This is a genomic window from Cupriavidus sp. WKF15 (assembly GCF_029278605.1).
In the GTDB taxonomy this organism is placed as follows: Bacteria; Pseudomonadota; Gammaproteobacteria; order Burkholderiales; family Burkholderiaceae; genus Cupriavidus.
On sequence record NZ_CP119573.1, the window covers coordinates 1 to 115,343 of the forward strand.

Genomic DNA, 115,343 nt, shown 5'->3' on the forward strand with positions numbered 1-115,343 from the left:
ATGAAGATCTCCCGCCTCCTGCCGGCCACCGTTGCCGCCCTGTTTGCTTCGCTGGCGCTGCTGCCGGCCGTCCATGCCGCGCCGTTGCGCATCGGCGTCACACCGGGTGCGCTCGCTGACTCAGTCGAAGTAGCAGCCGCCGAAGCGCGCAAGCAGGGCCTCGATGTAAAGGTCGTCGAGTTCACGGACTGGACCACGCCCAATGTCGCGCTGTCGTCCGGCGACCTCGACGTGAACTACTTCCAGCACCAGGCGTTCCTCGACAACGCCGTCAAGGAACGCGGCTACAAGTTCCGCAGCGTGGCGCTCGGCGTACTGCCGAACATCGGCTTGTATTCGAGCCACGTGAAGCGCTTCGACGAGCTGAAGGAAGGCGCGCGCGTCGGCGTGGCGAGCGATCCGGTCAACCAGGGCCGCGGCCTGTTGCTGCTGCAGAAGGCTGGCCTCGTCAAGCTGCGCGACGGCGTGGGCGCAAAAGGCAGCGTCAACGACATCGTCGCGAATCCGAAGAAGCTCAAGCTGATCGAGATAGAGGGACCGCAACTGGTCCGCGCGCTGGACGACGTAGACCTGGCGCAGGGCTACCCCGCGCACTTCGTCAACGCCGGCAAGGCCCAGGTGGCCGGTGCCGGGTTGCTGTACTCGGGCATCGACGATACGTATTTCGCGATCCGCTTCGTCACGCGCGAAGACAACGCCGCCGATCCGCGCGTGGCGCGCTTCGTGAAGATCTACCAGGACTCGCCAGCGGTCCGCAAGCAGCTCGGCACGTCCTACGCCAACAACGACAAGCTGTACAGCCTGCCGTGGCTCAAGGCGCAGCCGTGACAGACAAGGGACTGCCATGAGCATGACCACTGCATTGCTGCGCCGCGGGCTCCTGCCCGTCGCGACACGCTCCGACGCCGCCACCGCCACGTGTGAGGGCCATGCGCGGACTGCGACCGGCGCCGTTCGCTTCGAACGCATGAGCAAGCGTTATGCGAGCGGCGCCGGTGTCGTCCAGGCACTCAGCAACATCGATCTTGAAATACCGCGCGGCGGCATCTTCGGCATTATCGGGCGCAGCGGCGCCGGAAAATCCACGCTGCTGCGCACGATCAACCGGCTCGAGGCTCCGACGGATGGACGCGTGCTGGTCGACGGGCAGGATATCGCGACGCTCGACGAAAACGGACTCGTGGCACTGCGCCGCCGTATCGGCATGATCTTCCAGCATTTCAACCTGCTTTCGGCCAAGACGGTGCGCGAAAACGTGGCGCTGCCGCTGAAGGTAGCCGGCGTGCCGCGCGACGCCATTGCGCGGCGCGTGGACGAGGTGCTCGCCTTGGTTGGCCTCGAAGGCAAGCACGATACCTATCCCGGCCGCCTGTCGGGCGGACAGAAGCAGCGTGTCGGCATTGCGCGCGCGCTCGTACACCACCCCGAGATCCTGCTGTGCGATGAAGCCACATCCGCGCTGGATCCTGAAACCACGCAATCGATCCTGCAGTTGCTGCGCGACATCAACCGGCGCCTCGGGCTCACCATCGTGCTGATCACGCACGAGATGCGCGTGATCCGCGAAATCTGCGACCAGGTGCTGGTGCTGGAGTGCGGCGCCATTGCCGAAGCTGGGCCCGTATGGCAGGTATTCGGCCAGCCGCAACACGCGGCGACGCAGGCGCTGCTGGCGCCGCTGACACCGGAACTGCCGCAAGACATCGTCGCGCGGCTGCTGCCCGAGCCGCCGGCGGGGCCGCACCGGCGCATCGCCGAACTGCACTATGCCAGCAGCGGCGAGCACGTGCCGGATCTCGCCAGCCTGGCCGCCGGACTCGGCACGGGCGCACAGCTGCTGCACGGCAGCCTGGACCGCATCCAGGGCCACACGCAAGGCCGCCTGCTGTGGTCGCTGGCGGGCGCCGGCACGGATCCGGATTCGCTGCGCTCTCCCCTTTCCCCACACGTGAAAACACTAGGCTATGTCGCCGATTCTTATTGAACGCCTCTGGCAAGGGTTTCTCGATACGCTGACAATGGTCGGCGCATCGGCCGCCATTGCCGTGCTGGCGGGTGTGCCGCTCGCGCTAGTGCTCATGGTCACCGCTCCCGATGGCATGCGGCCGGCGCCGCGCCTGCATCGCGTGCTCGGCAGCGTGGTCAACAGCTTCCGCGCCACGCCGTTCATCGTGCTGCTGGTGGCGCTGCTGCCGTTCACGCGTCTGGTCGTCGGTGCGACCATCGGCGTCTGGGCCGCGGTGGTGCCGCTGGCGGTCAGCGCCACGCCGTTCTTTGCACGCATTGCGGAAATCAGCCTGCGCCAGGTCGATACGGGCCTGGTCGAGGCCGCGCAGGCCATGGGCTGCCGACGCCGGCATATCCTGCTGCACGTGCTGCTGCCGGAAGCGCTGCCTGGCATCGTTGGCGGCGTTACCATCACCGTCGTTTCTCTGATTGGTGCCTCAGCCATGGCCGGCGCGGTTGGCGCGGGCGGACTTGGCGATCTTGCGATCCGGTATGGCTACCAACGTTTCGATACCACCGTGATGGCGGTCGTCATCGTGATCCTCATTGCGCTGGTCACGGTCGTCCAGGCAAGTGGCGACCGCCTGGTGCATCGGCTGCGAGAGCGCTAGAAACCGGTCGCAAGAGAAGGCCCTTGTTCAGCCCCACACGTCTCCGAAGCCCGGCCATCCCTCACTTTGGCGCGGTCTCCTTTCAGCCCGCAGCCAACGTCCTGAACCCGTGTGGATTCCGCGCCTGCCACCGCCACGAGTCCTCGCACATCCGGTCCAGCCCGTATCGCGCACGCCACCCGAGCAGCTTTGTGGCAAGCGACGGGTCGGCATAGCAGGCGGCAATATCGCCTGGCCGGCGCGCCACGATCTCGTAGGGCACCGGACGCCCGCTCGCTTGCCGGTACGCCTTGACCACTTCCAGCACGCTGTAGCCCTGTCCGGTCCCGAGGTTGACCGTCAGCCCACCGTTCTCGCGGCGCAGGTAGGCCAGCGCTGCCACGTGGCCCTCAGCGAGGTCGCAGACGTGGAGGTAGTCGCGCACACCGGTGCCATCCGGCGTCGGGTAGTCGCCGCCGAAGACCAGCAGCTGTGCGCGGCGGCCCGCTGCGACTTGGGCAACATAAGGGACGAGATTGTTGGGGATGCCGTCGGGGTCTTCGCCGATCAAACCGCTCGGATGAGCGCCGATCGGGTTGAAGTAACGCAGATAGGCGATTTGCCACGAGGAATCTGAGCGCTCCAGGTCGCGCAGGATCTGCTCGCCGGCGAGCTTGGTCTGGCCGTAGGGATTGGTCGCCGACAGCGGGAAAGACTCGGCAATGGGCACGCTCGCCGGATCCCCGTAAACGGTCGCGGATGAACTGAACACCAGCCGGCGCACCTGCGCCTCCCGCATTGCCGCGCAGACAGTAAGCAGGCCGCTCAGGTTGTTGTCGTAGTAGGCAAGCGGGTCGGCCACCGACTCGCCCACCGCCTTGAGCGCGGCGAAATGGATCGTGCCGGCAATGGGCAGCCGATCGAACAGCCGCGCCAGCAGCGCGCGGTCGCGCACATCACCCTCGATGAAATGCGGCCTGCGTCCGGTGATCGCGCCGATACGCCCGACCACCTCGCGGCAGCTGTTACTCAGATTGTCGAGACCGATCACGTCATATCCGGCATCAAGCAGCGCCACCCAGGTGTGCGAGCCGATATAGCCGGTGGCGCCGGTCAGCAGCAGGGTCTCAGCCATGGCGCGCCTCCCGGGAGCGCATCTCTGCCGGGCGGCCCTCGGCCCCTGGTGCCTTGGCAAAGCAGACGGACAGCGCCACGCCTGCGGCAAAGCCCGCCATGTCAATGCCGATGTCGAGCAGGCGCGGATGCCGGTTGATGGCGAATATCTGCAGCACCTCGGTCAGTACCGCCAGCCCCAGCATGCAGGCGCCGATGCGCCGCGGCGGCCACCGGATCGGTCGCACGGCCAACAGGCACGACATGCCGGTGAACAACACGAAATGCGCCAGCGACGACAGCGGGATCGGCGCGTGCAGGCTGCGCTCGATATGATCTCGCAGGCCGCCCGGCATCTGGGTGCCGATCATCAGTACCAACACCAGCCCGAGCATGAGCGCCCAGGCATGACTTCGCTTCATTGCTTTTCTCCCGCCACTGTTGATATCCTTCACCCGCGCCGCGATTCCATCTCGCGACCGCTTCACGGCTGCGGTGCTACCTGCACGGCCCCGCTGGCGCGCATCAGCCGTCGCGCTTCCTCGCAATGCACGCGGCCCGCGGCCCGTTCGCTGACGCCGTTGAGTATGCTGCCCACCACGTGCGCGCCTGCCCGGCCGAGCTGGCGCAGGGCCTCGGCGGCGTCGGACTCGGACGTCTGGCCCGCGCGCAGGAACAGAAGCGTGGCGGACGCCACGTTGCAAACGAGCATCGCATCCGACACCGACAGCACGGCAGGTGTGTCGACCAGCACAAGGTCGAAGCGTCCCGCGCCGGCAGTCATCATTTCGCGCAGGCGCGGGCTCGTCAGCAGTTCGGACGGATTCGATGGCGGCGTGCCGGCCACCAGCAGCCACAGGCCAGGCGTACCGCCGGGGCAAACCGCATCGGCGACGCTCGCCCGGCCAGCCAGCACGTCCGACAACCCCGGCGCGCCAGCAACGCCGAAATGGCGCGCCACCGCGCCGCGGCGCAGGTCGGCATCGACCAGCAGCACGCGCATGCCGGCATCAGCGGCAAGCACGGCCAGGTTGACCGCCCCGAACGTCTTGCCGGCTCCGGCGCCTGGGCTGGTTACGGCCACCGTGCGGCGCCCCTCGGCCAGCAGGCCGAGACGCAGCGCCGTGCGCAGCGTGCGCAGGCATTCGACGGCAAGCGCGGTGGGATGCTGCCGTGCCAGCAGGAACTGGTCGTATCCACACGCCTGGGCCCCTCCATCGGCCTGGCCGTCCGGCTCCGTCCGGCGCTTCGCCGCAGCGTCGACCAGCGCCGGCAAATGCCGTGGCGTGCCCGTTCGCAGGTCCAGGCTGCGCTGCTCGCGACTGAAGAGAACTTCGCAGACCACCGGCAGCGCCAATCCCGCCTCTACCGTTGCCGCGCTCGACACGCCCGTGGCCAGCCTGCGCCGCACCGTCGCCACCGCCAGCCCGAGCAGAAGGCCGATTGCCGCGCCACCGGCCGTGATCGCCGCGCGCGGCGGCCCCGCCGGCACCATCGGCGGCACGGCGCGGTCGAGAAGCTGGACGTTGCTGACCGCGTCGCTCTCGGCCAGCCCGAGCCACTGGGCCTGCCGGCGCAGCGTCATATAGGTTTCCTCGGCCACCCTGACGTCGCGCGCCAGCGCGACCTGGTCGCGCTCCGCTTCCGACAGGTTCTGCAAACGGCCATCGAGGCCGCGCCGGTCCTGCCGAAGTTGCTCGATCTGATCGTCGATCGCGCGCACTTCCTGGTTCTCGGGCGTATAGCGGCGCAGCAGGCGCGCGCGCTCCATGCGCAGCGCCGTGATCTGGCGCTGGTACTCGATGCTGCCGCTCAGGTAGGACTGCGCCTCCTGGCTCGGCGCCAGCGAGCCGGCCCGTGCGCGGTGGCGGGCAAGCGCACGTTCGGCCTGCTCCAGCTCGGCGCGTACGCGCGGCAGCTCGCTTTCGACGAACGCCAGCGTGCGCGATGCTTGCTCGTTGCGCTGGCGCACCAGCGCGGCAATGAAGGCGTCGGCCACCGCGTTGACCACAGTGCTGGCGCGACGCGGGTCGGCATCGCGCCAGGCAATACGCAGTTCGTCGCCGGCAACGCCGGCAGAACCGGAGGACGAAGCGGCAGCCGTGCCGGGGGCCATGTCGCGCCTTTCCGACACGACGGTCAGCGCACGGACCAGCTCCGCAACCGCGCCCGCCGCGTCGCGGCGCACGAGCGTGAAACGCGTGCCAGGACGCGCCACGAGCCGCCCGACATGGATCGACACGCCCGCGGTCTGGACGGTCTCGCCGATACGCCCGTGCAGCAGCACGGCCCCGTCCGGCCCCAACAAACGGAAATGACCGGCGCCGTCGACTTCGACGATGAATGGCTGGTTGAGCATGGCCTCCGGCACATCGAAGCGATCTACGGCAATGTCCTCCCCGCCCCACGCGAAACCAGCCGGGGCCACCCCGGGCGCCGGCACCAGACCGGCGGCCCCGGGCCGGGCAACCAGGGACCAGGCGCTCGCCAGCCACGGCATCCTGAGCGGTGCGGCCTCGATGTCGAGGCGTTGCGCCCGCACCACTGGCGCCAGCATGGAGCGGCTGGTCAACAGACGCGGTTCCAGCGTGACGGCCCCGCCGGCGCTGTCGCGCCAGGGGACCGTGTCGGCGCCCAGCAAGCGTACGCGGGCGTCCGCCTCATACACCGATGGCAGCGACCACGCGTACAGAGCAGCCGCCAGCGCGCCCGTGGCGGCCAGCGCGGCGCACATCGCGACGGCTCCAGCATCCTGGCCGCGCCACCGCAGGGCACGGAATGGCGTGGCAATCCTTGAGACGGCGTGCATCAGCAACTCCCCGAATCGGCTAGATGAACGAACCGGGCAAGCGGATCTCCCCGGTCCTCACCGGCACCCGGCAGATCGTACTGGCGCAAGCTGTCCGTCATGTCCTGCGCCGCGGGCGGCAGCAGGCGCTCATATTCGCTGCGCACTTGCCGATAGCAGTCGCAGGCGAGCCGCTCCAGCCCCTGGCGGTCGAATTCCGCAATGCGCCCTCGGCTATGGCGGATCAGCCCGAGATCGGAAAGCCGCCCCATCGCCACGGCCACCGCCTCGCGGCGCACGCCCAGCGCGTACGCGATCTGTTGCTGTGTAATGGCCAGTTCGTTCACTGTCATCCGGTCCAGCGTCAGCAGCAGCCAGCGGCACAGCTGTTCCTGCAGGCTGTGATGGCGGTTGCAGACAGCCGTCTGCGCAACCTGGGTCAGCAGTGCCTGCACAAAGAGCAGGCACTGCCGCCGCAGCACCGGCAAGCGGCGAAAGGCCTCGCGCATATCATGCGCGGGTAGCCGGTAAGCGAAGCCGGTGCAGCGCACTTCGATACGGTAGGGCATGGTGTCTCCTCCGGTAAGTACCGGCAGACCAACCAGTCCTTCGTGCCCCACCACCGCCACCTCGATGCCCTCGCCATCCGGCGTCAGCGACGACACCGCCACCACGGCCGATTTCGGGAAGTAGACATGCCGGATGCGCTGGCCAGCATCGCTCAGCAATTGCCCGGCACGCAGCCGCACCAGTTCGAGGCCGGGAGACAGCACTTCCCAGTCGGATGGCCCCAGTGGTGCCAGTATCAGGCTTACCTGTGATGTGATTCCCTGCAGGTTCATGTCGGCTCCCCGTCAGACAAACAATGAATGTGGCGAATGTTCTTCAGCGCGCCAGTTCCTTCGTGAAGAACAGCGTCTGGATGGTCGGTGTGATCTGCTCCAGCACGCGGTTGAAGCGCACCGCGTCGGACGTGCCGACATACACCACGTCGAGCGGCTCCAGCCGGAATTGCGTCGACAGGAGCAGCGCGTCAACCTGGCTCATGTCGAGCCGGTAGACTTCGGGCCGGGTCGGGTTGTCGCGCATGCCGCGCACCACGAAGACCTGCCGCGGGTCGGCGTAGCGTACGTCGATGCTGTTGACCCCGGTGAGCGCGTCGGCCAGCGTCAGGCGGCCGCGCGTCATCAGCAGCGAAGTTGGCTTGGCCACTTCGCCCAGCACGAAGATGCGGCTGCCGAGGCGATCGGGCACGCTGACCACGTCGCCGGCCTGCAGCAGGAAATCGCTCTCGCCTTCGCGCCGCGCGATGAGGTTCTCCAGATCCATCTCATACACCTGCTGGCCGCGCGTGAGCCGCACGCGTTGCACGTCGGCCTCAGGCAGCGTGCCGCCGCTGCGCGCGATGGCGTTGATCATCGTCAGCGGCACGTCGGTCATCGATAGCGAACCAGGATTACGCACCATGCCGGTCACGTCGACGCGTCCATTGCGGAACGACAGCACGCGCACATCCACGCGCGGATCCCGGATATCGCGCGACAGCGCCCTGACAATCATCGCGCGCACCTCTTCCACGGTGCACCCGCCCACACGCATCACGCCCACCGGCGGGTAGTACATCTCGCCGCTGCGCGACACGCGAAAGCCGTTCTGGTCGAGCGGCACTGCCGGCTGCGCCGCCTCCGCCGTCTGCACCGCGGCCACGGCGGCCCCCGGCGGTGGCGCGTTGGAACTGAGTTGCGGGTTGTACAGCACCATCACGCCGACCATGTCCTGGGGGCCGATGCGGTACTCGTACCGCTCGATGCTGGCCCGCAGGTCGACGCCGCGTGCGGGCGACTGCTTGCTGTTGGTTTCCGCCACCGCGTCGACCTGTGCGCGCACCACGTCAGCGGTGATAAGCCTGACCGGGTAGGTCTCGGCGCCGGTCTTGGCGCGCATGTTGTCTTCCAGCCGGCTGCCGTCGAGCGCCGGTCCCGGCGCCCACGAACAGGCGGCCAGCAGCGTGGCCGACAGCAGTACCGCAAGCATCCTCGTGGTCATGGGACTGTGCTCCTTGTGATGAAATCAGGCGGGATCCCGCTCGGCAACGGAAGCGGGCTCGGCGAACGCCAGGACCTGCGCTTCCTGTCGGTCCGTGACGCGCGCGGGCATGGCGGTGCGGCCCGGGCCGTCGCCCGCCGTGCCAAGGCGTGCAACCAGGTGGTCGACCAGTCGCAGCGCCAGCGCCGCGATGGTGATGGTCGGGAAATTGGCGCCCACGGTGGGAAACACCGAGCTGCCGCCGATATAGAGATTGCCGATGCCGTGCACGCGACAGTCCGGATCGACCACGCCCTGTCGCGGCGACACGTGCATGCGCGTGGTGCCCATGTGGTGCCACGTGCCTTCGAGCTGCGCCGGCCACGCGTGGCCCTCGATGGGCGGATCAAGCGTGACGTCGGCCACTCCGCTGCGCTCCAGCTCCTCGGCCAGCAGCGCGAAGGTGCGGTCGAAGGTGCGCTGCACGCGTGCGCCGAGCCTCCACGACACGCGCACGCGCGGCAGGCCGAGTGCATCGCGCTGGTCCGACAGCGTGACCCGGCTTTCCGGGTCCGGCTCGGCCTCGACGATTGCCTGCATGCGCACGCCCGCGATCAGCGCGCGCGGCTGCAGCAGGCGCGTGAGCCCGAAGCCGGCCGTGTCGACCGGATGTCGAAGCATGGTGAGTATGTCGCGCGCCGGGCGGTAGCCGGGCTGGTCTTTCTTCAGCAGCGCCTGCTTGGCGCGGATCAGCGCCTCGGCACCGGCGCTGCCCTCGCCGTAGAACGTCGAGAAGAACCACACGCGCGAGTTGAGCAGGCCCTCGCGGCGCAGCACCTCGGGTTGCAGCGCAAACTGCGACGAGATGTGCTGGCCGTGCGCGCTGACCGCCGCGTTCTGGTAGTGGTACTTGATGTCGTAGAGCTTGTTGCGCGCCCAATCCCGCCGGAAGCGTACGTCGCCGGACATCAGCCGCGGGTGGTCCATGAAGTAGCGTCCCACCAGGTCGTTGCCGTTGCCGAGGCCGACAGGCTGGGTGTGGTTCGACGCAAGCAGCAGGCGCGCGTTCTCGATGCCGCCGGCAGCCAGCACGAAAACATGTGCGGCCACTTTCATGCTGCGCCCGCTGAGCGTGCGCACCGCGACCTGCGTGACGGCGGTGGCGTCGGGATTGGTATCGATCGACACCACGTTGGCGTACAGATAGACGCGCACACGGTGCGCCTGCGACAGCGCCTCCCGGTACAGCTTGCCGAAGCGCGCCGGCGGGCTGAACTGGGAAATGGTGTCGCGGATCTTCCCTCCGGTGAGCGGCAGGCGCCGCACGTCGGTGCGGCCAATGGCAGCCTCCCACCAGGCCGGGTCGAAGTTGTCGGGACCCAGCTTCAGCACATCGTGGGTGCGCTGGTAGTACGGCGTCAGTGTGTCGAGCCCGAACGGCCAGCCGCTGTTTGGCACCCAGTCGCGCCGCTCCAGGTCCCACGGGTCGAGCGGCCGGCACCAGCCGCCCCAGCAGTTGCTGCTGCCGCCGAGGTAGCGGCTGCGGCTGCCGTCGGCGAAAGTGTACGGCAGGCCGATGTTTTCGCCCCGGTACAGGTCGCGCGTCTCGTCGTCAGGCTTGAAGCCACCGCTCTCCAGCAGGCATGTGGCAATGCCCGCACGCTGCAGTTCCAGCGCGAGCGTGATGCCGGCCACGCCGGCACCAATGATGCAGACCGTTGTTTGGACAATACTGTCCGACTCGACTTTTCTTGTATCGATGAACATTACCGCTCCCGCTTGCCCAGGCTCTGAAGGTGAAGGCCCGCCGCCGTGGCCGGGCCGCTGCCGGCGAAAGGCACCGGCCCGCCCTGCACCACGCGCAGGACGTCGGCCGCCATCGCTTCGACGGTGAAATGCCGCGCGAAGGCCACGCGGGCCCGCACACGCATGCCCTCGCGCTCGGCCGGCTCGGTGGCCAGCCAGCGCCGCAGCATCGATTCGGTGCCATCCACGGTGTCGATCGCGGTCATGCCCGCGCCGTTGCGCACCAGCTCGCGCCAGATGTTGACCCGCGTCGACACCAGCGCCGGCACGCCGCAGCCAAGTGCCTCGGCCACGGCAATGCCGAAGTTCTCCTGGTGCGAGGGCAGCACGAAGGCGTCGCTGGCATGAAACGCACCCCACTTCATGTCGTCGCGCAGCATGCCTGGCCAGCTCACGCGCGCGCCCACGCCAAGTGCCTCCGCGCGTGCCCGTAGCGAGGGCCCCCATTGGGCCGCGCCGTGGCCGTCCGGGCCGGCCATGACAAGATGCAGGAAGGGATCGGTACCGGCCACGCGGGCGAAGGCCTCGATCAGCAGGTCGCAACCCTTCTTGGGATGAATGCGGCCAAGGAACAGCAGCAGCCGTTTTCCCCGCAGCTCCGGGCAGGCAGCAAGAAAGGCCTCGCGCAGCCTGCCGTCGTCCAGCGGCGGCCAGGCCGTGCCGAAGTTCACCACGGCCTCGCGCACGCGGTACAGCCAGAATGACTCGCGCGCGCGCAGCCGCTCCTCCTCGGCGGTGAACATCACCGTGCGTGCGTCGCGCAGTACCCGGTACTCGGCCCACGGCCAATACAGCCACTTTTTCAGGTGCTTGAGCGGATGTTGCGTGCGGAACCACGGGTCGAGCATGCCGTGCGGGAAAACGTAGTACGGCACACCGGAGCCGCGCAGGGCCATCCACGCGGCAAAGCCGTGGTACTGCCACAGGCCGTTGACGATCACCGCGTCAAATCGCGCCGCATTTGCGCGCAGCCACGGCAGCAGCCGCGGCGCGTAGCGGTAGCCTCCGCGCGACGGCCCCAGCGCGTGCACGGCAGCACCTGCGTCCCGCAGCCATGGCGCGTCCTGCGGATCGAGCGTAACCAGTTCCACGTGATGGCCGAGCGCGGCCAGCCGCCGCGACATCTGCCGCACGCATTCGGTAGTACCGCCCTGTTGCGGGTCGAGCGAGGGAAGGAGCTGGAGCAGCTTCATGGGCGTTGTCCTTGCAAGGGAAGCGACGGCATGGCCTGTGCCGGCTGCACGTTGCCGGGCACGGTGCGCCGCACCGCCATGCGCTCCAGCCGGAGCTGCGTGGCCACTAGCAGTCCGAGCGCCACGCCGTACACGAGTCCCGAGAAACGCGGCCCGAGCGGGTTGCCGCCGATCGACGTGGCCGGGAGTGCCGCCAGCACCAGCAGCGAGCGGCCGAGCACCGCGAGAAAGGGCGCATCCGGGGCGGCGCGCCGCCAGCGCCGGTAGAACAGGCTGCCGCGCACCAGCGCGTAAAGCACGATCAGCGGCAGTGCCAGCCCGAACACGAGTCCGCCCGCGAACAGCTGGTAGACCCAGAAGTTGTGCCCCGCGGCCCATTCGTTGATGGCGTAGAACTCCTCCTTCGTCATCTGGTCGGCAAGCGCAGGCAGGTAGTCGGGCGAATAGCGGTAGTTGTGCCCGTAGCCCCGGCCAAGCAGCAGCGACAGGTGGCTCGAGCGCACCTGGTCGAGCTGGTCCTTGATCTCCGCAAGACGAGTGGCCGTGGTAGGATCCATGCCCGCGGCCGTGGCCTTGGCGGCCTGGAGGCGCTGCGTCCAGTGCGCCGCGACGCTCGGGAACAGCGCCGAGCCGATCACCACCGTCCCGCCCACCAGCGCCACCGCGATCACCACCGTGCGCGCCAGCGAACGCAGCAACTGCTGCAGCGACGGTGCCGCCAGCCACGTTGCCAGGCAGAACAACAGCGCAGTGCCCACCAGCAGGCTGCGGGTGACGCTCAGCAGTTCGATAGCCAGCGAGACGAGGAACAGCAGCAGCTTGAAGCGCGTGATGCGGCGCGCCACCACGATCTCGTGCAACAGCAAGCCTTGCAGCGCAAGGAACACCACGGAAACGATGCGAAAGCGCACTGTCTCCAGACCGCCGCCCACCGCCATGCCGTAACCGAAGGCGAACAGCAGCGAAACCACCATGCCGCTGAACATTGCCAGCTCGATCTGCTCGACCCGCTTCACATGCCACGGTCTGCAGGTGGCAAGGTAGCCGGCCATCAGCAGCATGAACGGCAGTAGCACGCGCAGGTAGTTACCCATGTCGTTGCCCTGCAGCACGTGCGGCACCACGCTGCACGGCACGGTCAGCAGCAGCGCGGCCATGACCAGCGCGCTGAAGCGGTTGCCGGCCGCGAAGCGCGGCGCGATCAGCGCGAGCACCAGGGCCGCGCCCAGCGCCGGTACCGTCAGCAGGATCTGCGTGAGACGGCTGCCGTTCTCGTCGACGCTCTTGAAGTCGACCGCCAGCGGGCACAGCGCCAGCCAGATCCAGAAGGTTGCGTAGCGGTTGTTCACGGTGTCGGCTCCCCTTGCGTGGCCCTAGCCGTGCGCCACGACGGCGAGTGACGGAGTGGCGGGCGCCAGCCGCCGGCGCAGGCGGCGGCGCAGCGGCTCCTCGTAGCCACGAAACACCAGCACGCTGATCCCCACGACGGCAGCCAGGGCTGGCCAGCCGGCGGCGGCCGGCACGTCGGCCAGGCGCAGCAGCCGGCCGAGCGGCACGTGCAGCAGGTAAAGCGCGAAGCTCGCCTCGCCGAGCGTGACCAGCCATCGCCACGACAGGAACGCCGGACCGCCGGACAGCGCCATTCCCACAATCAGGGCGCCGAATAGCGGCGACTGCATATAAAACGCCGGCGCCAGCGGTTGCAGCACTGACAGTGCGACGATGCCCGCCAGCGCAATCACCGCCAGCACGTGCCCGACCCGCACACGTACCGCGCCGGCCGCTGCATGCCGGGCATGGACCAGTGCGGCGCAGATGCCGAGCACGAATTCGAACAGGTGCGTCGGCGGGAACTGCGCGACGAGGAAGCCGTGGCGCGACACCGGCAGCGCATGCTGCAGCCACGCGATCCATGCCCCCTGCGCCAGCCACAATGCCACGCACCATGCCGCCAGCCCGCGGTTGCCGCAGGCGCCCAGGCGCGCCAGCAGCCATGGGAAGAGCGCGTAGAAGAACGCCTCGCACGAGATGCTCCAGGCCGGACCGTTCCACGGCTGGTTGAGCGCGGCAAACGGCGTCCACGCGGTCAGCGCCAGCAACTGCAGCACGAGGCTGGCGCAGAGCGCACGCAAGTTGGCGCCGTCGCTGCCGGAAAGGCCGTACCACTCGCGCAGCAGCGCGGCGTCGCCGTCATGCAGCAGCCACGCAGTGACCGGCAGCGCCAGCACGAGCGACAGCACCAGCACCGGATAGATGCGCGCGAAGCGGGCCGAGTAGAAGGTGCGTCGGGCCGGCGCGCCGCCAGTGGCCAGCGGGCGGCGGTAGTTCCACGTCAGGATGAAGCCCGACAGCACGAAAAAGAACGACACCGCGGGGCGGCCACCGTCGACCGCGCGCTGCACGGCCTGCGGCACGGCCAGCAGCCCGATCTGCGCAAAGTGGCTGCATACCACCACCAGCGCCGCGAAGAATCGCAGGCTGGTCAGCGCGGGCAGTGCCGCTGGTCCCGCCGGCACCGCCACGCCCGGGGTGGCACGCGGCCTCAGCCGCGACGGCGCCTGTGCGCCCGGCTCGCCTGTAAACATGAGCGTCCTCCCGTGTACGGCAGCGCGCCCGCGCCGGCCGTGATGCCAATGAATGCCGCCACCAGCGGAATCAGCGTGCCGGGGCGATGGCGGCGGCGCTGTGCGCGTTGCTTGGTCCGGATCATGGATGGCCTCCGTCATGTCGCATGGCGCTCTCGCACCGCCTTTATTCGGCTTCCTCGGCGCGCAGCGGCGCCGGGGCCAGGTCCGCGCCGGCCGGCCGCGCGGTGTCATTCGGGCACAAGGCACGCAACCGTGCGTCGAGCGGGCCCAGCACTGCGGGCGCCGACAGGTTGCCGACCGCATAGGCACGCGCCGATGCGCCCAGGGCCGCGCACAGCTCGGCATCGGCCGCCAGGCGGCGGATGGCGCCGGCCAGCGCGTCGACGTCTTCCGGCGGCACCGCCACGCCGCGCCCTCGCAGCGCCGCGAACAGCTCGGTGCCGGGCTCGGCCATCGCCACGATCGCGCGGCCACTGGCGAGCATGCCGGTCAGCTTGGACGGCATCACAAGATCGGCGGCGCCGCCGCGCTGCGGCAATACGTGGATGTCGGCGAGGTTGAGCAGCTCGTTGAGCGCATCGGCCGGCTGCAGTGGCAGGAAGCGGCAGTTGTCGAGCCCGGCGCAGTGCAGTTCCAGTTCGGCGCGCGCCGGCCCGTTGCCGCAGAAGACGAAGGTGATGCCCCGCTCGCCGGCCAGCGCGGCGGCCGTGCACATCAGCACGTCGAGCCCCTGCTTGTTGCCCATGTTGCCGGCGTACAGCACCACCTTCTGCTCCTTCCCGATACCAAGCGACTGCCGCAGCGCGCTAGGCCGGTCGAGCGGACGAATGGCGTCGGTGTCGACCCAGTTCGGCAGCAGGAACAGGCGCGGCGCCAGCACGCCCTTCCTGGCGGCGGTCTCCACCATCTTCGACGTGATGCTCGACACCACGTCGAAGCGGCGCAACAGCAGTCGCTCCACGGCAAGCGCGAAGCGGCGCATTCGCCCCCCATGCAGCAGGCCCAGCTCGAACGCGGCGTCGACCTCGTAGTCCTGCACGTGGAGCCAGCAGCGCGCGCCGGCGAGACGGCCGGCCAGCCATGCGACCGGTGCGCCCATCAGCCCCGGCGCGATGCCCATGACCACGTCCGGACGCCAGAATGCCTGCTGCACCATTGCCGGCAGCGCCGCCACCGCAAAGCTCGCCAGGTGCAGCAGGCGCTTGGCCGCGCCGGGCTGGCCCGGCACCCACAACGGCACGCGCACCACCCGCACGCCGCGCAGTGTCTCGGCGCGATAGCGGCTGCCGGAATAACCTGGCTCGATCCGCCACGCGGGGTAGTACGGCGGCCCGCACACCACGCGTACCTCGTGGCCGGCCTCCGCCAGCGCCTCGGCCATTTCGGCGGTGTACTTGCCAGTGCCCGTCAGTTCGGGGGCGTAGTTCTGCCCGCAGATCAGGATTTTCATCTTCCGCTCCGGGTCACTTCGGCTGGGGCCGGCGCAGCGGGTCCGTCGGCGGCTTCGGGCCGGCTGCGCACACGGCGCCCGGCCAGCAGCATCGCGCAGCCTCGGGCAATGTGGCTCGCCGCTGCCGCGGGATCGAAGCGGCGCATCACGGCGAGACAGCGCGCGGCGGTGGCGGGCGCGTCGGCAAAGGTGGTCAGCGCGCGCGTCATCGCGCTTTGCAGCGCGGCGGCATCGCGCGCCGGAACCACGAAGCCGGTCTCGCCGTCGTGGACGAGTTCCGGCACGCAGCCGCAGTTGTCGCTGGCGACAGTCGGGCAGCCGTGGTTGAGCGCTTCGTTGACCACCAGTCCCCACGGCTCGCTGGAGCTCGGCAACACCAGACAGGCGGCCCGGTAGTACTCCGCGGACAGCGCATCGCCCTGGAGGCTGCCGACCAGCACCACCGAGTCGCCCAGGCCCAGCTCGGTGCAGCGCGCGCGCAGCGTTGCTTCCATCGGACCGGAGCCAACCAGGCGCAGGCGCGCGTCAGACAACTCGCGGCGCAGGCCTGCGAAGGCATCGATCAGCGTGTCCAGGCCCTTCTCGGGCGAGAGGCGGCCCACGTAGAGGAAGACCGGCTCGCCCTCCGTGCGTGCCTGCGCACGTGCTGCGAGGGCGGCGTCGGCACTATAGCCGGGCGGCAGCGCGGCAGCCTGGCACGGGATGAATACCTGCGCGGGTGCGGCGCCCAATGACACCAGGTATTCGCGGCTGCGCTCGCCGAAGCCGAAAAAGCCATGGCACAGGCCGAAGAAGACCCGCTTGGGGATCGACGTCAGCAGCCGGCGCGGGCGGTCGCGGCCAGTGGAGTCGCAGAACACCGCGCGGCGCCTGCCGGTGACGATGCAAGCCAGCAGCATCGCCCAGTATTCGGGGCGGTGGTAGCCGGGCAGCACGATCAGGTCGCTGCCGGAGCGCAGCACCTCCGACACGAGCCGCGCCGTGAGCTTCCACACCGGCACGTCCTCGTAGCAGCCGTGATAGAGGCATTGCATTGGATAGCGGTGGGCGCTGTAGTCCACGTCGGAGAAGCCCAGGCGGTAGTACTCGGTTTCGGTGATCTGGATGAACCGGTAGCGAATGGGGCCGCCGGCGGTGTCGCGGTGCAGTGCCGAGAAGACCTCGCCCTTGTGGCGCGACCAGACGACGTTGTGGAAGATGGTGACGGTATGTGGCATGGCGAACCTCCCCGTTTGCGTGCCTGTCAGACGTGTGTTGCCGCCGCGGCTGGCTCCGCAAGCGACCTGACGCGATTCCTGTACTCGCAATATGTGGCCGTGATGCCGGCCTCCAGCCCGATGCGCGGCTGCCAGCCCATGCGCGCCAGGCGGCTGACGTCGAGCAGCTTGCGCGGCGTGCCATCCGGCTTGCTGGTATCGAACACGAGCTCCCCCTGAAATCCGGCGATGCCCGCAACCATCGCGGCCAGCTCGGCGATCGGCAGGTCCTTGCCCACACCGACGTTGAACACGCCCTCGGCGTGCTCATGGCGCAACAGGAACAGCGTCGCGGCGGCGAGGTCGTCGACGTGCAGGAACTCGCGGCGCGGCGTGCCAGTGCCCCACACCGCCAGCGTGCCCGCGCCCTCCTCTACCGCCGCGTGCGCCTTGCGGATCAGCGCCGGCAGCACGTGGCTGTTGGTCAGGTCATAGTTGTCGTTGGGGCCGTACAGATTGGTCGGCATCACTGACAGGTAGCGCGTGCCGTACTGGCGGTTGTAGGCCTCGCACAGCTTGAGCCCGGCAATCTTGGCAATGGCGTAGGCCTCGTTGGTTGGCTCCAGCGGGCCGGTCAGCAGGTACTCCTCGCGAATCGGCTGCGGGCAGGCGCGCGGATAGATGCATGACGAGCCGAAGAACACCAGCCGCTGCACGCCAGAGTCGAACGCGGCGTCGATCACGTTGGTCTCGATGGCCAGGTTCTCATAGAGGAAAGAGGCCGGGCGCGAGGCATTGGCGACAATGCCGCCCACGCGCGCGGCCGCCAGCAGCACCACGTCGATCGAGCCGGTGGCGAAGAAGCGGCGCACCGCAGCCTGGTCGGTCAGGTCCAGCTCGGCATGGGTGCGCGTGATGATGTGGCGGTAGCCGTCGGCCTGCAGCGCCCGGACCAGCGCAGAGCCGACCATGCCACGGTGCCCGGCCACGAAGATGTTGGCGTCCTTGTCCATGGCCGTCACTCGTGGTGTTCCAGGGCCTTGAAGCCGGCCAGCGTGACCATCGCGTCGCGGCGCGCGATCTGGTAGTCCGCGCGCACCATCTCCTTGACCAGCGCGGGGAATGGCGTGGTGGGGCGCCAACCGAGCTTCTCGTGGGCCTTGGAGGCATCGCCCAGCAAGGTCTCGACCTCGGTCGGACGGAAGTACGCGGGATCGACGCGCACGATCACTTGCCCCGGCTGCAGCCGCGTTTCCTTGCCGTGTATGTGCTCGACGACGCCGATCTCATCCACGCCCTCGCCTTCGAAGCGCACCGTCACGCCCAGCTCGTTGGCGGCCTGCTGCACGAAGTCGCGCACGCTGTACTGCTCGCCAGTAGCGATCACGAAGTCCTCGGGCTGCGCTTGCTGGAGCATCATCCACTGCATCTCGACATAGTCGCGTGCATGGCCCCAGTCGCGCAGCGCCGACAGGTTGCCCAGGTAGAGGCAGTCCTGCAGCCCAACGGCGATGCGCGCGATGGCCCGCGTGATCTTGCGCGTGACGAACGTCTCGCCGCGAACCGGCGACTCGTGGTTGAACAGGATGCCGTTGCACGCATACATGCCGTAGGCCTCGCGGTAGTTCACGGTGATCCAGTAGGCATAGAGCTTCGCCACGGCGTACGGGCTGCGCGGGTAGAAGGGGGTGGTCTCCTTCTGCGGGATCTCCTGCACCAGACCGTACAGCTCGGAGGTCGACGCCTGGTAGAAGCGCGTCTGCTTCGCCAGGCCGAGGATACGGATCGCCTCGAGGATGCGAAGCGTGCCGATGCCATCGGCGTTGGCGGTGTACTCCGGCTCCTCGAACGACACCGCCACGTGACTCTGCGCGGCAAGGTTGTAGATCTCGTCCGGCTCGATGCGCTGGATCACGCGCAGGAGGCTGGTGGCGTCGATCAGGTCGCCGTGGTGCAGGAAGAAGCGCAGGTCCTGCTCGTGCCGCTCACGGTACAGGTGGTCGATGCGGTCGGTATTGAACAGCGACGTGCGCCGCTTGATGCCATGCACTTCATAGCCCTTGTCGAGCAGCAGTTCGGCAAGATAGGAGCCGTCCTGGCCGGTGATTCCCGTAATCAGAGCAACCTTGCGCTTCATCGTCTTTCTCCCTGTGAATTGGAGTTCGGTTGGAGCTCGCCCCGGTTGGGGCCGGCGTGGCGGCGGGACCTGTTGCCGCATCCTTACCCCTGCCCTCCCTGCCCTCCCTGCCCTCCCCGCGCGCCGTAGTCCGCGCCATACGGCGCTCCGAGCTGCAACGGCGGCCGCGGAACATCGGTCAGCAGCACGCCCTGCAGGGCAACGCCGCCGTTGGCAAGCCGCCGCGCCGCCTCGCCGATCTCGGCGGCCGGATGGCGGCCGTGACGCACCACCAGCAGGGTGGTGGCGGCGTGCCGGCCGAGCAGCGTGGCATCGGTCACGGCGAGCACCGGCGGGGTGTCGAGGATCACCATGTCGTAGCACGTGGCGAAGTGGTCGAGCATGGTGCGAAAGCGCTCGCTCATCAGCAGGTCCGCCGGGTCTTCTGGCAGGCTGCCGCGCGGCAGCACGTCCAGGCCCGGCAGCACGTCGCGCACGACGGCGGCGTCGAAGTCCATGCCCGCCAGCGCGTCGGAGAGCCCCGGCCGGTGGCGCAGGCCGAAGTGCAAATGGACCTCGCCGCGCCGCATGTCGCCGTCGATCACCAGCACGCGGCGGTGGCCCGACGCCACCAGCGCGGCAAGATTCACCGACAGGAATGACTTGCCTGCGTCCTGGCGCGAGCCGGTCAGCATGACCACGTTGTTGCGGGCATCGCGCAGCGCGTACTGCAACGTGGTGCGAAGGCTGCGCACGCCCTCGATGGCGACGTCTTCCGGCGCGCTCGCGGCCAGCAGGCGAGGCCCCCCCGCGCCCCGGCCGGCGCGGAGGTCGCGCTGCAGCCGGGCCTGCACGCGGCTGCGCGGCACCACGGCGCAGACCGGCACGCCGAGCAGGCGCTCGATGTCCTCCGGATGCTCCACGCCGCCATAGAGCGCCTTGCGCACGAACACCAGCACGACGGCCGCCAGCATGCCAAGGCCGCCGCTGATCAGCACCAGCATCACGCGCTGCGGGCGCACCGGCTCGTCGGCCGGCGCCGCGAAGTCCACCACCCGCACGCTGCCGACCTGGCCGGCCTTGATCACGCGCAGCTGCTGGGCGTTGTTGAGCAGGCTGGTGTACAGCTCGGTGTCGACGCGCACGTCGCGCATCAGCCGCAGCACGGTCTGCTCGGTATCGGGAAGCACCGACACGCTGCGCCGCAACGCGCCCTGCTGCTGCGTGAGCGCCGCAATCTGGGCGTTGATGGCGACCATGGCGGGGTTCGTATCGGTGTAGCGCGTCATCATCTCGGCGCGCTGGGCCTGCAGCGTGGCAAGCCGGGTCTTGTTATCGACCACCTGCTGCAGCAGCAGCCGGCTTTCCTCGTCCAGGTTCACCGTGCCGGTGCGATTGCGGTAGGAGTTGTAGCGCTCCTCGGCATGGTCCAACTCCTTGCGCAGCACCGGCAGCTGCTGGTCGAGGAAGGCCAGCGTGTGTTCCGCCTCAGCCGAGCGGCGGCCGATGTCCTGCTGCACGAACTGTCGCGCAATGGTGTTGACGATGTCGGCGGTGAGCTTCGCGTCGGGGCCTTCCAGGCTGGCGCGGATGATGCCTGACTGCAGCGAGGTCTCGCCCACGGCGAGCTGGCGTTGCACGCGCTCCACGGTGGCGAGCGTCGACGCGCGCACCAGCTCGAACTCGGTGCCGGGGCGCCCGGCGATCTCGTCGATGCGCACCCGCACCGGACCCAGCGCGCTGTTGCCGCCGACCTCCTCGCCCACCTTGCCATTAAGCACCGGGTTGCCGTCGGGGTCGCGCAGCGTGAACGCGCGCTCGCCAGTGATGGTCAGGACGAACGGCTTGTTGTAGTACCTGGAAGGCGTGTCAAACACTGACATCGTGATCGACTCGCCGCCCCATGCGTACTGCGGCAGGCCGAAGCGCGCCGGTGCCGGCGCGGTGCCGGCATAGCGCCCAGCCAGCCAGCCGCCAACCAGGGGGAACGTGCGTGGCCGCGCGGCCATGTCGAGATGGAGCGTGCGCACGGCCTCCTCCACCACCAGCCGCGAACGGATCAGCTCGATCTCCGCCGCCGTGGACGACTTCGAGTCGAAGATCGATGCGATCGAGCCCAGCGAATTCTGGTTGGCGTTGGCGTCGGCGCCCTTGCTGTCCTCCACCTGGATCATCGCGTCGGCGCGGTAGACCGGCTTGGCGATCGCCGCGTAGATCACGCCGATGACCAGCGCTGCCGCCGTGATCAGGGCGATCAGCCGCCAGCTCCCCAGCAGGGTCGCCAGGTAGTCCGACAGGCGCAGCTCCTGCGCCGGCGGGGCCTCGGTGTATTGCGTGTCGAGTACGGTTGGCATGGCTTGTCCTTGCGCTCCGTGTGCTTTCGCGTTCTTGGTGAGCCCGCCACGGCGACCGTCGCCGGGGTCAGTAGGCGTTGCGGTGGACCAGTCCCTTGAAGATCGTCGCGACGATGATTCGCATGTCGAGCGCGAAGGACCAGTTGCCGAGGTAGTAGAGGTCGCAGGCAATGCGTCCTTCCATCTTCTCCAGCCGGTCGGTCTCGCCGCGGTAGCCGTTGACCTGGGCCCAGCCGGTGATGCCCGGCTTGATGCGGTAACGCTGCATGTAGCCGCTCACCAGCTTGCTGTACTGGTCGTCATGCTCCAGCGCGTGGGGGCGCGGGCCGACCACCGACATGTCGCCGCGCAGCACGTTGAAGAACTGTGGCAGCTCGTCCAGGCTGCTGCGGCGCAGGAAGGCGCCTACGCGGGTGACGCGCGGGTCCAGACGCCTGGCCTGCGTCAGCGTACCGGCCTGCTCTGCATGCACGCGCATCGAGCGGAACTTGTAGATGGTGAAGACGCGGCCGTCGGCGCCCTTGCGCTTCTGGCGGAACAGCACCGGCCCCGGCGACGACAGCTTCACCGCGACGGCCACCGCCAGCAGCACCGGCGCCAGGCCGATCAGCGCGGCGACGGCGAACAGGCGGTCGAAGATGTCCTTCTGCAGCACTGCGTGTTGCGGCAACGGCGAGGCAGCGAGGTTGATGGCATGCATGCCGATCAGGTCGATCATGCCGCTGTCGAACAGCGCCACCGAGCGAAGGTCCGGCATGAAGCGGATATTGATCAGCTCGTCGCGGAACTCGTTGACGAGGTCAAGGATCAACCGCTCCTGCGACAATGGCAGCGCAAGCCAGAGTTCGTGGATCTGCTGCGTGCGGATGTAGCGCTGGAACGCGGCGCGGTCAGCAAAGGTCGGCACGCGCGAGCTGAGACTGCCGGACGTTGGCAGCACGTTGAACGCCGCCGCCACGCGGAAGCCCGATGCCGGCGACGCCGCCACGCGGCGGATCACCGCGTTGCAGTGTGGCCCGCCGCCGACGATGGCGACCTGGTGCAGGTTCATGCCGGCACTGCGCACGTGGCCGAGCACGAAATGGGTGACCAGCCTGGAAACGATCAGCAGCGCACCGCTGACGGCGGTCCAGTAGGCGAACCAGAGCCGCGAGACGATGTCGAGGCGGTGCATGGAGAACATCACCATGACACCGCACAGCTGCACCAGCAGCCAGGCCAGCGCGACCTGGCCTGCGAGGCCGAGCTTGGAACGCCCGCGCCACGATTCGTAGATGCCGAACGCGGGGAACAATGCCAGCGTGAACGCCGCCGACAGCACGATGAAGAGGTCATAGAAGTCCTCCTGCATCACCGCGTCGAAGCGGATCTGCGAGGCCGCCACGGCCCCCGCGAACACCAGCGCAACGTCCAGCGTGCGCGCCAGTAACCCCTCCAGCCTGAGCATAGCGCCCCCCGTACCACCCGTAAGCAACCACTGCCTTGCCACGCCGGCTCCCCGTTGCCGGACTCCCCTTGCAAACCGCCCGGCGCCAGCCCGGCGCCGGTCATTCGCAGCGCTAGCCCTCTCTGTCGCAGCGCCCGAAGGCGTCGTCGAGCCGCACGATGTCGTCTTCGCCCAGGTAGCCACCGGACTGCACCTCGATGATCTCGAGCGGCAACTTGCCAGGGTTCTCCAGCCGGTGCGTCACACCCAGCGGTATGTAGGTCGACTGGTTCTCGCCGAGCAGGAATTTCTCTTCGCCACGCTGCACGAGCGCCGTACCGCTCACCACCACCCAGTGCTCGGCGCGGTGGTGGTGCAACTGGAGCGACAGCCGCGCGCCAGGCGCTACCACGATGCGCTTGACCTGGAAGCGCGGACCGTGGTCCACCGAGTCGTAGAAGCCCCAGGGCCGGCGCACCTTGCGGTGCGTCTCGGCCTCGGGTGCGTGCTGGGCCTTGATGCGCTCGACCAGGGTCTTGACGTCCTGCACATGCGAGCGGTCGGCAACCAGCACCGCGTCCGCGGTCTCGATGACGACGATGTTGTGCGTGCCGACACAGGCCACCAGGCGGCCATCGGAATGCGCATAGCTGTGACTGGCGCCCTCGAATACCACGCGGCCGCGCGCCGCATTGCCAGCGGTGTCCTTTTCGGTAGCGTCCCAGACGGCGTCCCACGAGCCAAGGTCGGACCAGCCTGCCGCCAGCGGCACCACCACGCCGCGGCACGGCGACTCCGGCAGTTCCAGCCGCTCCATCACCGCGTAGTCGATGGAATCGGACGGGCAGGTCAGGAAAGCCTTCGGCGCGGGACGGAAGAAGGCGCCATCGAGCTTGCCCTCGATCACGGCATGCATGCAGCTCTCGTACATGTCGGGCTGCAACGTCTGCACGGCCTGCAGCCACACGTTGGCGCGTACGATGAAGATGCCGCTGTTCCACCAGTACTGGCCGCTCTGCACGTACTGTGCCGCCAGTTCGAGCGCGGGCTTCTCGACGAAGCGCGCGATCTCGTGCACGCCGTCGGGCAGCGCGGCGCCTAGGCGGATGTAACCGTAACCGGTTTCGGCGCGCGTGGGCGGCACACCGAGCGTGACCATCGCACCGCGTTCGGCGTGATCGGCGGCCGTGGCCAGCGCGGCGCGGAAGGCGTCCGTATCGAGCATGGCGTGATCGGCCGGCATCACCACGAGGATCACGTCCTCGCCCTGCGCCTGGGCCAGCCACGCGGCGATGGTCAGCGCGGGCGCGGTGTTGCGGCGGCCCGGTTCCACCAGCAGGCGCGCCTGGATGCCGCTGGCGCGCAATTGCTCGGCGGTGACGAAACGGTGCTCTTCGCCGCAGGCGACGATGGGCGCCGGCACCACCTCGCGCCCACCGGGTACGCCCTCAAAGCCTTCGAGACGGCGCAACGTGGCCTGCAGTAATGAGTCGGGCCCGATCAGGTCGATCAGTTGCTTGGGATAGTGCTCGCGCGACAGCGGCCACAGCCGGGTGCCCGCGCCGCCCGCCAGGACTACCGGCGCGATGCGCAGGCGCTGGCCGTGTGCCGGGGTCGTCGATGCCGCGGTGGCTGTGCCGTCGGCGCTGTCTGTGTTTGTCATGATCGGCCCTCCTTGTTCTCGTTTGCGTTCGGGCAATGCGAAGCCACGGTGTCGGGACGAGCGCTCCCCGCCGCCCCGCGCGGCTTGCATTCCTCGTGGCTTTCTGATTGACTGGCGCGCGGCGTAGGCGCCGCGTCCGCGGACTAGCCGTCGACGGTCAGCCGGGATCGCTGTCGGAACTCGGTCGGCGAGATCGACAGGCGCTTGCGGAAAATCTTGGCAAGACGGTCGCCATTGCCCATGCCGCTGCGGCGCGCCACCTTGTCGACCGGCAGTTCGGTCTCGGCAAGGAAGCCGCAGGCCGTGTCGAGCCGCGCCTGAAGCAGGAAGTCCGAAGGCGTGATGCCCATTTCCAGCTTGAAGCGGCGCAGGAAGTTGCGCTCGCTCATGGCAGCCACCTCGGCGGCGTCGGCAATCGAGATGTCCTGTTCGCAATGCTGGCGCAGCCAGCGGGCCGCGGCGCGGATCTTCTCGCCGGGGCCCGTCATGCCGGGGTCGCCGATGCACGGCAGCAGCCGGCTGCCCCACGAAGGCATCACGCGGCCCGCCACGGCGCGCGCGGCATCGACACCCTGCTCGTGCCGGATCAGCGTCAGCGCGGCCTTCATGGATTCGAACTGGTCGTCGGCGGCGTCGAGCGCCAGCGGCTGGCTGGCCGACTGCGTGTCAGGCAACGTGGCCAATGGAGAGATTCCTGCCGCATCGAGCACGGCGCGGCCCTGGGCGATGGGCCGGACCGTGGCGGTCTTGCGGTGCGCGGCCGCACGCAGCCAGCCCACCACGCGCTCGTCGATGCTGCAGCCATGGGCGTCCTCGCCGGCGGCGACGAAGAGCATGTCGAAGCCGGGCGGCTGGCCGGGGTCGATTTCATCGGTCCAGACATGCACGGAGGCCGAACAGGCGATGTTGCCGCCCGTCAGTGACAGGAAGCGCACTTCATAGCGGGCCTGCCCCGCCAGGTCCGGTACATCCTCGGACAGTGCGTTGGCGGTGTGGAATACCTCCGCAATCATTCCGGCGCCGAGCAGCGAAAATCCGTCGAACAGCAGGATTCCGATACGCCGCGCGGCGTCCCTGCGAGGCCGGGCTGACAAAGACAACCAGCTCACTGAAGGCTTGAGTTGCGCATAGCTCATGATTACTCCCCATTTCATTCGCTTCTTGCTTCTTTGTTCCGTGCAGCGCCGGACTTCTGGTCTGTTGCATTGCATCATATACAACAATGAAAACGTGGCTACGTTGATGTCGGAAACTGACGGCCTCTTGGCGGGATCTTGCCGGTCGGATCACTGAATTCGCCACATTTCATTGTAAATAAACGAATTTATTCAATACATGTGATTCATGCCACAGATTATTCGGCCCGCCGGAACCAGAAAAGAAGCGAGTAAAAATCACTCTATACAAAATGTTGCAATGCGGCACAACTGCACCAAAGCAAGCGCGGTGTAAATCGCACTAATATCAGATATGGTGCATTTTCCCGATGTTTTTTTGCACTTGTTTCAGCCATGATACGGATTGAAACCCCGACATAATGCGAAAGGACATGACGAAAGAAACACATGAAGCGTGAAAATAAAAAAGAATATAATAATTAATTCCGGCATTAATACGCCGCTGTCCCTTCGCCAAGGGGGCGGGCCCTTCGGAATGATTGGACCACTCGTCCCGCATGCCCCATCGGCGCGTCCTGCCTCGCTTCTGGCACCGTCAACAAGGAGCCATTCCCGCGTTCGCGGGAATGGCGGTGGAATTCCTGGGAAGCCCTGTCGGAGGAGGCAGGGCCGAAGGCGGTTGCCGGGCGGGAAGCGGCTAAGGCAAGCGGAAGGCAGCCTCAGGCGAGGCCTGTCACGGTGCGCGCGATGGCGCGGTAGTGCCGCACGGTGTCCTGCAGCGTCAGGCCGTCGAGCGGCCGTGCGGCGCGGGGCTGTGCCACCGCCCGCGCGAGCGCGTTCGCGTAGGCGGCGATGTCGCCCGTGTCGAGCAACTGGACTGCCGGGAAGCCGCCTGAAAAGCGAAAGGCGGGGATCGCGCTGGCCACGACGGGCACGCCCGTCGCCAGTGCTTCCAGGAAGGCAATGCTGTGCGCCTCGGAGGCCGACGGCATGGCAAAGGCGCTCGCCAGCGCCAGCAGTTGCGGGATATCGCCGCGCGGGCCGTTGACGCTGACCTGCGCCCCCAGCCCGAGCGCATCGACCAGTGCCTGCACGGCGGCATGGTATGAGGGATCCTCGATCACGCCGTACAGCGCGAGGCGCGCCCCGGGCACCATTGGCAGCATCTGCGCGAAGGCACGTACCGTGTGCAGCTGGTTCTTTACCGCCGCATAGCGGCCAAGCTGGACGACAAGGGGACTATCCGTCCCGTTCACCGCCTTGGTGGCCGATGCGGCAAAGCGGCGCGTGTCGACGCCGTTCGGGATCAGCATCAGTGCCGGATGGCTGCCCACCGCCGCGCGATAGTCGCGGATATTGCTCTGCGCCACAGCCACCACTGCGCGTGCGCGCCGCGATAGCATGCGCTCCGCAAAGCGGAATAGCGGCCGTTCGAAATCATTGACGGCCGAATGCATCACGTAGACGACCGGCGCCGGCCACGGCAGCGCGCGCGCGTAGAACGCCGGGATGGTGGCGTGGGCGAATACCACGTCGGGACGGAAGCGCCGCAGCGCGCCTAGCAGGTGCCACAGCCGGCCCGGCGCGCGCGTCGGCCGCGCCGGGAAGTGGCACGGCACGCCCGCGCGATCCAGATCGACTCGCAGCGCGGCGAAGTCGGCATGGGCCGGCAGCAGCGAGGCCAGGCCGACGACTTCCCCCTCTTCCTGCTGGGCGATGGCAAGGTCCCGAGCCAGGACTTCAGCGCCCGACAGCCGCGGCGCCAGCACAAGATGGAGTATCCGCATCACGCCCTCCTGAATATGCGAAAGAGCATCCACGCCGCCGCAGACGCCAGCCCGACGGTCATCGACCATGCAATACCGATAGCGCCGGAGTGCTGCGTGGCCGGCGGCACCAGCAAGAGCAGCACGCCAACCTGGATCACCGACGCCTCAGTGGCCGCGCGCGGCAGACCCACGGCGCGCAGGTAGGCCACCAGCAACGCGATCAGCGCGCCGATGGCCATGTTGACCGCAAACACGCGAAAGAGCGGCACGGCCTCGAGCCAGCGCGGCCCGAGCAGCAGCAGGAAGAGCGGTTCGGCCACCACGGCCAGAACGGTGACAGCCGCAGCCAGCAGCAACACGCCCAGCAGGAGCAGGCGGCGCGCCAGCCGCAGCGCGGAACCGTCCTGCTGGCGATGGCGCGCGGCGAAGGTCGGGAACAGGTATTGCGACAGCGCGATGCCCGCATCGGCCAGCAGCATCTGCGCGAGCTTGGACGCCATCTGGTACGCGCCGAGTTGCGCCGGGCCGAGCAGCCTGCCCACCATCACCTTGTCGAACTGGTTCAGGATCAGGTTGACCACACTGCCGGCCCAGATCCAGCGGCTGAAGCCGATGTAATGCCCGATGCCGGTCCAGCGCAGCCGCAGCAGCGGGCGCGGGCGCAGCACCGCCCACGTCAGCACGCTCTTGCATGCCTCGCCTGCCAGCAGGCCAATGACGATGCTGTACGCACCCACACCGGCCAGCGCGCAGGCAAGGCTCACGGCGCAGTCGGTGCAGGCGTTCGCCACTTCCACGCCCGCGATCTGCTGGAAGCCGCGCTCGCGCATGACCACGTAGTAGGCGGGCGAGGCCAGCCCGCGCAGGAACGGCAGCATGGCGGCCATCCACAACAACGGCACCGCGCCGGCAAGATGGAACTGCGCGGCGAGGAACGGCGCGAGCGCTGCCAGCAGCAGTCCTACCAGCACGCCGCGGCAGCTCAGTGCCATCCACAGTGCCGATAATTCATGCGGCGCCGGTTCCTGGCGGCCCTGCACCACGGCCTGCGGCAGGCCGGTATCGCTGAGTGCCTCGGCAATCGCCACCGCCAGCAGCGCAACGCCCGCGACGCCGAGCGCCTCCGGGCCCAGCATGCGCCCGACCAGCAGGAACTTGACCGCCACCAGCCCTCGCGCCAGCGCCTGCTGGACCAGCACCCAGACGGCGGAATGGGCCGGCGGCCAGCTGCGCGGCAATCCCGCCATGATCTTCAATGCCTTGTTCATGGCCCTCCGGCTGTTTGTTGGTGTGTGTGGAGCGCGCGCCTGGCGTCAGTGGCCTGCATGGCCCTGTGCACCGACCATAGCGCGCCACCTGCATGGGCGGCACGCCATCTTCCAGTCGTTTTCGGTCAGCCGTGCCGCCCACGCGACATGTGCCGGACGACTTGCCGTTCCGCTGCCGCGGCGCGCTTGCTTTTGGCGGCAGCGGACTGGCACGCGCTGCTAGGGTGATGACATCAGGAAGCCGGCCCCGGCAGTTCTCTCGCCCGGGAGCGGGCTGCGGCATGAATTCCAGACACGTGCGACGACAACCATGACCGCGATGCCGGCTACCACCTCCGCCCCTGCGCTGCTGATCATCGAGCCCGATTTCACCGGCCACCGCTGGCGCTATGTCGAATGGACCATGCAGGCCTTCGCCGAGGCCGGCCACCGCTGCCTGGTGGTGACGGACGTCGCCAACCGCGATCACCAGCTCGCGCAGGCACTGGCCGCCGGGCGCCACCCAGGTTGCGAGCTGCTGCCGGTAGCACTGCCGGCCCACGCCGGTCGTGGCGCGGGCCGGCTGTCGCATATCCGCTTCTGGCGGGTTTTCCGCCATCTGCACCGGCAAGCCTGCGCGACGCTGCAGCCGGCGTTGGTGGTGGTGCCCTACGCCGACTATTTCCTGTACGCGCTGCCGCTGCTCGGCTCGCCCTTCGGCCCGACGTCATGGCTTGGCATTACCATGCGCGCCAGTTTCCACCATGCCAGCGTGGGCGTGCGCGCGCCGCGCCAGCCGTTCGTCAACGCCTTGAAGGCGCTGCTGTTCCGCGCTGCGATGCGCTGCGATGGCCTGCACACGCTGCTGTCGATCGACCCCACCCTGCCGCAGTGGCATGCGGGGCGCCACGGCGGCGCTGCGCTCGCCTACCTCGCGGACCCGAGCCCGGAAATCACCGGCGCATGCGGCACCAGCCCCGACGCCGCGCGCTTGCGCCTGCGGCTGGGTGCCGGTCCGCACCTGCTCGTGTATGGCGACGTCAGCGCGCGCAAGGGCATCCGCGAGCTGGTGCAGGCGCTGTCCGGGCATGCGCGCGCGCCGACGCTGGTCGTCGCCGGCATGCAGGACGCCGAGACGCGTGACTACCTGCAGGCCGCCGCGCCAGCGCTCAGGCCGCAGCCGCTCATCCTGGACCGCTTCATCACCGAGGCCGAGGAGGCCGACCTCTTCGCTGCATGCGATGCGGTGTGGCTCGGCTACAAGGGCCACTACGGCATGAGCGGCGTGCTGGTGCAGGCCTATCGCAGCGGCAAGCCGGTGATCGCCACCGCGGACGGGCTGATCGGCTGGTTCTGCAACGGGCGCGAACTCGGACCCGTGCTCGACGACTTGTCGACGCCGGCCATCCGCCACGCCCTGAACCAGCTCTGGCCGCCGCCCGCCACCACGACGCCGCACGCGCGGGCGCCGGGAGACATCGCCCGCGCGCACCTGCTGGCGCGCCACACGGTCGCAGAGTTCAAGCGCACCTTGCGCTGCGCGGCCGCGTGAGGGCTGGCCAGGGCGCAATCCTACCTGGCCACGCCGCCGCAAGCCAGCCATGCAGGACCGGCGGCATCGCCAGGAATGTGGTGCCACCATCTTTATCTTTTCAGCTTTCGAAGCACCGCCAAGATGGTGCCGCCCACCGGCAGGGTAGCGGGTCCCTGCCGGCCGGAGGACCGTTCACATGATTGCGCACCAGCAAGACGCGGCATCATCGCCCAACGAACGCCTGCGCCAGCTCGACTTCATCCGTGGCATCGCCATCATTGCCGTGATGGGCATCCACTTCTTCACGGTTGACACCGGCAGCACGCTGGTGTGGCTGGTCGAATATCCGCTCAAGCACTTCGGGCGCGAGGGCGTGACATTGTTCTTCACGCTGAGCGGCTTCCTGGTGGGCGGCCTGCTGCTGCGCGAGTACGTCGGCACCGGCACGATCGACGCGCGGCGTTTCATCGTGCGCCGCATGTTCAAGATCTGGCCCGCGTACTACGCGCTGGTCCTGTTCCACGCCGTGGCGGGAAGGCACCCGCGCGACACCTTCCTGGTCCAGAACACCTTTCACCTGCAGAACTACCTGGGTTCGTCCATCGCACAGACCTGGAGTCTTGCCGTGGAGGAACACTTCTACCTGCTGTTGCCGCTCGCGCTGCTCGGCGTGGCGCGCTGGCGCCCGTCGCCGCAGATGCTGCTGGTGTACCTGGCGGCGCTGTGCATGCTGGTGCTGGCCGGGCGCGTGGCGGCGGTAGCGGCTGGCGACCTCGACGGTGCCTACGTCTACACCCACTACCGCGTCGACAGCCTGCTCTATGGGGTGATGCTGGCCGTGGTCTACTGCCTGATGCCCGCCACCTACCGCGCGCTGGCCGCGCGGCGCGCCTTGCTGCTCGCAGCCGTGGCGGCGCTGCTGGCGTGGCTGCTGTGCGTGCAACGCACCGTCGCGCTACAGGAAGGCATCGGCTTTACCGTCCAGTCGATCGGCTTTTGCGCACTGATCGTGCTGGTGCTGGAGCATTCCGGCCGGCTGCGCGACACGCTCGCCTATCGTGCCGTAGCCTGGGTTGGCGTCTACTCATACGGCATCTACCTGTGGCACACGGTGGCGCGCGAGCCGGGGCGCGTTGCCATTCGCACCATGCTCGAATGGGGCTGGCCGCCACTGCTGGTGTGGGCGCTGGCAACCGTCCTGCAGTTTGCGATCGCCCTTGTGGCGGGCTACGTGACCACGCGCCTCGTCGAGCTCCCGTTCCTGCGCCTGCGCGAAGCGGTGATGCCCGTGCGCCGCGCGCCGCTGCCCGCGGCTGGCATGGCAAAAGACCTGGAAGACCGCCGCGGCATCCGGCCGACGCCCGGGCAACAGGGCGTAGTCGATTGACGCCAAAACTTCTCCGCCCATGGACAAGCGCGCCTCGATACGCCACCAGGCCGGCCGCAGCGTTCAATAATTCTTTTACCGAATTGGAAACGGTATGAACGTTGAAAAGGAAAGGCCTGCGACGACCAGGCCGGGAGGAACGGGACATGAAAGCTGAGGCGCTCGGGTCGGCCCGCCACGCGGGCAACGCCGTCATACCGCTCGACCGCGCGGGCAAGGGCAACTATGTCAGGCGCCGCAGCCTCCCACTCGAAGCCGTCTGGTTCGTGCTCGAAGCAACCATCATAAACAACCCGCTCATGCCCTTCTCCGCCCTGCGGGTCGGACTGCTGCGGCTGTTCGGCGCGCGCATCGGGCGCGGCTGCCGGATGGTCCATCCGATGCGCGTGAAGGCACCGTGGAACCTGGAGGTGGGCGATGCGTGCTGGTTCGGCGTCGACTGCTGGATCTACAACCAGGCGCCGATCCGCATTGGCTCGCACGTCTGCATCTCGCAGGGCGCCTTCCTCACTGCCGGCTCGCACGCGCTGGACACGAACATGGACTTGATGGTCGCCCCGATCGTGATCGAGGACGGCGCGTGGATCACTGCCGGGTGCGTGGTGCAGAAGGGCGTCACGATCGGACGCTCGACGGTGGTGACACCGCTGTCCGTGGTGCACCACTCGCTGCCAGCCGGCGGCGTCTACGGCGGAAATCCGTGCCGCTTCATCCGCCCGCGCTTTGCCGGCAGCGCCGTGCCGTCCTGGCGCGACTGCGGCATCTGAGGAGACCGTCATGGGCAACTTCGGAATTTCCGGCAAGCAGACCCATCAGGGCGCAAGCGCGGGCCGCGCGATCGAGCTCGACTTCGTGCGCGGGCTGGCCATCATCATGGTGATGGGCATGCATTTCCACACCGTCAGCGCGGGCCATCCGGTACTGGCATGGATCGAGTATCCGCTGAAGAATTTCGGCCGCGAGGGCGTCAACCTGTTCTTCACGCTGAGCGGCTTTCTCGTTGGCGGGCTGCTGCTGCGCCAGTATTCGCAGGAAGGCCGCATCGACGCGTGGCGCTTTATCGTGCGGCGCATCTTCAAGATCTGGCCGGCCTACTATGCGCTGATTGTCTTCCACGTCGTGGCCGGGCGGCACCCCACCAGCACCTTTCTCTACCAGAACCTGACGCATCTGCAGAACTACCTGGGCTCGTCCATCGCCCAGACATGGAGCCTGGCCGTCGAGGAACATTTCTACCTGCTGTTGCCGGCCCTGCTGCTCCTGCTGGCGCGCTGGCGCGCCGGTGCACCGGCGATCCTGTGGACGCTGGGACTGACCTGCGTCGTCGTGCTCGCCGCGCGTTGCGCCGCCGTCGCCCATGGCAACCTTGAAGCCGCGGCGGCCTACACGCAGTACCGCATCGACAGCCTGCTGATCGGCGTCATGCTCGCCACGGTCTACTGGATGCAGCCGGCCTACTACCGCGCGCTGGCCCGGCGGCGCGCACTGCTGGTGGCGCTGGTACTCGCGCTGGTGGTGTGGCTGGCCTGGCTGCAGCCGATCCTGCAGATGGAAGAGGGTATCGGCTACACGATCCAGGCAATCGGCTTCGCCGTGCTGATCGTGCTGGCGCTGGAGTATTCCGGCGACCTGCGCCGCTCTGCGGTGTACCGCGTCGTGGCGTGGATCGGCGTGTACTCGTACGGCATCTACCTGTGGCACTCGGTAGCGCTCGCGCCGGGCGAGCTGTTCATCCGCAAGGCCACCGGAATTGGGCTGCCAGTCGCGGTGACGTGGGCGGCGGCGCTGGCCATTCAGTTCGTCATTGCCATCGGTGCGGGCTACCTCACCACGCGGGCGATCGAATTCCCGTTCCTGCGGCTGCGCGAGGCGCTGTTCCCCGCACAGCGCAAGTTGCAGGCACCCGTGGCGCCGACGCTGCCCAACGAGCGTCCGGCCGCCTGAGCCGAAGGTCGCGGAGGAGGCGCGTGGCGAGATACCGGCAAGCGTTCAAGGACCGTGCCATCGCGCGCATGCTGCCGCCCGAGAGTGCCAGCGTGGAGCAGGTGGCGGCGGAAACCGGCATTTCGCCGGCGGCACTGGAGCGATGGCGGGCCTCTGCCCTGCACGCATTGGCGGGCGACCCGTCGGGCTCGGGCGCGGCGCGCCTCGACATGCTGGTGGCGGTCGGCGGGCTGGACGAACAGGAGCGGCTGGCATGGTGCCTCGGCAAGGGCGTGGAGCCGGCCGCGCTCGACCACTGGCGCCGGCTCGCGGCCGCGGCCCTCGCGGCGGATGCCGGGGGCCAGCCGTTCGACAGCCGGCACGAGCGCGATCAGCGGCGCATACGCGAACTGGAGCGCGAGCTGCGGCGCAAGGAACAGGCGCTGGCCGAGGCGGCGACGCTGCTGGTGCTGCCGGGCAAGCCGGTGCTGCGGCATGAGCCGGACGCAGGCTGAGCGCACGGCGAGTCAACGCGTTGATTGGGACGGATAGGGTGATGAGTCGGAGAAAGTCAGGCGGTATGGGAAGGGCTGTCGGAGCGAGCGCGTGCGCTGCCCTCCCCGGCGCCCTATTGCGCGACGTACCCCTCCGGCATCGTCGCGTTAGCCTGCATGATCGAGGCGTCGCTCGAGATCACGTACAGGGGCGTGGCCGTCAGGTGCAGCGTGACCACGCCATCGCTGTAGGCCTGGCTGGTGACGTTGCCCATCATGTCGATCACCGCAACCTGGCCGCTCGTGCCGGCGGCATCGATGCGCAGCGCATAGTCCACCGAACGGTTGGCGTCAAAGCCCGTGGCAGCGCTCCAGCTCGCGTTGTCATGCGTCCACAGCGCGGTCACCACCTTGCCGCCACCGAGCCGCTGGAAGGCGTAGCCGTACACGCCGGACGGCAGGTTCTTGAGCGGGCCGAGCGTATTGGTGCCATCGACCAGGCGCGTCATCGCCGCCACGCCGAGCGCCGCGGGCTTCGGGCTGACCAGGCCCGGCCCGTAGCTGCCCTGCGGGGACTGGAGATCGAAGAAGAGGCCATAGCCGGCCTGCGTCGGGAAGTCGTTCGAGTAGAACATGTACGTGACGTCAGCCCCCTCGCCGAGCAGGATCAGGTGCGTGCGCACCACCACGGCGCCATGCGCGTAGAGTACGTTGGGCGTCGGGTACGCGGGGCCGTAACTCGTGCCAAGGTCATAGCTGATGCCGGTCTCGGTCACGAACAGGCGAGCGCCGCGCTTGAGCTGCGACGCCACTGCGTGGCGCAGCCCGCGCATGGCGGCTGGCAGCGAATTGGCCGCCGTGGCGGCGTCAGTATTGCCCACCAGCCGCTCGGGCGGATGCGAGGGTGACGTGCCAGCGTCGTAGTAGCCATGGGCGGTCACGCCGTCGAGGTACTGGCCCAGCCCCTGCGGCACCAGCCGGTTCAGCCAGTTGGCGTTCTCACTCACCATCGCGTTGGTGGTGCCCATGACGACGGCGGCCGGGTCGGTCGCGTGTACGCCCAGCCAGACCGCGCGGTACATGGCGATGAAATTGGCGTCGGTGTCGAGCCACGGCAGGCCGCCGTTGTAGTCCGGCTCCCAGGTGACCTGGTAGTAGTTGCCCGTCTGCGCGGGAAAGTAACGCCGGCGGACGAGGTCGGCCTCCTGCCCCACGCGGCTCGCGTAGTCCTGGAACGCCGCGAGCGACTTGGGCGCGTAGCTGTGCGTGGCGGTTCCGGTGGGACTGGCCCACCCGGGAATGCCATCTAGCTGGATCAGGCGCATCAGGTCGCCCGCCTTGAGATACGGGGCGAGATTGTCGGCCTGCGGGTTGAAGGTATTGGGACCGTCCGGCTCCATCCTGGCCCAGCTGCGGTTGTCATTGACCCAGCTCAGGCCGAGCGCGGTATAGAGCGGCCGGTAGCCGTCGCCGCTGCAGCATGCCTGCCCGGGCAGCAGGTAGGCCGCGCCCTGGCCACCGAAGCGGTGCTGGTCCTGACGGGCATAAGTGACGGCCGGCAGCACCTGCGAGACGTCGGGCAGCACGCCGAATGTGGCGATGCCGTCTGGCCGCGTGCCGCGCGTGCGCAGCACGCTGCCTGAACTCAGCGAGGCCGACAGCGCAAAGTATCCGGCCAGCGACGACACGCACTGCAGCGTGGCGGCACGCCCGCCCGCCGCCACGGGGAAGGTACCATTCGCGCGTACGGTGCCCCACGCATCAGCGATCTGCCAGCTCACGGTGTCATTGGCGCTGGTACGCGTCGTCACGCCGATCTGGAACGGCGTACCGGCCGCCACCATGCGCGTGCCATCCCCGCCGGCGAGGTCGGCCTCGATGGCATCCCCCGAGCCCGCCACGTCGGTGCTCGTTGCGGGCGGCGTGCATTGCAGGGCCGCGGTACTTGGGCTGCCGATGCTGCCACTGCCGGCGGTGGCCGGGCTGGCGACCCAGCAGGCCTTGGCCGAACCCGGTGCGGGGTCGCCGAAGACACCGTTGTCGCAATTTACGCCATTGCTGAAGGTCTTGGTGACGAACAGGGTGGAGGTGCCATAACGGACCTGGCGCGTGCCGCTGAAGGTGCAGAACGCATTCTCGCTGGCACAGACGGTCCAGTTGCCGTCAGCGGTGACCGTGCCGGCGGGGGCGCCCGCTGTGCCCGCGTCATACCAGCAGCTTTTGGCCGATCCCGGCGCGGGATCGCCGAACACGCCATTGTCGCAGCCCACGCTGTTGGTGAAGGTGCGGATCACGTATTGCGTCTCGGTCCCGTACTTGACCTGGTGCGTGCCGGTGAACGTGCAGGTGTTGTACTCCGTTGCGCACAGGGTCCAGCCTTCCGCCGTCTCCACCTTGAGCGCCGTGCCGCCGGATCCGGCGCTGCGTTCGCCACCGCAGCCGCTTAAGGCAAACAGCACCAGGCCAAGGACGCACGCGCGCGCCAGCCATGAACGTGCACGCATGAAGATGGCCTGGCCTTGGTCTGGAATCATCGGGATCTTCATGGCTTCTCCATCGTTATCCACACGTGGTCGTCAGCACATGTCCGCGGCCGTGCCTGCCCGCGTGTGCCCGGCAATCCGGCGAAGTCCGGCCGGTAGGGGCACTTTATGTCCGGCCGCACGGATCGGTCGGCCAAAAGCCAGCGTCCTCCCGACGAGCGTGGGAGCAACCCCGACACGTGGCCGAATATGGCGAAGTGTTGGCAGACGGGCGCCCGTGCTGCGGAATACGCTCGATTCACCGGGCCGCGCACCGGTCGCCTTAGTCTCATTCCCAGACGCTCATTTCCAGACGATGGGGTTAGTCATGCTGAAAGTCAAGAAAGCGGTATTCCCGGTGGCGGGGCTCGGCACGCGGTTCCTGCCGGCCACCAAGGCCAGTCCGAAAGAAATGCTGCCAGTGGTGGACAAGCCGCTGATCCAGTACGCGGTAGAAGAGGCCGTAGCTGCCGGCATTACCGAGCTGATCTTTGTGACCGGCCGCGGCAAACGCGCCATCGAAGACCACTTCGACAAGTCGTGCGAGATCGAGGCCGAGCTCCAGGCACGGGGCAAGCAGCAGTTGCTGGATCTCGTGCGGGGCATCAAGCCTCCTCATGTGGAATGCTTCTACGTGCGCCAGACCGAGCCACTCGGGCTTGGCCACGCCGTGCGGTGCGCGGCCAAGCTAGTGGGCGATGAGCCGTTCGCCGTGATCCTTGCCGATGACCTGCTTGACGCACCGACGCCGGTGCTCAAACAGATGATCGACGTATTCGACCACTACCACAGCTCCGTGGTCGGTGTGGAAGAGATCGCACCGCACGAATCGCGCTCGTATGGCGTGGTCGCAGGCAAGGCGTGGGACCACCGGGTGGTCAAAATGACCGGCATCGTCGAGAAGCCCGCACCCGAAGACGCACCGTCCAACCTCGGCGTGGTGGGACGTTACGTGCTGATGCCCCGCATCTTCGACCACCTGCACACGATCCGGCCCGGCGCCGGGGGCGAGCTGCAGCTCACCGACGCCATTCAGGCCTTGCTCGCCGAGGAGCAGGCGCTTGCCTACCGCTACCACGGCCGCCGTTATGACTGCGGCAGCAAGCTTGGCTACGTGATGGCGACGGTGGAGTTCGCGCTTCGACACACGGAGACCGGCACTGCGTTCCGCGAATTCCTGCGCACAGAATACGCCGCCTTCCCGGCCGCCCTGGCCGGGGAACTGGCCACCCGCGCGCTGCCGGATGACCGCGGCGGCGGCGCAGAAGAGCCTGACAATGCAGTAGCCGCGTAAGGTCTTCTGCAGTGGGCGTGCGCCGCACCCTCCCTCTTGACCACCTCGCGCCAATTGCCGCGGGATCCCCGTTCGCGGCGGTGGTGCTGGCCCTTGGCCCGCTGCGGCGGGCCGTTTTTTCCGTTTGATAGCCTATCTGCGGGAGCAGGGCTTCGCTTGTATCGATGATTGGGGTCGTCTTGCTTGGCCGGCGCGGCCAGGCAAACCAGTTCGGTTCCCTGCACACGCTATACGGAGATATAGGCCTTGGTATTGTCGTGAACCGCATCGTCGGCCAGCAGCTCGGCCGGCTGCATCCACCGGTACCCGCTGTGCTGCGCCTGCTGCCGTGGCAATACGGCCTCACCCGCCATCACCCGGTAGCCGAACACAACGTAGTGCGTGCCAATGCCCTCTGCCCCGGCGAAATTGTCGTCGTAGAAGTGTTCGTAGACGCCGATCAGCGTGGCATCCGCGCGCTGGCCGGAAATGCCTGCAACGATGCCTGCGTGGTCCCCGAGCTCTTCCGTCACTATGCGGCGGAAAGCTTCATCCAGGCTTTCGCCCTTGCGAATTCGTCCCCCCGGCACGAACCAGCTGTCGCGCGCGGGCCGGTTGCGGCGACGGCCGACCAGCACCGCGCCGTTGGGGGCCGTCAGGATCAGGTCGATGGCGACCAGCGGCGCCAGCCGCACCACAGAAAGGAAATCCTCAGTGCTGAGCATCGGTCGTTCTCATGATGCGTGCCGGGACCCGCAGTGTAAACGGTCAGCGGGCGACAATCACGGACAAAGTCCTGTCTGCGCACGCCGGCCGCTCTCAGCGGCATTTGGCGCCCGCATGACGCCCTGCAACATGGCGACTGGATGCGAAATCTTGGCGCCGTGCCGCGGGGAGCCTCGTCCTAATCTCAAGGTAGTTTCGATCTCATGAACAAGAATAGCTGTTGAAGCAAACGGAGGAGACATGGAGTGTAAGCGCGTCTTTGTACTGAGTCCGCATGCCGACGATGCGGAACTGGGGGTGGGCGGCTACCTTGCCCGCGTGATCGACGCCGGTGGGGAAGTTATGGTAGCGCTGGGCACGGTGGGCGCGAGCACTTCGATTTGCCTGCGGCGCGAGATTGGCAAGGAGGAGCGCCTGAGTGAGTCCCGCGAATCGATGGCGGTGCTGGGTGTGCAATCCGTGGAAGTCCTGACCGAGGGGCTGGACGGCGCGCTTTCGAGCTATCCAGCCGTCGAGATGATCGGGCGCCTCGATCGCTTGCAGAATATGTTCGAGCCCGACGAGGTATTGATTCCGCTGCCTTCCTCGCATCAGGACCACCGCTATTGCTGGGAGGTCGGCATTGCCTCCACCCGTCCCAACCACACCAAGCATGTACCGAGGCTGGTCGCTGCCTATGAATATCCCGCCACCTTCTGGGGTGAGGGCGCCTTGCATAAGGGATTTGGCGGTGGGCTGTATATCGATATTACCCAGACCTGGACGCGCAAGCTGGACGCTTTACGCCGGCACCAGTCGCAAATGCTCGAAGACCCGGGTCGCCTGATTGGCATCGAGGGGGCGACCGCACTGGCTCAACTTAGGGGGGTGGAAGCAGGATTCGCCAAGGCTGAACTGTTGCATGTGTTGCGCCAGCGCTGGTCATGATTCGAGCACACAAAGCGATCCGGGACGAACTTTCAGAGCCAGCCATCATCGATGGTTTGCAATCGCGTCATCGCCTTTTGCCACCAAAACGACTTTGCCTGTAACACCCTGCTCTCCAAGCAACTCATGCGCCTGTCTTGCCTCGGCCAGAGGAAACCTTTCCGCGATCAGCGGCTTGATTCTCTTCTGTTGAAGCAAATCGAACAAGGCGATCAGATCCTGGCGAAACAATGCTGGCCGCATCCGCTTAAGCCACTGAATGCTATAGGGGACGACGCGCTTCCGGCCCGGGAGAACGTAGCCGGCGGCAATGAACAAACCGAAAATGGCGAGTCGCTGGAAGCGATTCCTGCGGCCTGAGCGCCCAGACGCCAATCGCCCTCCACGTAGCGCAGCAGAGAGTCCATAAGCCACTACCGTCCCGCCGGGACGCAGGGCCTCGCGGGAACGCCAAATATGGGCGCCGCCAATACCATCAAAAACGACGTCCACACCGGTTCCCGTGAGGCGGTGAATTTCCTTCACAAAGTCAACCTCTTTGTAATCCACCGGGATCCCGCCCAGGGCAGAAATCACAGGCGTATGTTGCGATGAGCAAGTACCGTACATCTCGAGCCCGGCAAGGCGTCCAAGTTGCATCAATGCCGACCCGACTCCACCTGTCGCGCCATGAATCAACACGCGCTGGCCCGCCGTGACTTTCGCGGACCGATGTAACATCTGATAGGCCGTGACATAGTTCAGCACGAGGCTGACGGCCTCGGCGGCGTCCAATCCGAAAGGCACCGGAACCAGTTCACGCTGCGGCAGACAGACGAACTCGGAATACGCGCCGGTGATGGTTAGCGCAGCGACCAACTGACCTGAATGGACTTCGGTAACGCCGTCGCCAAGTCGATCCACCCGTCCCACCAGGTCCCATCCCGGTGTGAAAGGCAGAGGAGGCGTTTCGGGATGAAAGCCTTCGCGCATCATCAGATCGGGCTGGCACACTCCCGCTGCCAGCACCCTTACCCGCACCTCACCGTACTTTGGCTCAGGGCACGCTTCATCTATCACTTGAAGCGAATCAGGCCCGCCGTAATGAGTGACTATGACGCGCGTGTTTCTCATTTGACGGAATCGTCTCGGTAGCAGGACTGCGTGGCGGATTGCTGACGTCTATGTTGTCTTACGCAAGTGTCAGCACACGACCAGGTCCGCGTGTCCGAAACCTTTCGAGTAGTCAAGGACAGAAATGACAGTGGGCGTCACTCGGAAAATCCTCACCTCGTTCCGGGTAGGCATTGGTACTGGCAACTTGGTTTGCTGCGGATACTTCAGAGGAAGCATGTGCAGGACCTCGTCCGCCTCGATGGGGTCGAGTACGAGCTTCGCGCGCGCTGCCATGGACAGTCCCGTGATCGCCATCAGGTCAGAGGGATCGTCATCAATGGTCAGGGATACCCGATCGTCCTGAGCCAGATTGGCTGCTTTCTGGCTTTCCAGGCCACAAAGGAAGTAGAGGACAAGGCCTTTGCTGACGTAGCCCACCGTCGTCGCCTGCGGCCAGCCATCCGGCCGGATCGTGGCGATCGTCATGATCCGATGTTGTTCCAGTAGCGCGAGGATCTTCTTCCTGATCTCGTCATCCATCATGACTCCCCCTTGCAGTCGGGTAATGGGATACCGCTTGCGAGTGCTTCGGAGACGCCTCGATTGCAGGGATGGGAAGAGGCAAGTCAGGCAGGGCCGCCAGTCCGATAGCACCGGTCAATGAACCGGAAGGCTGCAGTTGCGTGACGCCACAGCCTTGATCCCTGCTTAAGAATAGAAGCGGCAGATCCTTGCTTGTTGACTTGCATCAATCAAGTTCTGTATCGGTCCAAGGCTCCGCGAGGCCGGGATTCGCTTCCGGCGACCGTCCACAGGTGCCACTGGTGGAGTTGGTTCGGCATTACGCAACCGCGATGTAGCGCCAAGTTCTCAGGACCCGGCGCGCGGGCATTCCGATATCAGCCTGCTACGCGTCTGATCACAGGCGGCTTCCAGGTACCATCCAGGGCCTCGCGCCTGGGCAGGTACAGGCGGAGGTTCATCGAAAAGCCGCCTGCCGCTGGTGTAGGCAACCAGTTGGATTCGGCATGCTTGAGGGGATGCTTCCGATCTCGCAGATCGCCTACCGCCTCGGATTCACCGACGTCGCCAATTTCAGCAGGGCCTTTCGCCGTGCCAATGGCGTCAGTCCGTCGGATTTTCGTGGCGGCACTGAGGAAGGCCATAAGGGCCCCGCCCGATAGGCGTCCACGTCGTTTTCTGGCGTGCTGCATCAAATCGCTGCGGCGGGTTCGGCCCGGTTATGCTGCGAGATGATGATGCCTGCTGTGTGGGTAAAGGCCGTGGCCAGCTCGATGTCCAGCCCCGTCGGTTCGCGCGGTCGTTCAAAGTACATCGCCAATGATCCAACGAGATTGCCTGCGGAAGTCTCCACGGGGAACGACCAGCAACCGCGATAGTTGAACTGGAGCGCCAGCCAAGTCCACGGCTGCCACCTGGGTTCCTTGAGCACATCCGGGGTTATTACAGGCACCCCAGTAGCTACAGCGAGACCGCATGCTAGCGATTCCGGCGAGATTACGAATCCGTCCACGTATTTCGCATATTCTTCAGGCATGCCCACTACGTGGTGCAACGTCTTACCCTGAGCAATGTAGAACGCGCATCGACGGTCGTCCTTGGCTTGGTCCAGCAAGCTCTGCAGCAGGAAGCCGAGCGAGGTTTGCAGTGAGTCGCCGTTCATGGCCGACTGGAACGCTTCTTTTTGGGCAGAGAGCCAAATCTTGCTCCGCTGAAGGCCATGCTCGGCCCGTGTTCGGTCTGTCACATCAGCAAATGTGATGGCGACCCCGAGCATGACACCTTCGGAAGAGCGATGCGGGTAGATGCGCCGCAGTAGCCAGCGATCTTCACTGCGGCTGACAACTGCATCGCTTTGAGCGCCGGTAGCCAGGACGGCGTGTATATCCGACGCAAAGAGTGGATCGTGAAAGGAGGGGGACAGGTCGGAGACGCATCGTCCAACATCCTCCCGCTGAATGGGGATGGCCTGTGAGATCGACGGTGTGAACCAGCGTATCTTCTGGTCCCTGTCCAAAAACAAGGTCATGACCGCACCGGAAGACAACACATCGCTTTGCATCTTGATCTCGGCAATCTTCTCTTTGAGATCGAAGTTTGCTTCGTTAAGCTCCTGGTTGCTCGCATTCAAGTCGGCGTTCGCAGCCTTGAGTTCTTCGTTAAGCGCGTGTAATTCTTCCCGTGAGGCGTCCAACTCTTCGCGCGAGATGCGCAGATCATCCTCCCACTCGGTCCATGGCCTCTGGTCTTCGTAAACGCCTGCATCGCTGAGGTTGGCCAGTGACGGACTCTCAGCCGTATCATCGAGGGTGTTAAACGACACGAGTACTCGGTTAAGGTCTCCGTCCGTTGCTGGTTCCAGAGGCGTTACGCTCACCGTGACGTGTGAAATCTGGCCGTCGCGCGCCACACTACGGTCGAAAGCGCACGCTTCTGCAGAGCCAAGCGCCTGCCTTACCGCAGCTTTGAGCTGGCCGACCCAGGTGCGATCGACAAGCCGAAGAAGATTGAGAGTGGGCTCTCCGGCAGGAAGATTAAGAATTCCCGTCGTATCTCCATACAACCGAAGAAGATTGCATTCCTCGTCAATTAGCACGGTGGGAACACGATTCCGCTCCGCTGCCGCCCGAACCGACGAGGCCAGAACGGTCCCCCTGCTCGGCGCGGGATTCCGATTGAGCGCTCCCAGTCTCGCGACTTTCCTGTGGATATTCCACTTTCTTGAGACGGCTGCGAAGCCAAATTTATCCGCCGCATAGGCTTCGCTGGCTCCCAGGAACAGCGAGCCGCCCATACACAAGGCACTATTGAGCGTGTGGAGAACCTTCTTGATGGTTTCGGGTTCCAGATAGATCAAGAGATTGCGGCAGGTCACCACATTGACCGATGAGATGGGAGGGTCCGATATGACGTCCTGTACCGCGAATACCATTCGTTCGCGCAGGAAGCGTTTGATGCGACACCGGCCGTCGGCTGTATAAAAGTAACGTGACAACCGCGTCGGGTCCATCGTGGAGCAGGTTTCAGCCCTGTAGCAGCCCCGACTCGCTCGCACCACTGCCTCAGGTGCGGCGTCCGTCGCAAAAATCTGATAATCGAGGCTGCGACCGCTCTCATGAACAATTTCGTCCAGCAGGATCGCCATCGAGTATGCCTCTTCGCCAGTGGCGCAAGCGGGGGTCCAGATGCGCAGCGGCGTGCCATTGCTTTCATATACCAACGGTTCAAGGACCTCGTTCTTAAAGGCGGTCCATGCGACGCCATCGCGGAAGAACTCAGTGACGTGTATGGGCAGACCACGCACCAACGCTTCGAGTTCGACGGGTTCATCCTCGATCAGCCACGCGTAGTCTTCAAAGGAACGGACGCGCCGCACGTCCATGCGCTGCTGGATACGCCATAGCAACGGCGATGGCCTATACCCGCTTAAATCGAAGCCAGCCTCCCGGCGGATCAGGGACAAGATGCGATCAAGCGTTGCGGAAACGGTTGACTCCCAGTCTTGGGACGCTGCCGGTCTCGTATAACCCTCGTCAAAGCAGGCAAGCAGTTGTCGCCCGATCGCGCTAAGGATGCTCTGCACAAACGCGAATCGAGTGTGCTTGGCCGTTTAACAGGAAGCTGAATGCGCCACGACGCCAACCTGTCAGCCCGGGGCGAAGCTGTCTGGCACGCGCGGAGCAGCACTCGCGGGCTACGCGCGAGGCATCGGCATGAGCCTGAAACGCGCTCATGCCTCAGCAGCCAGCAGTTTGCCGCGCGCCATCCACAAGTTGGACAGCGCGAACAAGGTCATGACTTGCGCGGTGTTCTTCCTCAGCCCTCGATAGCGGACCTTGGTGTAGCCGAACTGCCGCTTGATGACCCGGAACGGATGCTCGACCTTGGCCCGGATGCCCGCCTTGATTCGCTCGACTTGATCGACGAGCGCGCCAAGCGGTTTGCTTTGGTCCAGAACGCGACGTTTGCCTGGCTTCATCGCCACGTGCCAGTTCACGTCCGCCCGCGCGTCAGGACGCTTCTCCACGCCCTGATAACCCGCATCGCCAAACGCGTCGGTTTCCTCGCCATGCAGCAGGCTGTTGGCCTCAACCACGTCGTTGATGTTGCCAGCCGTGCCCCGCACCGTGTGCACCAGCCCGCTTTCGGCGTCCACGCCAATGTGCGCTTTCATGCCGAAATACCACTGGTTTCCTTTCTTACTCTGGTGCATCTCCGGGTCGCGTTCGCCCGACGCATTCTTGGTCGAACTCGGTGCGCTGATCAGCGTCGCGTCCACCACCGTGCCCGCGCGCAGCATCAATCCCTTGTCGCGAAGGATGTCGTTTACCAGCGCGAGAATCTGAGCGGCCAGCTTGTGCCTCTCCAGCAGGTGACGGAACCGCAGGATGGTGCTCTCGTCGGGCAGCCTCACCGTCCAGTTGTCCAGCCCGGCGAACTCCCGATACAGCGGCACGTCGTGCAGCGCTTCTTCCATCGCCGGGTCCGACAGGCCGAACCATTGTTGAAGAAAGTGGATGCGCAGCATTGCCTCGACCGCGAACGGGGGACGGCCGCGCTTGCCCTCCGGGGCGTACGGAGCGATCAGCATCACCAGATCGGCCCACGGCACCACGCGGTTCATCTCGTCCAGAAATTCGCGCTTGCGGGTGCGCTTGGTCGACAAGTTCAGTCCAAGGTCAGTTTGCTTCATGCGCTACATGCTCGCTGGCTCGACGATTCATTGCAAGCACATCCGCCGGCTAATTGTGCAGAGCATCCCTAACTGACAGCACATGATCGTGGATGCCTCGCTGAATCACGGATGTCGGCATACTGTCATGCTGCGCAGTCAGCGGATCTTGAACAATGACGACACCGCCAGCCTAGCGGATGCTCACCGCGCCGGCCGTCCCGTCCATGCCCGTTCCCGACAGCACCACCGCGACGGCGCGCGGGCTACCCCGAGCCGCAACGCTTTCAAAGAACGCATCGATCGTATCGATCCCAGGGCGCCTCGCGCCGCCCGCGGCCGGTCGCGTGCTGAAAACCCCCGCCTCAAGCATGAGGATACTGTCGGGTGACGGTACATAGATGTGACCCGGTTCAGGTTGTAATCCTTCCTTGGCATCCACCACGGGCAGGTGTGTCCATTTGCGAAGGAGGTCAGCCAACTGGCTCGGGTGATTGGGGGGCAAGTGCTGCAGCACAACCATCGCATAGGGAACGTCTCCCGTCAGCGACTCGAGCAATCTCCGCAAGGCACTAATACCGCCGGCAGATGCGCCCACCGCCACAATAGGCAGATCATCGGCGCGAGGGTGAGCACCGATAGATGTCGGCATGATGGATCACCTCATGGGGCGCTTTCGGCGCTATAGCAGCGGCAGGATCGACTGCCGCGCACCTAAAGACTTGTGCGGTACCTCTACGCTAGCAGGCCATCATGGGCATGCAAGGCGCGGGGCTACAAAAATGTCGAGCCTAGTGTGGACCGATACGAGTGATCTTGGCTCCGCCATATTCTTTAGTTTTGAAACCGCTTCATGACCACCGGATTAAATATCATTTGCTGAAGGCGTAAGCCGTCCCAAACAGTTTCACGTTCGCCACGCCATGACCAATACCCCCATTCTCATCGTCCCTGGCTACAGAGGCTCCGGACCCCGGCATTGGCAAAGCCTCTGGGAGGCGTCCGATCCTGCCTGTCATCGTGTGACTCAGCAAGACTGGGAGAATCCCTGCCTCGCTGATTGGATTGAGACGCTGCAACAAGCCGTTCTCGCCTGCAATATCCCTCCCGTTGTGGTCGCCCATAGTCTCGGATGCGCTTTGGTAGCCCATTGGTCCAGGACGCACGGACATGGGGTGAAATCCGCGCTTCTGGTATCGCCTTCGGACGTCGACTCACCAACCCGCACACCCGATGCGGTGCGCGGATTCAGTCCAATGCCCCTCGGCCCCTTGTCGTTCCCGAGCATTGTTGTTGCGAGCGATAACGACCCGCGTGTGGGACTCGAGCGCGCCGAGATGTTTGCCAGGTCATGGGGCAGTCGCCTCATCGTGATTGACGGGGCAGGTCATATCAACGAGGACTCCGGTCTCGACGAGTGGGCCGCGGGAAAAACACTGCTCCGGGAATTGGTGAATGCCCCTTGATCTTAAGGCGTCTTTCAGCGAAACACGCTGACCGCCTCCACGAGTCGCGTTGTTTGCTGCTTCAGGCTCTCTGCCGCCGCGGCGCTCTGCTCGACCAGGGCGGCATTCTGCTGGGTGATATGGTCCAGGTCGCTGACTGCGCCGCCCACCTGTGTAATGCCGCTGCTCTGTTCCGCGGTAGCGGCGCTGATTTCGGCAATCAGGTCGGACACGCGCCGCACCTGCTCCACGATGTCGTCCATGGTCTTGCCGGCATCGTCCACGAGCCTGGCGCCGGACGCCACGTTGTGCACGCTTACGTCGATCAGCCCCTTGATTTCCTTGGCTGCGTTGGCACTGCGCTGGGCCAGGCTGCGCACTTCGCCGGCAACCACCGCGAAGCCGCGCCCCTGCTCGCCAGCGCGTGCGGCTTCCACCGCCGCATTGAGCGCAAGGATGTTGGTCTGGAAGGCAATGCCGTCGATCACGCTGATGATGTCCGCGATGCGCTTTGAGCTTTCGGTAATCTCGTCCATGGTGCTGACCACCTGGGACACCGCCCGGCCGCCGCGTTCCGCAGCATCGCTTGCCGAACCCGACAAGGTGTTGGCCTGTGCCGCGGTCTCTGCATTGCTCTTGACGGTCGCCGTCATCTGCGTCATCGAGGACGACGTTTCCTGCACGTTGCTCGCCGCCTGCTCGGTGCGTGCGCTCAGGTCGGAGTTGCCGCGCGCGATCTCGTTGCTGGCGGTCTGGACGTTGATCACCTGCTCGCTGACATCGTCGATCAGCCACCGGAACATCAGGCCGAGCTGGCTGATCGTACGCAGCGTCATGCCGATTTCATCCACGCGGTTCATATGGACCGCTTGCTGGCTCTCGCCCGATGCCACGCGCAGGGCCTGCTGCAGGACTTCTTCCAGCGGCCTGCTGATCTGCACCTGCAGCCACCAGGAGGCCAGCATCGAAACCAGCGCCATGATGCCGGCAAAGCCGCCCAGTGCCATGCCGGAAAGGCCCATGCACCAGGCGCCGGCAGTGCAGGCCGGAACCAGCGCCAGCAATGCCAGCCTCACGCGCCAGCGCACCGGCATGGTCTGGAACATCGAGGTCCAGCCCATGAATCCTGTCCTGACGATCAGTCCCTTGTGGAACCGGCGCTTGCCCGCGCGGCCCTCGCGGAATTCGCGGTACAGCGCCTCGGCGGCGGCGATCTCCTCGTGTGATGCCTTGGTACGCACGGACATATAGCCGACCGGACGTCCATGTCGCACGACCGGCGTGGCATTGGCGCGCACCCAGTAGTGGTCGCCATTCTTGCGGCGGTTCTTGACCAGTGCGGTCCACGGTTCGCCGCCCTTGAGCGTGGCCCACATGTCGGCGAATGCCTCGCCTGGCATGTCGGGGTGGCGAACGAGGTTGTGCGGCTGCCCCTGGATCTCCTCGCGCGTGAAGCCGCTGACTTCGACGAACGCGGCGTTGGCGTAAGTGACGTAGCTCTGCGTGTCCGTGGTGGACATCAGTGTGGCGTTGTCGGGAAACTCGAACTCCCGCTGCGTGACAGGCTGGTTGTTGCGCATGGCACTCCTCCTTTTCTTCTGGTCTACGAATGGTGTTCGCTGTGCTTTCCGGAGATTGAAACGGCTCGTGCGCGTACCGGACGGGCCACGAAGCGCCCCCCCGAGCGATACCGCAATCGCCCGCAGACAGGTTCGCTTCCGGCTCGCGCTCCACTGTGGTGCACTATCGGCGCCAGATTGTCTTAACAATGCCCCACTTCAGGAGGGATTGAATGAAATGCACTCAGACGGGTTAATTCAGCAATTGCAGCACGCTCGAGGCCTGCGCTGGGAGCGTGTGAGCCGCGTCGGCGGCGGCACATCGAGCCAGATCACGGGTTCTGGGCAGCGTGCTCGTGCTCGTGCCACTGACCGGTGGGTGTGAGGATCAGGTTCTGGATACTGCGGTCAAGATGCCTGAGATGGGTCGGCAGCTGCCAACACGGACATCTTGCTCAGTGCGACTTCCCGTGCAAGTCCAGTGGCACCGGCTGGGTTAGCGTCTCGGGGCGCAGGATGCGGTCTAGTTCCTCTTTGGACAGCAAGCCCTTGCGCAAGACGATTTCATACACGCTGCCGCCTGTGGCGTGCGCTTCCTGCGCAACGGCCGTCGCGTTTGCATAGCCGATGTACGGGTTGAGCGCCGTCACGACACCGATCGAGTTCTCGACAGTGGCCCGCAGCCGGTCAGCATTCGCAGTGATGCCTTTGACGCAGCGCTCGGCGAGCGTCAGGCAGCCGTTGCGCAAATGGCTGACGCTCTTGAACAGGCTGTGCGCGATAATCGGCTCGAACGCATTGAGCTGGAGTTGGCCGGCCTCCGCGGCAAAGCTGACGGTGACGTCATTGCCGATGACCTCAAAGGCGATCTGATTCACGACTTCGGGAATGACGGGATTCACCTTGCCGGGCATGATGCTGGAACCGGCCTGCATCGGCGGCAGATTGATCTCGCCCAGTCCGGCGCGCGGTCCGCTGGACAACAGCCGCAGGTCGTTGCACGTCTTGGAAAGCTTCACGGCGACGCGTTTCAGCACGCCGGAAAGCTGCACGAAGGCACCGCAGTCCTGTGTGGCCTCGATCAGATTGGGGGCGGTCTGCAGCGGGATGCCGGTGATTTCACGCAGGCGCCGCAGCACCACCGGTGCATACGACGGATGCGCAGTAATGCCGGTGCCGATCGCGGTGGCACCGAGGTTGATCTCGCAGATCAGCATCGCGGCTTCGCGCAGGCGCGACTCGTCTTCCCCGAGCATCACGGCGTAGGTGCTGAATTCCTGGCCGAGTGTCATTGGCACGGCATCCTGCAACTGGGTGCGGCCCATCTTGATGATGTGGGCGAACGCTTCCGCCTTGTCCTCGAAGGCCCGCCGCAGCACCGCCATGGCGTCCACAAGGCCGACGATGCCGAACCACGTAGCGACCTTCAGCGCGCTCGGGTAGACGTCGTTGGTGCTCTGGCCGATGTTCACATGCTCGTTTGGATGCAGGTACTGGTACTCGCCCTTCTGGTGCCCGAGCAGTTCGAGCGCCCGGTTGGCGATTACCTCGTTGGCGTTCATGTTGGTCGAGGTGCCGGCGCCTCCCTGAATCACGTCGACGACGAACTGATCATGCAGCTTTCCGGCAATCAACTCCTGACAGGCGCCGACGATGGCATCGCAGCGTGCCTGATCGAGCAGTCCGAGTTCATGGTTGGCCTGCGCCGCGGCCTGCTTGATCGCGGCCAGCGCCTTGATCAGTTCAGGGTAGATGGAGATCGGGGTACCCGTGATCGGGAAGTTCTCGACGGCCCGCAACGTATGTACGCCATAGTAGGCCTGGACAGGAACTTCACGATCGCCCAGAAGGTCATGCTCGGTTCTGACGAGTCCGGCTGTCATGGTCACACTCCTCACGTGGATCAATTCAGCAATGCAGGCGAAGCTGGCAGACCATCAGGAATAAGAGACGGTCGTCGCCATACCGGACGTACCCGACCTACACCGACACCTTCGAAGAACAGCCCTCGTCCGGATGGGAAAGAGCCGCGGAACGTCCAGGAAGAAATCGGGTAACCATAGAGAGTTCCCCGAAGTCAGTATCCGCCAAGCCGACAGCGCATGCAATCGCCGCCCTTGTGTGGTGAGCCATGCGGGACCGCTCGAAAGAAGTCGTGCGCTGCCCAAGTCAGCAGCCCCACGACTCGACCGAAATGCCTGGACTCCGATTGTCGCCAAGTTACTGCATACGACGCATGGCTTCGAGCACGGAATACCCTTGACTTGTCAAGCGAGGGTGGGCATTGGCGCCGCCATGGCCATGCTCCATCGTCACGAGCTTATGAACCAGCAACCCATCCAGTTGTTCTGGTTCGAGATCATCGATGTCTTGTGCATCGCCAAGCAGTAACAGCGCGGCGATTTCATGCGGACTAAGCATGTCGGCCTCCTTTGTCGGGGTCGGAAAAAGGAACTACGACTGCTGCCCCGTGGAGAGAGTTCCACGGACGAAGAGGGAAACGGCAATGCGTGAAATCGGTGCGAGGACGCGCTGGGTGGGCGCACACCGAGCATTGAGACTAATCGCTCCCGGCGCTGGAATCAAGCTCCATGTTTTGAGGCAGCGTACTGCTCGCTGAGTGGGCTTGGACCGCGAGTGCTCCAAGCATCACTCAGAATAGCATCACAGGCACGAACATGATGATTGAAGGCGAGGTGCACTGCCACAAGCCCTGCGCCGCCGCCAGGCTTTCCTGCACCACGATTGCATTCGATCCACAGGGCGCACCAAAAGCGGGCCGCCTCTGCACCACCAACGCAAGGCGATCTTCCGAAGCTGCTCCGCTTCGCTGGCATGGAACATGCGACTGGATCCGGCAGCAGGCCGATGACGGCCTGCTGCCAGCGTCGCTGAAGCGCCGCGCTGGCAAGCGGTAAATAGTTCGTACCCTTTCGAACCCCTGTAGAAACCGAGGACAACGGCGTCCTTTCCCCGCTGACTGTGTATGGCGTGGGAAAGACGCCGTTTGTCTTTTGTGCGCCAACGAAGCAACGGAGAGGAATACCCAATGGCCTATCTCGCCCCCACCGAATTCGTGACCAAGATGGTCGACGCCGGAGAATCCAAACTGTTGATGTCATCGCGCGACACGCTGATCCGGGCCTATATGGCTGGCGCCATCCTTGCGCTGGCTGCCGCATTCGCAGTCACGATTACCGTCAATACCGGCAATGCCCTGGTTGGCGCCCTGCTCTTCCCCGTGGGCTTTTGTATGCTCTACCTGCTCGGCTTTGATCTGTTGACCGGCGTATTCACGCTGGCACCGCTGGCTGTCCTGGATCGGCGCCCGGGTGCTACCTGGCAGGGCGTGATGAGGAACTGGGGCCTTGTGTTCTGCGGCAACTTCGCCGGCGCTTTCACCGTGGCTGTATTCATGGCCATCATCTTTACCTTCGGCTTTTCCGAGGCACCCAACGCGATCGGGCAGAAGATTGGTCACATCGGCGAAGGCCGCACCATTGGCTATGCCGCACACGGTGCCGCTGGCATGCTGACTCTCTTTATCCGGGCTGTGATGTGCAACTGGATGGTCTCGACGGGCGTGGTGGCTGCAATGATGTCGACCTCGGTATCGGGAAAGGTGATCGGCATGTGGATGCCCATCCTCGTGTTCTTCTACATGGGGTTCGAACACTCCATCGTCAACATGTTTCTGTTCCCGTCTGGACTCATGCTGGGCGGCAACTTCACCATCATGGACTATCTGATCTGGAACGAGATTCCGACTGTCCTGGGCAACCTTGTAGGCGGCTTGACGTTCGTCGGCGCCACGCTATACAGCACGCACTACAAGACGGCGGCAAAACGCGTTCTCGGCTGATCGGTGACATTGGTCGAAGCGAATGCACGGGCAACTCTGCGTCAGCGTTGGCCAGCACTCTGAGGCGGGCCGGAAACCAGTCAACCAGGACTTTCATGGCGTGACACAACCGGCCGGCTACCAGCGCGTCACGAAGGGAATCGCGCTGGCACTGGCGGACGGCATCAGTACAAGCGCGGTGAGCCAGGTGGCTAGCGCCGCGGCCGTGCGAACCTTTCTTGAGGATTACTATTGCACATCCGAAGCCTGGACAGTGCGGCGATCAGCACAGCGCGTGCTGGCAGCCATCAACTCGTGGCTGCACGCGCAGACCCGGCGCAGCGATGCCCGCTTCGACAGCGACCGGGGCTACGTATGCACCTTCAGCGCGCTCATTTTCAAGGCGCGGGAGGCTCACCTGGTGCACGTTGGCGATACCCGCGTCTACCGGTTGCACCGCCATACGCTGGAGCAGCTGACCAACGATCATCGGATATGCGTTTCAGCGTCGGAAGCTTACTTGGGTCGTGCCCTGGGGACGGGTCCGTCCGTTGAGATTGACTATCGCGCCTGGGACTTGGAAGCCGGCGAAGTCTATCTGCTTGCCACCGACGGCGCCTACGAGCATCTGGACGCCGCGGATGTCCACCGGGCGCTGGCCGCCAGTGCCGGCGATCTGCAGCGCGCCGCGCAAGCCCTGGCCGCGGTTGCGATCGAAAGAGGCAGCCAGGACAACGTGACGGTGCAAATCGCGCGCGTCGATGCCTTGCCGGAACTCGATGCGGCGAGCGCGCGCATGCAAGCCGAACGCCTCGCCCTGCCGCCGCCTCTTGCGCCCCGCATGAAGTTCGAGGGCTACACGATCGTTCGGCAGCTTCATGCCAGTGCCCGCAGCCATGTGCATCTGGCAGTGGACGATGATAGCGGCCAGTTTGTCGCATTGAAGATCCCAGCCGTGGACCGATACGAAGATGCGGCGCATCTCGACGGGTTCCTGCTAGAGGAATGGGTGGCCAGACGCGTTGACAACCAGCACGTGGTCAGGCCACACATTGCAGACCGGCAGCGCAAGCACCTGTACGTGGCGATGGAGTATGTCGACGGCCAGACCCTGGGGCAATGGATGATCGATCATCCATCACCGGACCTGGACGCGGTACGCGCGATCGTCGCCCAGTTGGCAGTCGGGTTGCAGGCCTTTCATCGACGCGAGATGCTGCATCAGGACCTGCGTCCGGAGAATGCCATGATCGATCGGTCCGGCACGGTCAGGATCATGGATTTTGGGACTGTACACGTGGCAGGGCTGGCCGAAGGCACGCGGAATCCACGCCCCGATAAACCAGTCGGCACACTGCAGTACGCCGCTCCTGAATACTTGATTGGAGACGGTGGCACTGTGGCATCCGATCTGTTCTCGCTGGCGACACTGACCTATCAGATGCTGACCGGAAAACTGCCGTATGGATTGCAGGTGACGCAGGTGCGCGATCGCTCGAACTTTCGGCGCTTGCGCTACCTTTCGCTGCGCGAGCTACGCCCCGATCTGCCAGTGTGGGTCGATGAAGCTGTGCGAAAGGCACTGCATCCCAATCCACTGAAACGGCATGAAACGATGTCCGAGTTTATTCAGGCATTGCACATCCCTGCCCAGCCACTCTGGCAGCGCGCGACTCCACCACTGATGGAGAGAAATCCATTGCGCTTCTGGCAGGCGCTGACATTCGTGCTCGGCCTCTCGGTGGTGGTCTTGCTTGGGCTGCTGATTACCGGCCGGTGACAATCTCAGGGCCAGGTTCCGGACCGGCACGCGCGCCGCTTCCTCCGGTCTTCCCAATCCTTGTCCCGCACCAACAGACAAAAAGCCCTTCGCAATTAGAGAAGGGCTTTTTTGCCGTTCGGGCTGCTCAGCGTACTCAGGTGGTCATAGCTTGCGGATATTTGAAGCCTGTGGGCCTTTCTGGCCTTGCGTGACTTCAAACTCTACCTTCGCGCCCTCCTCCAGTGCCTTGAATCCAGTACCCTGGATTTCGCTGTGATGAGCAAACAAGTCCTTGCCGCCATCGTCCGGCGTGATGAATCCGTAGCCCTTTTCGCTGTTGAACCACTTTACAGTGCCAGTTGCCATCTCGTCCTCAAAATTTGATCCGCACAGATTGTGCTGGGACTGCTTCCATCGTTGGGATTTGTCGCAACTGCCCATTGCAGCATGACGTCGCGAACTTGCAGCATAGCCAAAGAGGTGTGCTGATGCCAAGCCTTCGGGGCCTGAGGGATTACTTTTGCGTCGGGGTTACTCGACCCAGAACGTATCGGCGTCCCGCAGCAGGTGCCCGGCAAGGATGTAGTCGCCAAGCCTCATGGCTTTCGCTTCCAGGGCTGCCAGTTCATTCGCAGTCAATTCGCTCAACACAAACTGGCAATAGAGATTGCGTTGACGGAACGTTAGCTTGGGGCGCTTCAAGCCGGCAACAAGTGCCGCCGGCGAGCTGACGGCGATACTCTCATGGCCACGGTACTCTACGCGGACGCCGGATTTCTCGCCCAGATGACTAAGTTCAGAAGCGTCTTGCCAACCAGTCTCATAATCGAGGTCGATGAGTCCTACGCCCGCCGCTTCGAGGAGTCTGATGGCCTCCCCTTTGGTTCCAGCCCGTGCCGTCGTCATTTCTGCCCCCGTTCAAAAACACTCGCGTACGAACCGCCGTATGCCCCATTGGATGATGATGTTCTGTTCACTTTTCCAATGACTAAGAGGCATCTTCCTGTCCATGCCTCGGATCACCGCGCTTGAAACCACAGGGAACAGTTCAGCGTCTCTTTGATTCCCTGACCAAAGCTTTCCTTAATTCTGACGTAAGAAAAATCTAAGTCAATAGGGTATAGGCACTGAATCAGCTTAGTAGAAGCGTGGCGAATCGGCTCAACTTCCCGAATTTCTGAAAGGCTGGGTGCTACAACCCGATCCGAGCAGACTGATCCATTGCCATCTCTCATGGCACGTGGGAGCTGCGAAATTGGCCTCTCGGGCTGGAGAGCGTAATCGGTATCGTCGCCTTCTATGTCGGCCGCCATCCGCGCTTTGGACACACTACGCTGCGCGGTGCTGGACCGCCTCAACCGCGAACACCGCCTGATTTCGCGAAGAGTGCGAGTAACCCCGAATCCACCCCGTTTTGGCGGCCTCAAAAGCGGCCCCGAGGGTTTCCCCGTAGTTGAGTTCTTCCTTGCTCTGTTCTTTAATTCAACATGAATTAATTAATGATGCCCAGGAGCACAGACCTGGAGCACACCGGACCGGAGATAAGATGAACGCATCCAAGGCAGGCCGTGGCGTCAACTCCGCCAGCCTGCGCCTTTACAACGAGCGGGCCTTGCTGCTGGCCCTGCGTCGCGCCGGGGAAGCATCCAAGGCAGACCTGGCCCGCATGGCGCAGCTCACCAATACCGCCGTCGGCAGCATCGTGCAGACACTGACCGACGAGGGCCTGGTCCAGCTTTCGGGGCGGCGCGTGGAAGGCCAGCGCGGACAGCCTGCCAGCCTGATCCGCCTGCAGCCCAAGGGGGCCTTCGGCATTGGCGTGCGGCTTGACCGCGGCAGCATGGAGGCCGTCATGGTCGACTTTGCCGGCCACATACTGGCCAGCCGCGCGCACCAGATGGTGCTGCCCCACCCCGACCAGGCGCTTGAGCTGGTGCGCCGCGACATCGACGAAATGCGCGCCCTGCTCACCCCGGCCGAGCAGAAGCGCCTGCTTGGCATTGGCGTTGCGCAACCCTACAACCTGGGCGCGTGGCTGCGTGAACTCGACGTGCAGGGCGAAGCCTTCCAGGCTACTTTTCGCGCCTGGGACGAGGCGGATTTCCCCGCCATGCTGGCGGCGGCCACCGGACTGCCGGTGTTCGGCGAGAACGACGGCACTGCGGCCGCGGTGGCCGAACTCTTCTACGGCCGTCACCATGCCCAGCACTTTCTCTACGTCTTCCTTGGCCCGGCCATCGGCGCAGGCGTGGTGCTCAACGGCGACTGCGTGCGCGGGGTCTCGGGCAATGCCGGCGACATCGCGATGATGCCGGTGCCGCCCAGCACGCTGTCCTCCGCCCCGGCAATGCCGGGCCGCCGGCGGGACATCCTGATCTCGCGCGCCTCGCTCAACGCGCTGACGCGCCACCTGCGCCACCACGGTGTGACGGTGCACGTCCATGCCGATCTGCAACGGCAGGTGGAACTGAAGCACCCGGCCGTGGCGGAATGGGTGGATGACTGCGTGGACGCGCTGGCCCCTGCGCTGCAATCCGCGCTGGCCGTGCTGGACGTGCCGCTGGTGATCTTCGATGCCGATATCGACGGCGGCCTGATGGCTACGCTGATCGAGCGCCTGCAGCAGGTGCTGGACGACAGCGCCCCGGAGGCACGCCCAGCCGCGCGCATCGTACGCGGCTGCTTCGGGGCCAACGCCGGCGCAGTCGGGGCTGCATCCCTGCCGATGTTCATGAACTTCTCGCCGCGTGCGGAACTGCTCAAGGGCGCGTCCGCCATGGTTCCGGAGGCCAGCCATGCCACTGTCTGACACGATCACCGCCCCACGGCACGCCGCTGCGGCGCCGCTGCTGGAGATGCGCAACATCTCCAAGACCTTCCCCGGCGTCAAGGCGCTCAGCAATGTCCAGCTGACGATCTATCCCGGCGAGGTCCACGCGCTGATGGGCGAGAACGGCGCCGGCAAGTCGACGCTGATGAAGATCCTCGCGGGCGCCTATATCGCCGACGATGGTGCCGAGTGCCGCATTGCCAGCCATCCGGTCGTCATCGACGGCCCGCTCGCGGCCCGCGCCCACGGCGTCGCGGTGATTTACCAGGAACTGAGCCTGGCGCCCAACCTGAGCGTGGCCGAGAACATCTACCTGGGACGCCACCTGCACCGCCACGGCATGGTGGATCGCGCCGCCATGGCACGGGCCTGCGAGGCCACGCTGGCCCGGCTCGGCGCGGACTTCACGCCGCAGACCCTGGTCGAGCGCCTGTCGATCGCCCAGCGCCAGTTGGTGGAAATCGCCCGCGCGGTGCATTTCGAGAACCGCATCCTGGTGATGGATGAACCCACCACTCCGCTGTCTACCCGCGAGACCGACCGCCTGTTCGCGCTGATCCGCCAGTTGCGGGCCGACGGTATGGCCATCATCTACATCAGCCACCGCATGGCCGAGATCGACGAACTGGCCGACCGCGTCACCGTGCTGCGTGACGGCTGCTACGTCGGCACCCTGGAAAAGGCCGGGCTGACCCAGGCGGCGCTGGTCAAGATGATGGTCGGCCGCGACCTGTCGGGCTTCTACACCAAGACGCATGGCGAAACGCAAGCGGGCGACATTGTGCTGTCCGTGCGCAATATGTCTGACGGGCGGCGCGTGCGGGATTGCAGCTTCGACCTGCGTGCCGGAGAGGTCCTTGGCCTGGCCGGCCTGGTCGGGGCGGGCCGCACGGAACTGGCGCGGCTGGTCTTTGGCGCCGACACGCCCACCAGCGGCGCGGTGTACCTCGCTGGCTCGCCAATGGTCATTCACCATCCGCGCCAGGCCATCGACGCCGGCATTGCCTACCTGACCGAAGACCGTAAGCTGCAGGGCCTTTTCCTTGACCAGAGCGTGCACGAGAACATCAACCTGATCGTCGCCGCACGGGATGCGCTGCACGGCGGCCGGCTCAATCGTGCCAGCGCGCGCCGGCGCACGGCCGACGCCATCCGCTCGCTGGGCATTCGCGTGGCGCATCCCCGCGTCAATGTCGGCTCGTTGTCGGGCGGAAACCAGCAGAAGGTGATGCTGTCGCGCCTGCTGGAAACGAAGCCGCGTGTGCTGATCCTGGACGAGCCCACACGTGGCGTCGACATCGGCGCCAAGGCCGAGATTTACCGCCTCATCGACGAGCTGGCCCGCTCCGGCGTCGCCGTCCTGCTGATTTCCAGCGAACTGCCGGAGGTGGTAGGCCTGTGCGATCGCGTGCTGGTGATGCGCGAAAGCCGGCTGGTTGGCGAGGTACGCGCCTGCCCGGATGCCGCCGCCACGCAGGAACGCATCATCGCCCTCGCCACCGGTGCTGCCGAGCCAACGCCAGCCACCGCGCTGCACTGAACCGACCATCCCCCGAGACCGCACAGACGGCCGGCGGCAAGCACCGCCACACAGATTCAGGAGACACCATGCGCAATTCGATCCACCCGACGGCACACGCAGTTTCTTCACACGGCGCGGCGCGCACGCTGGCCAGCCGCCGCGGCGCCACCACGCAGGAGCGCCTGCGGGCGCTGGGCATGCTGCCTGTGCTGGTGCTGCTGTGTGCCGGCTTCACGCTGCTGACCGACAACTTCGCCAGCCTGCAGAACCTGTCGATCATCGCGCAGCAGGCGTCGATCAACCTGGTGCTGGCGGCCGGCATGACCTTCGTCATCCTGACCGGCGGCATCGACCTGTCGGTCGGCTCCATCCTCTCGATCTCGGCCGTAGCGGCGATGCTGACTTCGCTGACGCCGCAACTGTCCGCGCTCGGCGTGCCCGCCGCCCTGCTGTGCGGCCTGTTGTTCGGGTTGGTGAACGGAACGCTGATCGCCTTCATGAAGCTGCCGCCCTTCATCGTCACGCTGGGCAGCCTGACCGCGGTGCGCGGGCTGGCGCGGCTGGCCGGACATGACAGCACGCTTTACAACCCCGACATCGGTTTTGCCTTCATCGGCAATGGTGACGTGCTGGGCGTGCCCTGGCTGGTGATCATTGCCGGTGCCGTGGTCGCGGTGTCCTGGTTCGTGCTGCGCCGGACGGTGCTGGGGCTGCAGATCTACGCCGTGGGCGGCAACGCCGAGGCGGCGCGGTTGTCGGGCATCAAGGTGTGGAGGGTACTGCTGTTCGTCTATGCGGTGTCCGGCCTGCTGGCAGGGCTTGGCGGCGTGATGTCCGCCTCGCGCCTGTACGCGGCCAACGGCCTGCAGCTGGGGCAATCCTATGAGCTGGATGCAATCGCCGCAGTGATCCTGGGCGGCACCAGCTTTGTTGGCGGCGTCGGCTCCATCGGCGGCACGCTGATCGGCGCGCTGATCATCGCGGCACTCTCCAACGGCCTGGTGCTGCTGGGCGTGTCGGACATCTGGCAGTACATCATCAAGGGCCTGGTGATTATCGGCGCGGTCGCACTGGACCGCTATCGCCAGAAGGGCTCGGCCCGCACTTGAGCACGCGCAGGAGACGGAAGTGATCAAGCAATTCCTGATGGTAGTCGCGCTTGGGGCGTGCAGCATTGCCGGCGCCATGGCACAAGCCCCGGCCACTGGGACCGTCGCGGCTGCCGCGCCACGGCAATTGAAGAAGGTAGGCGTCACGCTCGGCTCGCTCGGCAACCCCTACTTCGTGGCACTGGCCCGAGGCGCCGAAGCCGCGGCGAAGCAGGTCAACCCGCAGGCCAAGGTCACCGTGCTGTCGGCCGACTATGACCTCAACAAGCAGTTCTCGCACATCGACAGCTTTATCGTCGCCGGCGTGGATCTGATTCTGATCAATGCCGCCGACGCGCGCGCCATCGAACCGGCCGTGCGCAAGGCGAAGAAGGCGGGCATCGTGGTGGTGGCGGTGGACGTGGCCGCGGCGGGCGCGGACGCCACCGTGCAAACCGACAACCTCCAGGCCGGCGAGCTGGCCTGCGGCTTCCTGGCCGAACAGCTCAAGGGCCGCGGCAACCTCATCATCCAGAACGGGCCGCCGGTGTCGGCCGTGCTGGACCGCGTCAGGGGCTGCAAGGCGGTGCTGGCAAAACATCCGGACATCCGCATCCTGTCCGACGACCAGGACGCCAAGGGATCGCGCGAAGGCGGGCTCAACGTGATGCAGCTCTACCTGACGCGCTTCCCCAAGGTGGATGCGGTCTTCACCATCAATGACCCGCAGGCGGTCGGGGCCGACCTGGCCGCCCGGCAGCTCAACCGGCGCGGCATCCTGATCGCATCCGTCGACGGCGCACCCGACATCGAGGCGGCGCTGAAGGCCGACACGCTGGTGCAGGCCTCGGCCAGCCAGGATCCGTGGGCCATTGCCCGCACCGCGGTGCAGCTCGGCGTCGGCATGATGAACGGCCAGCGGCCTGCCAAGCCGGTGGTGCTGCTGCCCTCGACGCTGGTCACGCGCGCCAATGTCCGCGACTACAAGGGCTGGGCGGCACCGAGATAGCGCCCGGCCATACCCGTACACCTTCAGACCTTTCCAGGTGAAATGATGGATAGCACCAAGACCGGCGCACCGGCCCCGGATTTCGATTTCGTACTGTTCGGCGCCACTGGCGACCTGGCCCGCCGCAAGCTCCTGCCCGCGCTGTTCGACGCGCATGCGGCAGGCGCACTGCACCCGCAAGGTCGCATCCTCGCGCTGGGCAGCCAGCCGCTGGACCACGAAGCCTACCTTGCCATGCTCAACGACGAGGTACTGCCCGCGCTGGCAGGCAGCGTCGTGGCATCGTCCTGGCCGGGCTTCCTGGAGCGCATCATCTACCTGCAGGTCGACGCCAATACCGAGCCGGGCTTCGACGCATTGGCCGAGCTGGTGAATGCCCGCGCCGCGCCGGTGGTGGTGTGCTACCTCGCCACCGCGCCACACCTCTTCGTCAGGATCTGCGAGCAGCTGGCGCGGGTAGGGCTCACGGGCCAACGCAGCCGCGTCGTGCTGGAAAAACCGCTTGGCCATGACCTGGAATCATCCGAGGCGATCAATGCGGCGGTGGCGAAGTTCTTTGCCGAGGACCAGATCTATCGCATCGACCACTATCTGGGCAAGGAATCCGTGCAGAACCTGATGGCGGTGCGCTTCGGCAACGTCCTGTTCGAGCCGCTATGGCGGCGCGAGTGGGTAAAGGAAGTGCAGATCACCATTGCCGAGGAGCTGGGCGTCGAGCGGCGCGGCAATTTCTACGACGGCATCGGCGCGCTGCGCGACATGGTGCAGAACCACTTGCTCCAGTTGCTGTGCATGGTGGCCATGGAACCTCCCACCAGCCTGTCCGAAGACGCCATCCGCGACGAGAAGCTGAAGATCCTCAAGGCACTCCGGCCGATCCGGCCCGAGGAAGTCGCCGAGAAAGTCGTGCGTGGCCAGTACTGCCGCGGTGCGGCCGGGGGCGACCCGGTGCCTGGCTATGTCAGGGAGCCGGGCATCCCGCCCGAGAGCCGGACCGAGACCTTCGTCGCCATCAAGGCGGAAATTGCCAACTGGCGCTGGGCCGGCGTGCCCTTCTACCTTCGCACAGGCAAGCGCATGCAGTCGCGCGTGGCCGAGATCGTCATCCACTTCCACGATGTGCCCTGCGCCCTGTTCGCGCGCCCGCTGGGGACGCCGGCGGGAAACCGGCTGGTCATCACGTTGCAGCCGGAAGAGAGCATCCGGCTCTATTTCCTGGCCAAGCAGCCCGGTGACACGCAAGCGCTGGTGCCGGCCTCGCTGGATCTGCAGCGCCCGGAGGCAGGTCGGCTCGTACGCCGCATGGGCGCGTACGAGCGCCTGCTGCTGGATGTCATCCGCGGCAGGCTGGGCTTGTTCGTGCGCAGGGACGAACAGGTCCAGGCCTGGCGCTGGGTCGCGCCCATTCTCAAGACATGGGAGAACACCAACTCGGCGCCCAAGCTGTACACCGCCGGCACATGGGGGCCGGCGGCATCCAGCGCCCTCCTGTCACGCGACGGCATGGCCTGGCACGAAGAGATGTAGCCGCATTCCCGATCACCGCACCCCGAGCACTGCATGGAGCAGCCCTGATGTCGACATCCCTCCCTGCCTGGCAGGCCTTGCGTGAGCACGCCGCCAGGATTCGTCACACCCATATGCGCGACTGGTTCGCGGGCCCGCACGGGCAGGTCCGTTCCGAGCGCCTGACGGCCGAGGCCTGCGGCCTGACGCTTGACTACGCCAAGAACCGCGTCAACGAGGAAACCCTGGCCCTGCTGTTCGAGTTAGCCAGCCAGGCGCGCGTGTGCGAGCGGCGCGACGCCATGTTTGCCGGCGAGCCGGTCAACACCACCGAGCGCCGCGCCGCGCTTCACATGGCGCTGCGCGCCCGCCCTGGCGACGCCTACAGGGCGTTGGGCGTGCCGGTGGAAGCCGACGTGTCGGCAGTGCTAGCACAGATGGAGCGCTTCGCAGAGGCAGTGCGCAGCGGCGCATGGACAGGTTTTGACGGCCGCGCCATCACGGATGTGGTCAACATCGGCATCGGCGGTTCCGACCTTGGGCCGCGCATGGTGTGCCGCGCCCTGGTACAGGATGCGGAATGCGCGCCGCGCATGCATTTCGTCGCCAACGTGGACGGCTGCGATCTGGCTGGCAAGCTGCCACGCCTGGATCCGGCCACCACGCTGGTGATCGTCTGTTCCAAGACGTTCACGACGCTGGAAACCATGGCCAACGCCCGCACCGCGCGCGACTGGCTGGTGCGCCACGGGGCCACGCAGGCCAGCCTGGCCCGCCATTTCGTGGCGGTGTCGACAAACCGCGACGCCGTGGCCGCATTCGGCATCGACCCGGTCAATATGTTCCCGTTCTGGGACTGGGTCGGCGGCCGCTTCTCATTGTGGTCGGCGGTCGGCCTGTCGATCGCCGTGGCGATCGGCTTTGACCGGTTCCGCCTGCTGCTGGATGGCGCCAGGGCCATGGACCGGCATTTCGCCAGTGCGCCGCCCGAGCAGAACCTGCCGATGATTCTCGGCCTGCTCGATGTCTGGTACCGCAGCTTCCTGGGCGCAGGCAGCCGCTGCGTGGCGCCCTATTGCGAGCCGATGGAACTGCTCCCGGCCTTCTTGCAGCAACTGGAAATGGAGAGCAACGGCAAGTCGGTGCAGCACGACGGCGCCGCGCTGGAGGCTGGCTCGGCCGCGGTGGTATGGGGCACCACCGGCACCAACGGCCAGCATGCCTATTTCCAGATGGTGCACCAGGGCTCGCAGCTGGTACCGGTGGACTTCATCGCCTGCCTGCAACCGCACAGCGACTTGCCCGGCCACCATACCAAGCTGCTGGCCAACTGCTTTGCGCAAGGCGAAGCCTTGTTGCGCGGACGCACCGCCGACGAGGTGCGCGCAGATGGGCAGATCGATGAGGCGCTGGTGCCGCACCTGGTGTTCGAAGGCAACCGTCCCAGCAACACCCTGTTGTTGCAGCGCCTGGATGCGTTTCACCTGGGTGCCTTGCTCGCCATGTCCGAACATCGCACATTCGTGCAAGGCACACTCTGGAACATCAATTCCTTCGATCAATGGGGTGTGGAACTTGGCAAGATGCTGGCCCGCCCGATTGAGCGCGAACTGGAAGGTGCGCCGGGACAGTTGCACGACGCGTCGACAACCGCGCTGATCCGCCGCGCGTGCCGCGCCAGGGCCATGACGCCGGACTGATATCTGCCGGACGCAGCAGCCCGGCCGCCCGCTTCCCCAATTCAATCCAGCCGCGCAGTTCGCGCGGGCTCAGATCCAGGAGTCATCGATGTCCAAATCCTTGCCCCGCTACGTCGTATTCGGGGAGGCTCTCACCGACATGGTTCTCCAGGCCGACGGAACATGGCTCAGCCTGCCAGGCGGTTCCTGCTGGAACGTGGCACGCGTCGGCGCGCGCCTGGGCATCGACACGGCCTTTGCCGGCGCGGTCAGCCAGGACCTGTTCGGCGATGCACTGGCCCGGGCCAGCGAGCAGGCCGGACTGGACATGCGCTTCCTGCAACGTGTCGAACGCTCGCCGTTCCTGGCGTTTGTCGCTTCGCGTCATCCTCCGCAGTACTTCTTCGTGGGTGACGACAGCGCCGACCTGCATTTCGACCCGTCCCGGCTGCCGCAGGGCTGGCGCCAGGCGGCGCAAGTCATTCACTTTGGCTCCATCAGCCTGGCACGTCAGCCGCTGGCCGCGTGCCTGTGCAAGGAAGCCACGCTGGCGGCCGGCGCCGGCAAGCGCATTGCCTTCGACCCGAACTACCGCAAGCTGATGAATGCGCCGGGCTATGGCGAGGCGCTCGCGCACATGCTGCGGCTGGCCGCCTACGTCAAGATCTCGGATGAAGACCTGGCGGGCCTGTTTCCGGCGCTGGCCCTGGACGCCGCGCTCGCCCAGGTGCGGGCCATGGCGCCGGACGCCACCATCATGCTCACACGCGGGGCCGACGGCCTGACCCTGATCCGGTCCGAAACCGTGGTGGAGCAGCCGGCGTTCCGGGTGAACGTTGCCGACACCGTAGGTTGCGGGGATGCCGCCATGGGCGGCTGGATAGCCGCGCTCCTGGCCGAGCCACGGCCCGACCTTGCGGCACAGGCGCGCCAGGCCGCTGCCGCCGCGGCAGTGGCTGCCAGCCATGCCGGTGCATACGCCCCCTTGCGGCAAGAACTGGAGGGCCTGGCCGGCTGACCGCCACCCGCTATGACGCCGGCGCCGCTCAAAAAATGTCCTCCATATGGTCTTTTTGCAAGCGGATATCCTCCGGACTGAGGACGATATAGCCAAGGGCTTTCAGCAACTGCACGGCCTCCAGTTCGGCATCCAGATACACAGGCCGTTCGGGGCGGCGCGCGCGGGGCGCGAGCAGCTGCGAGATGCTGGCATACGGGCTCGACACGTCCCTGCCATCTGGTCGTCTGGCAGTAACGATGCGGTAATGCTCCAGGTTGGGTTTCCAGGAAACGTCAACGGCGGCATTGAACCTGGAGGTGCAAAGTCGTAGCCGCTTCAGCGCTGTCAGCCAGCGCACGAATGCATCGCGCTCGGTCGGAAGGTAACCCTTGAGCAAGACGTTGAGATCGTCCAGCACGGTGCCCCCTGCGGACACCTGATCATCTTCCAATAAAGAAATCTCAAGCGCCACGCGCTGGTATCCGTCCTGGTCGTAGATCGCGCATTCGCTGTCCAGCACGCCCTCATACAGCAATTCGCACAGCAGGGCCCACGCTCGTGGATTCTTGTCGAGCCTGCCTTCGAGCGTGGGATCCAGCTGGCTGAGAACGTCCGGGATGGGGCGGTCCTGGCCGGACTGAAGGGCCAGGGCGAAGGCCGTTGCGTTGTCCGACCGCCTGTCGCCGCGTGCCAGCATTTGCACGGCGGCTTCCTTGAGTTCGCGGATTTCCGTGGCGGTATCGGTGGCTTGCTTCCATGCATACTCTTCGAGACTGGCAGCCAGTTTGCGCGCTGGCCTGGCCAGTTGGCCGGCCAGTGTCTGGACGAAGCCCACGCATACACTGCAGCGGCATTCCAGGCGACCAGCATGCAGGAAGCCGGCGTATAACCGTTCCTGATGTCCGCAGTGCCGGCATTCGACAGAGAACCCGCCCTGCCGCGCCGGCCGCTGCATCGCGAGCAAGCCATCGACCTGGTAGTGGGCTTGTCCGTCGCAGCATGGACAGATCCACTGGAGCTTGTGCGCACCGTCGCGCGGCGCCACCGCGCGGTCAAACTGGCGCTCGATGACGCTTCGGGGAATCCCCTGGGAGCGCCCGAGCACGTCCGCGGAGTAGCGCCAATAGCAATACGAGTGCGCGGCGGCGGCCGCGTCCGGATCCAGACGCTGCAGCTCGGGCAGGAGGCTGGTACTGCGCCGGATCTCGTCTGCCCAGGCATCAACCAGCGCTGGCCCGCCTGGCATCACGGCTTCAAGGGCGGCGCGGCTCTGCGCCAGGAAGTCCGGCACGTGAACCCGGCGGATGAAGTCCTCGTTCTCGAGCCAGAACAAATGCCCGGGGAGGGTTTCCAGTGCATCGACGCCGGCCCTGACTTCTGCCATGCCCGGACAGGCAAGAAATGTGAAAGGTCTACTAAACAGGAAAGTATCTGCCATGCTTTTGTCAGCGGGGGTATCCCGCCTACGAGACTTCAATCACCCCGCTTGCGAACACTCCGCCCCATGACGCGGGCGAACGCCATCGCGCGGACCGCGCAGCTTCATGGCGCCGGTCCGTCTCGGGGACTTTCCCCTTCTTGTTTTTTATGGGTATTCTGTCTCGCGCAGATTTACACCTGTCGCATGGGACAGCATAGGCGATGCTGGCGCATCCTTACAAATTGAGGATGACTGGATGCGATACAGGCTCTATAGCCTCGTCGAGCACAGGAGCCTCACGATCGGACTGCACATGGCGTCCATAGCATCAGCGCGTGGCAGTTGGGATGTGAAAAGCATAATCTCCGGTCTCTTCCAATCTGCGTTGGTCCCGGGGCCGACAGGGCCAATTCGACTCGCTGCTGCAGAGGCCAACGGTGCGCCGAAATTCCTGTGCTACGCCGAAAAGCGCTTGCAAAGTAACCGCGAGACAGGCCGCACTCTGCCGCCAACTCTGTCAGCGTCGACGCCGCAGTGGAAGCGGCCCGCCGCGACCCGAGGCCAGTCAGGCCGCCCGCATCGCCAGCGCGTAGTACGACGCGCCGTCCTCGCTGCGCTCCAGCATCGCGCGGACCGTCACCGTCAGCCCACTTCCGTCCCCCCGTTGCAACTCGGCGCCGAACTCCACCCGCGGCCGGGCATGCGTCATCCTGCGCAGGCGCGCCCCGGCATCGGCGAAACGTCGGGCGAACCCGCCGCCCAGCAGTTCACCGACATCGCAGCCGACCATCTCCACCAGCGCCGCATTGACCGACTCACAGCGCAAATCCCCGTCCAGCAATGCCATGCCTTCCGACGTCAACTCGAACACCGCCCGGAACCGCGCCTGCTGGTCGCGCAGCGACTGCTCGGCGAGCTTGCGCGCGGTATTGTCCATGCTGATGCCGACAATCTTGACGATGCGCCCGTCCAGTTCACGCACCGGTGTGGCGCGGGACGAAATCCAGCGGATGCCGCCGTCGGGCTGGTACAGGCGGAAGTCGAACTCGTGCGCCTGGCCTGTGCGCAGCGATTCCTCGTAGGCCGCGTTCATCATGGGAACGTCATCGGCATGCACATGCTTCCAGAAGCTCTCGTTGCTGACGATGCGCCAGCCATACACGGCTTCGACGTTGGACGAGTAGGTAACATCGTCCGTGATCAGGTTCCATTCCCACGTGACGATGCGCGCGCCCTCCTGCGCCAGCTTCATGCGCGCCTCGCTCTCCATGATCTCGGCCGTGTAGCGGCGGCGCATGTCGGTCATGGGGATTTCCACCGCGCTCGATGTTTCCGCCTCTTGCCGCGCCTGCTCGCCGTAGCGCAGCCAGATCCAGTTGACGCCAAGGAACGCCGCCAGCTTGCGCAGCTTCTCGTAGTCGATCTCACCGCCCTTCGTCCATTTGTGGACGGCCGGGCGCGACACGTCGAGCGCGTTCGCCACCGCCTGCAGCGTGAGTTTCTTGTGTTCGAGCAGTTCCTTGAGGCGGAATGCAAAGCTGTTTTCTGTCATGTTCTGGATTCCCCGGTGGCATCCCCGAGATGCCGCATGAAAAACTCGACGCAGGCGCGCAGCCGTGTGGAGCCGGAAAGGCGCGAAGGATACACCGCCCAGATATCCGCGTCCTGGCGGTAGTCGGGCAGTACCTGCACCAGGCGGCCGGCCTTGAGGTCAGGTTCGACGTCCCACACCGAGCGCAGCATGACGCCATGCCCGGCCAGCGCCCAGCTCGTGACAATCTCCCCGTGGTTGGACGACAGGCGCCCGCCGACCTTGACGTTGCGGTCGCCCTCCGGCCCGGTCATGCGCCAGATGCCGAAGGGATGGTCGCGCTCCTTGGTGACGAGGCAGTCGTGCTCCGTCAGCGCGTCGAGCGTCTGCGGCACGCCGCGCGCCGCGAGATAGGATGGGGCCGCGCACAGCACCCGCCAGTTGCGCGCCAGCCGGCGCGCGATCAGGTGCGGGGCGATGTCGTTGCCGATGCGGATGTCAAGGTCGATCCCCTCGGCCACGAGGTCGACCAGCTTGTCGAACACGTCGAAGCGGATTTCCAGGCCGGGGTACTGCTCGCACAGCGTGGAGATCAGCGGTGCGACATGCCGCCTGCCGAAGCCCACGCTGCTGCCGATCCGCACCAGCCCGCGCGGCGCGCCGCCGGCAGCGGAGACGTCGTCCATCAACTGGCCGATCTCGTCGAGCACGTGGCGCGCCCAGCGGCACACGCGGTCGCCGTTTTCCGTCGGTGACACCTGGCGCGTGCTCCGGTGCAGCAGTTGCGCGCCCATCGCCTGCTCCAGCGCCTTGACGCGCTTGCTGACATAGGCGGGCGAGCTGCCCAGTTCCTCCGCGGCGGCGACGAAGCTGGCGCGCTGGGCAACCAGGCAGAACACCCGCAGGTCTTCCAGTGGGGGCAGATTGTTCACGATTCGTGTTTCCTGTATCCACGGTTGCGCGGATGATCCGCGCGGGGTTTCCCGGCATCCTCGATCGCGTCCTGACCACCAGACACGAGCGAGACACCGCTATGACCAAACCTTCTCCGAATGCATTCCGTATCGCTGCCATCGCCGGCGACGGCATCGGCAATGAAGTCCTCCCCGAAGGGCTGCGCGTCGTCGAAGCCGCCGCGCGCAAGTTCAACCTGCCCATCGAAGTGCGTCACTTCGAATGGGCCAACTGCGACTACTACCTCCGCCACGGCAAGATGATGCCGGACGACTGGAAGGAACAGATCGACGGCTTCGACGCCATCTACTTCGGCGCCGTGGGCTGGCCCGACAAGGTGCCCGACCACGTCTCGCTGTGGGGCTCGCTGCTCAGGTTCCGCCGCGAGTTCGACCAGTACGTCAACCTGCGCCCGGTGCGCCTGCTGCCTGGCGTGCCCTGCCCGCTGGCCAACAGGAAGCCCGGCGACATCGACTTCTACGTGGTCCGCGAAAACACCGAGGGCGAGTACAGCTCGGTCGGCGGCCGCATGTACGAAGGCACCGAGCGCGAGATCGTGATGCAGCAGTCGATCTTCAGCCGCCACGGCACCGACCGCATCCTGAAGTACGCCTTCGAACTGGCCCAATCGCGTCCCCGCAGGAAGCTGACTTCGGCCACCAAGTCCAACGGCATCGCCGTCAGCATGCCCTGGTGGGACGAGCGCACCGCCGCCTTGGGCGCGCAATACCCCGATGTGAAGTGGGACAGCCAGCACATCGACATCCTCTGCGCCCGCTTCGTGCTCCAGCCCGAGCGCTTCGACGTGGTGGTCGCCTCCAACCTGTTCGGCGATCTGCTCTCCGACCTCGGCCCGGCCTGTACCGGCACCATCGGTCTGGCTGGTTCGGCCAACCTGAACCCCGAGCGCAAATTCCCCTCGCTGTTCGAGCCGGTGCACGGCTCGGCGCCGGACATCTACGGCAAGCAGATCGCCAACCCCATCGGCATGATCTGGTCGGGCGCGATGATGCTCGATTTCCTCGGAGGTTCCGCAGGAAAGCAAGCGCATGACGCCATCCTCGCCGCCATCGAGACCGTGCTGCGCGAAGGCCCGCTGACACCGGACGCCGGCGGCACGGCCGGGACGAGCGACGTGGGCAAGGCCATCGCCGACGCCCTCTGACGCCGGATTCGCGGGAGGACGTGACGCGGAATTCGTGCGGCACATCTCCCCCGCCTGCCGCGAGAAGGCCCATCCGGCACACATGCAGTTTTTTTCAGCGCGGAGCTTGTGCATCCCCGGGATTTTGCATAGAGTTTGCGTAAACCAATGGTTACTGTAAACCATTGGTTTACAAAAAGCAAATCAAGAACGCGGACCCAACCGCGCCGGGTAGACAAGTTCCACCACAAAGCACCTATGCGCCAAGACGCATCGGAGGAGATCCACTTGAAAACATCCACGCCCCGCCGCGACGGATTCCTGACCGTCTGCACGCTCACCGCCGTGCTGGTCACCGTCATCGCCATGGTCCGCTGGCCCGCCGAAGCGGCCGCCACTGCCTCCCAACTCTTCGACTGGTCCACGCGCTCCTTTGGATCGCTGGTGCAGATCTTCGTCTTCGGCTGCGTCATCGCCTGCCTGGCGCTGGCCTTCAGCAAGTACGGCAACGTGCGGCTGGGCGAAGGCAAGCCCGAGTACTCCACGCTGTCGTGGGTCTTCATGTTCATCTGCGCCGGCATGGGGTCGTCGACCATGTACTGGGGCGTGATGGAGTGGGTCTACTACTACCAGTCGCCCGGCCTGAACGTGCCCACCGGCACGCGCGAGGCGCTGGAATACTCCATCAGCTACTCGTTCTTCCACTGGGGCCTGAGCGCCTGGGCGGTGTATGCCCTGCCCTCGCTGGCCATGGCGTACCACTTCCACGTGCGCAAGAACAAGGGGCTGAACCTGGCGGCCATCATCGAGGCCATCACGGGCTTTCGCGCCACCGGGCCGGTCGGCCGGCTGGTGGACCTGATCTTCCTGCTGACGATGTTCGGGGCGCTGACGGTTTCCATCGCGCTGACGGCGTCGACCTTCACGCGCGGCCTGTCCGGCCTGTTCGGCGTGCCGGATACCTTCGTCACGCAGCTGATCGTGATCGTCGGCGTGTCGGTGCTGTTCTCCGCGAGCGCCTACATCGGCATCGACGGCGGCATGCAGCGCCTGAGCCATATGGTCTGCTGGGGCGCGCTGCTGCTGGCCGCCGTCGTGTTCGCCATCGGGCCGACCCTGTTTTCCGGCAACAACATCGTCAACGGCCTGGGCCTGATGCTCCAGAACTACGTGCACATGAGCCTGTTCACCGACCCCACCGGCGACGGCGCCTTCAGCCGCGGCTGGACGGTGTTCTACTGGCTGTGGTGGGTGTCGTACTCGCCGGGCGTGGCAATGTTCGTGGCGCGCGTGTCGAAGGGCCGCAAGATCAAGGAAGTCATCTACGCCCTGCTGCTGGGCGGCAGCGTCGGATGCTGGTTCTTCTTCGGCGCGCTGGAAAGCTACAGCATGCACCAGTTCATGTCGGGCGCCATCGACGTGCCGCGCATCCTGAAGGAGCACGGCGGCGAAACGGCCGTGGAAATGCTGCTGAGCGCGCTACCGGCCGGCAAGGTGTTCCTGGCCGTGTACCTGGCGATCATGATCGTCTTCCTCGCCGCCCACGTCGACGCCGTGGCCTACGCGGTGGCTGCCACCACTACGCGCAACCTGAAGGAAGGACAGGACCCGTCGCCGACCAGCCGCGTGTTCTGGTGCGTGATGCTGACGCTGGTGCCGCTGGCCATGCTGTTCGTCAAGGCGTCGCTGGAGACCATGAAGACAGCCGTGGTGCTGACTGCCATTCCATTCCTGGTCATCCTCGGCATCAAACTGTTCGGCCTGTTCCGCTGGCTGATCCAGGACCACGCCGACACGCCGGCTCACCTGATCGAGGCGGCCCAGTCCGACGTCCGGCCGGACGGCGAGAGCCCCGCCGCGACCACCGACCGGGAAGCCGTCGTCGCCAACGTCTGATGGACCGATGGTTTGATGGTCAGGGCGGCGCCCCGCCGGCCTGACCCGACTCATTGCTCACACTTTGCCCGCCCCCTGGGCTTTTTCTTCCGCCTTGTTGTTAAACACGATTTAACGCTTAACTACAAATTAACCAAAGGAAACCGAATCATGGAGAAGACCCTGGACAACGCCGCTGTCAAGCTGCCCGCCAACTTCTGCGCCGACGACGAGAACGCCTGGACCCTGCCCGCCTCGTATTACACGAAGGAAGCCGTCTTCGAGTACGAGAAGGAAAAAATCTTCGCCAATAGCTGGATCTGCGTGGCCCACCGCAGCGAACTGGCCGAGTCGAACGACTACGTGACCCGCGAGATCATCGGCGAAAGCATCGTCGTACTGCGCGACCGCGAAGGCGTGCTGCGCGCCTTCTACAACGTCTGCCCGCACCGCGGCCATCAACTGCTGCAAGGCAGCGGTCGCGCGAAGAACGTCATCACCTGCCCGTACCACGCCTGGACCTTCAAGCTCGACGGCGAACTGGCGCTGGCCCGCAACTGCGACAACGTGCCGAACTTCGACAAGGACAAGTCCAGCCTCGTGCCGGTGAAGGTCGAGGAATACGCCGGCTTCGTCTTCGTCAACATGAACCCGGACGCCGGCACCGTCGAAGACCAACTCCCTGGCCTGGAAGCCCGCATGCGCGCAGCCTGCCCGGTGATCGACGAACTCCACCTCGGCGCCCGCTTCGTCACCGAGACGCCGGCCAACTGGAAGTCCATCGTCGACAACTACATGGAGTGCTACCACTGCGGCCCGGCGCACCCCGGCTTCTCGGACTCGGTGCAGGTCGACAAGTACACCCACACGCTGCATGGCAACTGGACGCTGCAGTTCGGCCATGCCAAGTCGTCGGAAAAGTCCTTCAAGCTGGACGAGTCGGTGAAGGACCCGAGCTTCAGCGGCTTCTGGGCCTGGCCTTGCACGATGTTCAACGTGCCGCCGGGCGCCAACTTCATGACGGTGATCTACGAGTTCCCGGCCAGCGCCGAAGTCACGCTCCAGCACTACGAGATCTACTTCCTGAACAAGGAACTGACCGAGGACCAGAAGAAGCTGGTCGAGTGGTATCGCGACGTGTTCCGCCCGGAAGACCTGCGCCTCGTCGAAAGCGTGCAGAAGGGCCTGAAGTCGCGCGGCTACCGCGGCCAGGGCCGGATCATGGTCGACCGCCAGCGCAGCGGCATCAGCGAGCACGGCATCGTGCACTTCCACCGCAAGGTGGCGAAGGAATACGAGGGCGCCTGAGCCCCGCCCAATGAAACGGAGACCAGACCCATGCAACTGAAGGACAACACCCTCTTCCGCCAGCAGGCCCTGATCGGCGCCGAATGGACCAACGCCCCCGACGCCGCCACCGTCGCCGTGTCCGACCCCGCCACGGGCGAGCAGGTCGGCACGGTGCCGCTGATGCGCGAGGCCGGCGCCGTGGCCGCCATCGAGGCCGCCAACGCCGCCCTGCCCGCCTGGAAAGCCCGCACCGCCAGGGAGCGCGCCGCGCTGCTGCGCAAGTGGTTCGACCTCATCATCGAGAACGAGGATGACCTCGCCGCCATCATGACCCGCGAGCAGGGCAAGCCCCTGGCCGAAGCGCGCGGCGAGGTGCGCTACGCCGCGTCGTTCATCGAGTGGTTCGGCGAGGAAGCCAAGCGCCTCTACGGCGACGTGATTCCCTCCCCGGCCGCCGACAAGCGGCTGGTGGTGGTGCGCGAGCCGATCGGCGTCTGCGCGGCCATCACGCCGTGGAATTTCCCGGCGGCGATGATCGCCCGCAAGGCCGCGCCCGCGCTGGCGGCAGGCTGCACGATGGTGGTCAAGCCCGCCAACGAGACGCCGTTCAGCGCGCTGGCGCTGGCCGAACTGGCGCTGCGCGCCGGCATCCCGGCGGGCGTGCTGAATATCGTCACCGGCGACGCGGCGGCCATCGGCGGCCAGTTCACCGGCCATCCGCTGGTGCGCAAGCTGTCGTTCACCGGCTCCACGCCGGTCGGGCGCCTGCTGATGCAGCAGTGCGCTGGCACGGTCAAGAAGGTATCGCTGGAACTGGGCGGCAACGCGCCGTTCATCGTGTTCGAGGATGCCGATATCGACGCGGCGGTCGAGGGCGCGATCCAGGCCAAGTACCGCAACGCCGGCCAGACCTGCGTCTGCGTCAACCGCCTCTATATCCACGACGCCGTGTACGACCAGTTCGTCGAGCGCTACGTGAAGAAGGTGGCCGCGCTGCGCGTGGGCAACGGCTTCACGGCCGGCAGCGAGATCGGCCCGCTGATCACGGAGAAGGCGGTCGCCAAGGTCGGTGAACTGGTGGCGGATGCCGTGAGCAAGGGCGCTCGCATCGCCATCGGCGGCGGCGTGCATGAGGCCGGTGCGCAGTTCTTTACGCCGACGGTGCTGGCGGATGTCACCCCGGGCATGCGCGTGCTGGACGAGGAAATCTTCGGGCCGGTTTCGCCGGTTGTCCGCTTCACGTCGGAAGCCGACGTCGTGCGCATGGCCAACGACACCATCTACGGCCTGGCCGCCTACTTCTTCAGCCGCGACATCGGCCGCGTCTGGCGCGTGGCGGAGCAGCTGGAGTATGGCATCGTCGGCATCAACACGGGCCTGTTCTCGAACGAGGTGGCGCCGTTCGGCGGCGTGAAGCAGTCGGGCCTGGGCCGCGAAGGCTCGAAGTATGGCATCGAGGACTACCTCGAAATGAAATACCTCTGCATGGCGCTGTAACGCGCGGCAGCACACCCGGAAGACAGCAGCATGGGCAATACCTACCAAACCCTCCAGGTGCGGGTTTCGCGCATCGAGCACGTGACCCCGCTGATCAAGCGCTTCACCATGGAAGCGATGGACGGCCGTGATCTGCCGCCCTTCACCGGCGGCAGCCACGTCATCGTGCAGATGCGCGACGGCGAGCGCCAGTACAGCAATGCCTACTCGTTGATGAGTTCGCCTGACGCGCTCGGCAGCTACCAGATCGGCGTGCGGCGCGAGGAGAAGTCGAAAGGCGGCTCCGCGTTCCTGCACGACAGGGTGGCGGAGGGCGACGCGCTCACCATCACCACGCCGAACAACCTGTTCGCGCTGGACGATGGTGCGCATCACCACGTGCTGATCGCGGGCGGCATCGGCATCACGCCGTTCATGTCGCAGATGCACGAGCTGCGCAAGCGTGGGGCCTCGCACGAATTGCACTACGCCTTCCGCGCAGACGAGCACGGCGCGTTCCGCGACGAGCTGTCGGCGCTCACGCAGGCGTCTTCCGGGGGCCAGGTCAGCTTCTATGTCGACAGCAAGGGCCAGAAGCTCGACCTGGCCGGCCTGCTGGGCGATATGCAGCCCGGCGCGCATGTCTATGTCTGCGGCCCGGCTCCGCTGATCGATGCCGTGCGCACGGCCGCTCAGGCCGTTGGCCTCGATCCCTCGCGCGTGCACTGGGAACAGTTCGCCGCGCCGGAGCAGGCGGGCGACGCCTTCACCGTGGTGCTGGCGAAATCCGGCAAGACGGTGGAAGTGGCTTCCGGCGAGTCGATCCTGAAGGCCATCGAGCGCGACAGCACCGTCCCGGTCGAATGCCTGTGCCGCGAAGGCGTGTGCGGCACCTGCGAGACCCGCATCCTTGAAGGTGAAGCCGTTCACTTCGACCAGTACCTGAGCGACAAGGAGAAGGCATCGCAGAAGACGATGATGATCTGCGTGTCGCGGGCCAGGGGCGGCAAGCTCGTGCTCGATCTGTAAATCACAAGAAAGGCCGGCGCACGAGACGCCGGCCACCATCCCTCCCGAGGAGACCCTATGAGGAAACCAGCCAGCCTCTGGCTGCTGGCGGGCACGCTGCTGCCTGCCGCATTGCCTTCCACATCGCATGCCCAGTCGAACGTGATGCTCTACGGCGTCGTCAGCACCGCCGTGCGCTACACGTCCAACATCGACGGCCGCCATAACGACCAGACCGAACTCGTCTCCAGCGGCATCGGCGGCAGCCGCTGGGGCCTGAAAGGCAACGAAGACCTCGGCGGCGGCAACAAGGCCGTTTTCCTGCTGGAGAACGGCTTCGGCACCGACGACGGCAAGACCGCCTACAACGCCCTGTTCGGCCGCCAGGCCTACGTCGGCCTCTCCGGCGACTGGGGCGCCCTGACCTTCGGCCGCCAGTACAACGCCCTGAACAACATCGGGTGGGCCTTCGACCCGCTCGACCAGAGCTGGGGCAACTTCTGGTCGGACCCGCTCTACACCGGCGGCGACATCTTCTTCCAGGGCTACCGCGTCAACAACAGCATGGTCTACAAGAAGACGATCGGCCCGGTGAGCATCCAGCTCGACTACGGCTTCGGCGAACGGCCGGGCAGCACGGCGCGCGGGGCAACCTTCGGCGGCGGCGTGATGGTCCAGCAGGGGCCGCTGTCCGTCGGCGTGGCCTACGAACGGCAACGCCCGGGCACCGGCGACAACACGCTGCACAATTACTCGGTCGGCGCGTCCTATGTCATCGGCAACGCCACGGGCTACATCGGCTACATGGGCCGCCGCGAGACCAGCCCGGACGCGCGCTTCGGCATCGCATTCGTCGGCCTCGGCTACCAGGTCACGCCGGCCCTGCACCTGTCGGGCGCGTACTACCGCTACAACCAGAGCGGCAACGTAACCACGCAGTTCCAGCCCACGCCCATCCCGCTCGGCAGCGGCAACGCCGACGCGGTATCGGCCGTGGCGGACTATGCTCTGTCGAAGCGCACCAGCCTGTTCCTGGAGGCCGACGCCACCTTCGCGCGCGGCGGCACGGTCGGGCGGGAGACGGAGTACTGGGGCGGGACGCCGGTGACAGATGTCCACAGCACGACGCGCGTGGGCGTAATGGCCGGAATTCGCCACCTGTTCTGAGCTCCCCGCGAAAGCGGGGACACGATAGTCAAAGGACAAGTACCCAAAACGAATCGGAACCCATCCCCTTGCACCATTGCGACAACCCCGGCTGCTGACGCGGCCGACTGACCGAGGGGTTGGGAAGAGGCAACCGGGGTGGTGGACCGCCGCCTTGCGTCCGTGGAGTTCGTTGCCGGCGATACGCTGTCAGTGGCCGATTTCGCTTTTCTTGGCTGGGCCTGGCGACGAACGCCATCAGGTCGCGCTCGGTCAGTATCCGAACGTGAAGCGCTGGTACGAGACCGGCAAGTTTCTCCCTGGGATGAGAATTGCCGGAATTCTTGTTGTTCGAACTAATGCGCAGGAACTCCGGGACAAATTGCTCGTCGTTCGAGAACGCGTACTCGAGATGCTGGCGCGAGATGTCAGCCTCAGTGCAAGTCTTGAGCCCGCTCACGCGGCCCGCGCCCGGCACCAGCAGCGGCGCGGCGGCGGGGATGCGGTCGAACTGCACCTTCTGCTTGAGGCGGCGCGCGTCCCCGGCCCGGCGCTTTTGCCGGAAATGCGCGCCACGATTTCACCATACGGCTTGAGCCCGCGCAGGAAGGCGTCGTTCTTCACGTGCGCGCCGGCGCTGGTGGCGTCGAACACCACGTCAATGCCGGCGAACACGGGCAGGCGGGCGAGGCCCTCCACCCCTTCGTGGGTGGGTTGCCACGCCCAGCCGCCCGGCGCGCTCCAGGCCGTCAGAGGCCGGGTCGATGCCGACCATCGCACCGATCTCGATATCCTTGCCGTGGCGCAGATTCTTGAGCATCAAGTCCGTGCCGATGTTGCCGCTGCCGACGATGGCGGCTTTCAATTTTCGGGGGCATTCCCTTATCTCCTAAACTATGCGGCAGGCGACGCTGCCCAGTGCACCGATCTGTGCGTGGATATGGTCGCCGGCGACGACCCGCACCATCGGGCCGAGAGCGCCCGAGAGAATCACCTCGCCTGCCTGGAGGCCCGCGCCGCGCGCAGCCATCGTGCGCGCCAGCCAGAACGCGGCGCGCAGTGGGTGCCCCAGACAGGCGGCGCCGCCGCCCACCGAGGCCAGTTCGCCGTTGCACGTCATCTGCATGCCCAACTCGCCCAGGTTGAGCGCTCCTAGCGCCACGGGCTGGTCACCGAGTACGTAGAGGCCGCAGGACGCGTTGTCGGCCACGGTATCGGCGAGCGTGATCTTCCAGTCGGCGATTGCGCTGTCGACGATCTCGATGGCGGGCAGCGCAAAGGCGATGCAGCGCAGGAACTCCGCCCAACTCGGCACACCGGCGTCGAGCTCGCGGCCGACGACGAAGGCGATCTCCGCTTCGGCCTTGGGCTGCATCAACCGACGCATCGGCACTTCCTGGGCATGCTGGAATTCCATGTCTTGGAACAGCATGCCGAAGTCGGGTTGGTCAACGCCCAGTTGCAGTTGCACGGCACGCGAGGTGAGGCCGATCTTCCTGCCGACGATGCGCCCCCCTTCGGCCACGCGAATCCGCGTGTTGATTTCGGCCACCTCATAGGCGGCCTCCAGACTGGCGATGGCGAAGCCCGCTGAAATCGGTGGGATCGGCGTACCGCTTTGGCGCGCTTCACGCAGCGCGGCCGCTGCGCGGTTGGCGGCGTTATCCATCACGCAGCCTCCCGGGTGACGACGCCCACGGGACGACGCGACGCGCCGGCGACCATTCGGTCCCGCTGCAGTTGTTCGCTCGCGACCCGCGTGGCGCGGGCCAGCCCATCGCCGCGTTCTAGCGCAAACACGAATTTGTCCGGCCGGAGGATCGCGACGCTGCCGCGCTTGTGGCCCTGGGCCTTCAGCCAGGCGAACCAGGTGGATTCGAAGTCTTCAACCTCGATGAGTCCCTCGGTTCGCGTACGCTGACGCGGATCCTGCGGCCGCAGGCCCCACGGGTAGACCACGACGAAGCGGGCGCCAAGCGTCTGCCAGGCCGCGAGTGCCTCCGCGCTAAGTTGAGCGCGGGGATCCACGCCGGCGCCGATCAGCGCATACTCGGCGCCGATCAAGTCGTCGAGGCGGTGCGCCCTGCCGTCGGGACCGATTACCTTCGGCTGCGGCATCAGCCGTCCTTCCGGCCCGCCCAGCCGGCGCCGTGCGAGGCCGTGGTAAGTCCCTCGACGGTAGGTGGCCGAGGGAATGAAGTTCCCCTCGCGCATGAACTTGCCCACCACGGGCAGCCTCAATGCGAGCCTGAACGCGATGTTGCGCAGCCGCGCACCAAGGGGGCTGGTCATCGACACGATGCTCTTCACGCGCACCGCCTCGCGCGTCATTGCCGCGGCATGCGGGCGGCGTTCGGTCTCGTAGCTGTCGAGCAGGCGATCGCCAGCGCGGCCACGCAGCACGGCATCGAGCTTCCAACCCAGGTTGTAGGCGTCGCGTACACCGGCGTTCATGCCCTGGCCGACGAACTGAGGCGTCATGTGCGCCGCATCGCCCGCCAGAAAGACGCGGCGCTCGCGCCAGCGCTCTGCCATCAGGGCGTTGAAGGTGTAGACGAGGTGGCGCAGGATCTCGAACTTATCGACCTCGATATGGCGCGCCAGCAGTTTGCGCACGGTATGGATGTCTTCGAGGTATTCGCGCTTCTGGCCCGGCATCAGCATGAACTCGAAGCGGTGGTGCCCATCGGGTTGCACGCAGTTCACTGTCGGGCAGGCGGGGTCGCAGATGAAGCTGAAATAAGGCAGATGGTGCAGGCCGTCGCCGCGTACTTTCTCCTTGATGTCGACCACTACCCATGGGTCGGGAAAGCTCTTGCCCTGCATGGGGATGCCCAACTGCGTGCGCACGAGGCTGCGGCCGCCGTCGCAGCCGATCAGATAGCGCGCGCGGACTGCAGATTCCTGCGCCGAGGGTTTCAGCTTGGCTTCCGCCGCCGGCTTGCCGTAGTTGCCGCCCTCCGTGGTGGTGTAAAAGACGGTGACGCCCTCATCGTCCTGCTCGAAGCGGGTCAGCTCCCGGCTTCGCTGCACCGTGACGTTGGGATACCGCGCCAACGCGTCGCCAAGCGCGGTTTCGAGCCGCGGCTGATATAGGAAGTAGGAGGCGTCCCAGGCGTAAGGTCGGTTCGGGTTACTCAACTGCAGGAATACATCGCCGTCTGGCATCGCGAACTGCACGATTGGGGACTGCAGCATGTCTGCCGTGAGCGCCTCCGCCAGACCGAAGGACTGAAAAATGCGCATGCATTCGCCATCGGTGTAGACCGCGCGCGCATTACCGTAGAACTGCGGCTCGCGCTCCAGCACCAGCACTCTGTGGCCGCGGTGGCCGAGCACGTGTGCGAGCGTGAGCCCGGTCGGCCCAAGGCCGACGATAACGACGTCGTAGTGATATTCCCAGGCGCGACGGCCGTGGGGCTCGCACGATTCGGCGCGAAGCCTGTCGGCTCCTGAGTCGGAGCGACTGCCCTGCCGATCGCCGGCCGGCGTGCCCAGGCGCGCGCTCGGCGCGTCGTCGAACGAACGGTTTGCGGTATCCATCTTCATGATGCAACCCCTGGTATGTATTCCTTGCGGGTGAGCGAGCCCAGCGCCCGCGCCGTCTGGCCCAGCTTCATGCCGAACGTCAGGCTTTCGGGGAAATGCCCCCATAGGCTGATGCCCTGGTAGGTACAGGTCTGCCAGCCGGCTTCGGCCTCCTCGGTGACGACGATCGGGTCCCAACCCAACTCGACCGCGAAGCCGGAAGGGGTCGTAACGTAGAAGGAGAGTTCGCGGTCGTTCGGGTGCTGGCCGATGCCGTTGGCCATGGCAAAGCCCATCTCACGCAACCGGCGGTAGGCCCCCACCACGTCGTCGAAGCTGGCGACCTGCAGATTGAGGTGGTGAATGCGATTGCGCAGTGGATCCATGCGCCTGCCGCGGGTCGCGGCAAGCGCGAGGCTGTGGTGGCGCTCATTGAGGCGCAGGAAGGTGATGTCCATCACCACGCCGTTGACGCGTTCCTCGATGAAGTCGGAGATCCGCGCGTCGAAAATGCGCTGGAGAAAGGCGAGCAGGGCCTCGGGCACGCGCGTCGAGATTGCGAGGTGCCCCATGCCGGCCGCTCCGGTGATGAAGCCGCCGGCTTTCATCTGAAGCGGTGCCGTGCCGAGGATCGGCCGGACGAAGAGTTCGAAGGCCATGCGTTTCGGACCCTCGAAGGACCAGTAGCGCTCGACGCCGCGCAGGCCCGCCGCTTCGCCGGACTTCTCCCGCACGATCACGCCGTCAGTGCGCAAGCGGCTCAACACGAGTTCGAGCACCGCTTCGTCTTCAAGTTGCCAGCCAACAGCCGCCACATCTTCGGCAGGTCCGCGACAAACGATAAGCCGGCGCTGGTGTTCATCGATACGCATGGCTAGCACGCCGGCCTGAGGCGCGTCGACGTGCAGGCCGAGGCCTTCCCCGGCGAATCGCTGCCACTCATCCAGCCGGGACGACTCGATTAGCACGTATCCCAGGCGGATGCGGCCGTACAAGCTGGTCGCGATTGGAGTCGAGCTCGACTTCATGCTGCGGCTCCGACGATAGCCGGATTGGCGGCAGGCTCTTCCTCCTTCAAGAAGGCGCTTACCGCCGCGTTGAATTCGTCGGCCCGTTCCCACTGCACCCAGTGGCCGGTGCGGCTGAAGAGGTACAGATCGCAATGGGACATGAGTTTCTGCAGTGTCACGCCGCCGCTTACCGGATTGACGCGATCCTCCACGCCCCAGAGCACCAGGGTCGGATTGGTCAGGGCTGGCAGGCGCGGGTCGAGCGTCAGGTCCAGCTTTGCCAGCGTTGCTGGATCCCCAGGCGCACGCAGCGGCGGATTGGCGATCACCTCCGGGGCGATGCTGGCCTCGTAACGTTCGCGCAGTACTGATTTGGGGACTTGGCTGCCGTCGTACACCAAGTCTTCGGTGATGAAGCGGCTCAGTTTTTCGAAAGTGGGTCCGTCGCCTGTGTAGTAAGTGAGGAGGCGCTTCAGGCCGTCGGTGGGCGGCGCCTTGGAAACGTCTACGCCGCCCGGGCCCATCAGAACCAGGCGACCGATCCGCTCGGGCTGATCAAGCGCCATCCGCAGCGCGCAACCGCCGCCGGCGGAATTGCCGACCAAGTGCGCGCGGGCGATGCCCAGCGCGTCAAGCAGGCCAAGCATAGTGTCGGCCAGGTCGCCCCAGATGTCGTTCGAATTGAGGCCTTTGCTCGACTTTCCATAGCCAGGCATGTCGGGCACCAGCACGCGGAAATGCGCGGCCAGCGCCGTAATGTTCCGCGCGTAGTTGGAGACGCCCGAGGCACCCGGGCCGCCGCCGTGGAGCATCAGCACCGGCGGGCCTCCACCCATGTCGGCAAGATGGATCTGCCTGTTTCCGACCTGCAGGACGCGGGTTTCGGTGTTCCGATCGACGGCTTGGATGACGCTCATGTGATGTCTCCTGAGGTGGCTGAGTGGATATAGGGCAACACAACATAGACGTTCTATATTGAACGTTAGTGTTCAGTATAGTTCGGTAGTGAGTAACGTTGTCAAGCGTATAATCGTCCAGGAATTATTGGAGCTGTCCTTTTATGAACGAATTTGTTCAAGGCGGAGCCGAGTCCGCCCCGGCACCCGAACCCGCCCTCAGTGCGGCCCAGAAGCGCATTCACAGCGCGGCGATGAAGCTGTTTGCAGAGATGGATATGACCCGGGTGAGCATCAGCGATCTGGCCGTCGCGGCCGGCGTCGCGCGCGGCACGGTCTACAACAACCTGGGCGACACGGAGGGTTTATTCGAGCAGGTAGCGGCGCAGTTGGTGCGCGAGATGACGATCCGGGTCACCCAAAGCCTCGCGGGCACGGACGACCTCGCCTTGCGCCTGGCCCTCGGCATCCGCCATTACCTTCGACGCGCCCATGAGGAACCGCACTGGGGGCGCTTCCTGAACCGCTTCGGATTCAGTAGTGCTTCACTTCAGACGCTGTGGTCGACCGACCCTATCCAGAATCTCAGTGAGGGCATCGAAGCCGGCCGCTACCGGATTACACGCGAACAACTGCCTTCGGCGGTGGCCATGCTGGCCGGAACGGTGATCGCCGCCATGCTACCGGTGCTCGAAGGCCACCGAACCTGGCGAGAGATCGGCGCGGATACGGCGGAATTGCTGCTTGTAGCCTTGGGAATTGCGCGCGACGAGGCAAAGGTTCTGGCGAATTCCGATTTGCCGCCGCTGCTGACACTGGATAAGTGATCCGCGTATCTCGAGGTGACCCGCTTATTCGGACAGTGCCTATTAAACACGGGGTGCACCATGCCGAAAACGCGCCCGCCGTACCGCACTGTTTTCCGTCAACAAATGGTTGACTTGGTCCATGCGGGTCGCCGCGCCGAAGATCTGGCCAAAGAGTTCGAACCCACGGCTCAGACCGTTTACAACTGGGTTTCACAGGCCGAGCGTGACGGAAGCACACGTCATGACGGCCTGACCAGTGCCGAGCGCCAGGAGCTCTCAAGGGCCTCGCCGTGAGAACTCGGCAGCTCGAAATGGAGAGGGAGATACTTGCAAAAGCCGCGGCCTGGTTCGTGCGGGAGACCGACTCGCTGCCCGACGCGCTCGATGGCCTCGACGCGGCCGAGGATCGACGTCGATTGCGAAAAGTTGCGGGAGCGGATTTGCGTGATCATGAGAATATCCTCGTGAGTGGACGAGTCGCGGCGACGCTCGCCGTCAGGCAGCCCGCGCCAGTGCAACGGCGTCGGCACCCGCCGGGAAATGCAGCCGGTCAGAGGTGTCGTTGGCGGCATCCCAGACGCCTTCGGCGACATCCGTCGCAGCCGTCACCGCGGAGAGCTGGCTGAATCCCGCGAACACTTCATGGGCGACGGGCTCGTAAGGCTTCGTGATCAGGCCCTGCATGCGCTGCTGGCCGTTGGCGGTGAAGCTCGTGGAAGGTCCGTAGCCGGGCTCGACCAGCTTGACCCGCACGCCCAGCGCCTTGAGTTCATGCTCCAGCGATGCCGTGAAGCCTTCGATGGCGGTCTTGCTGGCCGTGTAGACGGCCACCAACGGGAACGGGGCCAGCGTCGCGCTGGACGTGACATTGACGATCGTGCCGGCTCGGCGTTCGCGGAACTGTGGGATCACCGCCTGGCACATCGCCATGACGCCGAACGTGTTGGTCTCGAAGATCTCCCGCACCGTGGACATGGGGGTGGCTTCAAATGCACCGAACAGGCCGATGCCGGCATTGTTCACCAGTACATCGATGGGGCCAGCGGCCTCCAAGGCCCGGTCGATGCTCTCGGGCTGCGTGACATCCAGCGGCAAGACGCGCAGGTTCTCCGAGGCTGGAAGCAGGTCCGACCGGGGGGTCCGCATGGTAGCGATGACCTTCCACCCGTTTGCGAGGAAGTGACGGGCGGTTTCCAGGCCATAGCCGGACGAAGAACCAGTGATCAGTACAGTCTTCATTTCGTGCTCCGAGGTGGGTGATTGACTCGGAGGGAACGATAGGGAACTCTAGCCGGATCGTCGATATCAAATAATCCGCTTTCTTTTAGCGAACGTCCAAATGAGTGACCCTCTCTCCGAAATCGTCCGACTGCTGCATCCGCAGGCCGTGTTCGCCAACCTGATCAGCGGCAAGGGCAATTGGGCGGTGCGCTACTCCGAGTTCGGCAAGCCCAGCTTCTGCATCATGCTGGAAGGCAGTTGTCGGCTGGCCGTGGATGGACACGAGCCGACGACGCTCAGCGCCGGAGATTTCGTGCTGCTCCCCACCACGCCGGGCTTTACGATATCCAGCTTCGCCCCAGCGCCCCCGGCCTACATGGACCCCAACCAAGTGCGGGAGGGGCGGGGCGAATTGCGGTATGGCGAGCAGACAGGCCAACCCGACATGCGCTCATTGGGTGGTTCGTTCTTGTTCGACTGCGCCGATCCGGGTCTGCTGGTGTCGCTGCTGCCGAAAGTGGTGCACGTGCAAGGTTCGACGCGGCTGTCGCAGCTAGTGCAGATGGTGGGCGAGGAGTCCGCGGATAAAAAACCAGGCAATGAGTTCATGCGCTCCCGGCTGGTCGAAATGCTGCTCGTCGAGGCCATGCGTTCAACCACGTCGGGAAGCGCCCCACCAGGCCTGCTCCGTGGATTGGGCGATGAGCGATTGGCGGCCGCGTTGAAGCAGATGCATGCGCATATTGACCAGAGCTGGTCGGTTGCCCAACTTGCCACGATCGCTGCGTTATCGCGATCCAGCTTCTTTGAGCGATTCACGCGGACGGTCGGGGTCGCGCCGATGGAGTACCTGCTCTCGTGGCGTATGGAAATCGCGAAGGAACTCCTGCGTCGTGATGAATTGTCCGTTTCGGAGATAGCCGAACGCATCGGCTACGGCTCGACCAGTGCGTTCAGCGTGGCATTCACCAGGCATGTCGGGCAGCCACCCAGCCACTACGCGCGCGCAGTGTAAGAACGCCTGCCGATCAAGGAATGGAAGGGCCGCGCATTCGTCCAATCTCCCATGTCGCCCGCCACCATGCACCATCGCGGCGAACTGCTGTCCCAGCCGCGCGCGCCCAACGGCTGTACGCGCGTATCGTCGATCCAGGTTACCAACTCGAAGATCGCTCACACCGGCTTCAACGTCAATCGGCGATTTCCGCTTGGCCGAAAACCGCAGATCTCGAGCGGGTACGGACGGAAGCTCTAAGATTGCAGTCGTCGGATGCCGGCCATAAGCGGCCCTTCGCCCTCGCGGTCATACGGTCGTTCAAGCGACCGATTCGCGCCATCAACGGACCGTCATATCCGGATCACGCTGCGCTGGTCACTTGCCATCGCTGATGCGTTCCTCCTCGATGAAACGAAGCAAAGCCTCTACCAGCGCCTCCCGTGGATAGGCATTTTGCGTGACGAACAGCGAACCGATCGTGTCATGCTTCCGGGCGATTGGTACGGCGAGCGCCCAATGGTCAGCGTTGACGTAGCCCAACAGCGTGCTCCCGGACACGATCTGGTCATAGAAGATCATCTGGCTGTCGTTGCGCGCGTCGACGCGGGACAGCTTGTCGTAGCTTGATCTGAGAATCGATGAAATGCGCTCCGGCTGCGGGAACGTGACGATCGAATAGATGGGCAGATCGTTGGGAAGCGGGTTCTGCGCAAGCCATGCCTTGCGTGTCCGCGGCCGCAGGCTCTCCACCGCGCCGCCATCTCCAGGCGAGCATGTCGCACCAGGGAAGTGCCGCAGAAGGTCGGCCTGATACTGCTCGGCATCGTTGGCGAGCGGCGAACCGCCGACGGCACCGGCCGCGGTGACCACGGCGGCCACGCGACTGCGGATCTCGGGGTACGTGACGACAGCCTCGAGGATATCCGGTGCGCCCTTGGAATAGCCGATCAATACAATGCGCGGTTCGTCGACTGCGTGCGGCATGGCCATGATTGCATCGCGGATCTGGCGAGCGTTGTTCGTCGAGCTTGACAGTGCGTCGACAGTGATCATCGTCGCGTCATAGCCAAACTCGCGCACATGGGTTGCGACAGTCCCCTGCGGACCCAGCCATGGCCTGAAGCACTCGTACCCGACGCCCGCCACGACTGCCGCAATGAGATGCCGTTTCGACGGGCCGAGTTCGACGGGCCTGTCCGTGCCGGCGGGCTCGGTGCCCACGCGGGTCAGTGCCTCTTCGCAAGGACGGTAGTCGGGAAGCGTGGAGCCTCGGGCCCGCAGCACGGCACAGTAGACTTCGCGAAAGCGGCCCCGCTTGTCGGTCACTCCGGCAAGGGCCGCTGGCACCAGTACAAGCGGTGGCGTATCGGTCGAATACGGGACGAGCGGCGTCGATGCGCACGCGCCGAGAAAAAGGGTCCACGCGAGCGCCGTCAGGTACGCGAGGCCCCTCAACCATGTACGGATCGCGCGGAAGGCCTGCCTCGGGCCAGCGGCTCGCCATTTAGTGTCCTGCGCGTCGGGCTGCGTCATCGCTCTCCCCGCCTTGGAAATGCCATTGTGAGTTATTAATGTCAGATGAGGAAATCGTCTTGAATACCTTCCGCTGGGATGAGGGATAAGCGGGTCGCATTCGTGAAATCTACTGCGCCGCGCTCCAGACCCGGAGACCGACCCGCCGCCACTACCGTACTTGCGATGAGGCTCGGACCCAAGTGAGCAGCGGACCTGCAGGCGTGTGACCGTCGAATTCTGCCAATCGAAACGGCATGTCAATGCAGTGGTCGTGGCGTGGCAGGCATCCGCTATGAATGGGATGAATTGCAGATGGGCTATTGGGGGTGATTGGCTATGCATTTTAAAATTTGAAAATTCAAATTTAATCCAAAGACGGATATGACCAGCAAGCGGCAACGCAGTCCTCTCCTCGGTACCGTAGGGTTTAGTAGTAATAGCGCCAATCAAACACCAGCCTCAGGCCAATCGACCAGACTGTATGCAACGGCGGCGCAGCCGAGCCGCGAGGGAAATTTACGCTTCCCCCGTGCGGCACGTCGGCAGCGGCAAAGAGCTGGAAGACCACCGACGAACTCTGGTTAGTCGAAAACGCACGATACGGCCGGTATTCGAGAATGGGAATCTCGAACATGGTTGACTTGAAGCTCACGAATTGCCCAACGCCTGTGTCCGGGCCACCGGGCGCAATGAGCTGATCCCTCCCGCTCAGCCCGTACAGCGTCACACCGATCTCGCGACCCAGGACGAACTGGAAGCGTCCGATTGCAGTCGACCATCCGCTCTCCCACGGGATCAGGCCGCCATTAGCGGCGCGGACGGCGACTTGTGTATAGGCGGACGGATTGACCAAATACAGCGGAGCCAGCAGCAGCAGGTCGCCCGGCACCACATAGAATGGCATGCGCAGGCGCAGCGCCAGTCCTGAGCGGGCTGGTATCGCCGCGCCAAGATTACCGCCGGACGCGACTTGCGCGCCGAAGCGGTTGCTGGATGGCGAATCGGTGCGGAAGCCTACCGAGGCATAGACCAGCCCGTCGCCCGCCTCGCCCATCACGCCATCGAGGCCGAAGCCGGCCCGCACGGAAAGATCGAGGCCGCCGACGAAGCCGCCCCAACCCTGGGAGGCTACGAAGCCGCCGTCGACCCAGCGCGCATCGATCGAACCGGCCAGCCCGATGAACGGTCCGACCTCGCTGCGAAAGCGCGGCATGGCCCCAAGGCCTGGCCCGAGCCCCGGTACCGGGGTTTCGCGCAGCGTCGCTTCGAAAAACCGCACATCTTCCGGCCTTGGCCCTGTGCCGGGAGCGCGGTCGGGCAGCGTCTTGTTGCGGCATATGTCGAAGTTGTTCAACTCTGCCACGGCGTCTGGCGTGTAGGCGAATGCATTGCCGCTGCCTGTCGCGGCATCCAGTACCTGCTCGAGGCTGCGGCGCACGGCCGTCGCCGCCACGGAGGCGTCTTCCGGACGCAGGTTCGCATCACCCATCAGGACGACCGACTGGCCTCCATTGCTCCACGTGAATACTTCCAGCCCATTCTGGTTGTAGTAATCGTGCGTTCCCTGCCGCTGCGAAGCGTCGCCCCATGAACCGGCGATATGGCCCGCTGCGTATGCATCCTCCAGGAAATGCAGCGCGAACGCTTCGTCCGCCATGGCGGCGCGCGCAAGCGCCTGCCTCTGCTGCGCGGTGTGCCGCTCATTCGCAAGGCGGCTGGCCTTTTGCAAAGCGCTGAGGTGGAAGAAGGAATAAACGCCGACCGCGTTGAGTTCCGACCCGGGCCGCAGGGTCAGGCGCGCGTAGTCGTAGAGCGAGATGTCAGTAGACGGACGCGACATCAGGAAATGCGCATTGTTCGCGCCCGCTCGCTCTCCCTGACTTCACCGCCGCCTTCAGGGCCGACCAGTCCATTTCATTGCGCTCGGCGTAGGCAATGGCAAACTGCTGGATGGCTTCGTCGAACGCATCCGACTTGCCCACGTACCCAAGGATCATGGCCGGATGCAGCCAGCCTGCGCACATCCCAGTCGAAAGGCCCGGGCAACGTTTCATCGAAATCATTCGGCCCGAACAGTACCCTGCGCTCCGGACTGGCGAACGAGCCGAAGTTTGCCAGGTGGGCATCACCGCCTAGCGGCACGATGATTCCCGAATTCGGCAACCGGGCCAGGTCGAAGGCCATCAGCGGCGCGGCCCCACGATAGAAGGCGAATGGACTGGCCACCATGCGGCCGTAGCGGATCGGTATGAGGCTTGGCAACCTGCCTGCATTGGAAGCCTCGAGCAGTGCAATCGGATCGCGGTCGGACAGCGTACATGTCGCAAGCTTGGCCCGCGGCGCAAGCCGACGTGCGGCCCTTCCAGCGTCGATACGCGATGTTCGTGAGCCGCGGCCACCAAACAGTTCGGAGAGATCCTCGTGCACTTGGGCGGCATGCGGCTCTGCGTGCACCGCCGGCGACCTACCTTGTTGCACCTCGGCAGTCTTTGGCATGGCATGCCCTCGAAAGGCGCGTGACCTTACGTGTCAACCTGGCCTGCCGGCAGGCTCCGGCCCTGATTCTGGCGGCGGCCGGTCACGCAGGGCCTTGATGGCGTCGTCCACGGTCACGAAAATCTCCTGATGCCCGGTTACACCACTAAAGGTGCGATAGCGCTGAAGTTCGTCCAGTACGCCTTCGGGAATCGCGACAGCGGCGATACCGATGCCGCGCCGCTCCAGTTCACGTCGAAGCTGCTCCAGCGTCTTGCCAGCGCTATAGTCGACGTTGAAGATTTGCGAGGCATCGATGACGACCCAGCTCACTTTCGAATCCGTCTGCTCGACCAGCCTCAGCACCTCCTCCATGAAGCGGCCCGCGTTCGCATAGAACAGATCGGCCTCGAAACGATAGGCGACAATGCCCGGCGACGCGAACAGGTCTGGCGCCACCTCATTTGCCGTCCACTGACCACTCGGGTGGGGTGTCAGCACACGGGTGCGCAGCCGGTAGCTATAGCGCGTATGGTCGATCAGGGACAACAGCACGGCCGCGAGGATGCCGTGCATGACGTCGACGAACACCACCACGCCCGTCGTGATCAGGGCAACGACGAATTCATCCTTCTGCAGATTGTAAAGCTCGGTCATGCCTTTCACGTCGATCAGCTTGACGCCGATCATGAACACGATTGCCGACAGGACGGCAGCCGGGAGGAAGCCTAGCGGCCCGGTCATGAACAGCAGCACCAGCAGCACGATGACGGCGGTTGTCAGGTGGGCGAACTGGGTTCGACCGCCTGCATCGTCGACCATCTCGGTCTTGGTCGGGCTCCCGTTGACCACGAAGGTGCCGGTCAGCGCGGCCACTGCATTGGCGCCGGCAAGGCCGACGATGTCCTGGTTGTCGTCGCCGCGCTCGTTGTAGCGGTTGGCGTAAGCCCGTGCGGTCGCGGCGCTTTGCGCGATGATGACGATGAAGCAGGAGGCGGCGGTTATCAGTACCTGTTCCAGATGGGCGAGATGCAGCGGCGGCAGCGACAGCGATGGCAATCCGCTGGGCACCTTGCCGACCAGCTCGATGCCGTGCTTCCCGAAATCGAATGCCGCACTGCAGGCGATCGCGCCGACCACGGCAATCAGCGGGCCGGGTGCACGCGGCACGAAGCGTTTGCATCCCAGGATCACTGCCAGCACTGATAACGACAGGGCAGACGTGACATAACTGGCTTCGCCAATGCGCTGAAAAACCGAGGCGAACTGCATGAGCGGACCATGTCCCTGTTTGCGCAGTCCGATCAGCCCGGCAAGCTCGCCAACAGCGACCTGTACGCCGACACCAGTCAGGAAACCGATCAGGGCGCTGCGGGACAGGAAGTCGGCCAGGAACCCCAGGCGAAGGATGCGCGCCAGAACCAGCATGACGGCAACAGCGAGTGCAACGGCGCTCGTCAGGCCGACATATTCCGGACTGCCAAGCGTCGCCACCGCAACCAGGGAACTGGCGAGGATGGCTGCGGTTGCGGAATCGGCGGCGACAACCAGATGGCGCGACGCCCCCAGAAGGGCAAAGACCACCAGCGGCAGCAAGATCGTGTAGAGGCCCGTGACGGTCGGCGTGCCCGAGATCTTGGTGTACCCCATCACTTCAGGGATCCCCAGGGCGGCCAGGGTGATGCCAGCGATGATGTCGTGCGGCAGTTGCGCGCGATTTACCGGCAGCAGCCCTTTCAGGAGAGGCATGCGACTTCGGGGCGCCACGGTGGGGGAAGTCGGCATGATGTTGTGCACCTCCATCTGAGGTTGCACGATCCGGCGCGTGCGGTCGCAAAGTCACTCGACTGACTGACCCGCGGGTTCCCCCCGCTCGGATCGTAAATGCGGAGGAATACTCTCCCCCCGCGCTTACATCATAGCGTCACATTTGCGCAGGCATCGAGCAAGTTTGCCGAACCGGCCACTATGCTCTAAGCGGTCGGATGTCAAGACGGGTCGTCTTCCGCCCTACGCGGACTGGTCCAGGAGGAACGCTCCGCTGTGCTCGGCGTCGGGCCGCAGCCGGCCAGTTACGGTCATCTGTCGAAGTCAGTCCTATGACCGTTGTGAGTCTGAAATGCGACACGCGTCGCTCCCCCAACTGACCCACACCCGCACCGGGCTTTCGCAGTTGCTCGCCTGCTCGCTCGCCGACGCCATCCATAAACGATCACCGCCCACAGATCGGGCATTGCAACTCGTGCCAACGCCTTAGCATTTCATGCCAAATTGATAGTGGTGCCCGCCATGGGGCACATCACCACTCCCAAATACTGTCTCCAATTCGCGGTGATAAAACGGCTCGCTCACATAACAAAACGAGGAGACCGAAGAATGGAAAAATTGCTATATCAAGTCGAGGACCGCCCGCCGATCCTCACGACCACGCTTTTGGCCACACAGCATTTGCTTGCTGCGCTTGGCGGGATCATTGCCGTACCTCTGGTGCTAGGGGGAGCCCTCAAGTTGCCGCCCGACCAAGTGATCGCGTTGGTGAATGCTGCGCTCCTCGGTTCGGGAATTGTGACTGTCATCCAGTGCAGGGGCGCAGGACCGATCGGCATTCGCCTGCCATGCGTGATGGGAACCAGCTTCACCTTTGTCGGAGCGGGAATCAGCGTCGGACTGGAGCATGGCGTGCCGGGGATTCTCGGTGCATCGCTGGCGGGTTCCTTGGTCATGATTGTCGGCAGCTTCTTCATGCCAACCATCCGCAAGTTATTTCCTCATACCGTGACTGGTGTGGTAGTAGCTATGATCGGCCTATCGCTAACACCCGTTGCCGTGGACTGGGCCGCTGGCGGCTTTGGCAGCAGCAACTACGGCGCCCTTGCAAATCTGTCGATTGCAGGATTCGTGCTGCTGCTGGTCATTGCATTTGTGCAATGGGGCAAAGGCATAGTCTCGGCATCAGCCGTCGTGCTCGGTATTCTCATCGGATACATGGTGTGCGTGTCGCTTGGCATGGTGGATTTCACCCAAGTCCGCAGCGCACCGGTGTTTGCGTTGCCGCAGCCAATGCATTTTGGAATGAGCTTCCCAATCTCCGGCATCGTTGCGATGTCGCTCGCGTTCCTCGTTTCTATTGTGGAAACCACCGGTACCTTCATGGCCCTGGGTGCGGCCACACAAACCTCGATGCCCGGCAAGAAGTTGGCTCGCGGCATCCTGTGTGACGGTGTTGGCTCCGCCTTTGCCGCGCTGATGTCGAGCCCGCCTGTCACGACGTTTGCGCAGAACGTTGGTGTGGTGTCCCTGACCGGCGTCGCTAGCCGCGCTGTCGTAGCACTAACCGGCGTGATGCTTTTCTTGGCGGGACTTTTCCCGGTCCTTGGTGCCGTGGTGGTTACGATTCCGCAACCCGTGCTTGGTGGTGCTGGGCTGATGATGTTCGCGATGATCATCTCGGCCGGCATTCAGATGCTCGGCAAGTCGGAGCATACCAAGCGCAACAGCGTAATCGTGGCAGTATCCATTGGCTGCGGTCTCGCCGTTACCATGCGCCCGGAGCTTTTGTCAAAATTGCCGGCTTTCGTCAAGGAAGTGCTTGGCTCTGGCATCACGGTGGGCGCCCTTGTAGCCGTCGCGCTTAACCTCCTCTTGCCCGGTCGGCTGGCTGAGGACCTGGAAGGCGAGGAGGAAGGGAGTATCCACGACCTGGTTCAGCAAGAAGGCTGATCCGATGGCTTCCCACGCCTAGAGCCTACGCATCCCGGCCCAGCACAGCTCAAAACGAGCTTGCGGTATTCAGGCATCTCCAACAGTCACTGAGACCGCAAGCGCTTGCCAAAGCTCAGCATGTCTCACGCGCGGTGTGTACCCCCCGCCCCGGGCCGGGCCTGACGGCCATGCCAAAGGCGATCGCGCCCCTGCAGAGGGGCCACTACTGGGCTACGCCCCATCCGCCATGGGGTCGACGGTCGACTTGGCCCGTCTATGCGGTGCGGCAGCGCTTCTCACAGCGGATGCGGTAATGAACACCGGTTCGTCAAAACCCGGTCCCTATTTCTGCCCCAACCCCCGCAGGCCGGACCATGCGCGCTGGCATGTGCGCGGAGGAAGCGGGCTAAACTCATGGGAGTGTGCAGGCGTTTCCTTGCACCCATGTCGGAGAGAACACGACGGCTCGACGAAGCAGGTGCCAAACCGGTCGCCCACGCTTCAATTCGCCACCGAGGGATCCGTCAGCGCTCCGGAGTCCGCCGTGCCGTGAAGAGACTCTTCCGTCAGAATGCGGTCGGCGACAGATCCAAGCCGCCGCTCGAATCGATCGAAATGCGATAACGGATCGTCGAGGCTGGATTGAGCTTTACCTCCCTCTCCTTCAACCCACCGAGACACATTGCCGAAGTCTGAGCGCCAACAATGATCGTCCCCGGCTTGGCATAGAACCGAGCTACTTCACCCGATCGGAGTCGCCCCACTTCCTTCCCTTCAACTGATAGGACTGTATCGCAAGCGCTGCCGTAAAACCCTTGATCTCGGGTCACGACTAACGTTGCAAACTCGCCGGGCGGAGGGCTTTGCAAACCGCTAAGTCTCTCTGAAGGTACCGGCGTCGCCTCACTCGCCGGTATGGGCGTGGTCGAGCATGCGGACGCCAGCATTGTCACCACGCAGACAGAAAGGATTCTTGTTGGGATTAACACGTGGCTCTCCAGAATGCTCCACCGCATTGAGTGTAGGAACAAAGCGATGGTTGCGGGTCGGTTTTCCATATTTCCATGAGAATCCGGTTACCCCGCCGTCGTATCTGCGCCACGAATGGTAGGCCTCTTCCCGCGGCGCGTCGTCGCCCGGATGTTAGGCCCGGTGCTGTGTGCCAGTCCCGATTCGCTAGCCGCGCACGGCACGCTGCGCGATCCGTGCTGGCCGGTTGGTCGCAGTTGTTAGCCGTGGCGGTGGCCAGATTTGCCGGTGGCGCTGTGTTCGTTCCCCCAGCATCTGGCGTCTCGAGTGCGCGCGATCGTGGATTGGGCGGCGGGCTTTTCGGGGAGCGGTTTAAGCCATTAGCGGGGCGCGACATGAGGCCGACAGCCGCGTTCAACTGGCGCGGACTTCGTTCGTGAGCGACTTGCCGCTTTCGAACTCCGTCACGCTGCGCAGGGTTGTTTCGCAAATGGTCATCACGGCTTCGCGCGTGAGGAAGGCTTGGTGCCCGGTCACGATCACGTTAGGGAACGTGATCAGCTGCTGCAGCACGGAGTCGTCGACGATGGTGCCGGATAGGTCGCGGAAGAACAGACCCGCCTCCTGCTCGTACACGTCGATCGCCAGCCCGCCGAGTTGCCCGCTCCTGAGCGCCGCGATGACTGCTTCCGTGTCGATCAGCCCGCCGCGACTGGTGTTGATCAGCAAGGCGCCTGGCTTGGCGCGAGACAGCGTTTCGGCATTGATGATGTGATGAGTCTCGGGCGTGAGCGGGCAGTGCAGCGAGATGCAGTCCGCGCTTGCGCCGATTTCTCCCTCGTCCGCGTAGCGTCCACCAAGGGCCTCGAATTCCGGGGATGGGTACTTGTCATAGCCGATCACGTTGCAACCGAACCCGACCATGATCTTCGCAAACACGCGGCCGATCTTGCCGGTGCCGATCACGGCCACGGTCTTGCCGCACAGGTCGAAGCCCATCAGGCCTTCGAGCGAGAAATTGAAGTCCCGTGTGCGGTTGTAGGCCCGGTGGATCTTGCGGTTGACCGCCATCAGCAGGGCCACCGCGTGCTCGGCGACCGAGTTGGGCGAGTAGTCGACAACGCGCACTACCTTGATCCCGAGCGCCTGCGCGGCTTTCAGGTCGACGTTGTTGAACCCCGTGCAGCGCAGCGCGACCAGCTTGGTGCCGCCGCGTCCGAGCGCTTCCAGCACGGTCGCATCGGCCCGGTCATTGACGAAGATGCACACTGCGCCGTGGCCCGCGGCGAGGCCCACCGTCTCACTGTCCAGGGGAACTTCGAAGTACTTGAGCTGATGGCCTTCAGCCGCATTCGCGGCATCGAGATGTTGACGATCGTAGGACTTTGCGCTGAAGACGGCGATTTCCATGATGTGTCTCCGCGGCGAATCGCATGGCGCGCTTCGCCCAGGTTGCCCTGCACTATCCGCCAGCCAGTGTGGCGGCGACCTGTACGAACAGGATTTTCACGATGGTCATTGACGGGAAGATCATCGAGTAGCCGAGGTCGGGCCGGTCGGTGGGCGCAACGCGGTTGGCAAAGGCAAGGATGGCGGGATTGCCGGTCGCGCCGCAGATCACGCCCACCGCCAGGTCGAACGGCAGCCTGAAGACCCAGAGGCAGAAAATCGCAGTAATCAGCAGCAGGGCAAGCAGGATCACTACGCCATAGATCAGGAAGGACACCCCGGTTACGCCGATGGTGGCGAAGAACTTCGGCCCGGATGCAATGCCCACCTGTGCCAGGAAGATGGTCAGCCCGAAGTTGCGCAGGACCAGGTTGGCCGACAGCGGCATGGTCCAGACGAACGGTCCGAGACGGCGCACCCGGCCGAGCACGAGGGCGACCAGCAGCAGCGCCGCTAGCCCCAGCGCCAGCGTGCCGACGCCGGGAATCGGCACCGGGATCAGCCCCACCAGCAGCCCGAGGGCCGCGCCGATGCCTATCGAGATAAAGCTCAGCTCGGCGGTGCCCTTGATGGAGTCGCCGAACAGCGCGCGAATCGGCTTCATGTGGGCGCGATTGACCAGCAGGCCGACGCGGTCACCGAACTCGAGGGTGAGGTCATCGCGGGGCATCAGGTCCGCATCGCCGCGCCGCACATGGGCGATCGAGCAGACCATGCCTTCGGGAAAACGGATATCGCGCAGCGTGTGCCCGACCACGAGCCGGCTTGAGGCGAACACGCGCATATAGTCCAGGTCTTCGCGATGGCTTGTCATGCGGCCCGGCTGCAGTTCCCCGCACAGCGAGGTGGCTTCACGCAGCACGGCCGGGTCGGTGGCGGTCGCGAGCAGCACGTCGTTGGCCTGCAGGACCAGGTCGTCGGCGGACGGGTGGTTGTGGTGGGCGCGACGCACGGCGGCAATCGCCACCCCGTCCGGTAGGCGCGCTACCACCTCCGACAGCCGCACGCCGATAAACGCCGGGTTTGTCAGCGCAATCTCGGCGGTCTCGATCAGCTTTGGTGGCGGCCGCACGATATTCGGCTTGAGCAGCGCGGTGAGGGCATACAGAAACAGGATCGGCCCTGCCACGCCGACTGGGTATGCGACGCTGTAGCCCACCGCGGCGCCGTCGCTCTTCATCGCCGCCATCGCGGCCTGCAGGCTTGCCGTGCTGGTGCCCGCGCCGGCGAACATGCCTAGCGACTCGTCTAGCTTCACGCCGACCAGTGGCACCAACGCAACCGCGACCAGTCCGGAGCCAACCACGCCAAGGACCGCAGCGGCGTTGGCCTTGATGCCATCGGGGCTGGTCAGACCCCTAAAAAACTGCTCCCCGTACTGGATCCCAATGCCATAGAGAAAGAGCAGTAGACCTAAGGTGCCAAGGATGGCAGGCGGCGCGGACTTCGGCGCGAACCCGCCGATCGCCAGCCCCACGAACAGCACCGCGCCCGAACCGAGCGACACGCCCTTGATATTGATCTCGCCTAGGACATACCCCAGTGCAACCGTGAGGAACAGCGTGAGCAGCGGCTGGGTTTCGAGCAATATCCGGACTGCATCCATGGCAGCTCCTTTCTGATGGGCAGGAGCAAGGGGGCAGCGATAAGCAACTGCGCAGGGTCACGCGCGCACTGCGCGGACGGGGTCGACAGCCCTTGTTCCGGGCATGCGTTATCGAGTGCGGCTTGTATGAACCCGATCATCGTGACAGGCACCGGCCGGCACGGCGGCAACCACCGGAATGCCCCTCGAAAATATACGATGCGCCGCACGAATTCAAGAATTGAAGCGGCGCGGCAGCGGGGCTACCAAACTTCCCAGGATATCCTTCATGTGGGTTTTCATTCCGATCGCGGGCATGGCCATGACCGAGCATCACAGAGACGTCCCCTGACCCGCATGCGAACCAACGCTCGCGGCCACCTCCGCCTGCTGCCGTGCGTCGGTGGCCTGTTCCGCCTCCAGCCGGCGACCCAGTCTCCCGAACGCGCTACGTTGCCCCTGGGGGGGGCGGCGATGACCATGTCGCTCCCTTGGTCAGCGGTTGTGGCGGTCATCGCTTCGGCGCCGCGATCGCCTCCCGGGTATGCCTGGCGATCATCAACTCCTCGTTGGTCGGAATTACCCAGACAGGCACCGTTCCGGAGGCCGCGCTGATGCGCGGTCCGTCGCTGGCATTCGTCGCGGGATCGACGCTCACCCCGAGCCATGTCGCCAGCCGGCATACGCGTTCGCGGATTGGCGCAGCATGCTCGCCAATGCCGGCGGTGAAGACCAGCGCATCCAGTCCCTGGGCCGCGGCGGCCAGCGAACCAGGGCAATACGGTAGTTGTACAACTCGACGGCAAAGTGGGCTTGCGTATCGTTGCTGGCGAGCGGCGCGCGCATGGGCGTGCCCAGGCCCTTCGAGCTGGCGCAGCGCGTCGACCGCGCGGTCCATGGCCACGCCGGAGCGTCCGGGCGTGGCGCAGGCCTGCGCAGGTCCGCGCGGCCGTGCTGCTGCTCGCGCTGGATCAGCACGTCGCGCAAGCCGTACAGCGTGGCTAGCGCCTGGCGGTGGCTGGGCAGCTCGACGGGGTCATCAACTCTGGGAGCAGGTCAAATCGACGTCACGGCCGCTGCCCTCCGTTGACGAGCGAAACCGCGTGTGCCGATGGTTTGGTGCTCTCTGCTCGCTTAAGCCGTGATGTGGTTATGTTAGGCGGCAGGGCATAGGAACGGTGGCCGTGGCCTTGCCCATGCCGCCCATGCTGATATTCATGTGCGGGTGCTCCTCCAAGATCAGGCGGTTGAGGGTGAAGGTGTAGGTCTTGCCCCGATAGATGACGCTGCTGTATGTGGCGTCTTTCGAAGAGGACATGGGAGATGAGTTCGGCTTCAGCCGCCAAGTATTCGATGGAACGCAATCGGACCTTCCGAAACGGCTTTTCCCGATTCCTTACCCTATGCGTGTCGGCCGATGATTTGCGGGCCGTGACGAAGCGCTGAATGACCGCTGTACTTCGGAAGCTGACGCCTGAGCGGTGCTGGGGCGAATGACGGCAGCGGGTCGTCTTCTGCCCTACGCGGACCGGTCCACGAGGAACGCTCGGTGGTGCTCGGCGTCAGGGCCGCACCCCGCCTGGAAGCGTCGTTGCCCTCGCGATCCCTCGGTCGTTCGAACGTCGCTCCCCGCCAAGCTAATGGACTTTCGATTGGCCAGAGATGCATGCCTCATCATCGGGCGTTGCAGCTATTCGACTTGACTGAGACGGGCGACCGTCAGCATGTTCAGCCAAGATTCCTGCACCTGTTGACACGGCGGACATTTGGCACGCCTCGACCATCTCCCAGCCTGTAGGACGGCACCCGATAACCATCTGCTGCCCGCAGGTGTAAAGATGAATTAGGGGGGGCAGGAGGACGCACCATGCCACGGAACATCCACGTGATGCCGCAAGGCGAGGGCTGGGTCGTCACCCGCGAGGGCACGCCGAAGTCGCACTACGACACTCAAGAGGAAGCTATTGCTGCCAGCTTGCGGATCGCTAACCGAGATGGCGTGCAACTCTATATTCACAGCCGGGACGGCAGAATCCAAAGGCACAGCACGTAAGCTACGACCCACCTGACCTCAAGGGCCGACCGTGCCGCCGCAAGGTCTCCACCGTCAGCGCGGTCATAGGCCCGCTCGAAGGCTTGGCCTACGACGAAAACAAACCTGATTCGCCAGTTGTCTAATGGGAGCGCTACATGCGCCCCATCCCCCGCTTAAGCTGCACAAGGATGGAGTAGCTTACCCGCCACGCATAGCCAAGACGACGTCTCCACCTTCAATCTGTGCGCTCCTTACGCGGGAAATCTGCGCGCAGACGCGCCGTGACTGCCAAATTCGACGCTCAAGGATACTCAATCGGTGTGTCAGGAGCTGACCAGCTCTTTCTGCATGCACGGCCATACCGCAGTTTGATATGAGCGTACTTTGAATTTGGCTTCGTTTTCTTGGAATCTTCCATAATGCGAACAATCTGGTGGCGCGTGACGCCTCCAATGCCCCTGGACATCTGGCGTTGATATCATCGATACACGGCGAAGTAAGCTCCCCCGAGCTGCCACGGTCACTATCAGCACATTCCGCTGCTCCGACTGTGGCGCGATCTGGCGCTACCGCGAAGCAAAGGACAACGCTCCACAAGGCTGGTCGCGGGTGTTGAGCGAAGAGACAGGCGAAGGTAGCGCCTTGAACGCAAGTCTGTAGTGGATGGGTGCCAACGCCAGCACGATTTTTTCATGCAAGAACGGCGAATCGAATTGGCAAGCACTGAACCACGGCGCATTCCAACCATGTTGTTGAGCAAGCAGGGAGTAACCACCAAATCATGATCGAATCCATCCTGCTGGCCGTCACGCGCGTTGCCACATTCGAGGATCAACAAGCAAAGACAAACGCCACTGGCTTTTTCTTCAAGCGAGGGCAGCGTCTGTTCGTTGTGACAAGCCGGCATGTGCTGATCGACGAGCCGACCAAGCACTTCCCCGACCGGATCGAGATAGAGCTGCATGTCAATCCGGACAACGTGGCAGAGTCTATCGGCTTCTCAATTCCACTGTATCGCGACGGCAAGAGTGTTTGGCGCGATGGGCTCGATGGCGGCGGCGGTATCGACGTGGCAGTGATCGAACTCGACCGCACCGCTCTGCCGTCGAGTATGGTCTACCGGGCCTTTACGCCGGCCCACCTTTACCGGCCACGCGACCTCATCGAAGCAGGCACTCCGGTGCTGATCGTCGGCTTCCCGCTGGGTTTCCATGACACGCTTCATCATTTGCCTGTCGTACGCCAGGCAGTCATCTCATCCTCGTTCGGCATGCGCTTCCAGGGGCATGGCTACTTCCTGACCGATGCGAGGACGCATCGCGGCACGAGCGGAGCACCGGTGGTCATGCGCATGCCAAGGACCGATGCATCCACGCGCACTCTGCCGTGGATGCTGCTCGGCACCCATTCGGCTAGATTGGACGTGGGTTCGCGGGACTTTGAACTGGACGAAGCCCTGGGCTTGAATTCCGCCTGGTATGCCGACATCCTGCTGCCTCTGACCGAGGCATGATCCGGTAAGGCGATCGGACTTGATGGATCCTGCATTCCATGGAATTGCCCCGGATCCGCACCCGAACCTTTCGCGGCAACAATCAGCCGCAATCATTTGCGACCCGCGGCACGTCCGCTCAGTACCCAGCACGCATGTACCAGGCGTGCTGGCTAGCGCAAGCACGGTCAATCCCACGCCAGTTTCCCCGCCTGCGATGATGCGCAGGATGCGACACTGACTTTCTGCAATGGCAACCGATCGCCGGGCACGCGCGTACCTCCCCCGCACGGGAAAGCAGGACACGCCCGCCGGGATCGAGTGCCGTCCGAACAGGCAACAATTTGAATCCCGGCATTACTCCGTTCACCGTTTCCGTTTACCCCATCCAACAAGAGCCCGGCGTCTGGTTCGCGAACTACATGATCTCCGAGTACAAGGACGGCGCTGAACGCATCGTCGCGAACGTCTCGATGCGACACGCCACGCACCATACCGAAGCCAAGGCCAGGCAAGCCGCCCGCCACGCAGGGGAAAGCGCAGTGGCGCACATGCGCTTGCAACCGTCCCCCGTATCGGCAAGCTACAACCCCTCCACGTCACCGCGTGGCATTCACTGAAACAGAAAGGCGCATCCTTGGCTAAAGAAGAACTGGTGGAATTTGGCGGAAAGGTTTCGGAAGTCCTCCCGGATAACCGCTTTCGCGTCACCCTGGAGAATGGCTTCGAGGTTTGGGCCTATTCGTCCGGGCGGCTCAAGAAGAATCGCATACGTATTCTTGCGGGGGCTCGCGTCACGCTCGAAATGTCGCCATACGATCTGACAAAGGGGCGCATCAACTATCGTCACAAGTCCTGAGCGAATCCGGCGTTTCCGCGCCCCGAAATAGCGACCACTGTTGACGCCACCGTGGAATGGGCCATCTTCCTCTTCATCCAGGTCCGAACGAGAGTACAACCTTTGGCTCCACATAGCACTCCCGTCCACGAAGCAACAATACACGGCGCAAGCGAACACTGGCATCGATAAGAAGACTTGACGGGCCAAAAGCCACCACTAAAGCTCAACGAGATATGGGCCATACGAACCCGGCTTCAGCTTACGACGAATGTTCGTGAATTGGCGATGTTCAACCTTGCCATTGACAGCAAGCTCCGCGCGTGCGATCTAACACGCCTGCGCGTGCAGGACATCAGCGTGGGCAGCCAAGTTGGCGCCCGTGCAACGGTCATGCAGCAGAAAACTCAGCGGCCAGTGCAGTTCGAAATCACAGAACAAACTCGCCAAAGCGTTCAGTGTTGGATTCAGGCTCGCGGACTTAAGCTGTACGACTATCTCTTTCCGAGTCGTTTGCACGCATCGCCGCACCTGTCAACGCGACAGTATGCGAGGATCGTGCATCGCTGGATCGCCTCCATTGGCCTAGACGATTCAGCTTATCGAACGCATTCCATCCGGCGCACCAAAGCAGCGCTGATCTACCGGCGTACAAAGAATCTGCGAGCCGTTCAACTGCTTCTCGGCCATACCAAGCTTGAGAGCACAGTGCGCTACCTTGGCATCGAAGTGGACGATGCGCTCGAGATGGCTGAGCAGACTGAAGTGTAACTAGGAGGCTTGGCCGGCTAGCGGTCTTGCCAGGGTCCGGCGACAGGCCGAAAGTCTAACCAAGGAACGTTAAGAGCTGTCTGCGGAACTGCGGGAAAGGCTGAGCGGGGCATCTAGAACGAATGGCTGCTATCCAGAAAACCCGAATGTCCCTTGTGGTCGGCTTCTGCCCTACGCAGCCGATCCAGGAGGAACAATCGGGTTGCGCACGGCATTGGGCCGTACCCGGCCATGAAGCGCCGTTGCTCCCGCGCTCCCTCGGTCATTCGAACGTCGGCTCCTGGCAAGCTGACGGCCTTTAAAAATCGCCCCGTTGCCCTGCCCTGCTCAGGACAGGCATACCCCGCTGTCGCGCACATCGCTGCGCGCGCCGTCGGTGAAGCCATCGCGCGAGCTGATGCGGCCGCCATCGGTGTAAGGATCAGGCTTGCGCGTGCCGTCCTGGTATGGATCAAAGCCACGGACCACGCACACGGACCGGCCCTGCTGCGCGACCACGGGCAACAGTGTGGCCTCGGTGGCCGGGCGGTGCGCGCCATCGGTAAAGGCGTCGCGCTGGCCGTTGTGTCCCGGCGCGGCAACGATCAGCGCATCAGCATAGGCACCGGCGTGGGCGGCCTGGCTGAGCCCGGCGGCAAGTGCGGCAGCGGCAAGCAGGGTCTTGGCGAGAGTCTTGTGCATTGCTATCTCCAACAGGCGTGTCAGCGGCGTTGCCGCGACGGCACTCCTCGTGCAGGCGATCATCTACGGAACGGCACGGCGCGCACGGGATCGCCTCTGCCGTGCAAGCCATTGCCTGGCGCGGGGCGGCTGCCATCCTATCGTGGCAGCCGCCCCGCGCCGGACATCTGGATCGGGGCGCAACGTGTACCTGCGCCCCGAATCGCAAGCGTGTTGCGTCAGGCGGGCCTGATGTTCTGGTTCACACGGAACAGGTTGGCCGGGTCGTACTTGCGCTTGATCTGCGCCAGCCGCGCATAGTTGTCGCGATAGGACGCCTTCACGTTGTCATTGCCCTCGTCCATCATCATGTTGAGGTAGCCGCCGCCAGCAGAGTACGGATGCAGGGCCAGCCAGTAGTCCTTCGCCCACTGCACGATGCGATCGTTGTTGGCCGGGTCGGGATCCACGCCGACAATCACGCTGGCAAAGCTGGCATCGCGGTAGCTGAAGGCCGTTTCATCGCATCCGGCGCGATGCGCCGCACCATTGATCGGATACAGGTGCATGGTCGAGTGCATCGACGGCAACTGCTGCGCGTACTTGATGTGCAGATCGATGGCCTTGTCGCTCAGGTCGCTGACAAAGTCGGCTTTCCAATACCACTGCAAGCCCGCCGGATACAGTCCGTCGAACAGGCTCTGCAGGACTGGCCAGGGGACTGGCCCGGCAAAGTCCACGGCTGGCGGCATGGCCTCGCGAATCGGACGGAAATGCGTTTCGGCCTGATCGAGCGGGCCGGTATAGCACCACACCACGGCGCACATCTTCTGCAGGTGGACTTCGTCCGGGAAGGGCGCTGCGGGCGGCACCGTGACGAAACCAAACCAGCCATTGATGTCCTGCGGCGCGCCCAGGATGAAGTCGCGCCACCATTTCATCAGCTCGCGTGCCTGCTCCATCGGCCACAGCATCGGGCCGCCATAGACCGTGGCAACGGGATGAGCCTTGAACTCGAACGACGTCACCACGCCGAAGTTGCCGCCGCCGCCGCGCAACGCCCAGAACAGGTCGGCGTTTTCGTCGTCGCTTGCGGTGACGATGCGCCCCTCGGCCAGCACGACCTCGGCGCTGAGCAGATTGTCGATCGTCAGGCCGTAGGCGCGGCTGAGGTAGCCGATGCCGCCGCCGAGCGTCAGTCCGCCCACGCCAGTGGTCGAGATGAAGCCGCTCGGTGTCGCCATCCCGTAAGCACTGGCGGCGTGGTCCACATCGCCCCAGGTGCAGCCACCGCCAACCCGCAGCGTCTTGCGTCCGGCATCGACAAACACGCCCTTCATTGGCGACAGGTCGATCACCAGCCCACCATCGCATGTGCCGAGCCCGGCGCCATTGTGCGCGCCGCCACGCACGGCCAGCAGCATCCCGCCGTCGCGCGCGGCGTTCACCGCCGCCACGACGTCCGCCACATCGACGCAGCGCGCGATGATCGCAGGGCGCTTGTCGATCATGCCGTTGTAGACAGCACGCGCCTGGTCGTAGGCCGCATCGCCCGGCTGAATCAGTTGTCCCCGAAAATGCGCCTTGAGCGCGGTTGCGACGGGTTCGCTCAACGAAGTTTCCATGATTGCCTCCTGTCCGGCTGGTATGCAGGAGTTTTAGCAACCTCGGCGTTTCGAAAGCGTTAGGTGAGCCGTTACATGGGGAATCCCGCCTCCCGACGGCGCGCGGCGGCCGAGCCGGAACTAACGCGCGAGTAACGCCCGTGCCTTGACGATGTCGGGCTGATCAAAGCCCTCGGTGAATCGCGCAAGCGACGCTTCGACCACCTCATGCGGATTTGCGCGCCGCTGCGAAGCCCGCAGCGTTGCCCATGACAGGGCGGCACGCAGTTCAAGCGGGAGCGCGCGTTGGGCTGTGGCGATTTCGATCGCCTTGCTCAACGATGACTCGGCTTCGGCAAGGTTGGCACTGCTGCGCAGCAGCAATTCACCGCGCAGACGGTACAGCTCGGCGTCCAGCCAGTGCTCGCCAGTGCGTCCGGCGCATTCGAACGCCTGGTCCAAAGCCGCCAGCGCTGCCTCGGTCTCGCCTATGTCGCCCAGGCATTCAGCCAGCATGGCCAGATAGAGCGGCAGACGCAGGCGTGCGCCCGTCGCGTGGAAACCCTCGATCGCCGCCTGCATCGCCACCACGGCATCGGCACCGGGCGACTGTTTCGCGTTCGCCCAGGCGAGCAGCATGCCCGCCCAGGCGAGGTAGTAACCTACGTGGTACTGCTCGGCGATCTCGTGTGCCAGCCGGGCATAGTGCAGCGTGAGACCGTGCTCATGTCGCAGCGCATGCTGCGTCGCGAGATATGACAGCGCGAGCGCCTGGGAGAACGGGTGTGCTAGCCGGTTGGCCATCTCCAGCGCTTCCTGTCCACGCCGCAGGGCCTGATCGGCAAGCCCCCTGAACCACAATGCGTGCGCCGACCACGCGGCGGCCAGCACGCCGAAGTTAGCGCCCATCAGCGACGCATGCTCGGCGTGCTGGGCTTCGTCATAGGCGCGGTGCGCGCGTTGATACGCGGGCTCGGCAGCCATCCAGTCGCCTTGCTGGACCAGACTACCCATGACGCTGGTCCATGCCATCACAGAGTAAGTATCGGAGCCCGCCGGCCCCAATCCCGCAATCAGTTCTTCGCTCAGGCTACGTGCCTGTGCAAGTTCCGCCTTCACTGCCAGGAAGAATGAAAGGCTGGCCTGGGCGCGTGCCTGCTGATTGGTGTCACCCGCCAGCCGGCTCAGTTCCACCGCGCGTCGCAGCGGCGCCTCCAGTTCCGGGGCTGCCCAGCCCCGCGCGATGCGAATCGGTGGCGCAAGGTCGAGCTGCAGGGCCAGAGATTGACTGGCGCGCTCCTGCGGATCGGCAATCCGGTCCGCTTGCACCAGCCCGCGCGTCAGCAATGCAATGGCATCGTCATAGGCATAAACACTCTGCGCAACGCCGGCCGCACGCCGATAGAATGCCGCCGCCTGGGCCGGCAGGCCCGCCTGCTCATAGTGCGAGGCGATCTGCGCGCTGGCCGCGTCGGGCGCATCGCCTGATGCCTGTTCGAGCGCTCGCGCCACGCGCAAATGCAGGCGGCGGCGCTGCAGCGGGCTCACTTCGGCGTATGCCACGTCGCGGATCTTGTCATGGCTGAAGTCAAACGCCAGGCCGCCGCCGTCGGTCTGGCGCACGATGCGCCGCTGCCACAACTCGTCCAGCGCGCCTGCCAGGGCATCCTCGCCGAGGTCGCTGGCCTGGACGAGAATGTCGGTCGTGAATGCCCGTCCGATGATTGCCGCAACCCCGACGATATCGCGGGCGCCCGGAGCAAGCTGTGCCAGCCGGTTAGAGATGATGGTGTAAACCTTGGGCGGCAACCTCGCCGCCATGCCGCCCTGTGCGTCCCCGGCCGGCATGGCATCGGAGCGTGCCCGCATCATTTCAACTGCAAACAACGGGTTGCCTTCGCTCTCCTCGAACAGCCGCGTCGCCTCCGTGTCGGCCAGCGGCCGGTCCAGGATCTGGGCCGCTATCTTTGCCGTTTCGGCGGCGTCGAGTGTCCCCAATGAGATCTCGATGAACTGGTCGTCGCGGCGCAGTGCGTCCAGCAGCCGGTTCGCCGCGTGTCGCGGCATGATTTCCTCGGGGCGCGCCGTTGCGACGACCATGAGTCTTGCCGCCATGTCGAAACGCATCAGGAAGCGCAGCCATTCGAGCGTCTCGCCGTCGCACCATTGCAGGTCGTCGAGCAGCAACAGCAGCGGCCCGCCTGCTGCAAGCACCGCTCGCGCAAGCGCCTCGAAGAACCGTTGGCGTTGCCAGTATTCGGTAAGCGGCGACGGCGGCGACAGTCCGGATTGCTGCGTGAGGAGTTCGGGCAACAGGCGCGTGACCTCGGTCAGCCACAGACTGTCGAGCTTGCCGATCGCGCCACTCAGGGCAGAGCTGCGCAGCCAACCGGTTACCGGCGCAAAGGCGAGCTGTCCCTCGGCCGCATAGGCGCGCGAATGCGCCACGGTGATGCCTTGCTCGGCCAGATGGACGAGCAGTTCCTCCGCCAGGCGCGATTTGCCGATGCCGGCTTCGCCCAGGATCAGGACAAATTGCTTGTCGCCCAGCTGGGCACGCTGCCAGACTTCAAGCAGCCGGCGCCATTCCCCCTGCCGGCCAATCATTGGCAACATCGCATCGCGCGGACGTTGACGCTGCATTGACGCGGCCTGCGCAGCCAGCCGCGCATAGGCTTCGCGCATGAGTTCACCGGGCAGGACACCCAATTCGCGAGCGAGTGTTTCCACGCAGCTGCGATAGGCGCGCATGGCCGATGCGTGATCGTGGTTCAGCGCATGCAGGCGCATCAGCGCCAGGCAGGTGGGTTCGCGGCACGGGTCGAGCCGCTGCAGCTGCTGTGTGTACTTCAACGCCTTGGCATAGTCTCGCCGGTCCTCACTCAGTTGACCGAGGCGAGCGAGCGCTGCGATGCACTGTTCGCGCAACCTTTCGCGCTCGGGGTGGATCCACTCGTCGTAGCAGTTGGCCAGCAGGTCACCGCGATAGAGATCCGCGGCATGCGTCAGCCACTCTTCTTCCGCGCCCGCGTCGCCGTGCCTTGATGACCTTGCCGCAGCCCCAAGCGCGGACTGGAACTGCGCTACATCGAGGTCGAGCGCCGAATCTGGCAGCCATCGCACCGTTTGCGCATCGGCATGGACAAACTGATCCGCCTCCGGCCAGGTCTTGCGCAGCTGAAACAGCAGTTGACGCAGGGCATTGCGCGCCTGTGCCTGCGAGGAATCAGGCCAGAACAACACGGCGAGCTGCTGCCGCGTCTGCGGTGCGTCGCGATGCAGGACAAGGCAGGCGAGCAGCGCCTGCAAGCGGGAGGCATTTGCGTTGAACAGGGGCGCGTCGGCGCCGTCGAGCTGGAACTCGCCAAATAAACGGACGGAGAAGCGGGCCTGCGAAATCATGCTGGAGCGCAATGCGGCACAGAGCGATGGGGGGACTCCTGTGGGCAGCGTGCGGTCGCACTGCGTCAGCGCTTGTGCGGGAACTCTCCCACACCCACGCCCGCGCGAGAGCCATTCGTGACTATACTCGCGTTGGCGAGAGCAGCCGGAGAACAGGCCGAGAATCCGTACTCACTCTCTGTCAGGACGCAGCAAAAAGTCAATGGTGTCGTCTCTGACCGACCCAAGCCGAGGCTTAGTGCGATAAAGCCGTTTTGCCAATACATTTCGAGGCGGGGAGAAAGTTGATCCCAAGATACTTCCCTGCCTCACGGGGGCGATGCGTGTCAGCACGGGGGAATCCGGCATGCGCCTGAAATACTATGCAATCGCCGCTGTAGCCGCCGCCGTCGGCCTGATTGGTCTTGGGCGCTTCGCCGACATTCTGGTCGATTGGCTATGGTTCTCCTCGGTCGGTTACGCCAGCGTTTTCCGGACCAAACTGTCCGCCCAGGTGCTCATTTTTGTTGCCGTGTTTGTTATCTCGGCGGGCACCATATGGGTGACGGGATTCCTGGCGCATTGTTATGCGAGCGGCCCTCGCCTGCTGGCAGCACCTTCCGGAAGACCGCAATTCTTTGGCGAGCCCGGCGACGTCGCAGCGCGCATCCCGTGGCGCACCAGCATCGCCAGCGCTGCTGTCATCCTCGGACTGGTCATCGCCGGCAGTGAAATCCCGCAATGGGACATGGCACTTCGCTTCCTGCATCAAGTGCCCTTCGGCGAGCGGGATCCGATCTTCGGCAAGGACATCGGCTTCTATCTCTTCTCGTTGCCCGTCTATATTGCGCTCAAGAGCTGGCTGTATTGGCTGCTGCTTTGCAGCGCGGCCATCTCAGGCATGATTTATGGGCTGTACGGCGACATTGCGCTCGCACCGCCCGCCCCAAGGCTCTCCCCCGCCGCTGCGGCGCATGGCTCTGTCCTCCTCGGCCTGTTCTTCGTGCTGAAGGCATGGTCCTACTGGCTCGATCGCTATTTGCTGCTTTACGGCGACAACGGTGTCGTGATTGGCGCCAGCTATACGGACCTCCACGTAGAGTTGCCAGTCTTATGGCTGCTCATGGGCGCCGCAATCGCCGCAGCCATCGTCGTGTGGGCCAATATTCGCCTGCGCGACTATAGAGTCCCGGTCGCCGCGGCCTTCGCCGTGTTGGGTGGCTCATTCCTGCTTGGCCTGATCTACCCGATGCTGTTCCAGCGTTTCTATGTCAAGCCGAGCGAGCTGGAGCTGGAAGCGCCATATATTGCGCACAATATCGCGTTGACCCGGAGGGCCTATGGCCTCGAGCAAATCGAGGTAAAGCCGTTCCCGGCCGAGCAGGCACTGAATCTCGCCTCGATCCAGTCCAATCGGGCGACCATCGACAATATCCGCCTATGGGACGTGGAGCCGCTGCTGGATACCTATGCACAGATGCAGGAGATCAGGACCTACTACAAGTTCCTCGCCCTGGACATCGACCGCTACCGGCTTGAAAGCGGCTACCGGCAGGTGATGCTGTCCGCCCGCGAACTGGAACCAGCGATGCTTCCGGCGAATGCAAAGACCTGGGTTAACCTGCACCTGCTGTTCACCCACGGCAGTGGCATCGTCATGTCGCCGGTCAACGAGAAATCGACGGAAGGTCTGCCTTCCCTTTACCTGCGGGACATTCCACCAGTCGCCAGTGGCGGCCCGATCATCGGGGAACCGCGCATCTACTTCGGTGAAGGCCGGCTCGACTATGTCATCGTAAAAGGCCGTGTGCCGGAATTTGACTACCCGAAGGGAAAGGACAATACCTACACGGTCTACACGGGTCGCGACGGGATGGCGATCGGCAGCATTGCGCAACGGACCCTGTTTGCCTGGCAGCTCGACGATCCCAACATCCTGCTTACCGGATATGTCACGGACAACAGCCGGATCCTGATTCGTCGCAATATCCAGGATCGGGTACACACCATCGCTCCATTTCTGAGCCTGGACCAGGACCCGTATATCGTTGCCAGCGGTGGAAGACTCTATTGGATTCAGGACGCCTATACCACCAGTCGCTGGTTCCCCTACTCCCAACCAGGTTTCGGCGCCGACGCAAACTACATTCGTAATGCAGTCAAGGTGGTGATCGATGCCTATGACGGCGCCGTCGGCTTCTATGTCAGTGATCCCGCCGACCCGATCCTGCGGACGTACCAGCGCATCTTCCCGGACCTGTTCAAGCCTCTGGCAGCCATGCCGCCGGACCTGATGCAGCACATTCGCTATCCCGAGGACCTCTTCCGGATCCAGGCGAGGCTCTACGGCGCCTACCATATGGACGCGCCCGAGGTCTTCTACAACCGCGAGGATCTTTGGCAATTTCCCCGGGGGTTGGCCGGCATCGACGGCGGCAAGGCCCCCGGCGCGGCAATGCCGCCGATGGCTCCCTACTACATGATCATGCGGCTCCCTGGCGAAGCTCAGGCCGAGTTTATCCTCATGCTGCCAATGGTGCCGAGTCAACGCGACAATATGATCGCCTGGCTGGTGGCGCGATGCGATCCGCCCGAGTACGGCAAACTCGTCGTCTACGCTTTCCCCAAGGAAAAACTGGTCTTCGGTCCCTTCCAGATCGAGGCACGCATCCAGCAGAATACGGAAATCTCGCAGCAGATCTCGCTATGGAACCAAATGGGTTCCCGCGTCATCCGCGGGCATCTTCTGGTGGTGCCGATCGAGAACTCAATTCTGTATTTGTCCCCGCTCTACCTGCGTGCGGCGTCCGGCCAGCTGCCCGAATTGAAGCGCGTCATCGCTGCCTATGGTGATCGTGTGGTGATGGAAAACACTCTGGACGAAGCCATCGCGGCGCTCTTCAAGGAGGCCGGCCCCTTGGCCTCACCCGCCCGTGGCTCGGAGAATGCGCAGGCCCGGGACGCTCTCAAGCACTATGACCGCGCGATGGAGCGACTGAAAGCAGGAGACTGGAACGGCTTCGGCTCGGAAATCGATGCACTCAGGCCCCTGCTGGAAAATCTGGGCGCTGGTCACCCCGAAGATCGCAGGTGAGGCATCTGTTCGCGGTCTGGCCTTGATGGTCGGAGGGCGGCAGGACAGACTGTGGCGGCCTGAGGATGTATATACTCGCGGATCAAATACATATGGCCTGAAGCAAAGGCAGTTGGTAACGGCACAGCAGATGCCGAAGACAGAATAACTCGCCGCGCCATGGCGCCGGAAGCGGGTGGAATCGAGCCAATCCGATGGGTCACACACCTTCACGAACCCAGTTGCTGGCCACTACGGTCAGCGGCACCGTGCCTGCCATTCCCAGTACACCGCGCTATGGCAGCGGTGCTTTTCACTGGGACGGCTTTGTCCTGGAGCGTCATCTCCTGGCCGCCGGCACCCTGGACACCACGGTGATGCCTGTGCACTGCCTGGCCATCCCCGTCAACCGGCATCCCGTCCCGATCCGCTGGCACCTCAACGGGAGGCGCCTGGACGGCGCGATGGCGCCAAACCGGGTCTATTTCCGCGCCGCCGGCGACGCACTTTCGAGCGCCTGGTCAGCCCCGCTGGATGCTGTCTATTTTTCCGTTCAGCCTGATGCCGTTGTCCTGGCTCATGAGCAGACGCACGAACGCCGCGCGCAGGATCTGCGCTCCGACTTCGCCGGAGCGGCCGACAGTGGCCTGGTGCAGCTGGTCCTGACCCTGGACGCCCACGTCAAGGGCGGCAGCGTTGGCGGTAGTCTTTTCGAGCAATCCCTGCTGCTGGCAATCAGTTTGCGCGTGGGCCTTCTATATGGCGCCAACGGGCGGAACACAACGACTCCCGCGGTCGCGCCGCAGCGGGGCCTTTTGCCGAGGCATACGCTCGCGCGGCTGGATGATTTCATCTTCGCCCACCTCTCCCAGCCGCTCACCATCGAGGCGATCGCGGCGGCGGTCCATATCAGCCCCTTTCATCTGTGCCGGATGTTCCGCAAGACGCGCCAGGTCAGTCTTTGGCAGTATGTGCTGATGTGCCGCATCGAGTATGCGCGCAAGCTGATCCGGCGACACCCCGATATGCCTCTGGCCGATGTGGCAACCGCCAGCGGATTCGATTCCTACACCCAGTTCTTCGCCGCCTTCCGTAAGTTCAGCCGGACGTCACCAAGCGACTTTCGGGGCCATGCTGGTGCGCCGGCCAGCCAGGCCTGACCAGTCCCCCGAAAATTTGCGCAAGAAACCGCAAGTGGCAGCGCGGCGTATCCCGTATTGTCCGAACATTCCCCTGAATGGGGGATAGCGCCAGACAGGGCAAGACGGGCCACGGGCCGCGCGAAGCAAGCGCCCGCAGGTCCGCAGCCGATGCCATCCAGGGGGGGAAGGCAATGAACGATGAAGCCGTGCACCAGACCATACGCGGCCTGTACGAGGGCATTCTTGACGAGACCGCCTGGCGGTCCAGTCTGGCCCGCCTGCGCGACGCCAGTGAAAGCATGCATGCCTCGCTGGTCGAGTACACGCCTCTCAACCACCGGTTCCGGGTCAACGAAATCCATGACCTGAACCAGGAACTGGTCGATGCCTACAATGGCCACTACCAGGCTGAAGACCCGTCGCGGACATACACGCGCCAAATGGCCGTGGGGGACTGGTATATCGACTCGCGCGACCTGGGCCAGGCCGGCATGATCCGCCTGCCCTTCTACCGCGACTTCATGCACAGGTTCAGGCTGGGCTCCGTCATGGGTTGCCTGGTCGAGCGCAAGCCATATCAGGATATCTATTTTTCCCTGCAGAAGCCCATTGGATGCCGGCCCTACCAGGCTACCGATGCGCGCAGGCTAGGCTGGGCGATCCCTCACCTGCGCCAGGCACTGAGCCTGAGGGAGCGCACACAGGACGCCAGCGTGCTGGACGAACTGTCCGCGCGAGTGCTGGAGCAGTTCCCCTTCGGCCTGATCGTCTTCGCACCTGACGGCAAGGTGCTGCTCAGCAATGGCTCCGGCGAGCGCTGGGTGAGGCGGTTGTTGCCAGGCAGCCAGGGGGCGTCATTGGGGCAGGTGCGCCATGACGGTTGGCGCCTGAGAAAGTCATTCCCGGAGATGCTGAGCGCGGCTTGCAGTCCGGGCGCGGCCGTCGCGGCCCAGGCCACGCATGCCTGCGACGACAGCGGACAAAGCGCAAGCGTCATTGTGCTGCCGTTGCCGCCGGCGCATCGCCTGGCCAGGCAATGGCAGCGTCCCGCTGCGCTCGTCGCCATACGCGAGGCCGGCACTGCGCCGCCCATGTTGTCGGGCGTGTTGCGCGAACTGTTTGGTCTCACGCCATCCGAAATTCGTCTGGCGACCCTGCTCACAACGGGAGTCGGATTGCCCGAGGCCAGTGCGCGGCTGTCCATCGGCCACGAGACCGCTCGCAGCCAGCTCAAGATGATTTTCAACAAGACCGAGACGGGTTCCCAGGCAAGGCTCGCTCATCTGCTGACTGAACTGGGTACGTGCGTTGGATCGGGAGGGGGCCGTCGTCCGGCCAGCGAAACAAGCTAATTCCAACGGCCTGGAATCGGCACCCGCGCCTACCTTGCTTGTCAGCCTTTCTGGGCGCGCAAGTATTCCGTACTGACATCGTTGGTTTCGGTAATTGCATGCTGATGCGCCAATCGGGCCCAAATGCGTTCAGCCTCAGCATCGAAGCATGGCCAGCCCGACAGCAAGTAACGCCGTCCGCTTGCGGTGGTACCGACGCCGGTGTCAACGTCAAAGGACCGGATGGCCGTACTCACACGTCCGGTCTGGGTCTCTACACAGAATCCGACGAAGAATCGATCACCTCGCGCTGTCTCGCGGACCCGCCAGCGTTCGAGCGTAACCTGTGCTTGCAAGTCGACAGGCGCAGCGGTTTTATCCAGCATGAAGAGAAGCAAAAAAAAAGAAGCGCGGAAATACCGCGCTTTTGAATAACCGTACCAGATACGGGGAGCGTTCTGGAAGAAGAGGACACGGCCTCCGAAGTCAATTTATCCGGCTGCCGCATCAAAGACAATTGAAGATTTTTAAGAATGGATTTAAAAATCGCAAGAGAGGTCCATGACCGACTCTTAGCCACTACGGACTGCCGGGAGGCACGACTCAACGGCGTTGACAGGATATCCAGCCTGGTGCCGAGCCGATCGCTGGCGCGCTCGGTTCACCGCCAGAACCACAGCAGCGACAGCCCGCACGCCGCCACCAGCAGCACGAACGAGGCTGCCGCCAGCAATGCGCTGATCTCGATTTCCCTGCGCTCAAGTGCGAAACGGGCGCTCAGCTGGCGATACACCCGCGTCAGGTCCGCGGCCGAGCCAGCCTCGAAGTACTCGCCGTCGGTGAGCGTCGCGACCGCGCGCAAGGTGGGTTCATCCGGCTGCATGGTGTAATCCAGGCTCGACACTGCCGCACCCGCGTCCTGCGGCGTGCCGAAGCCCACGGTATAGACGCGCACGCCGCGCTGAGCAGCCATGCGCGCGGCATCCAGAGGGTCCGGGCCGGTGGTGCGGCGACCGTCACTGAGCAGGATCACCGCACCGTGCCGGTAAGAGCCCGGCTGCGCCACCTGCCGCTCCTGCTCGCGCTTGCGGACGGCTTCCGCCGCGGCTGCCTCCGTCAGCGATCTCCCGCCCGTGCCGGGCGCAAGCGACTCGCCGCCGAAGAGGATAGCTTCCAGGTCGATGCCATCATCGGGCAACAATACCGCCAGCGCCTGGATCAGCCCGCTGCCTGTTGCCGTGCCCTGCTGCAACTGGAAGCGATCGACCGCGTCGAGCATGTCCAGCCGGTTGTAGGTGGGGGGAAGCACTACGATTGCCGTGGCGGCAAAGGAGACAATGCCCAGGCGCACGCTGGCCGGTAGCCCGATGATGAGATCCCGTGCAGCTTGCTGGGCGGCGCTGATCCGGGTTGGCGCGACGTCGGCCGCCGCCATGCTGCGGGAGACATCCATGGCCAGCACCAGGGTGATGGTGTCAGACGGCAGCGTGATGGGCGCGACAGGACGGGCGCAAGCCAGCAGGGCCGCGCCCAGCGCGACGAGAAAGAGCAGCGGCGGGATGTGGCGCCGCAGCCGTTGATGGCGAGCCAGCGCGGCGCGCGGCAGCGCAAGACTGCCATACAACAGGGCGATTTTCTTGCGTCGCGAAATCAGGTACAGGTAAGCGGCTGCCAGCAGGGGGAGCGAAGCCAGCAGCCAGAGCATTTGGGGCCAGAGAAACCGCATCCCTTGCTCCTTGGCGCATCAGTAAGACTGATAGTACCGTACATGGAAGGACCGCCCTCGGGCGGTCTTTTGCCTGCGCGACCCCACTGGACGCTTCGGGCATTTCGAGCGTCACTTCGGGCGGCTGCGGATTAGGCCACCACTCATTGACCTCTCAACAACGGTGGGGCCCGCAGAACGGTCCGCCAATCAATTGCACAGCATACCTGGGAGAGACGCCCCGTAACTGGTTATCCCATGACAGCTACCGCTTTGGTTGACGGAAGTGCCGTCCGAGTCCAGTTCCCGGTCGAGCGGAAATTTTCCGACCTTGGTGCAGCAATAACGAAACTCGATCGACGGTGCCGGGACATCCGTCATCGCAGGGGAAGCCCTGTCGGCTTGCTCATCTGTGAGGACACTTTTCGTCCCCGAGGGGGCCTTGGCGGCGTGCTTGGGTGCCGGGGCATTCTTCATCGCCGGGAGGGGCTTGGCGGGCTGGCCTGGTGCCGGCACATTTCTCGTCGCCGGAGCAACCTTAGTGGGTTGCTCGGGTGTCAGAACGTTTTTCGTGGCTGAAACAGCCTTGGGGGCCTGCTCCGCGTTCTGGTCCTCCGAGACGCACCGCCCCTTCTCGCAAATTCGCTCCCCTTTGCACTGCATGTCATATTGGCATCCATCTGCACTGGCGTAGGGCGCAAACCCTACCGCCGTTGACATGGCGAGAAGCAAGCCTAGCGCTTTCATACTAACTCCGCCCCGTTGCGTGCTGGGCCTAGCCGGTGGTCAAGGACGCGACCGTCACCACCGCTGGTCGTTTCCAGTATGGAATGTGCACGCGCCAAGCGCCAGCCAACGCTCCTCAATCCAATGCGGGTACGGGTGTGGAACGATCTCGCCGGATTGTTAATCCGGCGCATGTAGCGCCAAGTGTTCAAGAGAGCACAACGGAGTTTCCCGCGGAAGCCGCTGTCAGGGCCTTGTCGGCGGAACACGGCCGCATGCTCCGGCAGGCTAGAACCGATACCCCAGGCCCAACACCATCAC

91 protein-coding genes and 7 pseudogenes (1 of these 98 running past the window's edge) are annotated in these 115,343 nt (G+C 64.9%); 41 read left to right on the forward strand and 57 right to left on the reverse strand.

Annotation, left to right across the window (positions count from 1 at the left end; all coding sequences use genetic code 11):
* Genes CupriaWKF_RS17385 through CupriaWKF_RS17395 form a run of 3 tightly spaced genes read left to right on the forward strand, consistent with a single transcriptional unit; the run spans position 1 to position 2,618 of the window.
* Positions 1-828, forward strand: a complete 828-nt coding sequence (locus CupriaWKF_RS17385) for a MetQ/NlpA family ABC transporter substrate-binding protein (RefSeq protein WP_025585096.1) — start codon at positions 1-3, stop codon at positions 826-828.
* Positions 829-844: 16 nt separating this feature from the next.
* Positions 845-1,984: an ATP-binding cassette domain-containing protein gene (locus CupriaWKF_RS17390; protein WP_276102019.1), complete on the forward strand. Its 1,140-nt coding sequence runs from the start codon at positions 845-847 to the stop codon at positions 1,982-1,984.
* On the forward strand, positions 1,965-2,618 hold the full coding sequence (locus CupriaWKF_RS17395; protein WP_276102020.1) for a methionine ABC transporter permease: 654 nt from the start codon (positions 1,965-1,967) through the stop codon (positions 2,616-2,618). The genes CupriaWKF_RS17390 and CupriaWKF_RS17395 overlap by 20 nt, the downstream gene beginning before the upstream one ends.
* Before the next feature lie 82 nt (positions 2,619-2,700).
* On the opposite strand, the gene galE is transcribed toward CupriaWKF_RS17395, so the two are convergent.
* The 19 genes from galE to CupriaWKF_RS17490 form a co-directional block, all read right to left on the reverse strand.
* Positions 2,701-3,732: a UDP-glucose 4-epimerase GalE gene (galE, locus tag CupriaWKF_RS17400; RefSeq protein WP_276102021.1), complete on the reverse strand. Its 1,032-nt coding sequence runs from the start codon at positions 3,730-3,732 to the stop codon at positions 2,701-2,703.
* Positions 3,725-4,132 (reverse strand): VanZ family protein, encoded by a 408-nt coding sequence (locus tag CupriaWKF_RS17405; RefSeq protein ID WP_276102022.1) that lies wholly within the window; start codon positions 4,130-4,132, stop codon positions 3,725-3,727. Before CupriaWKF_RS17405 ends, galE begins: the two co-directional genes overlap by 8 nt.
* 62 nt (positions 4,133-4,194) lie before the next feature.
* Positions 4,195-6,519 carry a polysaccharide biosynthesis tyrosine autokinase gene (locus CupriaWKF_RS17410; RefSeq protein WP_276102023.1) on the reverse strand — a complete coding sequence of 775 codons (2,325 nt, stop codon included), beginning with the start codon at positions 6,517-6,519 and terminating at the stop codon, positions 4,195-4,197.
* The gene (locus CupriaWKF_RS17415) at positions 6,519-7,340 is read right to left on the reverse strand and encodes a Crp/Fnr family transcriptional regulator (protein ID WP_276102024.1); all 822 of its coding nucleotides are present in this window, start codon (positions 7,338-7,340) and stop codon (positions 6,519-6,521) included. Before CupriaWKF_RS17415 ends, CupriaWKF_RS17410 begins: the two co-directional genes overlap by 1 nt.
* Positions 7,341-7,383: 43 nt before the next feature.
* Entirely contained in the window at positions 7,384-8,544 is a 1,161-nt protein-coding gene (locus CupriaWKF_RS17420) for a polysaccharide biosynthesis/export family protein (RefSeq protein ID WP_276102025.1), read from the reverse strand.
* Positions 8,545-8,568: 24 nt separating this feature from the next.
* Positions 8,569-10,290, reverse strand: coding sequence for a GMC family oxidoreductase (locus tag CupriaWKF_RS17425; protein ID WP_276102026.1), 1,722 nt, complete (start codon positions 10,288-10,290; stop codon positions 8,569-8,571).
* Positions 10,290-11,522 (reverse strand): glycosyltransferase, encoded by a 1,233-nt coding sequence (locus CupriaWKF_RS17430; RefSeq protein WP_276102027.1) that lies wholly within the window; start codon positions 11,520-11,522, stop codon positions 10,290-10,292. Before CupriaWKF_RS17430 ends, CupriaWKF_RS17425 begins: the two co-directional genes overlap by 1 nt.
* Positions 11,519-12,871, reverse strand: coding sequence for a hypothetical protein (locus CupriaWKF_RS17435; protein WP_276102028.1), 1,353 nt, complete (start codon positions 12,869-12,871; stop codon positions 11,519-11,521). Before CupriaWKF_RS17435 ends, CupriaWKF_RS17430 begins: the two co-directional genes overlap by 4 nt.
* A 24-nt stretch (positions 12,872-12,895) precedes the next feature.
* Positions 12,896-14,107, reverse strand: coding sequence for an acyltransferase (locus CupriaWKF_RS17440; RefSeq protein ID WP_276102029.1), 1,212 nt, complete (start codon positions 14,105-14,107; stop codon positions 12,896-12,898).
* Between the two features lie 166 nt (positions 14,108-14,273).
* On the reverse strand, positions 14,274-15,560 hold the full coding sequence (locus tag CupriaWKF_RS17445) for a glycosyltransferase WbuB (RefSeq protein ID WP_276102030.1): 1,287 nt from the start codon (positions 15,558-15,560) through the stop codon (positions 14,274-14,276).
* A complete protein-coding gene (locus CupriaWKF_RS17450; protein WP_276102031.1) occupies positions 15,557-16,777 on the reverse strand; it encodes a glycosyltransferase family 4 protein in 1,221 nt (406 codons plus the stop codon). The genes CupriaWKF_RS17445 and CupriaWKF_RS17450 overlap by 4 nt, the downstream gene beginning before the upstream one ends.
* Positions 16,778-16,803: 26 nt before the next feature.
* Positions 16,804-17,769, reverse strand: coding sequence for a GDP-L-fucose synthase (locus CupriaWKF_RS17455; protein ID WP_276102032.1), 966 nt, complete (start codon positions 17,767-17,769; stop codon positions 16,804-16,806).
* A 5-nt stretch (positions 17,770-17,774) separates the two neighbouring features.
* Complete coding sequence (gmd, locus tag CupriaWKF_RS17460; protein ID WP_276102033.1) at positions 17,775-18,893, reverse strand: GDP-mannose 4,6-dehydratase; 1,119 nt, start codon at positions 18,891-18,893, stop codon at positions 17,775-17,777.
* Positions 18,894-18,976: 83 nt separating this feature from the next.
* The gene (locus CupriaWKF_RS17465) at positions 18,977-21,226 is read right to left on the reverse strand and encodes a polysaccharide biosynthesis tyrosine autokinase (protein WP_276102034.1); all 2,250 of its coding nucleotides are present in this window, start codon (positions 21,224-21,226) and stop codon (positions 18,977-18,979) included.
* A gap of 67 nt (positions 21,227-21,293) precedes the next feature.
* Positions 21,294-22,673 carry an undecaprenyl-phosphate glucose phosphotransferase gene (locus CupriaWKF_RS17470; RefSeq protein WP_276102035.1) on the reverse strand — a complete coding sequence of 460 codons (1,380 nt, stop codon included), beginning with the start codon at positions 22,671-22,673 and terminating at the stop codon, positions 21,294-21,296.
* Between the two features lie 112 nt (positions 22,674-22,785).
* On the reverse strand, positions 22,786-24,315 hold the full coding sequence (locus CupriaWKF_RS17475; protein ID WP_276102036.1) for a mannose-1-phosphate guanylyltransferase/mannose-6-phosphate isomerase: 1,530 nt from the start codon (positions 24,313-24,315) through the stop codon (positions 22,786-22,788).
* Between the two features lie 143 nt (positions 24,316-24,458).
* A complete protein-coding gene (locus CupriaWKF_RS17480) occupies positions 24,459-25,451 on the reverse strand; it encodes a helix-turn-helix domain-containing protein (protein ID WP_276102038.1) in 993 nt (330 codons plus the stop codon).
* 701 nt (positions 25,452-26,152) lie between these two features.
* Positions 26,153-27,220, reverse strand: a complete 1,068-nt coding sequence (locus CupriaWKF_RS17485) for a glycosyltransferase family 4 protein (RefSeq protein ID WP_276102039.1) — start codon at positions 27,218-27,220, stop codon at positions 26,153-26,155.
* Entirely contained in the window at positions 27,220-28,470 is a 1,251-nt protein-coding gene (locus tag CupriaWKF_RS17490; protein WP_276102040.1) for an oligosaccharide flippase family protein, read from the reverse strand. The genes CupriaWKF_RS17485 and CupriaWKF_RS17490 overlap by 1 nt, the downstream gene beginning before the upstream one ends.
* A gap of 310 nt (positions 28,471-28,780) precedes the next feature.
* Between CupriaWKF_RS17490 and CupriaWKF_RS17495 the strand changes: the two genes are divergently transcribed.
* From CupriaWKF_RS17495 to CupriaWKF_RS17515, 5 genes are all read left to right on the forward strand, one after another.
* Complete coding sequence (locus tag CupriaWKF_RS17495; RefSeq protein WP_276102041.1) at positions 28,781-30,001, forward strand: glycosyltransferase; 1,221 nt, start codon at positions 28,781-28,783, stop codon at positions 29,999-30,001.
* 178 nt (positions 30,002-30,179) lie between these two features.
* Positions 30,180-31,370: an acyltransferase gene (locus CupriaWKF_RS17500; RefSeq protein WP_276102042.1), complete on the forward strand. Its 1,191-nt coding sequence runs from the start codon at positions 30,180-30,182 to the stop codon at positions 31,368-31,370.
* Positions 31,371-31,516: 146 nt separating this feature from the next.
* Positions 31,517-32,137, forward strand: coding sequence for a putative colanic acid biosynthesis acetyltransferase (locus CupriaWKF_RS17505; RefSeq protein ID WP_276102043.1), 621 nt, complete (start codon positions 31,517-31,519; stop codon positions 32,135-32,137).
* A gap of 10 nt (positions 32,138-32,147) precedes the next feature.
* Positions 32,148-33,314, forward strand: coding sequence for an acyltransferase (locus CupriaWKF_RS17510; RefSeq protein ID WP_276102044.1), 1,167 nt, complete (start codon positions 32,148-32,150; stop codon positions 33,312-33,314).
* Positions 33,315-33,337: 23 nt separating this feature from the next.
* Positions 33,338-33,808 carry a transposase gene (locus tag CupriaWKF_RS17515; protein WP_276102045.1) on the forward strand — a complete coding sequence of 157 codons (471 nt, stop codon included), beginning with the start codon at positions 33,338-33,340 and terminating at the stop codon, positions 33,806-33,808.
* A gap of 113 nt (positions 33,809-33,921) precedes the next feature.
* On the opposite strand, the gene CupriaWKF_RS17520 is transcribed toward CupriaWKF_RS17515, so the two are convergent.
* Complete coding sequence (locus tag CupriaWKF_RS17520) at positions 33,922-36,333, reverse strand: hypothetical protein (protein WP_276102046.1); 2,412 nt, start codon at positions 36,331-36,333, stop codon at positions 33,922-33,924.
* A gap of 304 nt (positions 36,334-36,637) precedes the next feature.
* Here CupriaWKF_RS17520 and galU point away from each other — a divergent pair, with 304 nt between their 5' ends.
* Positions 36,638-37,603 carry a UTP--glucose-1-phosphate uridylyltransferase GalU gene (gene galU, locus CupriaWKF_RS17525; protein WP_276102047.1) on the forward strand — a complete coding sequence of 322 codons (966 nt, stop codon included), beginning with the start codon at positions 36,638-36,640 and terminating at the stop codon, positions 37,601-37,603.
* Positions 37,604-37,830: 227 nt separating this feature from the next.
* On the opposite strand, the gene CupriaWKF_RS17530 is transcribed toward galU, so the two are convergent.
* Entirely contained in the window at positions 37,831-38,307 is a 477-nt protein-coding gene (locus CupriaWKF_RS17530) for a GDP-mannose mannosyl hydrolase (protein WP_276102048.1), read from the reverse strand.
* Positions 38,308-38,548: 241 nt separating this feature from the next.
* On the opposite strand from CupriaWKF_RS17530, the gene CupriaWKF_RS17535 reads away from it, so the two are divergent.
* Positions 38,549-39,235 (forward strand): PIG-L deacetylase family protein, encoded by a 687-nt coding sequence (locus tag CupriaWKF_RS17535; protein ID WP_276102049.1) that lies wholly within the window; start codon positions 38,549-38,551, stop codon positions 39,233-39,235.
* Positions 39,236-39,280: 45 nt separating this feature from the next.
* On the opposite strand, the gene CupriaWKF_RS17540 is transcribed toward CupriaWKF_RS17535, so the two are convergent.
* The 3 genes and pseudogenes from CupriaWKF_RS17540 to CupriaWKF_RS17550 form a co-directional block, all read right to left on the reverse strand.
* A complete protein-coding gene (locus CupriaWKF_RS17540; RefSeq protein WP_276102050.1) occupies positions 39,281-40,348 on the reverse strand; it encodes a medium chain dehydrogenase/reductase family protein in 1,068 nt (355 codons plus the stop codon).
* Between the two features lie 69 nt (positions 40,349-40,417).
* Positions 40,418-40,870, reverse strand: a complete 453-nt coding sequence (locus CupriaWKF_RS17545; protein ID WP_346348631.1) for a pyridoxamine 5'-phosphate oxidase family protein — start codon at positions 40,868-40,870, stop codon at positions 40,418-40,420.
* Between the two features lie 359 nt (positions 40,871-41,229).
* A pseudogene (locus CupriaWKF_RS17550) lies at positions 41,230-41,352 on the reverse strand (hypothetical protein); the annotation flags it as partial.
* Between the two features lie 6 nt (positions 41,353-41,358).
* Between CupriaWKF_RS17550 and CupriaWKF_RS17555 the strand changes: the two are divergent.
* Positions 41,359-41,514 (forward strand): annotated as a pseudogene (locus CupriaWKF_RS17555) (AraC family transcriptional regulator); the annotation flags it as partial.
* A 29-nt stretch (positions 41,515-41,543) separates the two neighbouring features.
* Here the strand turns inward: CupriaWKF_RS17555 and CupriaWKF_RS17560 are convergent.
* From CupriaWKF_RS17560 to CupriaWKF_RS17570, 3 genes and pseudogenes are all read right to left on the reverse strand, one after another.
* Positions 41,544-43,814: a CheR family methyltransferase gene (locus tag CupriaWKF_RS17560; RefSeq protein ID WP_276102052.1), complete on the reverse strand. Its 2,271-nt coding sequence runs from the start codon at positions 43,812-43,814 to the stop codon at positions 41,544-41,546.
* A gap of 267 nt (positions 43,815-44,081) precedes the next feature.
* Positions 44,082-45,044, reverse strand: a complete 963-nt coding sequence (locus tag CupriaWKF_RS17565; RefSeq protein ID WP_276099037.1) for an IS5 family transposase — start codon at positions 45,042-45,044, stop codon at positions 44,082-44,084.
* 49 nt (positions 45,045-45,093) lie between these two features.
* Positions 45,094-45,675: pseudogene (locus tag CupriaWKF_RS17570) on the reverse strand (chemotaxis protein CheB).
* A 271-nt stretch (positions 45,676-45,946) separates the two neighbouring features.
* On the opposite strand from CupriaWKF_RS17570, the gene CupriaWKF_RS17575 reads away from it, so the two are divergent.
* Entirely contained in the window at positions 45,947-46,489 is a 543-nt protein-coding gene (locus CupriaWKF_RS17575) for an alpha/beta hydrolase (RefSeq protein WP_276102053.1), read from the forward strand.
* 14 nt (positions 46,490-46,503) lie between these two features.
* On the opposite strand, the gene CupriaWKF_RS17580 is transcribed toward CupriaWKF_RS17575, so the two are convergent.
* From CupriaWKF_RS17580 to CupriaWKF_RS17590, 3 genes are all read right to left on the reverse strand, one after another.
* Complete coding sequence (locus CupriaWKF_RS17580; protein ID WP_276102054.1) at positions 46,504-48,048, reverse strand: PAS domain-containing methyl-accepting chemotaxis protein; 1,545 nt, start codon at positions 48,046-48,048, stop codon at positions 46,504-46,506.
* A 434-nt stretch (positions 48,049-48,482) separates the two neighbouring features.
* Positions 48,483-49,910 (reverse strand): aspartate ammonia-lyase, encoded by a 1,428-nt coding sequence (gene aspA, locus CupriaWKF_RS17585; RefSeq protein WP_276102055.1) that lies wholly within the window; start codon positions 49,908-49,910, stop codon positions 48,483-48,485.
* A gap of 337 nt (positions 49,911-50,247) precedes the next feature.
* Complete coding sequence (locus CupriaWKF_RS17590; RefSeq protein ID WP_276102056.1) at positions 50,248-50,448, reverse strand: hypothetical protein; 201 nt, start codon at positions 50,446-50,448, stop codon at positions 50,248-50,250.
* 257 nt (positions 50,449-50,705) lie between these two features.
* Here CupriaWKF_RS17590 and CupriaWKF_RS17595 point away from each other — a divergent pair, with 257 nt between their 5' ends.
* The 3 genes from CupriaWKF_RS17595 (at position 50,706) to CupriaWKF_RS17605 (ending at position 53,648) form a co-directional block, all read left to right on the forward strand.
* Positions 50,706-50,945: a hypothetical protein gene (locus CupriaWKF_RS17595; RefSeq protein ID WP_276102057.1), complete on the forward strand. Its 240-nt coding sequence runs from the start codon at positions 50,706-50,708 to the stop codon at positions 50,943-50,945.
* 131 nt (positions 50,946-51,076) lie between these two features.
* Positions 51,077-51,889 carry a formate/nitrite transporter family protein gene (locus tag CupriaWKF_RS17600; RefSeq protein WP_276102058.1) on the forward strand — a complete coding sequence of 271 codons (813 nt, stop codon included), beginning with the start codon at positions 51,077-51,079 and terminating at the stop codon, positions 51,887-51,889.
* Positions 51,890-51,989: 100 nt separating this feature from the next.
* Positions 51,990-53,648, forward strand: a complete 1,659-nt coding sequence (locus CupriaWKF_RS17605; protein WP_346348615.1) for a protein kinase — start codon at positions 51,990-51,992, stop codon at positions 53,646-53,648.
* Positions 53,649-53,792: 144 nt separating this feature from the next.
* On the opposite strand, the gene CupriaWKF_RS17610 is transcribed toward CupriaWKF_RS17605, so the two are convergent.
* Positions 53,793-53,996: a cold-shock protein gene (locus CupriaWKF_RS17610; protein WP_276102060.1), complete on the reverse strand. Its 204-nt coding sequence runs from the start codon at positions 53,994-53,996 to the stop codon at positions 53,793-53,795.
* A gap of 165 nt (positions 53,997-54,161) precedes the next feature.
* On the reverse strand, positions 54,162-54,536 hold the full coding sequence (locus tag CupriaWKF_RS17615; RefSeq protein ID WP_276102061.1) for a PHA-granule associated protein 4: 375 nt from the start codon (positions 54,534-54,536) through the stop codon (positions 54,162-54,164).
* Positions 54,537-55,176: 640 nt separating this feature from the next.
* Here CupriaWKF_RS17615 and CupriaWKF_RS17620 point away from each other — a divergent pair.
* The 7 genes from CupriaWKF_RS17620 (at position 55,177) to CupriaWKF_RS17650 (ending at position 64,282) form a co-directional block, all read left to right on the forward strand.
* On the forward strand, positions 55,177-56,439 hold the full coding sequence (locus tag CupriaWKF_RS17620) for an ROK family protein (RefSeq protein WP_276102062.1): 1,263 nt from the start codon (positions 55,177-55,179) through the stop codon (positions 56,437-56,439).
* On the forward strand, positions 56,426-58,000 hold the full coding sequence (locus CupriaWKF_RS17625) for a sugar ABC transporter ATP-binding protein (protein ID WP_276102063.1): 1,575 nt from the start codon (positions 56,426-56,428) through the stop codon (positions 57,998-58,000). Before CupriaWKF_RS17620 ends, CupriaWKF_RS17625 begins: the two co-directional genes overlap by 14 nt.
* A 68-nt stretch (positions 58,001-58,068) precedes the next feature.
* Positions 58,069-59,091 carry a ribose ABC transporter permease gene (locus CupriaWKF_RS17630; protein WP_276102064.1) on the forward strand — a complete coding sequence of 341 codons (1,023 nt, stop codon included), beginning with the start codon at positions 58,069-58,071 and terminating at the stop codon, positions 59,089-59,091.
* Positions 59,092-59,167: 76 nt separating this feature from the next.
* Positions 59,168-60,079, forward strand: a complete 912-nt coding sequence (locus tag CupriaWKF_RS17635) for an ABC transporter substrate-binding protein (RefSeq protein WP_276103293.1) — start codon at positions 59,168-59,170, stop codon at positions 60,077-60,079.
* A 45-nt stretch (positions 60,080-60,124) separates the two neighbouring features.
* Entirely contained in the window at positions 60,125-61,606 is a 1,482-nt protein-coding gene (zwf, locus tag CupriaWKF_RS17640; RefSeq protein WP_276103295.1) for a glucose-6-phosphate dehydrogenase, read from the forward strand.
* Positions 61,607-61,653: 47 nt separating this feature from the next.
* Complete coding sequence (gene pgi / locus CupriaWKF_RS17645) at positions 61,654-63,285, forward strand: glucose-6-phosphate isomerase (RefSeq protein ID WP_276102065.1); 1,632 nt, start codon at positions 61,654-61,656, stop codon at positions 63,283-63,285.
* Positions 63,286-63,373: 88 nt separating this feature from the next.
* The gene (locus CupriaWKF_RS17650; RefSeq protein WP_276102066.1) at positions 63,374-64,282 is read left to right on the forward strand and encodes a carbohydrate kinase; all 909 of its coding nucleotides are present in this window, start codon (positions 63,374-63,376) and stop codon (positions 64,280-64,282) included.
* Positions 64,283-64,310: 28 nt separating this feature from the next.
* Here the strand turns inward: CupriaWKF_RS17650 and CupriaWKF_RS17655 are convergent, their stop codons facing one another.
* The 4 genes from CupriaWKF_RS17655 to CupriaWKF_RS17670 form a co-directional block, all read right to left on the reverse strand.
* Entirely contained in the window at positions 64,311-65,702 is a 1,392-nt protein-coding gene (locus CupriaWKF_RS17655) for a hypothetical protein (protein WP_276102067.1), read from the reverse strand.
* Positions 65,703-65,980: 278 nt separating this feature from the next.
* On the reverse strand, positions 65,981-66,196 hold the full coding sequence (locus CupriaWKF_RS17660) for a hypothetical protein (RefSeq protein ID WP_276102068.1): 216 nt from the start codon (positions 66,194-66,196) through the stop codon (positions 65,981-65,983).
* A 53-nt stretch (positions 66,197-66,249) separates the two neighbouring features.
* Complete coding sequence (locus tag CupriaWKF_RS17665; RefSeq protein ID WP_276102069.1) at positions 66,250-67,236, reverse strand: PAS domain-containing protein; 987 nt, start codon at positions 67,234-67,236, stop codon at positions 66,250-66,252.
* On the reverse strand, positions 67,233-68,147 hold the full coding sequence (locus CupriaWKF_RS17670) for a LysR substrate-binding domain-containing protein (RefSeq protein WP_276102070.1): 915 nt from the start codon (positions 68,145-68,147) through the stop codon (positions 67,233-67,235). The genes CupriaWKF_RS17665 and CupriaWKF_RS17670 overlap by 4 nt, the downstream gene beginning before the upstream one ends.
* Positions 68,148-68,248: 101 nt before the next feature.
* On the opposite strand from CupriaWKF_RS17670, the gene CupriaWKF_RS17675 reads away from it, so the two are divergent.
* The 7 genes and pseudogenes from CupriaWKF_RS17675 to CupriaWKF_RS17705 all read left to right on the forward strand — a co-directional run.
* Entirely contained in the window at positions 68,249-69,334 is a 1,086-nt protein-coding gene (locus tag CupriaWKF_RS17675; protein WP_276102071.1) for a tartrate dehydrogenase, read from the forward strand.
* 267 nt (positions 69,335-69,601) lie between these two features.
* The gene (locus CupriaWKF_RS17680) at positions 69,602-71,209 is read left to right on the forward strand and encodes a BCCT family transporter (RefSeq protein ID WP_276102072.1); all 1,608 of its coding nucleotides are present in this window, start codon (positions 69,602-69,604) and stop codon (positions 71,207-71,209) included.
* 150 nt (positions 71,210-71,359) lie between these two features.
* The gene (locus CupriaWKF_RS17685; protein ID WP_276102073.1) at positions 71,360-72,496 is read left to right on the forward strand and encodes a ring-hydroxylating oxygenase subunit alpha; all 1,137 of its coding nucleotides are present in this window, start codon (positions 71,360-71,362) and stop codon (positions 72,494-72,496) included.
* A 30-nt stretch (positions 72,497-72,526) separates the two neighbouring features.
* Positions 72,527-73,975, forward strand: coding sequence for an NAD-dependent succinate-semialdehyde dehydrogenase (locus tag CupriaWKF_RS17690; protein WP_276102074.1), 1,449 nt, complete (start codon positions 72,527-72,529; stop codon positions 73,973-73,975).
* A gap of 30 nt (positions 73,976-74,005) precedes the next feature.
* Positions 74,006-74,983 carry a PDR/VanB family oxidoreductase gene (locus CupriaWKF_RS17695; RefSeq protein WP_276102075.1) on the forward strand — a complete coding sequence of 326 codons (978 nt, stop codon included), beginning with the start codon at positions 74,006-74,008 and terminating at the stop codon, positions 74,981-74,983.
* A 57-nt stretch (positions 74,984-75,040) separates the two neighbouring features.
* On the forward strand, positions 75,041-76,129 hold the full coding sequence (locus tag CupriaWKF_RS17700) for a porin (RefSeq protein WP_276102076.1): 1,089 nt from the start codon (positions 75,041-75,043) through the stop codon (positions 76,127-76,129).
* A gap of 138 nt (positions 76,130-76,267) precedes the next feature.
* Positions 76,268-76,412 (forward strand): annotated as a pseudogene (locus CupriaWKF_RS17705) (glutathione binding-like protein); the annotation flags it as partial.
* A 138-nt stretch (positions 76,413-76,550) separates the two neighbouring features.
* Here the strand turns inward: CupriaWKF_RS17705 and CupriaWKF_RS17710 are convergent.
* The 5 genes and pseudogenes from CupriaWKF_RS17710 to CupriaWKF_RS17730 form a co-directional block, all read right to left on the reverse strand.
* A pseudogene (locus CupriaWKF_RS17710) lies at positions 76,551-76,928 on the reverse strand (hypothetical protein); the annotation flags it as partial.
* Between the two features lie 69 nt (positions 76,929-76,997).
* On the reverse strand, positions 76,998-77,777 hold the full coding sequence (locus CupriaWKF_RS17715; protein ID WP_276102077.1) for a fumarylacetoacetate hydrolase family protein: 780 nt from the start codon (positions 77,775-77,777) through the stop codon (positions 76,998-77,000).
* On the reverse strand, positions 77,777-79,657 hold the full coding sequence (locus CupriaWKF_RS17720; protein ID WP_276102078.1) for a bifunctional 3-(3-hydroxy-phenyl)propionate/3-hydroxycinnamic acid hydroxylase: 1,881 nt from the start codon (positions 79,655-79,657) through the stop codon (positions 77,777-77,779). Before CupriaWKF_RS17720 ends, CupriaWKF_RS17715 begins: the two co-directional genes overlap by 1 nt.
* Positions 79,654-80,664, reverse strand: coding sequence for a VOC family protein (locus CupriaWKF_RS17725; protein ID WP_276102079.1), 1,011 nt, complete (start codon positions 80,662-80,664; stop codon positions 79,654-79,656). Before CupriaWKF_RS17725 ends, CupriaWKF_RS17720 begins: the two co-directional genes overlap by 4 nt.
* Entirely contained in the window at positions 80,661-81,563 is a 903-nt protein-coding gene (locus CupriaWKF_RS17730) for an alpha/beta fold hydrolase (RefSeq protein ID WP_276102080.1), read from the reverse strand. Before CupriaWKF_RS17730 ends, CupriaWKF_RS17725 begins: the two co-directional genes overlap by 4 nt.
* A gap of 143 nt (positions 81,564-81,706) precedes the next feature.
* Here CupriaWKF_RS17730 and CupriaWKF_RS17735 point away from each other — a divergent pair, with 143 nt between their 5' ends.
* Positions 81,707-82,369, forward strand: a complete 663-nt coding sequence (locus CupriaWKF_RS17735) for a TetR/AcrR family transcriptional regulator (protein ID WP_276102081.1) — start codon at positions 81,707-81,709, stop codon at positions 82,367-82,369.
* 221 nt (positions 82,370-82,590) lie between these two features.
* On the opposite strand, the gene CupriaWKF_RS17740 is transcribed toward CupriaWKF_RS17735, so the two are convergent.
* Both CupriaWKF_RS17740 and CupriaWKF_RS17745 read right to left on the reverse strand, forming a co-directional pair.
* Positions 82,591-82,803, reverse strand: a complete 213-nt coding sequence (locus CupriaWKF_RS17740) for a hypothetical protein (protein WP_276102082.1) — start codon at positions 82,801-82,803, stop codon at positions 82,591-82,593.
* A gap of 43 nt (positions 82,804-82,846) precedes the next feature.
* Complete coding sequence (locus CupriaWKF_RS17745) at positions 82,847-83,590, reverse strand: SDR family oxidoreductase (RefSeq protein ID WP_276102083.1); 744 nt, start codon at positions 83,588-83,590, stop codon at positions 82,847-82,849.
* A 100-nt stretch (positions 83,591-83,690) separates the two neighbouring features.
* On the opposite strand from CupriaWKF_RS17745, the gene CupriaWKF_RS17750 reads away from it, so the two are divergent.
* Positions 83,691-84,587 (forward strand): AraC family transcriptional regulator, encoded by an 897-nt coding sequence (locus CupriaWKF_RS17750; protein ID WP_276102084.1) that lies wholly within the window; start codon positions 83,691-83,693, stop codon positions 84,585-84,587.
* A 357-nt stretch (positions 84,588-84,944) separates the two neighbouring features.
* Here CupriaWKF_RS17750 and CupriaWKF_RS17755 read toward each other — a convergent pair whose 3' ends face one another.
* From CupriaWKF_RS17755 to CupriaWKF_RS17775, 5 genes and pseudogenes are all read right to left on the reverse strand, one after another.
* A complete protein-coding gene (locus CupriaWKF_RS17755; RefSeq protein WP_276102085.1) occupies positions 84,945-86,102 on the reverse strand; it encodes a hypothetical protein in 1,158 nt (385 codons plus the stop codon).
* 409 nt (positions 86,103-86,511) lie between these two features.
* Entirely contained in the window at positions 86,512-87,741 is a 1,230-nt protein-coding gene (locus tag CupriaWKF_RS17760) for a hypothetical protein (protein WP_276102086.1), read from the reverse strand.
* 257 nt (positions 87,742-87,998) lie between these two features.
* Positions 87,999-88,106, reverse strand: coding sequence for a hypothetical protein (locus tag CupriaWKF_RS17765; RefSeq protein ID WP_276103297.1), 108 nt, complete (start codon positions 88,104-88,106; stop codon positions 87,999-88,001).
* A pseudogene (locus CupriaWKF_RS17770) lies at positions 88,086-88,580 on the reverse strand (DUF2252 family protein); the annotation flags it as partial. The pseudogene CupriaWKF_RS17770 and the gene CupriaWKF_RS17765, both read right to left, overlap by 21 nt.
* A gap of 33 nt (positions 88,581-88,613) precedes the next feature.
* A complete protein-coding gene (locus CupriaWKF_RS17775) occupies positions 88,614-90,308 on the reverse strand; it encodes a SulP family inorganic anion transporter (RefSeq protein WP_276102087.1) in 1,695 nt (564 codons plus the stop codon).
* Positions 90,309-90,935: 627 nt separating this feature from the next.
* Between CupriaWKF_RS17775 and CupriaWKF_RS17780 the strand changes: the two genes are divergently transcribed.
* The gene (locus CupriaWKF_RS17780) at positions 90,936-92,279 is read left to right on the forward strand and encodes a nucleobase:cation symporter-2 family protein (protein WP_276102088.1); all 1,344 of its coding nucleotides are present in this window, start codon (positions 90,936-90,938) and stop codon (positions 92,277-92,279) included.
* A gap of 1,365 nt (positions 92,280-93,644) precedes the next feature.
* Here CupriaWKF_RS17780 and CupriaWKF_RS17785 read toward each other — a convergent pair.
* The 4 genes and pseudogenes from CupriaWKF_RS17785 to CupriaWKF_RS17800 all read right to left on the reverse strand — a co-directional run bounded on the left by CupriaWKF_RS17785 (position 93,645) and on the right by CupriaWKF_RS17800 (position 97,582).
* On the reverse strand, positions 93,645-94,640 hold the full coding sequence (locus CupriaWKF_RS17785) for a 2-hydroxyacid dehydrogenase (RefSeq protein WP_276102089.1): 996 nt from the start codon (positions 94,638-94,640) through the stop codon (positions 93,645-93,647).
* Positions 94,641-94,692: 52 nt separating this feature from the next.
* Positions 94,693-96,285 carry a TrkA C-terminal domain-containing protein gene (locus tag CupriaWKF_RS17790; protein ID WP_276102090.1) on the reverse strand — a complete coding sequence of 531 codons (1,593 nt, stop codon included), beginning with the start codon at positions 96,283-96,285 and terminating at the stop codon, positions 94,693-94,695.
* A 490-nt stretch (positions 96,286-96,775) separates the two neighbouring features.
* Positions 96,776-97,125: pseudogene (locus CupriaWKF_RS17795) on the reverse strand (acetate kinase); the annotation flags it as partial.
* Between the two features lie 289 nt (positions 97,126-97,414).
* The gene (locus CupriaWKF_RS17800; protein ID WP_276102091.1) at positions 97,415-97,582 is read right to left on the reverse strand and encodes a hypothetical protein; all 168 of its coding nucleotides are present in this window, start codon (positions 97,580-97,582) and stop codon (positions 97,415-97,417) included.
* Positions 97,583-98,131: 549 nt separating this feature from the next.
* On the opposite strand from CupriaWKF_RS17800, the gene CupriaWKF_RS17805 reads away from it, so the two are divergent.
* The 5 genes from CupriaWKF_RS17805 (at position 98,132) to CupriaWKF_RS17825 (ending at position 101,400) form a co-directional block, all read left to right on the forward strand.
* Positions 98,132-98,317 (forward strand): DUF2188 domain-containing protein, encoded by a 186-nt coding sequence (locus CupriaWKF_RS17805; protein ID WP_276102092.1) that lies wholly within the window; start codon positions 98,132-98,134, stop codon positions 98,315-98,317.
* Between the two features lie 763 nt (positions 98,318-99,080).
* The gene (locus CupriaWKF_RS17810) at positions 99,081-99,812 is read left to right on the forward strand and encodes a serine protease (RefSeq protein WP_276102093.1); all 732 of its coding nucleotides are present in this window, start codon (positions 99,081-99,083) and stop codon (positions 99,810-99,812) included.
* A gap of 323 nt (positions 99,813-100,135) precedes the next feature.
* Positions 100,136-100,411: an isochorismatase gene (locus CupriaWKF_RS17815; protein WP_276102094.1), complete on the forward strand. Its 276-nt coding sequence runs from the start codon at positions 100,136-100,138 to the stop codon at positions 100,409-100,411.
* Positions 100,412-100,428: 17 nt separating this feature from the next.
* On the forward strand, positions 100,429-100,650 hold the full coding sequence (gene infA / locus CupriaWKF_RS17820) for a translation initiation factor IF-1 (RefSeq protein WP_276102095.1): 222 nt from the start codon (positions 100,429-100,431) through the stop codon (positions 100,648-100,650).
* A 177-nt stretch (positions 100,651-100,827) separates the two neighbouring features.
* Positions 100,828-101,400, forward strand: a complete 573-nt coding sequence (locus tag CupriaWKF_RS17825; RefSeq protein ID WP_276102096.1) for a tyrosine-type recombinase/integrase — start codon at positions 100,828-100,830, stop codon at positions 101,398-101,400.
* Positions 101,401-101,727: 327 nt separating this feature from the next.
* Here the strand turns inward: CupriaWKF_RS17825 and CupriaWKF_RS17830 are convergent, their stop codons facing one another.
* The 3 genes from CupriaWKF_RS17830 to CupriaWKF_RS17840 form a co-directional block, all read right to left on the reverse strand.
* Positions 101,728-102,081 (reverse strand): hypothetical protein, encoded by a 354-nt coding sequence (locus CupriaWKF_RS17830; protein ID WP_276102097.1) that lies wholly within the window; start codon positions 102,079-102,081, stop codon positions 101,728-101,730.
* Positions 102,082-102,299: 218 nt separating this feature from the next.
* The gene (locus CupriaWKF_RS17835; protein ID WP_276102098.1) at positions 102,300-103,685 is read right to left on the reverse strand and encodes an FAD-binding oxidoreductase; all 1,386 of its coding nucleotides are present in this window, start codon (positions 103,683-103,685) and stop codon (positions 102,300-102,302) included.
* Positions 103,686-103,805: 120 nt separating this feature from the next.
* Positions 103,806-107,066 (reverse strand): AAA family ATPase, encoded by a 3,261-nt coding sequence (locus CupriaWKF_RS17840; RefSeq protein WP_276102099.1) that lies wholly within the window; start codon positions 107,064-107,066, stop codon positions 103,806-103,808.
* A gap of 346 nt (positions 107,067-107,412) precedes the next feature.
* Between CupriaWKF_RS17840 and CupriaWKF_RS17845 the strand changes: the two genes are divergently transcribed.
* The 4 genes from CupriaWKF_RS17845 to CupriaWKF_RS17860 all read left to right on the forward strand — a co-directional run bounded on the left by CupriaWKF_RS17845 (position 107,413) and on the right by CupriaWKF_RS17860 (position 113,022).
* Entirely contained in the window at positions 107,413-110,139 is a 2,727-nt protein-coding gene (locus tag CupriaWKF_RS17845) for a UPF0182 family protein (RefSeq protein ID WP_276102100.1), read from the forward strand.
* A 221-nt stretch (positions 110,140-110,360) separates the two neighbouring features.
* Positions 110,361-111,278 (forward strand): AraC family transcriptional regulator, encoded by a 918-nt coding sequence (locus tag CupriaWKF_RS17850; protein ID WP_276102101.1) that lies wholly within the window; start codon positions 110,361-110,363, stop codon positions 111,276-111,278.
* A gap of 173 nt (positions 111,279-111,451) precedes the next feature.
* Positions 111,452-112,612, forward strand: a complete 1,161-nt coding sequence (locus CupriaWKF_RS17855) for a helix-turn-helix transcriptional regulator (protein WP_276102102.1) — start codon at positions 111,452-111,454, stop codon at positions 112,610-112,612.
* Between the two features lie 98 nt (positions 112,613-112,710).
* Entirely contained in the window at positions 112,711-113,022 is a 312-nt protein-coding gene (locus CupriaWKF_RS17860; RefSeq protein WP_276102103.1) for a hypothetical protein, read from the forward strand.
* Between the two features lie 230 nt (positions 113,023-113,252).
* On the opposite strand, the gene CupriaWKF_RS17865 is transcribed toward CupriaWKF_RS17860, so the two are convergent.
* Positions 113,253-114,317: a VWA domain-containing protein gene (locus tag CupriaWKF_RS17865; protein ID WP_276102104.1), complete on the reverse strand. Its 1,065-nt coding sequence runs from the start codon at positions 114,315-114,317 to the stop codon at positions 113,253-113,255.
* Between the two features lie 993 nt (positions 114,318-115,310).
* On the reverse strand, positions 115,311-115,343 hold the end of the coding sequence (locus tag CupriaWKF_RS17870; protein WP_276102105.1) for a hypothetical protein. The gene runs 984 nt beyond the window's last position; only the last 33 of its 1,017 coding nucleotides appear in the window; its start codon lies beyond the right edge, outside the window; it ends in the stop codon at positions 115,311-115,313.

Excerpts from the sequence above, each read along its gene's own strand:
- CupriaWKF_RS17385 (WP_025585096.1), top strand. The coding sequence starts at position 1 with ATGAAGATCTCCCGCCTCCTGCCGGCCACCGTTGCCGCCCTGTTTGCT.
- CupriaWKF_RS17390 (WP_276102019.1), top strand. The coding sequence starts at position 845 with ATGAGCATGACCACTGCATTGCTGCGCCGCGGGCTCCTGCCCGTCGCG.
- CupriaWKF_RS17395 (WP_276102020.1), top strand. The coding sequence starts at position 1,965 with ATGTCGCCGATTCTTATTGAACGCCTCTGGCAAGGGTTTCTCGATACG.
- galE (WP_276102021.1), bottom strand. The coding sequence starts at position 3,732 with ATGGCTGAGACCCTGCTGCTGACCGGCGCCACCGGCTATATCGGCTCG.
- CupriaWKF_RS17405 (WP_276102022.1), bottom strand. The coding sequence starts at position 4,132 with ATGAAGCGAAGTCATGCCTGGGCGCTCATGCTCGGGCTGGTGTTGGTA.
- CupriaWKF_RS17410 (WP_276102023.1), bottom strand. The coding sequence starts at position 6,519 with ATGCACGCCGTCTCAAGGATTGCCACGCCATTCCGTGCCCTGCGGTGG.
- CupriaWKF_RS17415 (WP_276102024.1), bottom strand. The coding sequence starts at position 7,340 with ATGAACCTGCAGGGAATCACATCACAGGTAAGCCTGATACTGGCACCA.
- CupriaWKF_RS17420 (WP_276102025.1), bottom strand. The coding sequence starts at position 8,544 with ATGACCACGAGGATGCTTGCGGTACTGCTGTCGGCCACGCTGCTGGCC.
- CupriaWKF_RS17425 (WP_276102026.1), bottom strand. The coding sequence starts at position 10,290 with ATGTTCATCGATACAAGAAAAGTCGAGTCGGACAGTATTGTCCAAACA.
- CupriaWKF_RS17430 (WP_276102027.1), bottom strand. The coding sequence starts at position 11,522 with ATGAAGCTGCTCCAGCTCCTTCCCTCGCTCGACCCGCAACAGGGCGGT.
- CupriaWKF_RS17440 (WP_276102029.1), bottom strand. The coding sequence starts at position 14,107 with ATGTTTACAGGCGAGCCGGGCGCACAGGCGCCGTCGCGGCTGAGGCCG.
- CupriaWKF_RS17445 (WP_276102030.1), bottom strand. The coding sequence starts at position 15,560 with ATGAAAATCCTGATCTGCGGGCAGAACTACGCCCCCGAACTGACGGGC.
- CupriaWKF_RS17450 (WP_276102031.1), bottom strand. The coding sequence starts at position 16,777 with ATGCCACATACCGTCACCATCTTCCACAACGTCGTCTGGTCGCGCCAC.
- CupriaWKF_RS17455 (WP_276102032.1), bottom strand. The coding sequence starts at position 17,769 with ATGGACAAGGACGCCAACATCTTCGTGGCCGGGCACCGTGGCATGGTC.
- gmd (WP_276102033.1), bottom strand. The coding sequence starts at position 18,893 with ATGAAGCGCAAGGTTGCTCTGATTACGGGAATCACCGGCCAGGACGGC.
- CupriaWKF_RS17465 (WP_276102034.1), bottom strand. The coding sequence starts at position 21,226 with ATGCCAACCGTACTCGACACGCAATACACCGAGGCCCCGCCGGCGCAG.
- CupriaWKF_RS17470 (WP_276102035.1), bottom strand. The coding sequence starts at position 22,673 with ATGCTCAGGCTGGAGGGGTTACTGGCGCGCACGCTGGACGTTGCGCTG.
- CupriaWKF_RS17475 (WP_276102036.1), bottom strand. The coding sequence starts at position 24,315 with ATGACAAACACAGACAGCGCCGACGGCACAGCCACCGCGGCATCGACG.
- CupriaWKF_RS17480 (WP_276102038.1), bottom strand. The coding sequence starts at position 25,451 with ATGAGCTATGCGCAACTCAAGCCTTCAGTGAGCTGGTTGTCTTTGTCA.
- CupriaWKF_RS17485 (WP_276102039.1), bottom strand. The coding sequence starts at position 27,220 with ATGCGGATACTCCATCTTGTGCTGGCGCCGCGGCTGTCGGGCGCTGAA.
- CupriaWKF_RS17490 (WP_276102040.1), bottom strand. The coding sequence starts at position 28,470 with ATGAACAAGGCATTGAAGATCATGGCGGGATTGCCGCGCAGCTGGCCG.
- CupriaWKF_RS17495 (WP_276102041.1), top strand. The coding sequence starts at position 28,781 with ATGACCGCGATGCCGGCTACCACCTCCGCCCCTGCGCTGCTGATCATC.
- CupriaWKF_RS17500 (WP_276102042.1), top strand. The coding sequence starts at position 30,180 with ATGATTGCGCACCAGCAAGACGCGGCATCATCGCCCAACGAACGCCTG.
- CupriaWKF_RS17505 (WP_276102043.1), top strand. The coding sequence starts at position 31,517 with ATGAAAGCTGAGGCGCTCGGGTCGGCCCGCCACGCGGGCAACGCCGTC.
- CupriaWKF_RS17510 (WP_276102044.1), top strand. The coding sequence starts at position 32,148 with ATGGGCAACTTCGGAATTTCCGGCAAGCAGACCCATCAGGGCGCAAGC.
- CupriaWKF_RS17520 (WP_276102046.1), bottom strand. The coding sequence starts at position 36,333 with ATGAAGATCCCGATGATTCCAGACCAAGGCCAGGCCATCTTCATGCGT.
- galU (WP_276102047.1), top strand. The coding sequence starts at position 36,638 with ATGCTGAAAGTCAAGAAAGCGGTATTCCCGGTGGCGGGGCTCGGCACG.
- CupriaWKF_RS17530 (WP_276102048.1), bottom strand. The coding sequence starts at position 38,307 with ATGCTCAGCACTGAGGATTTCCTTTCTGTGGTGCGGCTGGCGCCGCTG.
- CupriaWKF_RS17535 (WP_276102049.1), top strand. The coding sequence starts at position 38,549 with ATGGAGTGTAAGCGCGTCTTTGTACTGAGTCCGCATGCCGACGATGCG.
- CupriaWKF_RS17540 (WP_276102050.1), bottom strand. The coding sequence starts at position 40,348 with ATGAGAAACACGCGCGTCATAGTCACTCATTACGGCGGGCCTGATTCG.
- CupriaWKF_RS17545 (WP_346348631.1), bottom strand. The coding sequence starts at position 40,870 with ATGGATGACGAGATCAGGAAGAAGATCCTCGCGCTACTGGAACAACAT.
- CupriaWKF_RS17565 (WP_276099037.1), bottom strand. The coding sequence starts at position 45,044 with ATGAAGCAAACTGACCTTGGACTGAACTTGTCGACCAAGCGCACCCGC.
- CupriaWKF_RS17575 (WP_276102053.1), top strand. The coding sequence starts at position 45,947 with ATGACCAATACCCCCATTCTCATCGTCCCTGGCTACAGAGGCTCCGGA.
- CupriaWKF_RS17580 (WP_276102054.1), bottom strand. The coding sequence starts at position 48,048 with ATGCGCAACAACCAGCCTGTCACGCAGCGGGAGTTCGAGTTTCCCGAC.
- aspA (WP_276102055.1), bottom strand. The coding sequence starts at position 49,910 with ATGACAGCCGGACTCGTCAGAACCGAGCATGACCTTCTGGGCGATCGT.
- CupriaWKF_RS17590 (WP_276102056.1), bottom strand. The coding sequence starts at position 50,448 with ATGCTTAGTCCGCATGAAATCGCCGCGCTGTTACTGCTTGGCGATGCA.
- CupriaWKF_RS17595 (WP_276102057.1), top strand. The coding sequence starts at position 50,706 with ATGATGATTGAAGGCGAGGTGCACTGCCACAAGCCCTGCGCCGCCGCC.
- CupriaWKF_RS17600 (WP_276102058.1), top strand. The coding sequence starts at position 51,077 with ATGGCCTATCTCGCCCCCACCGAATTCGTGACCAAGATGGTCGACGCC.
- CupriaWKF_RS17610 (WP_276102060.1), bottom strand. The coding sequence starts at position 53,996 with ATGGCAACTGGCACTGTAAAGTGGTTCAACAGCGAAAAGGGCTACGGA.
- CupriaWKF_RS17615 (WP_276102061.1), bottom strand. The coding sequence starts at position 54,536 with ATGACGACGGCACGGGCTGGAACCAAAGGGGAGGCCATCAGACTCCTC.
- CupriaWKF_RS17620 (WP_276102062.1), top strand. The coding sequence starts at position 55,177 with ATGAACGCATCCAAGGCAGGCCGTGGCGTCAACTCCGCCAGCCTGCGC.
- CupriaWKF_RS17625 (WP_276102063.1), top strand. The coding sequence starts at position 56,426 with ATGCCACTGTCTGACACGATCACCGCCCCACGGCACGCCGCTGCGGCG.
- CupriaWKF_RS17630 (WP_276102064.1), top strand. The coding sequence starts at position 58,069 with ATGCGCAATTCGATCCACCCGACGGCACACGCAGTTTCTTCACACGGC.
- CupriaWKF_RS17635 (WP_276103293.1), top strand. The coding sequence starts at position 59,168 with ATGGCACAAGCCCCGGCCACTGGGACCGTCGCGGCTGCCGCGCCACGG.
- zwf (WP_276103295.1), top strand. The coding sequence starts at position 60,125 with ATGGATAGCACCAAGACCGGCGCACCGGCCCCGGATTTCGATTTCGTA.
- pgi (WP_276102065.1), top strand. The coding sequence starts at position 61,654 with ATGTCGACATCCCTCCCTGCCTGGCAGGCCTTGCGTGAGCACGCCGCC.
- CupriaWKF_RS17650 (WP_276102066.1), top strand. The coding sequence starts at position 63,374 with ATGTCCAAATCCTTGCCCCGCTACGTCGTATTCGGGGAGGCTCTCACC.
- CupriaWKF_RS17655 (WP_276102067.1), bottom strand. The coding sequence starts at position 65,702 with ATGGCAGATACTTTCCTGTTTAGTAGACCTTTCACATTTCTTGCCTGT.
- CupriaWKF_RS17665 (WP_276102069.1), bottom strand. The coding sequence starts at position 67,236 with ATGACAGAAAACAGCTTTGCATTCCGCCTCAAGGAACTGCTCGAACAC.
- CupriaWKF_RS17675 (WP_276102071.1), top strand. The coding sequence starts at position 68,249 with ATGACCAAACCTTCTCCGAATGCATTCCGTATCGCTGCCATCGCCGGC.
- CupriaWKF_RS17685 (WP_276102073.1), top strand. The coding sequence starts at position 71,360 with ATGGAGAAGACCCTGGACAACGCCGCTGTCAAGCTGCCCGCCAACTTC.
- CupriaWKF_RS17690 (WP_276102074.1), top strand. The coding sequence starts at position 72,527 with ATGCAACTGAAGGACAACACCCTCTTCCGCCAGCAGGCCCTGATCGGC.
- CupriaWKF_RS17695 (WP_276102075.1), top strand. The coding sequence starts at position 74,006 with ATGGGCAATACCTACCAAACCCTCCAGGTGCGGGTTTCGCGCATCGAG.
- CupriaWKF_RS17700 (WP_276102076.1), top strand. The coding sequence starts at position 75,041 with ATGAGGAAACCAGCCAGCCTCTGGCTGCTGGCGGGCACGCTGCTGCCT.
- CupriaWKF_RS17715 (WP_276102077.1), bottom strand. The coding sequence starts at position 77,777 with ATGGATAACGCCGCCAACCGCGCAGCGGCCGCGCTGCGTGAAGCGCGC.
- CupriaWKF_RS17720 (WP_276102078.1), bottom strand. The coding sequence starts at position 79,657 with ATGAAGATGGATACCGCAAACCGTTCGTTCGACGACGCGCCGAGCGCG.
- CupriaWKF_RS17725 (WP_276102079.1), bottom strand. The coding sequence starts at position 80,664 with ATGAAGTCGAGCTCGACTCCAATCGCGACCAGCTTGTACGGCCGCATC.
- CupriaWKF_RS17730 (WP_276102080.1), bottom strand. The coding sequence starts at position 81,563 with ATGAGCGTCATCCAAGCCGTCGATCGGAACACCGAAACCCGCGTCCTG.
- CupriaWKF_RS17735 (WP_276102081.1), top strand. The coding sequence starts at position 81,707 with ATGAACGAATTTGTTCAAGGCGGAGCCGAGTCCGCCCCGGCACCCGAA.
- CupriaWKF_RS17740 (WP_276102082.1), bottom strand. The coding sequence starts at position 82,803 with ATGATCACGCAAATCCGCTCCCGCAACTTTTCGCAATCGACGTCGATC.
- CupriaWKF_RS17745 (WP_276102083.1), bottom strand. The coding sequence starts at position 83,590 with ATGAAGACTGTACTGATCACTGGTTCTTCGTCCGGCTATGGCCTGGAA.
- CupriaWKF_RS17750 (WP_276102084.1), top strand. The coding sequence starts at position 83,691 with ATGAGTGACCCTCTCTCCGAAATCGTCCGACTGCTGCATCCGCAGGCC.
- CupriaWKF_RS17755 (WP_276102085.1), bottom strand. The coding sequence starts at position 86,102 with ATGACGCAGCCCGACGCGCAGGACACTAAATGGCGAGCCGCTGGCCCG.
- CupriaWKF_RS17760 (WP_276102086.1), bottom strand. The coding sequence starts at position 87,741 with ATGGCGGACGAAGCGTTCGCGCTGCATTTCCTGGAGGATGCATACGCA.
- CupriaWKF_RS17775 (WP_276102087.1), bottom strand. The coding sequence starts at position 90,308 with ATGCCTCTCCTGAAAGGGCTGCTGCCGGTAAATCGCGCGCAACTGCCG.
- CupriaWKF_RS17780 (WP_276102088.1), top strand. The coding sequence starts at position 90,936 with ATGGAAAAATTGCTATATCAAGTCGAGGACCGCCCGCCGATCCTCACG.
- CupriaWKF_RS17785 (WP_276102089.1), bottom strand. The coding sequence starts at position 94,640 with ATGGAAATCGCCGTCTTCAGCGCAAAGTCCTACGATCGTCAACATCTC.
- CupriaWKF_RS17790 (WP_276102090.1), bottom strand. The coding sequence starts at position 96,285 with ATGGATGCAGTCCGGATATTGCTCGAAACCCAGCCGCTGCTCACGCTG.
- CupriaWKF_RS17800 (WP_276102091.1), bottom strand. The coding sequence starts at position 97,582 with ATGTCCTCTTCGAAAGACGCCACATACAGCAGCGTCATCTATCGGGGC.
- CupriaWKF_RS17805 (WP_276102092.1), top strand. The coding sequence starts at position 98,132 with ATGCCACGGAACATCCACGTGATGCCGCAAGGCGAGGGCTGGGTCGTC.
- CupriaWKF_RS17810 (WP_276102093.1), top strand. The coding sequence starts at position 99,081 with ATGATCGAATCCATCCTGCTGGCCGTCACGCGCGTTGCCACATTCGAG.
- CupriaWKF_RS17830 (WP_276102097.1), bottom strand. The coding sequence starts at position 102,081 with ATGCACAAGACTCTCGCCAAGACCCTGCTTGCCGCTGCCGCACTTGCC.
- CupriaWKF_RS17835 (WP_276102098.1), bottom strand. The coding sequence starts at position 103,685 with ATGGAAACTTCGTTGAGCGAACCCGTCGCAACCGCGCTCAAGGCGCAT.
- CupriaWKF_RS17840 (WP_276102099.1), bottom strand. The coding sequence starts at position 107,066 with ATGATTTCGCAGGCCCGCTTCTCCGTCCGTTTATTTGGCGAGTTCCAG.
- CupriaWKF_RS17845 (WP_276102100.1), top strand. The coding sequence starts at position 107,413 with ATGCGCCTGAAATACTATGCAATCGCCGCTGTAGCCGCCGCCGTCGGC.
- CupriaWKF_RS17855 (WP_276102102.1), top strand. The coding sequence starts at position 111,452 with ATGAACGATGAAGCCGTGCACCAGACCATACGCGGCCTGTACGAGGGC.
- CupriaWKF_RS17860 (WP_276102103.1), top strand. The coding sequence starts at position 112,711 with ATGCTGATGCGCCAATCGGGCCCAAATGCGTTCAGCCTCAGCATCGAA.
- CupriaWKF_RS17865 (WP_276102104.1), bottom strand. The coding sequence starts at position 114,317 with ATGCGGTTTCTCTGGCCCCAAATGCTCTGGCTGCTGGCTTCGCTCCCC.